Origin of the sequence: Bifidobacterium hominis (genome assembly GCF_040095915.1) — a bacterium.
Classification (GTDB): Bacteria; Actinomycetota; Actinomycetes; order Actinomycetales; family Bifidobacteriaceae; genus Bifidobacterium; species Bifidobacterium hominis.
In genome coordinates this window covers 1-115,343 of sequence record NZ_JBBMFR010000007.1, presented here as the reverse complement: position 1 = coordinate 115,343, position 115,343 = coordinate 1, and the positions used below count along the sequence as shown (strand labels likewise).

At 55.9% G+C, this 115,343-nt stretch carries 93 protein-coding genes, 1 other RNA gene and 2 pseudogenes (1 of these 96 running past the window's edge); 29 read left to right on the top strand and 67 right to left on the bottom strand.

Annotated features, from left to right (window positions below; translation table 11 throughout):
* The 8 genes from recA to miaB all read right to left on the bottom strand — a co-directional run.
* On the bottom strand, window positions 1–1,107 hold the 5' portion of the coding sequence (gene recA / locus WMO36_RS06445; protein ID WP_144164030.1) for a recombinase RecA. The gene continues 75 nt to the left of window position 1, outside the view; only the first 1,107 of its 1,182 coding nucleotides appear in the window; the start codon lies at window positions 1,105–1,107; its stop codon lies beyond the left edge, outside the window.
* A 254-nt stretch (window positions 1,108–1,361) separates the two neighbouring features.
* Window positions 1,362–1,595: a DUF3046 domain-containing protein gene (locus WMO36_RS06440; protein WP_180753391.1), complete on the bottom strand. Its 234-nt coding sequence runs from the start codon at window positions 1,593–1,595 to the stop codon at window positions 1,362–1,364.
* A 90-nt stretch (window positions 1,596–1,685) separates the two neighbouring features.
* A complete protein-coding gene (locus tag WMO36_RS06435; RefSeq protein WP_144164028.1) occupies window positions 1,686–2,198 on the bottom strand; it encodes a helix-turn-helix domain-containing protein in 513 nt (170 codons plus the stop codon).
* A gap of 59 nt (window positions 2,199–2,257) precedes the next feature.
* The gene (locus WMO36_RS06430; protein ID WP_099571272.1) at window positions 2,258–2,824 is read right to left on the bottom strand and encodes a CinA family protein; all 567 of its coding nucleotides are present in this window, start codon (window positions 2,822–2,824) and stop codon (window positions 2,258–2,260) included.
* A 7-nt stretch (window positions 2,825–2,831) separates the two neighbouring features.
* On the bottom strand, window positions 2,832–3,512 hold the full coding sequence (gene pgsA / locus WMO36_RS06425; protein ID WP_144164026.1) for a CDP-diacylglycerol--glycerol-3-phosphate 3-phosphatidyltransferase: 681 nt from the start codon (window positions 3,510–3,512) through the stop codon (window positions 2,832–2,834).
* A gap of 67 nt (window positions 3,513–3,579) precedes the next feature.
* Complete coding sequence (locus WMO36_RS06420; RefSeq protein WP_349077172.1) at window positions 3,580–6,378, bottom strand: FtsK/SpoIIIE family DNA translocase; 2,799 nt, start codon at window positions 6,376–6,378, stop codon at window positions 3,580–3,582.
* A 138-nt stretch (window positions 6,379–6,516) separates the two neighbouring features.
* Window positions 6,517–7,500: a tRNA (adenosine(37)-N6)-dimethylallyltransferase MiaA gene (miaA, locus tag WMO36_RS06415; RefSeq protein WP_099571497.1), complete on the bottom strand. Its 984-nt coding sequence runs from the start codon at window positions 7,498–7,500 to the stop codon at window positions 6,517–6,519.
* Between the two features lie 43 nt (window positions 7,501–7,543).
* On the bottom strand, window positions 7,544–8,998 hold the full coding sequence (gene miaB / locus WMO36_RS06410; protein WP_180753701.1) for a tRNA (N6-isopentenyl adenosine(37)-C2)-methylthiotransferase MiaB: 1,455 nt from the start codon (window positions 8,996–8,998) through the stop codon (window positions 7,544–7,546).
* A 132-nt stretch (window positions 8,999–9,130) separates the two neighbouring features.
* Here miaB and WMO36_RS06405 point away from each other — a divergent pair, with 132 nt between their 5' ends.
* Window positions 9,131–9,859: a GTP pyrophosphokinase gene (locus tag WMO36_RS06405; RefSeq protein WP_099571274.1), complete on the top strand. Its 729-nt coding sequence runs from the start codon at window positions 9,131–9,133 to the stop codon at window positions 9,857–9,859.
* Here the strand turns inward: WMO36_RS06405 and WMO36_RS06400 are convergent.
* From WMO36_RS06400 to WMO36_RS08375, 4 genes and pseudogenes are all read right to left on the bottom strand, one after another.
* On the bottom strand, window positions 9,846–10,841 hold the full coding sequence (locus WMO36_RS06400; RefSeq protein WP_349077170.1) for a DMT family transporter: 996 nt from the start codon (window positions 10,839–10,841) through the stop codon (window positions 9,846–9,848). The two genes, WMO36_RS06405 and WMO36_RS06400, sit on opposite strands and share 14 nt — an antisense overlap.
* 118 nt (window positions 10,842–10,959) lie before the next feature.
* A complete protein-coding gene (locus tag WMO36_RS06395) occupies window positions 10,960–11,793 on the bottom strand; it encodes a Bax inhibitor-1/YccA family protein (RefSeq protein WP_349077169.1) in 834 nt (277 codons plus the stop codon).
* Window positions 11,794–12,482: 689 nt separating this feature from the next.
* The gene (locus WMO36_RS06385) at window positions 12,483–13,715 is read right to left on the bottom strand and encodes an AAA family ATPase (RefSeq protein WP_435374691.1); all 1,233 of its coding nucleotides are present in this window, start codon (window positions 13,713–13,715) and stop codon (window positions 12,483–12,485) included.
* A gap of 6 nt (window positions 13,716–13,721) precedes the next feature.
* Window positions 13,722–13,844, bottom strand: a pseudogene (locus WMO36_RS08375) (toprim domain-containing protein); the annotation flags it as partial.
* Window positions 13,845–14,203: 359 nt separating this feature from the next.
* On the opposite strand from WMO36_RS08375, the gene WMO36_RS06380 reads away from it, so the two are divergent.
* The 3 genes and pseudogenes from WMO36_RS06380 to WMO36_RS06370 all read left to right on the top strand — a co-directional run bounded on the left by WMO36_RS06380 (window position 14,204) and on the right by WMO36_RS06370 (window position 17,470).
* Window positions 14,204–14,623 (top strand): nuclear transport factor 2 family protein, encoded by a 420-nt coding sequence (locus tag WMO36_RS06380; RefSeq protein ID WP_099571277.1) that lies wholly within the window; start codon window positions 14,204–14,206, stop codon window positions 14,621–14,623.
* Between the two features lie 446 nt (window positions 14,624–15,069).
* Window positions 15,070–15,306: pseudogene (locus tag WMO36_RS08370) on the top strand (response regulator transcription factor); the annotation flags it as partial.
* Window positions 15,307–15,358: 52 nt separating this feature from the next.
* A complete protein-coding gene (locus WMO36_RS06370; RefSeq protein ID WP_144171070.1) occupies window positions 15,359–17,470 on the top strand; it encodes a GmrSD restriction endonuclease domain-containing protein in 2,112 nt (703 codons plus the stop codon).
* A gap of 43 nt (window positions 17,471–17,513) precedes the next feature.
* Here WMO36_RS06370 and WMO36_RS06365 read toward each other — a convergent pair whose 3' ends face one another.
* Together WMO36_RS06365 and WMO36_RS06360 are read right to left on the bottom strand one after the other, a co-directional pair.
* The gene (locus tag WMO36_RS06365; protein ID WP_099571498.1) at window positions 17,514–18,173 is read right to left on the bottom strand and encodes a response regulator transcription factor; all 660 of its coding nucleotides are present in this window, start codon (window positions 18,171–18,173) and stop codon (window positions 17,514–17,516) included.
* Window positions 18,173–19,522, bottom strand: coding sequence for a sensor histidine kinase (locus tag WMO36_RS06360; protein ID WP_349077167.1), 1,350 nt, complete (start codon window positions 19,520–19,522; stop codon window positions 18,173–18,175). Before WMO36_RS06360 ends, WMO36_RS06365 begins: the two co-directional genes overlap by 1 nt.
* Before the next feature lie 232 nt (window positions 19,523–19,754).
* Here WMO36_RS06360 and WMO36_RS06355 point away from each other — a divergent pair, with 232 nt between their 5' ends.
* Genes WMO36_RS06355 through WMO36_RS06345 form a run of 3 tightly spaced genes read left to right on the top strand, consistent with a single transcriptional unit; the run spans window position 19,755 to window position 23,304 of the window.
* Window positions 19,755–20,753, top strand: coding sequence for an ABC transporter ATP-binding protein (locus WMO36_RS06355; RefSeq protein ID WP_099571279.1), 999 nt, complete (start codon window positions 19,755–19,757; stop codon window positions 20,751–20,753).
* Window positions 20,754–20,783: 30 nt separating this feature from the next.
* Window positions 20,784–22,028 (top strand): ABC transporter permease, encoded by a 1,245-nt coding sequence (locus WMO36_RS06350; RefSeq protein ID WP_349077166.1) that lies wholly within the window; start codon window positions 20,784–20,786, stop codon window positions 22,026–22,028.
* Window positions 22,015–23,304 carry an ABC transporter permease gene (locus WMO36_RS06345; RefSeq protein ID WP_349077165.1) on the top strand — a complete coding sequence of 430 codons (1,290 nt, stop codon included), beginning with the start codon at window positions 22,015–22,017 and terminating at the stop codon, window positions 23,302–23,304. Before WMO36_RS06350 ends, WMO36_RS06345 begins: the two co-directional genes overlap by 14 nt.
* Window positions 23,305–23,373: 69 nt before the next feature.
* On the opposite strand, the gene WMO36_RS06340 is transcribed toward WMO36_RS06345, so the two are convergent.
* On the bottom strand, window positions 23,374–24,429 hold the full coding sequence (locus tag WMO36_RS06340; protein WP_300760890.1) for an AraC family transcriptional regulator: 1,056 nt from the start codon (window positions 24,427–24,429) through the stop codon (window positions 23,374–23,376).
* Window positions 24,430–24,618: 189 nt separating this feature from the next.
* On the opposite strand from WMO36_RS06340, the gene WMO36_RS06335 reads away from it, so the two are divergent.
* Together WMO36_RS06335 and WMO36_RS06330 are read left to right on the top strand one after the other, a co-directional pair.
* Window positions 24,619–25,266 (top strand): sugar O-acetyltransferase, encoded by a 648-nt coding sequence (locus WMO36_RS06335; RefSeq protein WP_099571282.1) that lies wholly within the window; start codon window positions 24,619–24,621, stop codon window positions 25,264–25,266.
* A 117-nt stretch (window positions 25,267–25,383) separates the two neighbouring features.
* Entirely contained in the window at window positions 25,384–26,763 is a 1,380-nt protein-coding gene (locus WMO36_RS06330) for an MATE family efflux transporter (protein ID WP_349077163.1), read from the top strand.
* A gap of 89 nt (window positions 26,764–26,852) precedes the next feature.
* Here WMO36_RS06330 and acnA read toward each other — a convergent pair whose 3' ends face one another.
* The 13 genes from acnA to WMO36_RS06265 form a co-directional block, all read right to left on the bottom strand.
* Entirely contained in the window at window positions 26,853–29,555 is a 2,703-nt protein-coding gene (gene acnA, locus WMO36_RS06325) for an aconitate hydratase AcnA (RefSeq protein WP_349077162.1), read from the bottom strand.
* A 69-nt stretch (window positions 29,556–29,624) separates the two neighbouring features.
* Window positions 29,625–32,111: an HAD-IC family P-type ATPase gene (locus WMO36_RS06320; protein ID WP_250779304.1), complete on the bottom strand. Its 2,487-nt coding sequence runs from the start codon at window positions 32,109–32,111 to the stop codon at window positions 29,625–29,627.
* Window positions 32,112–32,247: 136 nt separating this feature from the next.
* Complete coding sequence (locus WMO36_RS06315; RefSeq protein ID WP_316103356.1) at window positions 32,248–32,829, bottom strand: sugar ABC transporter substrate-binding protein; 582 nt, start codon at window positions 32,827–32,829, stop codon at window positions 32,248–32,250.
* Between the two features lie 2 nt (window positions 32,830–32,831).
* Complete coding sequence (locus tag WMO36_RS06310) at window positions 32,832–34,097, bottom strand: class I SAM-dependent RNA methyltransferase (RefSeq protein ID WP_316103354.1); 1,266 nt, start codon at window positions 34,095–34,097, stop codon at window positions 32,832–32,834.
* Window positions 34,097–34,843 (bottom strand): DUF3159 domain-containing protein, encoded by a 747-nt coding sequence (locus WMO36_RS06305; RefSeq protein ID WP_099571288.1) that lies wholly within the window; start codon window positions 34,841–34,843, stop codon window positions 34,097–34,099. The genes WMO36_RS06310 and WMO36_RS06305 overlap by 1 nt, the downstream gene beginning before the upstream one ends.
* A 26-nt stretch (window positions 34,844–34,869) precedes the next feature.
* Window positions 34,870–35,700: a DUF3710 domain-containing protein gene (locus tag WMO36_RS06300; protein ID WP_180753393.1), complete on the bottom strand. Its 831-nt coding sequence runs from the start codon at window positions 35,698–35,700 to the stop codon at window positions 34,870–34,872.
* 117 nt (window positions 35,701–35,817) lie between these two features.
* The gene (locus WMO36_RS06295) at window positions 35,818–36,678 is read right to left on the bottom strand and encodes an exodeoxyribonuclease III (protein WP_250779308.1); all 861 of its coding nucleotides are present in this window, start codon (window positions 36,676–36,678) and stop codon (window positions 35,818–35,820) included.
* A gap of 77 nt (window positions 36,679–36,755) precedes the next feature.
* Complete coding sequence (locus tag WMO36_RS06290; protein ID WP_099571291.1) at window positions 36,756–38,765, bottom strand: dipeptide ABC transporter ATP-binding protein; 2,010 nt, start codon at window positions 38,763–38,765, stop codon at window positions 36,756–36,758.
* A gap of 20 nt (window positions 38,766–38,785) precedes the next feature.
* Complete coding sequence (locus WMO36_RS06285) at window positions 38,786–39,751, bottom strand: ABC transporter permease (protein ID WP_099571292.1); 966 nt, start codon at window positions 39,749–39,751, stop codon at window positions 38,786–38,788.
* Between the two features lie 17 nt (window positions 39,752–39,768).
* A complete protein-coding gene (locus WMO36_RS06280; RefSeq protein WP_099571293.1) occupies window positions 39,769–40,695 on the bottom strand; it encodes an ABC transporter permease in 927 nt (308 codons plus the stop codon).
* Window positions 40,696–40,996: 301 nt separating this feature from the next.
* Window positions 40,997–42,649 carry a peptide ABC transporter substrate-binding protein gene (locus tag WMO36_RS06275; protein WP_099571294.1) on the bottom strand — a complete coding sequence of 551 codons (1,653 nt, stop codon included), beginning with the start codon at window positions 42,647–42,649 and terminating at the stop codon, window positions 40,997–40,999.
* Window positions 42,650–42,875: 226 nt separating this feature from the next.
* A complete protein-coding gene (locus tag WMO36_RS06270; RefSeq protein WP_099571295.1) occupies window positions 42,876–44,525 on the bottom strand; it encodes a peptide ABC transporter substrate-binding protein in 1,650 nt (549 codons plus the stop codon).
* Window positions 44,526–44,661: 136 nt separating this feature from the next.
* Window positions 44,662–45,588, bottom strand: a complete 927-nt coding sequence (locus tag WMO36_RS06265) for a tyrosine recombinase XerC (RefSeq protein ID WP_250779311.1) — start codon at window positions 45,586–45,588, stop codon at window positions 44,662–44,664.
* 178 nt (window positions 45,589–45,766) lie between these two features.
* On the opposite strand from WMO36_RS06265, the gene WMO36_RS06260 reads away from it, so the two are divergent.
* Window positions 45,767–46,024 carry a DUF6725 family protein gene (locus WMO36_RS06260; protein ID WP_302146613.1) on the top strand — a complete coding sequence of 86 codons (258 nt, stop codon included), beginning with the start codon at window positions 45,767–45,769 and terminating at the stop codon, window positions 46,022–46,024.
* A gap of 4 nt (window positions 46,025–46,028) precedes the next feature.
* On the opposite strand, the gene WMO36_RS06255 is transcribed toward WMO36_RS06260, so the two are convergent.
* From WMO36_RS06255 to infC, 14 genes are all read right to left on the bottom strand, one after another.
* A complete protein-coding gene (locus tag WMO36_RS06255; RefSeq protein WP_250779399.1) occupies window positions 46,029–47,066 on the bottom strand; it encodes a prephenate dehydrogenase in 1,038 nt (345 codons plus the stop codon).
* Entirely contained in the window at window positions 47,063–48,043 is a 981-nt protein-coding gene (locus WMO36_RS06250; protein ID WP_144171369.1) for a prephenate dehydratase domain-containing protein, read from the bottom strand. The genes WMO36_RS06255 and WMO36_RS06250 overlap by 4 nt, the downstream gene beginning before the upstream one ends.
* Before the next feature lie 66 nt (window positions 48,044–48,109).
* Window positions 48,110–48,676 carry a hypothetical protein gene (locus WMO36_RS06245; protein WP_337509901.1) on the bottom strand — a complete coding sequence of 189 codons (567 nt, stop codon included), beginning with the start codon at window positions 48,674–48,676 and terminating at the stop codon, window positions 48,110–48,112.
* A gap of 203 nt (window positions 48,677–48,879) precedes the next feature.
* Entirely contained in the window at window positions 48,880–50,811 is a 1,932-nt protein-coding gene (gene typA / locus WMO36_RS06240) for a translational GTPase TypA (RefSeq protein WP_099571301.1), read from the bottom strand.
* An 87-nt stretch (window positions 50,812–50,898) separates the two neighbouring features.
* On the bottom strand, window positions 50,899–52,188 hold the full coding sequence (locus tag WMO36_RS06235; protein WP_144171367.1) for a cysteine desulfurase family protein: 1,290 nt from the start codon (window positions 52,186–52,188) through the stop codon (window positions 50,899–50,901).
* Entirely contained in the window at window positions 52,185–53,072 is an 888-nt protein-coding gene (nadC, locus tag WMO36_RS06230) for a carboxylating nicotinate-nucleotide diphosphorylase (protein ID WP_294448332.1), read from the bottom strand. Before nadC ends, WMO36_RS06235 begins: the two co-directional genes overlap by 4 nt.
* Window positions 53,066–54,667: an L-aspartate oxidase gene (locus tag WMO36_RS06225; protein ID WP_435374697.1), complete on the bottom strand. Its 1,602-nt coding sequence runs from the start codon at window positions 54,665–54,667 to the stop codon at window positions 53,066–53,068. Before WMO36_RS06225 ends, nadC begins: the two co-directional genes overlap by 7 nt.
* Window positions 54,668–54,771: 104 nt before the next feature.
* Complete coding sequence (nadA, locus tag WMO36_RS06220) at window positions 54,772–56,052, bottom strand: quinolinate synthase NadA (protein ID WP_349077160.1); 1,281 nt, start codon at window positions 56,050–56,052, stop codon at window positions 54,772–54,774.
* A 97-nt stretch (window positions 56,053–56,149) separates the two neighbouring features.
* The gene (locus WMO36_RS06215) at window positions 56,150–56,929 is read right to left on the bottom strand and encodes an NUDIX hydrolase (protein WP_099571306.1); all 780 of its coding nucleotides are present in this window, start codon (window positions 56,927–56,929) and stop codon (window positions 56,150–56,152) included.
* A 404-nt stretch (window positions 56,930–57,333) separates the two neighbouring features.
* A complete protein-coding gene (locus WMO36_RS06210; RefSeq protein ID WP_099571307.1) occupies window positions 57,334–58,173 on the bottom strand; it encodes a ParA family protein in 840 nt (279 codons plus the stop codon).
* A gap of 87 nt (window positions 58,174–58,260) precedes the next feature.
* Complete coding sequence (gene xerD / locus WMO36_RS06205; protein ID WP_349077159.1) at window positions 58,261–59,214, bottom strand: site-specific tyrosine recombinase XerD; 954 nt, start codon at window positions 59,212–59,214, stop codon at window positions 58,261–58,263.
* A gap of 150 nt (window positions 59,215–59,364) precedes the next feature.
* Window positions 59,365–59,748: a 50S ribosomal protein L20 gene (rplT, locus tag WMO36_RS06200; RefSeq protein ID WP_003834366.1), complete on the bottom strand. Its 384-nt coding sequence runs from the start codon at window positions 59,746–59,748 to the stop codon at window positions 59,365–59,367.
* Between the two features lie 50 nt (window positions 59,749–59,798).
* Complete coding sequence (rpmI, locus tag WMO36_RS06195; protein WP_003834365.1) at window positions 59,799–59,993, bottom strand: 50S ribosomal protein L35; 195 nt, start codon at window positions 59,991–59,993, stop codon at window positions 59,799–59,801.
* Window positions 59,994–60,011: 18 nt separating this feature from the next.
* The gene (gene infC, locus WMO36_RS06190; protein ID WP_004220560.1) at window positions 60,012–60,710 is read right to left on the bottom strand and encodes a translation initiation factor IF-3; all 699 of its coding nucleotides are present in this window, start codon (window positions 60,708–60,710) and stop codon (window positions 60,012–60,014) included.
* A 314-nt stretch (window positions 60,711–61,024) separates the two neighbouring features.
* Here infC and WMO36_RS06185 point away from each other — a divergent pair, with 314 nt between their 5' ends.
* From WMO36_RS06185 to ybaK, 3 genes are all read left to right on the top strand, one after another.
* Window positions 61,025–61,780 (top strand): thiamine diphosphokinase, encoded by a 756-nt coding sequence (locus WMO36_RS06185; RefSeq protein WP_144164769.1) that lies wholly within the window; start codon window positions 61,025–61,027, stop codon window positions 61,778–61,780.
* Window positions 61,781–61,927: 147 nt separating this feature from the next.
* A complete protein-coding gene (gene gap, locus WMO36_RS06180; RefSeq protein ID WP_099571310.1) occupies window positions 61,928–62,983 on the top strand; it encodes a type I glyceraldehyde-3-phosphate dehydrogenase in 1,056 nt (351 codons plus the stop codon).
* A 129-nt stretch (window positions 62,984–63,112) separates the two neighbouring features.
* Entirely contained in the window at window positions 63,113–63,619 is a 507-nt protein-coding gene (gene ybaK / locus WMO36_RS06175; RefSeq protein WP_099571311.1) for a Cys-tRNA(Pro) deacylase, read from the top strand.
* 25 nt (window positions 63,620–63,644) lie between these two features.
* On the opposite strand, the gene WMO36_RS06170 is transcribed toward ybaK, so the two are convergent.
* Window positions 63,645–64,658: a 4-hydroxy-3-methylbut-2-enyl diphosphate reductase gene (locus tag WMO36_RS06170; protein ID WP_144090223.1), complete on the bottom strand. Its 1,014-nt coding sequence runs from the start codon at window positions 64,656–64,658 to the stop codon at window positions 63,645–63,647.
* Window positions 64,659–64,819: 161 nt separating this feature from the next.
* Between WMO36_RS06170 and WMO36_RS06165 the strand changes: the two genes are divergently transcribed.
* Both WMO36_RS06165 and WMO36_RS08365 read left to right on the top strand, forming a co-directional pair.
* The gene (locus tag WMO36_RS06165; RefSeq protein ID WP_144164763.1) at window positions 64,820–65,770 is read left to right on the top strand and encodes an aldose 1-epimerase family protein; all 951 of its coding nucleotides are present in this window, start codon (window positions 64,820–64,822) and stop codon (window positions 65,768–65,770) included.
* 147 nt (window positions 65,771–65,917) lie between these two features.
* Entirely contained in the window at window positions 65,918–65,992 is a 75-nt protein-coding gene (locus WMO36_RS08365; RefSeq protein WP_003817083.1) for a 50S ribosomal protein bL37, read from the top strand.
* 158 nt (window positions 65,993–66,150) lie between these two features.
* On the opposite strand, the gene WMO36_RS06160 is transcribed toward WMO36_RS08365, so the two are convergent.
* Window positions 66,151–66,399 carry a hypothetical protein gene (locus WMO36_RS06160; protein WP_039198904.1) on the bottom strand — a complete coding sequence of 83 codons (249 nt, stop codon included), beginning with the start codon at window positions 66,397–66,399 and terminating at the stop codon, window positions 66,151–66,153.
* On the bottom strand, window positions 66,396–67,037 hold the full coding sequence (locus tag WMO36_RS06155) for a sigma-70 family RNA polymerase sigma factor (protein WP_081995949.1): 642 nt from the start codon (window positions 67,035–67,037) through the stop codon (window positions 66,396–66,398). Before WMO36_RS06155 ends, WMO36_RS06160 begins: the two co-directional genes overlap by 4 nt.
* Before the next feature lie 59 nt (window positions 67,038–67,096).
* Between WMO36_RS06155 and WMO36_RS06150 the strand changes: the two genes are divergently transcribed.
* Window positions 67,097–68,650 (top strand): UDP-N-acetylmuramoyl-L-alanyl-D-glutamate--2,6-diaminopimelate ligase, encoded by a 1,554-nt coding sequence (locus WMO36_RS06150; protein WP_099571314.1) that lies wholly within the window; start codon window positions 67,097–67,099, stop codon window positions 68,648–68,650.
* 61 nt (window positions 68,651–68,711) lie between these two features.
* Window positions 68,712–69,710 (top strand): lipid II:glycine glycyltransferase FemX, encoded by a 999-nt coding sequence (locus tag WMO36_RS06145; protein WP_349077158.1) that lies wholly within the window; start codon window positions 68,712–68,714, stop codon window positions 69,708–69,710.
* 161 nt (window positions 69,711–69,871) lie between these two features.
* Here WMO36_RS06145 and WMO36_RS06140 read toward each other — a convergent pair whose 3' ends face one another.
* Complete coding sequence (locus WMO36_RS06140) at window positions 69,872–71,491, bottom strand: bifunctional folylpolyglutamate synthase/dihydrofolate synthase (RefSeq protein ID WP_236824323.1); 1,620 nt, start codon at window positions 71,489–71,491, stop codon at window positions 69,872–69,874.
* A 146-nt stretch (window positions 71,492–71,637) separates the two neighbouring features.
* On the opposite strand from WMO36_RS06140, the gene WMO36_RS06135 reads away from it, so the two are divergent.
* Both WMO36_RS06135 and WMO36_RS06130 read left to right on the top strand, forming a co-directional pair.
* Window positions 71,638–73,239 (top strand): aminopeptidase P family protein, encoded by a 1,602-nt coding sequence (locus tag WMO36_RS06135; protein ID WP_099571316.1) that lies wholly within the window; start codon window positions 71,638–71,640, stop codon window positions 73,237–73,239.
* Between the two features lies 1 nt (window position 73,240).
* On the top strand, window positions 73,241–73,762 hold the full coding sequence (locus tag WMO36_RS06130) for an NUDIX hydrolase (protein WP_144090226.1): 522 nt from the start codon (window positions 73,241–73,243) through the stop codon (window positions 73,760–73,762).
* Window positions 73,763–73,865: 103 nt separating this feature from the next.
* Here WMO36_RS06130 and WMO36_RS06125 read toward each other — a convergent pair whose 3' ends face one another.
* The 4 genes from WMO36_RS06125 to WMO36_RS06110 all read right to left on the bottom strand — a co-directional run bounded on the left by WMO36_RS06125 (window position 73,866) and on the right by WMO36_RS06110 (window position 79,646).
* Entirely contained in the window at window positions 73,866–75,575 is a 1,710-nt protein-coding gene (locus WMO36_RS06125) for a dipeptide ABC transporter ATP-binding protein (RefSeq protein WP_099571318.1), read from the bottom strand.
* A gap of 4 nt (window positions 75,576–75,579) precedes the next feature.
* Window positions 75,580–76,752, bottom strand: a complete 1,173-nt coding sequence (locus WMO36_RS06120) for an ABC transporter permease (RefSeq protein WP_099571319.1) — start codon at window positions 76,750–76,752, stop codon at window positions 75,580–75,582.
* A 1-nt stretch (window position 76,753) separates the two neighbouring features.
* Complete coding sequence (locus WMO36_RS06115; protein ID WP_099571320.1) at window positions 76,754–77,845, bottom strand: ABC transporter permease; 1,092 nt, start codon at window positions 77,843–77,845, stop codon at window positions 76,754–76,756.
* A gap of 169 nt (window positions 77,846–78,014) precedes the next feature.
* Window positions 78,015–79,646, bottom strand: coding sequence for an ABC transporter substrate-binding protein (locus WMO36_RS06110; RefSeq protein WP_302146580.1), 1,632 nt, complete (start codon window positions 79,644–79,646; stop codon window positions 78,015–78,017).
* A gap of 329 nt (window positions 79,647–79,975) precedes the next feature.
* On the opposite strand from WMO36_RS06110, the gene WMO36_RS06105 reads away from it, so the two are divergent.
* From WMO36_RS06105 to WMO36_RS06085, 5 genes are all read left to right on the top strand, one after another.
* Window positions 79,976–81,178 (top strand): ROK family transcriptional regulator, encoded by a 1,203-nt coding sequence (locus tag WMO36_RS06105; protein ID WP_099595196.1) that lies wholly within the window; start codon window positions 79,976–79,978, stop codon window positions 81,176–81,178.
* 27 nt (window positions 81,179–81,205) lie between these two features.
* Complete coding sequence (locus tag WMO36_RS06100) at window positions 81,206–82,105, top strand: carbohydrate kinase family protein (protein WP_349077157.1); 900 nt, start codon at window positions 81,206–81,208, stop codon at window positions 82,103–82,105.
* 135 nt (window positions 82,106–82,240) lie between these two features.
* Window positions 82,241–83,566, top strand: a complete 1,326-nt coding sequence (locus WMO36_RS06095; protein WP_144164539.1) for a glycoside hydrolase family 125 protein — start codon at window positions 82,241–82,243, stop codon at window positions 83,564–83,566.
* A gap of 128 nt (window positions 83,567–83,694) precedes the next feature.
* Window positions 83,695–84,091: a transfer-messenger RNA gene (gene ssrA / locus WMO36_RS06090) on the top strand.
* A 389-nt stretch (window positions 84,092–84,480) separates the two neighbouring features.
* Complete coding sequence (locus WMO36_RS06085) at window positions 84,481–85,737, top strand: AGE family epimerase/isomerase (protein ID WP_302146575.1); 1,257 nt, start codon at window positions 84,481–84,483, stop codon at window positions 85,735–85,737.
* Between the two features lie 155 nt (window positions 85,738–85,892).
* Here WMO36_RS06085 and WMO36_RS06080 read toward each other — a convergent pair whose 3' ends face one another.
* The 12 genes from WMO36_RS06080 to mraZ all read right to left on the bottom strand — a co-directional run bounded on the left by WMO36_RS06080 (window position 85,893) and on the right by mraZ (window position 100,171).
* Window positions 85,893–86,987: a cell division protein FtsQ/DivIB gene (locus WMO36_RS06080; RefSeq protein WP_410050775.1), complete on the bottom strand. Its 1,095-nt coding sequence runs from the start codon at window positions 86,985–86,987 to the stop codon at window positions 85,893–85,895.
* The gene (murC, locus tag WMO36_RS06075; RefSeq protein ID WP_144171351.1) at window positions 86,987–88,552 is read right to left on the bottom strand and encodes a UDP-N-acetylmuramate--L-alanine ligase; all 1,566 of its coding nucleotides are present in this window, start codon (window positions 88,550–88,552) and stop codon (window positions 86,987–86,989) included. Before murC ends, WMO36_RS06080 begins: the two co-directional genes overlap by 1 nt.
* Window positions 88,553–88,684: 132 nt before the next feature.
* Window positions 88,685–89,860, bottom strand: a complete 1,176-nt coding sequence (murG, locus tag WMO36_RS06070; protein WP_302146572.1) for an undecaprenyldiphospho-muramoylpentapeptide beta-N-acetylglucosaminyltransferase — start codon at window positions 89,858–89,860, stop codon at window positions 88,685–88,687.
* Window positions 89,861–89,990: 130 nt separating this feature from the next.
* On the bottom strand, window positions 89,991–91,232 hold the full coding sequence (locus tag WMO36_RS06065) for a peptidoglycan glycosyltransferase FtsW (RefSeq protein ID WP_302146571.1): 1,242 nt from the start codon (window positions 91,230–91,232) through the stop codon (window positions 89,991–89,993).
* On the bottom strand, window positions 91,213–92,652 hold the full coding sequence (gene murD / locus WMO36_RS06060) for a UDP-N-acetylmuramoyl-L-alanine--D-glutamate ligase (RefSeq protein ID WP_349077181.1): 1,440 nt from the start codon (window positions 92,650–92,652) through the stop codon (window positions 91,213–91,215). The genes WMO36_RS06065 and murD overlap by 20 nt, the downstream gene beginning before the upstream one ends.
* Before the next feature lie 95 nt (window positions 92,653–92,747).
* Window positions 92,748–93,845 carry a phospho-N-acetylmuramoyl-pentapeptide-transferase gene (gene mraY / locus WMO36_RS06055; protein ID WP_144171347.1) on the bottom strand — a complete coding sequence of 366 codons (1,098 nt, stop codon included), beginning with the start codon at window positions 93,843–93,845 and terminating at the stop codon, window positions 92,748–92,750.
* Window positions 93,846–93,918: 73 nt separating this feature from the next.
* Window positions 93,919–95,394: a UDP-N-acetylmuramoyl-tripeptide--D-alanyl-D-alanine ligase gene (locus tag WMO36_RS06050; RefSeq protein WP_271724873.1), complete on the bottom strand. Its 1,476-nt coding sequence runs from the start codon at window positions 95,392–95,394 to the stop codon at window positions 93,919–93,921.
* 106 nt (window positions 95,395–95,500) lie between these two features.
* Window positions 95,501–96,379 carry a UDP-N-acetylmuramyl peptide synthase gene (locus WMO36_RS06045; protein WP_250779324.1) on the bottom strand — a complete coding sequence of 293 codons (879 nt, stop codon included), beginning with the start codon at window positions 96,377–96,379 and terminating at the stop codon, window positions 95,501–95,503.
* Between the two features lie 33 nt (window positions 96,380–96,412).
* Entirely contained in the window at window positions 96,413–98,158 is a 1,746-nt protein-coding gene (locus tag WMO36_RS06040; protein WP_302694555.1) for a peptidoglycan D,D-transpeptidase FtsI family protein, read from the bottom strand.
* A gap of 53 nt (window positions 98,159–98,211) precedes the next feature.
* Window positions 98,212–98,667, bottom strand: coding sequence for a cell division protein FtsL (ftsL, locus tag WMO36_RS06035; protein WP_099571326.1), 456 nt, complete (start codon window positions 98,665–98,667; stop codon window positions 98,212–98,214).
* Window positions 98,668–98,669: 2 nt separating this feature from the next.
* Window positions 98,670–99,701 (bottom strand): 16S rRNA (cytosine(1402)-N(4))-methyltransferase RsmH, encoded by a 1,032-nt coding sequence (gene rsmH / locus WMO36_RS06030; RefSeq protein WP_250779326.1) that lies wholly within the window; start codon window positions 99,699–99,701, stop codon window positions 98,670–98,672.
* On the bottom strand, window positions 99,701–100,171 hold the full coding sequence (gene mraZ, locus WMO36_RS06025; RefSeq protein ID WP_430796974.1) for a division/cell wall cluster transcriptional repressor MraZ: 471 nt from the start codon (window positions 100,169–100,171) through the stop codon (window positions 99,701–99,703). The genes rsmH and mraZ overlap by 1 nt, the downstream gene beginning before the upstream one ends.
* Window positions 100,172–100,477: 306 nt before the next feature.
* Between mraZ and WMO36_RS06020 the strand changes: the two genes are divergently transcribed.
* Entirely contained in the window at window positions 100,478–102,757 is a 2,280-nt protein-coding gene (locus WMO36_RS06020; protein ID WP_349077156.1) for a HelD family protein, read from the top strand.
* A 10-nt stretch (window positions 102,758–102,767) separates the two neighbouring features.
* Window positions 102,768–103,967, top strand: a complete 1,200-nt coding sequence (gene serA, locus WMO36_RS06015; RefSeq protein WP_099571330.1) for a phosphoglycerate dehydrogenase — start codon at window positions 102,768–102,770, stop codon at window positions 103,965–103,967.
* A gap of 183 nt (window positions 103,968–104,150) precedes the next feature.
* Here the strand turns inward: serA and nrdR are convergent, their stop codons facing one another.
* Window positions 104,151–104,603, bottom strand: coding sequence for a transcriptional regulator NrdR (nrdR, locus tag WMO36_RS06010; protein WP_033500596.1), 453 nt, complete (start codon window positions 104,601–104,603; stop codon window positions 104,151–104,153).
* A gap of 293 nt (window positions 104,604–104,896) precedes the next feature.
* On the opposite strand from nrdR, the gene lexA reads away from it, so the two are divergent.
* Window positions 104,897–105,610 (top strand): transcriptional repressor LexA, encoded by a 714-nt coding sequence (gene lexA, locus WMO36_RS06005; RefSeq protein WP_099571331.1) that lies wholly within the window; start codon window positions 104,897–104,899, stop codon window positions 105,608–105,610.
* 112 nt (window positions 105,611–105,722) lie between these two features.
* Here the strand turns inward: lexA and WMO36_RS06000 are convergent, their stop codons facing one another.
* The 3 genes from WMO36_RS06000 to hflX all read right to left on the bottom strand — a co-directional run bounded on the left by WMO36_RS06000 (window position 105,723) and on the right by hflX (window position 109,559).
* Window positions 105,723–106,658: a cation diffusion facilitator family transporter gene (locus WMO36_RS06000; RefSeq protein WP_099571332.1), complete on the bottom strand. Its 936-nt coding sequence runs from the start codon at window positions 106,656–106,658 to the stop codon at window positions 105,723–105,725.
* Window positions 106,659–106,933: 275 nt separating this feature from the next.
* Complete coding sequence (locus WMO36_RS05995; protein WP_349077155.1) at window positions 106,934–107,896, bottom strand: L-lactate dehydrogenase; 963 nt, start codon at window positions 107,894–107,896, stop codon at window positions 106,934–106,936.
* A 202-nt stretch (window positions 107,897–108,098) separates the two neighbouring features.
* Complete coding sequence (gene hflX / locus WMO36_RS05990) at window positions 108,099–109,559, bottom strand: GTPase HflX (protein ID WP_250779410.1); 1,461 nt, start codon at window positions 109,557–109,559, stop codon at window positions 108,099–108,101.
* A gap of 161 nt (window positions 109,560–109,720) precedes the next feature.
* Between hflX and WMO36_RS05985 the strand changes: the two genes are divergently transcribed.
* Both WMO36_RS05985 and hrpA read left to right on the top strand, forming a co-directional pair.
* Window positions 109,721–110,332, top strand: coding sequence for a class I SAM-dependent methyltransferase (locus tag WMO36_RS05985; RefSeq protein WP_180753395.1), 612 nt, complete (start codon window positions 109,721–109,723; stop codon window positions 110,330–110,332).
* Entirely contained in the window at window positions 110,329–114,429 is a 4,101-nt protein-coding gene (gene hrpA, locus WMO36_RS05980) for an ATP-dependent RNA helicase HrpA (RefSeq protein WP_349077154.1), read from the top strand. The genes WMO36_RS05985 and hrpA overlap by 4 nt, the downstream gene beginning before the upstream one ends.
* 108 nt (window positions 114,430–114,537) lie before the next feature.
* Here hrpA and WMO36_RS05975 read toward each other — a convergent pair whose 3' ends face one another.
* On the bottom strand, window positions 114,538–115,224 hold the full coding sequence (locus WMO36_RS05975) for a hypothetical protein (protein ID WP_349077153.1): 687 nt from the start codon (window positions 115,222–115,224) through the stop codon (window positions 114,538–114,540).
* Window positions 115,225–115,343: the final 119 nt, after the last annotated feature.

The window sequence follows — 115,343 nt, the reverse complement described above, 5'->3', positions numbered from 1 at the left end:
TTCCTCGCCCTTGGCATCCTTCGCCGACGCATCGTCACTATCCTCGGCGAATTGGTCGGTAGGCTCAATGAGGCCGAATTCGGCTTTCACCTTATTCTCGATCTCTTCAGTGAGCTCCGGGTTGTCTTTGAGGAACTGACGCACGTTCTCACGCCCCTGCCCCAGTTGATCGCCACCATACGTGAACCACGATCCAGACTTCTTCACGACATTGACCTGCAACGCCATGTCAAGTACAGATCCTTCTTTGGAAATCCCCTCGCCGTACAGCACGTCGAACTCAGCAGTCTTGAATGGTGGAGCCATCTTGTTCTTGACGACCTTGACCTTGGTGCGGTTGCCCACAGCCTCGTCGCCGTTCTTGATGGTCTGGATGCGACGAATATCCATGCGGACGGACGAGTAGAACTTCAATGCCTTGCCACCGGTGGTCGTTTCCGGATTGCCAAAGAACACGCCGATCTTCTCACGAAGCTGGTTGATGAAGATGGCCGTGGTGCCCGCCTGAGCCAAAGCGCCAGTCATCTTACGCAATGCCTGGCTCATCAGTCGCGCCTGCAAACCGACGTGGCTGTCGCCCATTTCACCTTCGATTTCGGCCTTCGGCACCAATGCCGCCACGGAATCGATGACGATCACGTCAAGCGCTCCAGAACGAATCAGCATATCCGCGATCTCCAGCGCCTGTTCGCCGTTATCGGGCTGAGAGACGATTAGCGAATCCGTGTCGACGCCAAGCTTGCGCGCATAGACAGGATCAAGTGCATGCTCCGCATCGATGAACGCGGCGACCCCACCGTTTTTCTGAGCATTAGCCACCACATGCAGCGCCAGCGTGGTCTTGCCGGAGGATTCCGGACCGTAGATCTCCACAATACGACCCTTCGGCAAACCTCCGATGCCCAATGCCATATCCAATGCCAGTGATCCGGTAGGAATCACCTCGACATCCTGCTCGGGACGATCGCCTAATCGCATGGCTGACCCCTTGCCGAAACTCTTCTCGACCTGCGCAAGCGCCGTATCAAGCGCGGCCTGACGACGCGGGTCGATGCCGTTCGCGGACTTGTTCTGTGCGGCTCCCTTTGCCGCGCTCGTCTGTGCCATGACTACTCCTTCTGCCGACTATGACGAATGGTGGCTTCACCGTAAGGCCACAGCATTCGTTCTTGCAAATCCAACGACCGTTGTGGTCGGAAGACATGCAATCCAACGAGTCATAAACCAACATTCCTTGGAAAATCAACATTCTCACGCGACTTGAGGAATTTGGAAACAGCCCGTTTATGTTGTTGTCTGTGGATAACTATATCCCAACATGCGAACATCTGTTCGAAAAGGTGTGTTGTATTCGAAAAAACTCAACGAACCGGCATGGGAGGCGCGTTATGATCTTTGCCCCAACGTTGGGAATCCGGGATGCCCATCTGGTCGCATAGCACATTCCAGACCACTCGAGGCTCCTCGCCCGCACTGAGCGCGTCGACCGCCGTCATACCGCCAAGGCGATCAAGTACCTGATCATGAGCCAACGATCGACCATAGCTACGTCCGAGCACTTCCTCAAGCAACTGCCAAAATTCACGTTCCTGCACGCGCCCCAGTGTACACAGACTTGATTTATATACGAAAAGAGAAACGCCCAGCGAACAATCGCCGGGCGTCATCATGTCATATTCCACAAATCAGACAGTCACGGAATCAAGATAGTCAGCCACCATGCGAAGCATCTGGGCTGTGGACAACCCCAAGGACTGCGCGATGGACGACAGTAGCTCAGAGCTGGCTTCCTTCTGCCCGCGTTCCACTTCGGAAAGGTACCCCAACGACACACCGGCCTTTTCGCTGACCTCACGAAGCGTCCTATGGTCTCGCGTGCGCAGGTCACGCAGCACATGACCGATGGCCTCGCGCAACGAAACCTCCTTGGCCTCATCAGACTGCTCCGGAGCATGCTGCACAGCATGCGTGCGTACACGCTCGGAGTCCTCTTCCTGCCACATTCGCGTCAACGCGGCCTGACGCTCGTCCTTGGCTTTCTTGGCCGCACGAGCACGGAGCACCTGCTGCTGCGCGAACATCACCGCACGCCTCTGAGCTGGTGTGAGTTCCCTGACACGAGCCCCGGCAGCCTGCGCGGTTGCGGGGGCCATAGCCTTGAGTTCCCTCTGTTCTTCGGTGAGTGTCATCGTTTCCATTCATCAGCCCCTTTTCGTGCGTACGTCTGTCCATTATGGTCAACACTCATCTTTGTAGATTATTCCTGTGAATCCACTGAAAGCTCCCTCAGTTTTTGCAGAATACAATGCACGACTCCACGCCGTACGCTTTCCCTATCTCCCTGCAGGCGCAGCTCGAAAGCCTCCGTTCGCCTGGAGCGAACAGATCCAAAACCGTCCGGCAGGGAACAGCCGACGTAGGCAAGTCCCGCAGGCTTGTCTCCGTCAGGTCCAGGACCTGCAACACCGGTGGTCGACAATCCGACGACACAATCGCCGTCCTCCCGCTGCCGGTACAGCCTCGCCGTTCCGAAAGCCATCTGGCGCGCCACTTCGGGATGGACAGCCCCCTCTCGGCGCAACAACTCGGCATCCACACCAAGAATCGACGCCTTGGCGCGAATGTCGTATGTCACGGCGGAGCCAAGAAACACTTTCGACGCCCCCGGCACACGCACGAAAGCATCGGCCAGCAAACCTCCCGTCAACGACTCGGCCGCCGCGATTTTGAAACGATTGGTTTCGCAATATGCAAGAACGGCCGCCGCCAATTCATCGCATTGCGATTGGTTGGCGGCAGCCGTCTGGTTCAAGGATTCAACCATGAATACCCTACTTGGTTTCTTTTCCGGTCTTGTCTGCGGGCTTCTTACGACCGCCGAAAGTATTAACCAGATACTCGCCGCCGGAATACAGGCAGAGAATCAGCGCAAGATAAATCAGCGCGTACGTGATGATGTAGTAGACGGTCATCCACATCGGGATGTCGTTAAACCCTTTCGGAGCCAAGCTCCACATCGGCAGCATCAACATAGCCAGACCGATGCACTGGCAGAGCGTCTTGTACTTGCCCGCCTGGGATGCGGCGATAACCTTGCCGCCCGTGTCGATCACGAAGAAGCGCATGATGGTGATACCGATCTCACGAATCAGGAACAGGGCGGTCACGACCCATCCCAGCACCGGATTACCGAATTCGTTGAAGATGGCGGCAACGATCAGTGTGCCACAGGTGAGCAGTTTGTCGGCGATCGGATCCATCAGCTTGCCAAGTTCAGTGACTTGGTTGTATTTGCGAGCCATCCAACCGTCAAGCTTATCGGTGCATGCCGCGATGATGAAGATGACCGCGGCAACCCAACGCATGGTGACGTTGTCCACGCCCCACGCGCCGGCTTTGGCGTACAACACCAAAAACACAATGACCAAGATGATACGAGAGAAGGTGACAAGGTTCGGCGGCGCATTCCAGCCGTCAAGCAACGATGATTTGCGTTCTTCTTGCTTTTCCATACCGTTCACGTTACCCTGACACTTCTACTTGCTTACCAATTTGCGTTTCATACGGAGCGTTCCCCGATCACATCGCTTCTTCGGAATCCGCTGCCGAAGAAGCTGCCGAATTCAGCGACGAGGTCTCGCCTTTGATGAAGGCGAGCACCTGCGGCAGGTCCTGGGGCTGCACCAACACCTCGCGTGCCTTGGACCCTTCGGACGGCCCCACGATGTCACGCGACTCCAGCAGATCCATGAGACGTCCTGCCTTGGCGAATCCGACGCGCAGCTTGCGCTGCAACATGGATGTCGAGCCGAACTGCGATGTGACCACCAGTTCCGCCGCCTGCAACAGCACGTCCATATCGCCGCCGATGTCTTCATCCGGTTCGATGGCCTTCTTGTCGGCTTCCTTGGACATTTCCTCGATATCTTCGCGGTAATGTGGCTTGCGTTGGGTGCGCACGAACTCCACCGCACGACGGATTTCCGATTCGTCGACCCATGCGCCCTGCACACGCAACGGTTTGGCCTGTCCCATCGGCAGGAACAGCGCATCGCCCTGCCCGATCAGGGTTTCCGCTCCGGTGGAGTCGAGGATGACTCGAGAATCCGTGGCGGACGAGGTCGCGAAAGCAAGCCGTGAAGGAATATTCGCCTTGATCAGACCGGTGACCACATCAACCGACGGACGCTGAGTGGCGAGCACCAGATGCACACCTGCCGCTCGCGCCAGCTGCGTGATGCGCTGAATGGAGCTTTCCACATCGTTCTTGGCCACCATCATCAAATCGGCCATCTCGTCGACGACCACCAGGATGTACGGATATGGGGCGACCTTCCGCTTCGACCCGGCCGGCGCATGCACTTTGCCCGCACGCACGGCCGCATTGAAATCCTTGATGTGGCGGAATCCGAAGAATTCAAGATCGCCGTAGCGGGCATCCATCTCCTTGACCACCCATTCAAGCGCCTGCGCGGCCTTCTTCGGATCGGTGATGATCGGGGTCAGCAGATGCGGTATGCCCGCGTAAGCGGACAGTTCCACTCGTTTCGGATCAACCATGATCATGCGCACTTGGTCAGGCGTCGCCCTCATGATCACAGATGTCAGCATGGAGTTGATGAAACTGGACTTGCCGGAACCGGTGGCGCCTGCCACCAGAAGATGCGGCATCTTGGTGAGGTCGGCCGTTACAAAATGACCTTCCACATCCTTGCCCACGCCTGTGAGCATAGGGTTCGGATCATTCCTTGCCTTGTCCGAACGAAGCACGTCGCCAAGCACCACGGTTTCACGGTCGGTGTTCGGTATTTCGATGCCGATGGCAGACTTGCCTTCGATCACCGACAGGATGCGCACGTCGGAGCTGGCCACCGCGTAGGCAATGTTTTTCTGCAGATTGGTGACCTTCTCCACTTTCACGCCAGGACCAAGCTCCACCTCGTACATGGTTACGGATGGACCGCGCAGGAAACCGATGACTTTGGCATCGACGTTGAATTGCTGGAAGGTGACCGTAAGCGCGCGAATCACACGATCGTTCTCCGGCGTGTGCACGGCGTGCGGTGCGCCTTGCTTCAGCATGCCGAGGTCAGGTAGATGGTATGGGCCTTCCGGAATCTCGTCGGATTCATCGGAAACGCCTTCTTCTCTCAAACCGCCATTCAGATCGTCTACGACCTCGTTGGTCGCCGCATCGACCATGACCTGCGTTCCGTTGGATGTGCCGTTCTCATCGATGACCGCCCACGGATCGTCCGCAGCCACGCCGATTGACTTGATTTCACTGGATGGCACCGCTCCAACCATCGCAGGGACGGTTTCTGGAATTTTCGGCATGGTGCCACTTGCAATTCCGATCGGATCTGACGAAAGGGAACGCGCCACAGGCATCTGAGTCATGACGACGGTTCCGCCAGAATCCTGAGCGGAATGTTCGCTGGATGAAATGCTGCGCGGCTGCGAAACACTCTGATATGGTTCGTCAAGCATGGTTTCCGCCGTTTCGCCATGTCGTTCGGCGGCATTGCGAAACGCCTCATCGCCGTCATAGTATTCGAGTCCGCCCTGAGCGCCCTGTTTCTTGGTTTTTGATGATATCAACTGCTTTAAGCGAGAAAACAGCATCGGTTTCTTCTCTTCGGCTGCCACATCGTCGGTCCCATCATGCGCCGGCACTCCCTCGGCAAAGGACAGCGTGGTATCTCCGATGCGCACCTCATTCGGGAATTGCTCAGTCTCGTCATCGTCCGTCTTATTTGCACCGAAACCAAAACGGGACATCAACGCGCATATTTTGTCGGGAACCTCATCAACCCGCGTACGGGTGATCAGCAACAGCGAAAACAGAATGACGACCGCGAAAATAACGATGGCAAATGCTTTGGAAAGCCCCCATGCCAACGGGCAACCAAGCACGTAGCCGAGCAATCCTCCCGATTTCTGCAGCAGTGCCATATCGAAGCCTTGGATGTCGGACGCGAGTGCCGCGTCAAGTATGGAACAGACAGACCACAAGATCATGGACCATCCCGTCGCCATACGCGCATTGTCGCTTTTGCGCTGGGTCTTATGCATAAGGCTGAACACCACTAGCATTAGGAAAACCGGCAAAATGATGCTCATCAGGCCAAACAATCCGGAGGCCATGGCATGGAGCGCCCGGCCGAACGCACCTTGCACCCGGAACCATTCCGAGGCGCAGAACAGCACCGCGAGAATCACCAGAACAAAACATGCGATGTCGCGCCTGTACTTGGTCAAGACGCCCATCACTGGCGATGGTTCGACCGCGTCCATGACCTTGGTCTCGCCGGAACGGGCCTTGCCAGCGGATCTTTTGCCGCTGGATTTCGTGTTGGAAGATGCTGTTCGTGCCATAACGGTCATGATTTTACCCATGGGATGAACCATGACATGTCATTTCCTCGAATCGCACACATTTTCTAACTTAAGGCAGAGGGGAGGCATGATACTGCGAATGAAACCCCGTTGCCGATATGGCAGCGGGGTTTCATTTCAGGCGAGGTCTCCGAGATGATGCTGGGTGTAGGCGTCCGCCTGCACGTCTATGGCGTCGTAGGCGCCTGCATCGGCATGCTCGATGATGGCCATCGCATTGTCTAGCAGCGCCGGATTGAGCGCTTGGAGCCAGTGGATGCGCGGGTCACGGCCGAACCATCCCATCTGTTTGCGTGCCAGACGCTTCGTTTTCTGTGCGATGTCCATGAACGTGTCGTTCAGGTCACGCAACCCGTCCAAATAGTCGACGACCTGCTGGTAACCGAGCGCTTTGGCTGCGGTGATGCCCAGTTTGGGGCGTATGCGCTCCACTTCTTCGATGAATCCGCCTTCGAGCATCTGCTTGGTGCGAATGTCGATGCGACGGTCCAGTTCCTCCCGAGGCAGATCGAGACCGATTTGCACGGTAGGAATGACGTACCGATAGTGCGGAAGGCTTGCCGAATAGGGACGTCCCGTCACTTCGATGACTTCCAGCGCGCGGATGGTTCGTCTCGGATTGTGCGGGTCCATGCGTGCCGCCGCTTCGGGATCCTTGGCCTTCAGCTCGTCGAACAGCGCGCCCGCACCTTCGGCTTTCTCCCGTTCCTCAAGCGCCTTGCGTACTTGCGGGTCGGTGCCGGGGAAGGAGATGTCGTCGATAGCCGCCCGTGCGTACAGGCCGGAACCTCCAACAAGGATCGGACGCACTCCCCTGGCCTGTAGTTCGGCTATTTTCTCGCGGGCGAGCTCTTGGAACCGCGCCACGGACATGGCATCGTCCGGTTCGATGATATCGATGAGATGATGCCTGACCTGCGCCTGCTCCTCAGGGCTCGCTTTGGCCGTACCGATATCCATGCCCCGATACATCTGGTATGCGTCGGCGTTGATGATTTCCGCCTGTTCGCCTTTGCGCGCCAACGCTTTGGCGACGGCAATGCCCAACCCGGTTTTGCCGGATGCGGTTGGACCGACAATGGATACGACCTTACGCTGCAAGGCAGGATCGGCATCCCCTGTTTTGCCTGCTGTTTCAGAAGTCTCAGTGTCGAACGGCATAGGTCTGCCCCGCCTTCAAATCGGGATCGGCGATGAGATTGTGGCGCCCCGCATGGGTGATGGTGGCGGTCACGAAATCGCCTACCTGCGGCATTGGCTCGCCTTCGGGCACACCGACATGCACGAGCACGCCGGTTTTCTCTCGCCCGGTGACGCGATGGGTTGCGGCATCCTTCTTGCCGGATGCGCCGGTGACCATCACTTCGACGTCACGGCCTTCGAAGGTTTTGAGATTTTCTTCGGTGATTCGTTCCTGCAATGCCACGAGTCGTTCGAACCGGTCTTGGGCCACGTCGTGCGGCACCTGCTCCATTTCGGCGGCCGGAGTGCCTGGGCGCGGCGAATAGATGAAGGTGAATGCGGACGCGAATCTCGCCTCTTCCACCACGCGCAAGGTTTCCTGGAAGTCCTCTTCGGTTTCACCCGGGAAACCGACGATGATGTCGGTGGAAATCTGCGCATCCGGCATTGCCTCACGAATTTTTCGCAGAATGTCAAGGAACTTCGCGGAACGATACGACCGGCGCATGGCGCGCAGGATTCGGTCGGATCCGGACTGCAGCGGGAAGTGCAGCTGGTGCATGACATTGGGCGTTTCGGCCATGGCTGCGATCACGTCATCGGTGAAGGCGGCGGGATGCGGCGAAGTGAATCGCACGCGCTCCAATCCTTCGATCTCACCGCATGCGCGTAATAGCTTGGAGAAGGCGAAACGGTCTCCGATGCCGTAACCGAACGAGTTCACGTTCTGGCCGAGCAGCGTGACTTCCTTGGCTCCTTCATCCACGCACTGGCGAATTTCGGCAAGAATGTCTCCCGGGCGACGATCATGTTCCTTGCCTCGGGTGGTAGGCACAATGCAGAATGTGCAGGTGTTGTTGCATCCGACGGAGATGGCCACCCAGCTTGACACCTTCGACGCACGGTCGGTGGGAAGCTGGCTTGGGAAGTAGTTGAGTTCCTCTTTGACCTTGACCTGAGCATGGCCTTCGATACGTGCCTGATCGAGCAGCTGCGGCAGTGAGCCGATGTTCTTCGTACCGAACACGGCATCGACCCACGGCGCTTTTTTGGCGATTTTCTCACGGTCGAGCTGTGCCATGCATCCGCCGACTGCGATCTGCAGGTTCGGGCGCTGGCGCTTCATTTCGGCCCACAGGCCGATGGTACCGTACATGCGCTCCGCCGCGTTTTCTCGCACCGCGCACGTGTTCATGACGATGAGATCCACGTCATGGTCGAGGTATTGCCCCTCGGTGGCGGGCACGTAGCCGTCCGCTTCAAGCACGCCTGAGATACGTTCGGAATCGTGCACGTTCATCTGGCATCCGAGGGTGTGCACATAGAACACGCCTTTGCCTCTCGTGGCGGTGTCTTCTGCGGTAGGTTCCGCGAGTTTCGAGGCGCGCTCCGCCTCGGTCATCATGTCTTCGTTCATAGTGTTCCATGCTATCGGCAGGGATTCCCAGCACGCGCCGTACTGTGCTTGGCATGTTGAAGGATTGAAGGAATAACGTTTTTTCAGCGCTTTTCCAGTTTTCCACGCCCCTTTTGGGTACACTATGGAACCGTGATACTTGATAGACAGAGCCGCATCAATACCAGTGAACTGCAAGCGCGATTGAAATCGATAAATTTCGACGATGGTTCGTTGCCATCCAATCAGATCACCGAGTTCATCGATCAGATGCAGGTGTACGAGGGTGCGATGTATGAGATTAGCACCAAGTTGGAGATTCTTGATTCCGAATTCCAGGTACGTTTCTCCCACAATCCCATCCATCACATGGAACGCAGGCTGAAGTCCATCAATTCCATTCTCGGCAAGCTGGAACGTAAGGAGCTGCCGCTGACGGTGGAGTCGATCAAAGACAATCTGTTTGATGTGGCCGGCATTCGCGTGATCTGCAATTATCGCGATGACGTGTATTCAGTATCGAATTATCTGTCTGCCCAGAACGATATTCAGGTGTTGCGCGTGAAGGATTACATCAAGAATCCGAAGCAGAATGGTTACCGTTCGCTGCATGTGATTTACGCGGTGCCTGTTTTTCTGTCTTCCGGACCGCATTACACGCCTGTGGAGGTGCAGTTCCGCACTATCGCCATGGATTATTGGGCGAGTTTGGAGCACGCTCTGCGCTATAAGACGGATCTGCCCGACACGAAGCTGTCGGAGCATTCGCAAACGCTGCTTGATTGTGCGAGGAGTCTGCAGAATATCGAAACGCAGATGCAGAACATCCACCGCGACATTAATGGCGCGCCTCAGGCTGGCGAGGCCCCTAAGGCCGATTGACGTCCGCCTGCCTGCATTTGACCGCGTGCAGAAGCTGGTCGATGGGCAGCTGGGCAAGTATGGTGCCCGCGAAGATGAGCGCACAGCCGATATAGGCTCGGGTGGTCATGATCTCGCCAAGCAGGAGTGCGCCGCCGACCGCGGAGAAGAACGATTCGAGCGACATGATCACGGACGCTCTGGTCGGGGTCACAAGTTGTTGCCCTACGACCTGAAGCGTATAGGCTACGCCAGCGGAGCAGACGCCCGCGTAGACGATGGCGATCCAACTTTGCGCGGCACCGGCCCAGTCGATGGATCCTTCGATGATAGAGCCGATCCAACTGAGGATCGCGGTGGTGGTGATCTGCCCGAATGAAAGCAGGATGGGGTCCATGTCTCGCCCGAAGGTGTCTATGACGAGGATGTGCCCAGCGAAGAGAACCGCGGTGAACAGCAGCACCATGTCCGCCAGGGTGATGGATCCGAATCCGTCGGTGACGCACAGCAGGTAAAAGCCGATAACGGAGATGGCGACGCTGATGACGACGCTGAGGTGCACTCGTCGACGCAGTATGACGAAGGCAAGCAGCGGAGTCATGACGATGTATAGCGCGGTGATGAAGCCAGATCGTCCCGCCGATCCGGAGTAAAGGATGCCGTATTGTTGGACGGTGCTTGCGGTGAAAAGCACGATTCCGCAGATGATGCTGACCACGATGGGATTGCCGGCCCATTTCGGCATGGCGACGATTGCGCCGTTGCCGAGGGTGATGGACGGTTTTCCCTGGGTTTCACGGCGTTTACGCTCTTGTTCCGCTATGGTGCTGCGGCGAACCCAAAGCAACGGTATCAGCGAGATGGATCCGAGGGTGAATCGGGTGGTTCCGAAGAACAGCGGTGTTGTGGAGTCCATGCCTTGCACTTGCGACACGAATGCGAATCCCCAAATGAGGGCCGCCAGTACGAGGCATGCCATGCCGCCAATCTCTTTTCTCTGCATGAGCACCCACCGTAAAGCATGTCTTTGACCAACGGATAAAGCCTGGCCACATTCTGGTCAGGCTTTATCCGTTACGTTGACCGAGGAGCAATTCCGAGGACGCTCCGTCATTTGGATTTCAGTCGCGATTGCCAAGGAGTTGGAGAATATACATGAACATGTTCACGAAATCCAAATACAGATTCAGCGCGCAAAGGATGGAAACCTTCTTGACCATTTCGGGGCCTTGGGCGGAATACTGTTCAAGCATCGCGCGGGTGGCTTGGGCGTCGTAGACGGTCATACCAGCGAAAAGCAGAAGGCCGATGGCAGAGACGATCATGAGGGTGGTGTTGCCGGGGGCGAAGATCATGAGAATCACTTCGGCGATGATGAGCACGATGAGACCGACGAAAAGGATGGGGCCGGCCTTGAGCATATTGATCTTGGTGGTGCGTCCGAACATGGTGAGCGCGAAGAAGAAGCCGGCGCACAATGCGAGGGAAATGCCGATGGTGCCAAGATCGTAGGCCATGAAGATGGTGCTGAGGGTGAAGCCCATGAGCGCCGCATACACGTAGAACATGACGTATGCGGTGGAGACCTTCATTGTATGGATGCGCGCGCCAAGGTAGATGGCAAGCACGATTTCAATGATGGCGGGGGCGAAGATGCCGATGATGCCCGTGGTTTGGATGAGTGCCAGGTATGCGCCGCTCATTTGGGTGATGATGGCGACCACGGCGGTGACGATCAAACCGAGGGTCATGTGCGTGTATGCGCTGTTGACGGAACTGCGTTCGGCCTGCTCGTAGGAATAGGTGGCCTGCACGTTGACCGCGGCGGTACCGTTCGGCGTGTAGGCGTATTGCGGCTGCGCATTGTACTGGTTGTACTGTTGGTTGTACTGGTATTGATTGTTGAAGCCGTTATTCTGGGCGTTGTTACCCTGGGGCTGCTGACCGAATGCCATAATCGCTCCTTTTTGCTCGATTGCGCATCACGATACGGCATTTTCCTGACGATTTCATGAATATTGGCTTAATCTCGTATTTTCTTCAAAGCCCGCATAGGTTTCGCGTTCGACACGGGGAGTGTGCCGGACGCGAAAGACTGGGACATGCCATGTCAGATGGCGAACTTGTGCGTCACTTTGGCGGTGTCGAGTTCCTGACCGTTTTGGAAAACTTTCGGACCTTCCCCCGTCGACGTACCGGTACGCACCAGAATCTGGTGCACCATACCGATGATGGCGTGCGCTAGTTTCGCCTGTCTGGCGCAGGCATCTTTCGCGTCCCAACAGTATGCGCAGGATAGCGCACCTTATTTATGGATGATCCTATGCGCGCTCGTTGCGATTTCTTCGGGCTTGATCCTTCTGTCCCGCAATAGCCACCCGCAGGCAGTGTTCTGGACCGCATGCCTACTGGTGGTGGTGCTCCCCTTCGATTCGCTGATCGTGCTTATGGCATTGACTCCGCTGCTCGCCAGGCGTCAGGATGTCAAGATGACGCTTCGTTCCGTATTGACCGCAGCGGCGGCGACCATCTGGTCCCAGGTGCGCGATGCGTTGCAGTCTGCCGAATTGACCCGCGATTCGCTGTTGCGGTTGATTGGTGACGTTCGTGCCACGGGCATGCGGATCGACACGTGGATCGATATTCAGCAGTTGGGCCAGTTAGATGATTCCATCAGCATGATCGCGTATCGTGTGGTGCAGGAGGGGCTCACCATGAAGCGTTTTGTCAAGTGCTTTTTTGAGTTATTGACGCAAATTATCGTGAAAGTGCGAAAGTGCAAAGTGCAAAGGGTCTGCTTTTGCACTTTCAGCTTGCGGGTTCGGGGGGCTACTCCTTCTTGATGAAGTTGTACCATCGAACCGCCCACGCGCCTTGCGCCTAAAACCGCGCTCATGTTGCGCTTGGCGTTCTGCACCGTTCTCTCGGATATTCCGGCTTCGGCTGCGGCTTTTACAATGTCCTCGCTGGCAAGCTCTTTCCCGTCTGCAAGCAGGTCAAGTATCAGCCTTTCAGCCTGTTCGGTTTTGGTGGCGCTGTTGCCGCCCGCGCCGGACAGCAGCTCGTCGGCGGTGATGTCATATTCGCCTACCCACGAAAAGACCGTTTCGGGGTCAAGACAGAACGCCATCGGCTTGCCCTCCGGCGCAAGAGAAGATTTGTCATGCACGATTGCCCGGATATTCGGCTCACGCTTCACGCACCCGATCAGCAAGACGCTCCTTGCTGCGGCGCGAAAGTCGATAGAACCTAATCCCCGGTATGCGCTCTGCCCTCCGGCTGATTTGTTTAAGTGTCCAATAAGCACAACGGCGCACCCGGTACACTCCGCAACATCGGCAAGGCGGCGGAACATGGGGCGCACTTCGTTTGCCCGGTTCATGTCGGTTTTTTCGCCCATGTACGCTTGTATGGGGTCAAGGATAATCAGACGCGCCCCGTTCTGTATGATTGCTTTCTCTATGCGCTCGTCGGACAGGGTAAGCTCCCGTTTTGCTTCATCAATCACAAGCACCCGGTCAAGGTCTGCGGCAGCTTCTATCAAGCGGGGCTTGACGGTATCGCCCAAACCGTCCTCGGCGGTCTGATAAATCACTTGAAACGGCTGCATGGGCTTCATGCCCGGAAGCATCCCGCCAGTGGTGCAGGCAGCGGCAAGGCGCAGCGCAAATGTGGTCTTTCCCTCGCCGGGGTTGCCCTGTACTATGGTTATTTCCCCAAAGGGGATATACGGTTTCCATAGCCATTCGACGGTCTGTGTGTCAATCTCGCTCATGCGGATAATCTCAACGATTTCCTCCTGTGGTGGCTCTTTCAAGCCGTAGACTGCTTCCCGCAAAAACTTTCCGTCTGTGATTTCCGCCCGGTGCTGCAACACCTCGTTCCAATCCTTGAAAAGAGGGATAAGCCGGTGGACGGCGCAGCCCTCCGGCATGAGCTTCACGAGGCGGCTGCAAGCGTCGTTTCCGGCTTCGTCGCTGTCAAGGCAGAGATAAACGGTCTTGATGTCCGGCGGTTGGGCTGCGCCTTTTTCTCCTGTCAGCAGTTCAACGGCTTCGGTGAAGCTCTTGCCGAAAACTCCATGACAAAATCAACGGGGCCGCCGCCTTTGCTTTGGCTGTGGCGATACCATTTGTTTCCCCGGACGGTCAGGCTGTCGTGCCGCGTCCAGCGGTATTCCTGTCCGGCGCGGGTAAGCTGCTCGCCCTGTGATTGCAGGAACAAAACGGTCAGCTTAGTTCGCCCGGTCTATCTGTTCTTGGGTGTAATACATAAGTTTTGATACCTCGCTTTCTATGGTTGAATTGTTCATAGTTTTGATGTAGAACGAAACCGAAAAATCGGAAGTTAGTGAGGTGCCGGATTGTGAATGAAAGAGAAAGAATTATTCACTTATGGTTTGAAATGTGGCTTACAAAACAGGATTTAGGTATTGATAATATTTTTGCAGAAGATGTAATTTATACTGAAAGTTGGAGTCCAAAATATAATAACCGTCAAATCGTAAAGCACTGGTTTCAGGAATGGAATACTCGTGGCAAAGTCGTTGCTTGGGAAATCAAACAATTTTTCCACAAAGGAAATCAGACGATTGTGGAGTGGTATTTCAAAAATGAAATGAACAATGGGAGCATAGAGGAATTTGATGGAATTTCCCTGGTTGAATGGACAAAGGATAATAAAATAAAATCATTGAAAGAGTTTGGTTGCAATTTGAATAATTATAATCCTTATGAGCATAGTGACTTGCCCGAATTTAGGGACGAAAGAGCAAGTTGGTTTTAATATTAGGAATCAATAGCGTCCATTTTATCGGAAAACATTTAGGACGGACAGGCAAAGCAATGCGCGTAGACATGCGCTTGGAACGCCGGTGACGTTGCAGGTCAATGCGAATCCTTCACAAGGAGTGCATGTGCATGTCAGCAATCCGACGATATCGCAATCTCATCCCGATACGGCAAATCCAAGGAAGGGGGCTGGACTTCCCAGTTTGGCGGAACGTGTTCGGAGAGCTGGTGGAGCATGCCAATATGGTTTTGACCAACATAACGTCTTCCACCTTGATGTGCGACTACCATGGGTTGGGTGAGCACCGAGCGTAACCATGACGAGCAGCCGATCACCGTCGGCGTGATTGATGATGATCCGATGATCTGCCAGATGATGCGTTTGATTTTGGAGGATTATTCCTCCGGACGCATCAGCGCTGTGTTCACCTGCACCAGCAACAGACTCAGTCCCGACGTGACGAAGCACGCGCCATGCTCGACGCTTTGCCGGAGCGCGAACGTGAAGCGGTCATCCTCGCGGCCGAAGGATTCGCAAATGCAGAAATCAGTGAAAGAATGTTCATTTCCGAACGCACGGTCAAAGCGCATCTTTCATCAGCCGCAGACAAACTCTACATGGGCCGCGTGCAAATGGCCCGCCTAGTGGAACGCGCCAACCTGCCGCCACGACTATGACATCACACACTCGTACACTTGAACACAGAGCAACGCAACGAGGGGGAACGCCATGTCAATCAACGCAACGGAAAAACCATTAGGCAAGATTTTCACTTCGGATTACCGATTCGTCATCCCATCATTCCAACGCGCGTACACCTGGCAAACGGAAAACATCGCGCAACTGGTCACCGATCTGCAGGACGCATGCCACGATCCGGACACACCGTATTTCCTCGGATCGCTAATACTCGTCCATGATGGACAAACCAAATACCAGGTCATCGACGGACAACAACGCCTCATCTCACTTTCCATCATCATTTCCGTACTACGCGAACTGGAAGACGACCCCGAACTCATCGAAAGCCTCAACGACCTCATCGTCGAACCGGGAGACAAACTACGCGGCATCAAAGCCGAGCCACGCCTCAAACTACGCGAACGCGACACCAATTTCTTCCGCATGTACGTGCAGGAAGGCGATCTGGAAGGACTGTTCGACCTGCGCGACAACGACATCGAATCGCACGCGCAACGCAACATCGCCATCAACACCAGACAAGTATTCGACGAACTCGCGAAAATGCCAACCCAAGACCGCCGCGCATTCGCCTCATACCTCGTCAACGAAGTCACCCTCGTCATCGTAACCACCGACGACCTCGCCGGCGCACACCGCATCTTCGACGTCATGAACATGCGCGGAGTGCCCCTCACCGCATCCGACGTATTCAAAGCAAGAACCATCGCGGAAATCTCCCCAGCCGCACGCAACGCCTACGCCTCCCGATGGGACGACATCATGGACCCGCTCGGCGATGACGCACAAACACTCGAAGCGTTCTTCAGCGATATCCACCTCATCATCTCGCATAAAGCCGTCTGCACGCAACTGCTTGAGGAATTCCGCAAAGACGTGCTCAAACCGTACGTCAAGAAACAGAACGTCATCTCCTTCATCGACGATCTGCTAGCCCCCTACGCCAACGCCTGGCGCATCATCGACCATCCGACCGATGCCAACCTGCCAGATGACATCATTGGCCAACTCGTATCCCTCAACGACTACCAAACCACCGACTGGAAACCAGTAGCCATGTGGGCACTCGTCAACTCCATACGCAACCTCGGCAACCCCGACACACGCATATTCTCCGCTCCAGGCACACACGCGCCAACAGCCACACGCACCTCGAAAAAAGACCTCGAAGAACCACAGCTGCACGACCTCGAACGACTCCACGACGTACTCGCGGCCCTGGAACGCGCAACCGGTGTGGATAGTCTCAACAGACAAACCCCACTCAGCCGCCGCACACGCTCAGCCAGCACCATTCGCGACCTCGACAAAAACCACACCATCCAACAAATACGAGGACTGCTCATCACCGACGAAGACCGCCGCAGCGCGCTCGCCCACCTGCGTGGCGAGTTGCAGACCAGTCCCACCATGAAGAAACTGCTGCTGGTACGCGCCAACGAGCAGCGAGCCGGACATCGTATCATCCGTCCACGTAGCCTCAACGCGTTGCCGATCATGCCGGAGCAGGTGGCTTCCGATTCATCGTTCGCCGCATGGCCTGAGGCGACGCGCGACCATTGGACCAACCGCATCGGCAATCTTGCGCTCAGCCAGGCCAACGACAAGCAGATCGCAGAATTGGCCTCCTATGAGGACCGTCGTGACCGCATGCTGCTGTCATCGAGTTCAAAACGGTTCCCACTCACCGCGGAGCTGGCCGATATCGCGGACTGCACGCCTCAAACCTTGCAGTATCGACAGGATGAGACCGTTCGTCTGATCGCCGACTATTGGAATATCCGCTATGATGCCGAACGCAATGATCTGTCCACGCTCAGCGAGGAATCGTTGAGCGTTAAGAACACGTCCACCTCGCCGACGTCCAAACGTGTGTCCATCGCGCAGGTGCTCGCCGCTGGTCTGCTCATTCCCGGCGAGACGCTGGTGTGGGATCGGCCTCGCAAGGGCGAACGTTGGGTGGCAACCGTCACCGCGGAAGGCAAGCTGCGCATGGATGACGGCAACGAATATTCCACGCCAACCGCGGCCGCACGCGCCGTCGGCGGCAGTTCGGCGGGATTAACCGTATGGAAGCGCACGTCGAACGGCCAGAAGCTCAGCGACGTGTGGAAGGCCTATCGCCTACGCAAGCACTGAAACCGCTGTTCGTTTTGATGAGTTTGCCGTTTATCGACGTTTCCTATTGGCATGCGAGCCATTCGACCGCAAGTTTCGTACGATTCGTAATGTTCGTTTTCGCGAGAATATCACTGATACGATTGCGAACCGTGCCTTCGCTTAAAAACAGTTTCGCAGCGATCTCACGATTATCGTACCCCTCGGCGACCAGTTGCATCACGTCCCGCTCACGCTCAGTGAGATTCGCGAAACGACCGGAAAAACGATTTTCCCCGTTATCGCCAGCTTGCGAAACGTGACGCTGCGTCTGACTCGCTTTATTGACATGCAGTTTCCGCAACACCTGCGCTCCCATAACCACCTGTCCGGCCATCACCGACTGCACTGCGGGAATCACCGATGAGACATCCTGTTTGATCAGGTAGCCTTTGGTGCCGATTTCCAACGCCTCAGCGATGTACGATTCGTCCGCGAATGTGGTAAGTATCAGGATTTTCGCATTCGGATGGGCGTCGATGATCTTTCGCGACGCGGCAAGACCGTCCATGACCGGCATTTGCACGTCAATCAGCAGCACGTCCGGATTATCTTCTTCATACTGCCCTACCGCGGTTTCGCCATCATAGGCCGTCCATGCAATATCGGCCGTGCCTGTCGCTTTGAGAATCGTGGACAGCGACGAGCATACAATTGGATCATCATCGACGATTGCGACTCGCATCATACGTTCTCCTTCGTTGTTGCGGACGCTGCCGCATCATCGTCCGTTTTGGGAATGGACATGAACACCCGCCACCCCTCATGATACGGGCCGCACACCGCGGTACCGCCGAGCGCCCGCGCACGCTCCTCGATATCCGCCAATCCAATGCCTGAAGCATCACGCATCGTCGCCGTACGCGCGGCATCATGGAACTGGCGAAAACGAGCGGAAGACTCCCCCATCATACCGTTGATGTTTCCTTGGGAGCCATCGCTCCACAGGGCGCCATCATCCTGTATGCGCAGCTGCCATAACGCAGGAAAATCACGCAAGGTGATATCGACATTGCGCGCCATACTATGGCGAATCGTATTGTTCAACGCCTCGCGAATCGTCGTGGCGAAACAGCGTGACACCGCAGCCGGAGCCGCATCGATGCCGTTGCTCAAGGTGACGTTCACTGTACTGGAATCGTCCAAACCATGCGCGGACGCCTCAATCTGCGCCACGAAATCCATGCCTTCGTCTTTCAGATCATGCACCGCGCCCCGCACCAACGTCATCGCCTCGCCCACCGTGTCGTGAATCTGCGCGAACCCTTGAGCCGCCTGCTCCTGGCCAGAAACCTGAGCCACCACTTGAGCCGCTTCGGACTGCATGATGGCCCGGGTAAGCATATGGCCGACATTGTCATGAATCTCGCGCGCTATGCGTGTACGCTCCGCGAGCGTGGCCACACGAACCGATGCGGCGCGATCTTCCTCGCTTTCCGCCAATTGCGAGCGCAGTCGGCGGATCTGGTCACGTTTGGAATCCTGAAGCCGCTTGTTCTGCCGGGTGAGCGTGACATTGCGCGCGCACAACAGGCCAACCATGAATCCCAACACTATATGCAATGCCAGCAGTACGGCGATGAGTGCAGCTCCCATATCATCCGCATGCGCGCCTGCATTACGGCAACGGACCAAGGTCGCCACTACGGGAATGATCCACGCCCATCGTGCGATGACCGTCGTGATTTGCATCGCATCGTATTGTGGCATGCTCAGCAATTGCGAACGCACGCCGGCATGGTTCCGTCCCGCACGGGGTTGTTCGACGTTCTGCGATATGGCGGGCAGCATGGCCGCGTTGTATGCGGCGACCGGCATCATCGCGCCCCATGATGGCGTGAAGCATGCGCCGCAATCCAACATCAACAGTATGGCGATGGTCCATGCCGACGAGCGCGCGTATTCCCCTACCGAGGCACAGCATATGCCCAGCAACGCGCCGCATACCAGTTCAGCCGATACGTCTCCGACGATATACAGGTTTGCGATCAGCCCGAACGTGAGGAATATGGCTTGAAGCAATAATCGCCGCACGCCTTCCTCCATCGTCGACGCTTCTTGTGGTTATGTCTTACCAGCGTAGTGTACGTTGCCGCCGTTGCGGGCCATCCTTGCCACGAAGGTGACATTTGTCATCTTCCATATGGCTGTGTTGCGCCAGGTTTATGACCTCAGACACCATGTCGTCGCCGTTTGGTCGGAGACAATGGAATCATATCGTAAACGGCGGTTATCGCTGTTGGAACATGCGAGGTAAGGAGAGCCGATGAGCGAGCGTACGGAAAGGCAAACAGGTGAGAGCTCCAGCAGCGCGGTCAAGGTGTCGAAGCTGGTCAAACGGTATGGGGATATGCTGGCGCTTGACTATTTCGACCTTGACGTGCGTGAAGGTGAGATTTTCGGTTTGCTTGGACCGAACGGTTCCGGCAAGACCACAGCGATTAACTGCATTCTCGCATTGTTGACGTTCGATGAGGGCACGGTACGTGTGTTTGACGAACCGATTGGCCCGACTAGTTATGCGCTGAAACGCCGCATCGGCATTGTGCCGCAGAATGTGGCTGTGTTCAATGAGTTGACGGTTGAGGAGAATATCGATTATTTCTGCTCGCTGTATGTGCCTGACAGGGCACGCCGTCATGCGCTGGTTGAGGATGCGCTGGATTTCGTGGGCTTGCGCGATTACCGCAAGTTCCGTCCTTCGAAACTGTCGGGAGGTTTGCTTCGTCGATTGAACATCGCATGCGGTGTGGCGCATAAGCCGGATCTGATTTTCTTCGACGAGCCGACCGTTGCCGTCGACCCGCAGAGCCGCAATGCGATTCTGGAAGGCATTCAGCGGCTTAACCGCGAAGGCGCGACGGTGATTTACACGAGCCACTACATGGAGGAGGTCGAACAGATCTGCGACCGCATTCTCATCATGGATCATGGCAGGCATCTGGCATTGGGCACCGCCGACGAGTTGAAGAAGATGATCGACACCGGAGAACGTATCAGTGTGGAAACCGATGACTTGGGCGGTGCTCACGATGAGTCCGGCACAAGGAAGACGTTGGAAGAGTTGAGAGCGCTGCCATGTGTGGTCGGCGCCGATTATGACGGTCACGAATTGACGGTGCGTTGCCGCAGAGGCGACCACAATCTTCTTGACGTGCTGACGCTGCTGAAAACCAACGGAACGAATATCGGGCATCTTTCCTCTCGGCAGCCGACGCTGAACGACGTGTTCCTCGAGCTGACCGGCACCGCGTTGCGCGACTAGTGGAAACCATGATCTGAAAGGTTTGGCATTATGCTGCAGACACTGCTGGTCAATCTGAAACTTCATTTCAGGGAAAAGTCGTCACTGTTCTGGCTGTTCGCTTTTCCCATCATTCTGGCGACCATGTTCAACGGCATGTTCGGTAATATCGCAGAAAGTTACGAATTGCACACGATCGATGTCGTCGTGGTCGACAATGACGATTGGCGCGCCTCCTCTGGCGCGCAAACGTTGGTTGACGGCATTTCGTCCGGCTCCGACGGCGATCATGAAAAGGCCAATAGTGGTGATGGTGCCATGCCAAAGCTCATCACGGCCACGAAAACCAGCTCAGTGCAGGCCGCGAATCAGCTGCTTTCCGACGGGAAGGCGCAAGGCGCGCTATCCGTCGACGGCGAAGGGAAACTGCAGTTGGCCATTTCACAGGCCACGCAATCGTCCGTCACGGATGCGATGGCATCAAGCAGCGGCTTGGACATTTCCCTGACGGTATTGGGCAATATCGTGGACTTGTACAATCGCAACACCGACGTGGTGGTCAATGCCGTGCAGCATAATCCGTCGGCTTTGCTGGATGACGCATTCACCGGCAGTATCGGATCGTCAAGCGGGTTCACGAAAGAAATCCAGTTGACGAATTTCAAACCGAGCAGCACCGCACGCTACTATTACGCGCTGCTTGGCATGGCTGCGATGATGGCCATGAGTTTCGCCGTGAACGCGGTGTCGATGGCACAGGCGAATCTTTCGGCGCTTGGCATCCGACGTTCCGTCGCTCCCTTGCCGAAATCGCAGCAGTTGCTTGCCGGTTTCCTTGCCAGTTGGATCTGCTCGTTCCTGAGTCTGACCGTAGCCATGCTGTACATCCGTTTCGGTTGTCAGATCTCCCTTGGCGGCCGTGAATGGGCAGGTTTGTGCGCATGTTTGATGGCATCGTTCGCCACGAGCGCGTTTGGCACATTAATCGGCGCATTGCCGGGTATTCCCGTAGGCGCCAAGCAGGGATTGTGCACGGCTCTGGCTTGCATCCTTTCACTGTTTTCCGGTTTGTATGGTTCGTTCGCCATGGCTCTGAGCGATCAGATAGCGCAGCACGCGCCCATATTGAGCACATTGAATCCGGCACAGCAGGTAACGAACCTGTTCTACGACATTCTGTATTACGACAGTTTCCTGCCGTTCCTCACCACGGTGGGCGTGCTGGCTGCAATGAGCCTGGTCTGCCTTGCCGTGGCGACCGTTCTGCTGAGGAGGCAGCGTTATGAACACCTGTAAAGCTGCGATGCGCATTCTCAAGGCACGCAAATTATATGTGATCATCTACTTGGTGCTGATCGGCACGATGATGCTCTCCATCAGCTGGCAGATCATGCGAGGCTCCTCAGCTACCGGATCGTCGACGTATGAGCCGAAAGCAGCCCGTATCGCAGTGATCGACCGTGATAACAACGCTGAGCATGTGGCGGAATCGTTGCGTTCCTATCTCGCCTTGGATGGTGAGATGGTCGACATTGACGACGATTCCGTATCATTGCAGCAGGCTGTCGCATCGAATTATGTTGATTTGATTGCGATTGTTCCAGAAGGTTTCGCCGAGCACTATTTACAGTACGCGGACGGCGGCACGGATGCGCAGCCAACCATCGATACCGTGGTCAGCTATGCTTCCGGAGCTGGATCCCTGGCCCAGCTGGAAGTCAACGAATTCCTTTCTTTGACGCGTACCTCCTATCTTGGTCTGCCGCAATCGCAACGCGAACTCGGCACCGCCATGACAACGGTGTTGGATGTTGCCAACGACGATACGAAACAATCACATATCGCCGTGGTGTCTTCGTCTTCCGAAGATGAAAGCATAGTCAAACCGGGTGCGTCGGCATTCGCGGGCACGATCAAAACCGGCCTGTATCCACTGCTGCTGGTCATGCCGATATGCACGTTCCTGGTGGTCAGCACGTTCAACGACAGCGAGATCAGGCGCAGACTCTACTCGTCGCCCGCACGCACGGTATCGTTGGAAGCACAGCAAATGTTGACATGCGGAGCGTTCGGCCTGCTGGTATGCGTGGCCTACACTGCGGTGACGTTCCTGCTGATGATGTTGGCCGGAGTCTCCTTTGACGGGCTCACCATCATAAATGTCGGACTGGCATTCGTGTCGCTGCTGACTTACACGTTCATGGCGATCGCATGCGGCTTTCTGCTGGGATCGACAGGCTTCAACGAAATGGCGACGAATGGCTTCGTCAACGTGTTCGCTCTGCTGGTCATGTTCACCTCCGGCATGTCATTTCCTACGGACATGATGCCGGATCCCATGATCACCATCGGCAAGCTGTTGCCTGGATGGTGGTTCTGCACGTCAATCGATCAGGTGTTCGGCATTGGCACCGCAGCATCCACCGGCGTGAATATCGGCCTATGGGCATCATCCATTGGCTTGGTGGCACTGTTCGGAGTGACTTTTATCTGTCTTGGCCTCACTTTTGGACGCATCCGACGTACAAGGCCAACACTCGCCTCCCCCGCTACCACACAACTCGCCAAATAACATAGGCGATCACATATGTCTTCAGCATTGCGCTGATCACGCACCCCGTCGGCCTACCGCAAAACGCGTTTATCTGCGCATGCTTCTGCGGTAGGCCGATGGCGTAACATGCATATATCGTTGAAACACTCGCGCAAAAAACGACGAACGTGAGAATCCCACCCGCACCGCAATCTCCGCAACCGGCAATTGCGTGGTCGCCAGCAATTCAGCGCCAGCGCGAACGCGCACATCATTCACAAACTCAATCGGCGACTGCCCAACCATGTCGTGAAACAACACCGCGCATTGCGTGCGTCCCACACACCCCGCAGCAGCAATCTGCGCCAACGTAACCCGTTGATGATAATGCTGTTGCACATAATCAATCATGCTGCGCAGCGCGGCAATTTTCGCCTCATCAACGCCACCAACACGAGAACCATCCCCTTCTCGTTCCTCCGCAAACGCCGTCAATGCTCGTACCATGGCATAGAAACAACTCAGTACAGTCAACGATTCACTATCGGACCACAGCTTTCTATACAGCATGTCAACCGGTTCGGATGAAACGAATTCAGAAGAAACCGGACCAGACAACGCCGGATGTTCGTTGCATGTCGAACAGCCGAATTTCGCGCGATGGATTCGTCTGATGCCGTCAACCAACGCATTACCATATTCGCTGTCGGTATCGAACACGATATATGGCATTGATGAATCCGCCAGAATCGGCGCTATGAATCGTTCGTATACCGCATTGGGCGCGCCCATTCGCGTGGGATTGAGCAATGTGCATGAGAATTCACATTCCGCATTGTCTTTGGTGAAACCGTAATGCAGTTGTCGCGAGTTAACGAATATGCCTTGCCCCTCATCGAGGCGGATTGTTTCGCCATTCACGAAATACCACATATGGCCGCGCATAATGTAAGTGAATTCGAAATCGATATGCCAATGGCATTCCGCACGCATGTTCGGATATTGGCTCAATAACGAATGCTCGGTGAATGAGAAGAACATCGGAGCGTCGTATTGCACCATTTCCGCACCATTGGGCAAACGTCCCCATCCAGTGATCGGCATGCATACACAAGAAACGTTCAAACCGCCTGTTGCCGCGCTTTCTGCTTGCGTCACGGTCATATCGCATGCCATATCATTCACCACTGTATTCCACCATTTCGGTAAATAATGCAAATTCTGGGAACGATAATACAGGCAGATACTGTGTTGCCGGGCAATCATGCCATTGAATGATATGCGTAAGACCATTATTGACCAGAAGGGGCGTGCGGCATGCTATCGCACGACTCATAACACAGGAGCATTACCATGGCAGATACTGCAAAGCAGCCAGCGGCAGATGAGTGGGAGCGCATGCTCTCCGGTGAACTGTATGTGGCCGATAGTCCACAACAGCATGACGCGAATATGCGCAAACGTCGCTTGGTGCAGGCCATCAACACATCCAAGTACGACGCGTTCAAGGAACGTGACGAGCTGTTTCACGAATTGTTCGGTGCCTTTGGAGAAGGCGGATTCGTAGAGCCACCGTTCAATTGCGATTATGGATGCAACACGTTCATCGGCAAGAATTTCTATGCCAATATGGATTGCATTTTCCTTGATGTGGCACGCATCACCATCGGCGACCGCGTTTTTTTCGGACCTCGCGTGGGCCTGTACACGCCGTATCATCCGATTGATGCGGCCGTACGTTCCTCTGGGCCGGAAGGTGCACGCCCGATCACCATCGGCAATGATGTCTGGTTCGGCGGCAATGTGGTGGTCGGCCCCGGCATTACCATCGGTGACGATGTGGTGATCGGCGCGGGATCGGTAGTGGTCAAGGATATTCCTTCGCATTCGGTGGCAGTCGGCAATCCATGTCACGTGATCCGTGAGATCACCGATGCCGACCGCGAATATTGGGAAGGCAAGGCAGCGGAATATCGCGCTTGGAAGGGTTCGATTCAGTAAATCGTTAGTTCACGCACCGCAATTTCACTCGGGTGCGGGCATTGGCTATCATCGACCACACCCCATCAATGTATTTCTCGTACATTTCCTACACGCACCAACCATTCTCACATCATCATGCAATCTTCCATCACTTGGCGCGAGTTTCTTCGACAGACGTTGACGCTCGCCCTGCCCATCGCGTTTCAACAACTAATGCTGGCGCTGTCATCGTGCGCCGACACTCTTATGCTGACGAACGTTGGTCAAAATGAGCTGTCGGCAGTGTCTCTTGCCACACAGTTCCAGTTCATTTTCAGTTTGTGTCTTGCCGCGCTCACGCTTGGCATGAGTATTCTGGTGGCCCAGTATTGGGGTGCGGGCAACACGAATGCCGTCGAACGTGTATTGGCGTTCATCATGCTGTATGCCGGCGGATTGTCGCTGGTGTTTTTCGCATTGACGCTACTCATTCCGGAAACGTTGATGTCGATTATGACGAACGACATAACGCTGATTGCTATCGGCTCACAGTATTTGCGGGTTTCGTCGGTTTCGTACCTGTTCATCGGTTTGTCGCAGATGTATTTGTGTCTGATGAAGAATGTGGGTGCGGCGGTCACCGGAATGACGATAAGCACGGTTGGCGTGGTCGTACATGTCGCATTGAATGCGGTGCTGATTTACGGCTGGTTCGGTTTGCCTGCATTGGGTATTTTCGGCGCTGCGATTTCCACAGTGTTTTCCCGTGCCATTGAACTGGTATGGTCCGTGCTTGCGGTCAGCCGCAATGGTCGTCCACGCCTGCGAGTGTCGATGATGCTGCATCCGGATGTGGCATTGCAGAAGGATTTTTGGAAGTATAGTCTTCCCGTACTCGGCAATGAGCTGGTCTGGGGTTGCGGTTTCACCATGTACACCGTGATTATGGGCCATCTTGGCACTGATGCGGTGGCGGCCAATTCCATTGCGAATATCGTCAAGGATCTGCTGGTCTGTTTAAGTCTTGGCCTTGGCAACGCCGGTGGCATTCTCGTTGGCAATCTGCTCGGCCGCAACGCCTTCGAGCAGGCGAAGATTATGGGTAACAGGCTTTGCGTGTTGGTGGCGATAGTCGGCATCGGAACCGGCCTGTTGATTATCGCAGTGCGTCCTTTGGCGTTGCAGTGGGCAGGATTGACGCCGCAGGCCACACATTATCTGTCGGTTATGCTGTTCATCTGCGCCTATTATGCTGCATGCGGATGTATGACGAATCTGACCATCGCCGGTATTTTCCCTGCCGGTGGCGATTCCCGGTTTGGGCTTGTCTGCGACACGATTGTTATGTGGCTGATTGTCGTGCCGATTGGCCTGTTGGCGGCTTTCGTATGGAAACTGCCGGTATTGGCGGTCTATGCTTTGCTGAATACCGATGAATGCCTCAAGATGATTCCCGCTTTGCTGCATTATCGGAAGTATCGTTGGGTCAACAATGTGACGCGACAAACCGATTCCGCCGCAGTATCAAACGCATGAACAATCCGACATCAACAAAGCCCGTGTCATACTGCATTGCGCAGTGCGACACGGGCTTTGTCACTTGCCGATCTCAATCATGTGATTATTTATTTCATGAGATTGCGCAGCACGTACTGGAGGATGCCTCCGTTGCGGTAGTAGTCGGCCTCGCCAGGAGTGTCGATACGCACGACCGCGTCGAATTCAGTCGTGGAACCGTCACCATGGGTGGCAGTGACATGAACCGTCTTCGGGGTGACGCCATCGTTAAGCTCTTCAACACCAGAAATATCGTATGTTTCAGTGCCATCAAGACCAAGGCTCTCATAGGATTCGCCTGCGGGGAACTGCAACGGCAGCACGCCCATGCCGATCAGGTTCGAACGGTGGATACGTTCGAAGCTTTCGGTGATGACGGCTTTGACACCCAACATGACGGTTCCCTTGGCGGCCCAATCACGGGATGAGCCGGTACCGTATTCCTTGCCTGCGAGCACCACCAACGGTACATCATGTTCGATGTAGTCACGGGATGCTTCGAAGATCGTGGTCGGCTTCTGGTCAAGGAAATCATACGTAAAGCCGCCAGGAGTGACCTCTTCCCCCACGGACGCGAGCAGCTGGTTGCGCAGTCGGATATTGCCGAACGTGCCACGCACCATGACCTCATGATTGCCTCGACGGGAACCATAGGAGTTGAAGTTCTTCGGTTCGACGCCACGGTCGGTCAGGTACTTGCCAGCAGGACTGGAAGCCTTGAATGCGCCAGCCGGAGAAATATGATCGGTGGTCACGGAATCACCAAGCAGAGCAAGCACACGCGCACCATGAATATCCTCAACCGGATCAGGAGTAGCCTTCATGCCATCGAAGAACGTCTGCTTACGCACATAAGTGGAATCCTCATTCCATGCGAACAGTTCGCCTTCCGGAACGTCAAGTCCTTTCCAACGACGGTCGCCCTCGAACACGGAAGCGTAATCCTTCAGGAACATCTCACGGCTGACGGTACCATCCACCACGGCGGCGACCTCACTATTGGTCGGCCAGATATCCTTCAGATACACGTCGTTGCCATCGGAATCCTTGCCAAGCGGCTGGATTTCAAAATCGAAATCCATGGTGCCTGCGAGCGCATAGGCGATGACGAGCGGCGGGGATGCCAAGTAGTTCATCTTGACATCCGGGCTGATGCGGCCTTCGAAGTTGCGGTTGCCCGACAACACGGAAGTGACGGTCAGATCGTTGGCGTTGATGGCCTCGGAGATTTCCGGCAGCAGCGGGCCGGAGTTGCCGATGCAGGTGGCGCAGCCGAAACCGACCAGCTGGTAGCCGAGCGCATCGAGATCGTCTTGCAAGCCAGCCGCCTTAAGATAGTCGGCCACAACCTGAGAGCCCGGTGCGAGCGAGGTCTTGACCCACGGCTTGGGCTTCAAACCCTTGGCATGCGCGTTGCGTGCAATCAGACCGGCTGCGATCATCACGGACGGATTGGACGTATTCGTGCACGAGGTGATGGAAGCAATCGCCACATCACCGTTGGTGATGTCGAAGTCGCCACGGAAGTCGGTGGAAACGGCAACCGGCTCCTGCACGGTCTTGTCCGTTTCGTACGCGGGCAATGTTTCGTCGAATTTCGCTTTGGATTCAGACAGTTTGATGCGATCCTGCGGGCGCTTCGGTCCCGCGATCGACGGCACGACAGTACCGAGGTCGAGTTCCAGATATTCGGAATACTGCGGTTCGACGTAGTTCGGATCAGTGGTGTCGCCCCACAGCTTGTTCGCCTTGGCATACGCTTCGACCAACGCGATCTGTTCTTCGGAACGACCGGTCAAACGCAGATAGTCAAGCGTGACGCCGTCGATTGGGAAAATGCCGCAAGTCGAACCAAATTCCGGACCCATATTGCCGATGGTGGCACGGTTGGCCAGCGGAACGGAGGCGATGCCCTCGCCATAGAACTCCACGAATTTGCCGACTACACCATGCTGACGAAGCATGTCGGTGATGGTCAATACCACATCAGTGGCGGTGACGCCTTCAGGAATGGAACCGGTCAGCTTGAAACCAACGACACGCGGCACCAGCATGGAAATCGGCTGGCCAAGCATGGCCGCTTCGGCCTCAATGCCGCCAACGCCCCAGCCAAGTACGCCCAAACCATTGACGGTGGTGGTGTGCGAGTCGGTACCCACGCAGGAATCAAGATAGGCAAGAGTCTTGCCGCTGTTTTCTTCAACCTTGGTCATGATGACCTTGGCGAGATATTCGATATTGACCTGGTGGATGATGCCCGTTCCCGGCGGTACCACGCGGAAGTTCTTGAATGCCTGCTGACCCCAACGCAGGAACTGGTAACGTTCGCCGTTGCGCTGGTATTCGATGTCCATGTTCTGTTCGACCGCGTCGGCGATACCGTACTTGTCGATCTGTACGGAATGATCGATGACCATGTCGGACTGTACCTGCGGGTTGATGACCTCCGGGTCTCCCCCAAGATCCTTGACCGCGTCACGCATGGTGGCGAGATCCACGATGCAGGGCACGCCAGTGAAGTCCTGCATGACCACACGGGACGGGGTGAACTGGATCTCATGGCTCGGCTGTGCAGCCGGATTCCAATCCAACAGTGCCTTGACATGATCATCCGTGATGTTGGCGCCATCGATGTTACGTACCAGGTTCTCGGCGAGAACCTTCAACGAATACGGCAGATGATCGATGCCCGGCAGATCTGCGATGCGGTAATATTCATAATCCTTGCCGTCCACCTTCAAGGTGTCGAGCTGGTCGTCGCGCACAGACATGCTACCTCCGAGCTTCTTGGCTGTATAACACAGCTGATTATTCGTTGCCTACGATACAGTCAAGTTAATTCAGCTCTGGCGTGTCTTCTTAAAGTATGGGACAATACTCAGAATTTTCGGCACCAAACGCAAACACACCAAGAACACGAGCGCCGAAAGCACCATTGCCACCGTCGTCGCAGCCAGCATCTGCCCGGTCGGCACCACCAGCGCGAAGAAATTCGCCACCGGTTTTACGAGCACGCCCCCGAATCCAATTGCGGCAAAGGCCAATACCAATATGCCACGCCACGAATGCAGCGGCTTTGCCACCCGCGCAAGCACGAACACTCCCATCATGAGCAGAATAATCGCGTTGACGCCACGCAGCATCGCCAACTGCGCACCCGAATCCTGCACATTCCATTTCATGAATATCGGCAGCAGCCACGACGTGGACAAAATCGACAATCCGACCGCCACACCGCAGGGCACGGCAAAATGCAGCACGCGTTTCAGGAATCCTGGAATATAACGACGCGTGTTCGGAGCCAACGCAAGAATGAATGCCGGCATGCCAATCGTCAATCCACCCACATATGTGATGTGGCGAGGCAGATACGGGAATGGCATCTGCGTCAACACCACACCCAACGAAATCAGTGCGGAATACACGGTTTTCACGAGGAATAGGCTTGCCACACGTTCCATATTGGCCATAACCTGACGCCCTCGCGCCACCACATCGGGCAGATGTGAGAACTTCGAATCGACAAGCACCACCTGTGCCACGGCCTTGGTGGCGGGCGCAGCATTGCCCATCGCAATACCCAGATCGGCCTCTTTGATGGCGAGCGCGTCGTTCACGCCGTCGCCGGTCATCGCCACCACATGCTCACCCGCATGCAACGCCTCCACGATCGCCTTTTTCTGATCGGGCAGCACACGCCCAAGCACATCCACGTTTTCCAGTACTTGCGCCAGTTCCGTAATGTCGGCAGGCAACTCACGCGCGTCCATGAATCGTGGTTCATGTTCGCCGGTCAGATGCACTTTTCTTGCGATCGCGCCGACGGTTACAGGATTGTCGCCGGAGATAATGCGGCAACGCACGCCTTGTTCACGGAACCATGCAAGCGTTTCTTCGGCGTCGGCACGAATATGTTCGGAACAGCACACCAATGCGACAGGGCACGATGCCGGATTGAGTTTTGGATCGGTTTCGTAATCGTCGGGTGCCGCACCGTCGATTCGCGCGACCAGAAGCACACGGTTGCCGTCGTTGGCGAAATCATTGACTTGCCTGAGTATGTCGGCATGGTCGCCGTTGATTTGGGAAAGAATGACTTCCGGCGCACCCATCGTCCATACTGCATTGCCGTCATAGATCGAACTCCACTTGCGTGCCGACGAGAACGGTACTCGTGCCTCGACAGTGCCATCCGCAAATCCCTGTTCCCATAGTCCAGACAGAATCGCCTGTCCTGTACCGTTGGGCTGTCCTTCGTTCGATAGGTCGAATAGAGCCTGTTTGACGTCATGCTCATTCACGTTGCCGCACATAGTGCCGGAGCTTCGAATATCCAGCAATTCCACAGAATCAAGTCGGATGGTGCCGTCGGTGACAGTACCGGTTTTGTCAAGGTTCAGGCAATCCACACGAGCGAGAGTCTCCACGGATTCCAGCTCCTGCACCAGCGTGTTCTTACGTGCCAAACGAATGGCTGCGAGCGCGAAATTCAGCGAGGTGAGCAGCACCAGGCCTTCAGGGATCATACCGACCACACCGGCCACTGCGGAAATAACTGCGGAACGCCATTCACCGGTTGAGATGGCCGCATTCCAGCCGCCAACAGTGCGTACCTGCGACCAGATGAGCAGCACGCAGAGCGGCACCACCAGGAAGGTCATGAATTTCAGAATCGTATTGATGCCCTTGTTTAGGTCGGATACGGTTTTCTTGTAGACCTTTGCCTGTGCGGTAAGTTTGGCTGCGTAGCTGTGTTCCCCGGTGGCGGTGACTTTCACCAATGCCATGCCGGAGATGGCGGTGGATCCGGAGAAAATGTCGCAGCCTTCGCCTTTGCGTACGGTCCGTGATTCGCCGGTGAGCATGGATTCGTCCAGTTCCAGTCCCCAAGTGTGCACGATCTGTGCGTCCGCGGGTACCTGTTCGCCGGAGCGGATCCACATGAGATCACCGAGCACGATATCGTTGTGTGGTACTTCAACGTCTTTGCCGTCGCGATGCACAAGGTAATCGGAGGCCACCAGAATCGATAGTTTGTCAAGCGTACGTTTGGCTTTCAGTTCGGTGCAGATGCCGATGCCGGTATTGATGATGATGATCAGACCGAACACCGCGTCTTTCCACGAACCGGTGATCAGTACCATGACCATGGCGGCGAAAATGATGCCGTTGAACAGGGTGAACACGTTGGCTCGCACGATGTCGACAAGAGAACGCGAAGTCGATGCTTTGACTGTGTTATCCAGTCCGCTTTTTTTGAGGGTGATCACTTCGCCTTGTGTTAGCCCCGTCTCTTCGATGGGAGGCATTGTTCGACTTTCGCTCATAATTGCCAGACTACCGTCACAGTCCCGTTTTCTGGTCAACTTCTTGTGAAACACAGGTAAAAATCAGGGAATTTTCAGGGTACTCGCCGAGCACTGATTTGGCACCCATCTCACGTAGGCAAGGCACAAAGCCATGTCAGTGGTCGATTGTAGTCACCAGCATCTCACGGTCGTGGGGATCGTTGTTGGCTACGGCCACGACCGCATCGTCGAGCGGCGTCGCGTCGGTCATGCGGTCGTTGATGGTCATGGTTGCCGCATAGAGTCTGTTGTCTTCCGGCACAGCGATAGGATCGAGAAGCGCCACTGGAACGCCCGCTTTTCTTGCGGTTTCCAAAGCATCATTCCAATTTTCGGCATTGGTTTTGTCCACGTCGATTCCTGCGATGACAATGAGGTCGGCCTTGCGTTGCGCCATGTCACGCACGCCTTGCTGCGCGGTGGATTGCGCGTCCACAGTGCCTGAGACGGTAATGTACACCGGCTTGAGCTTACCGGCTTTCATGGCATCCATTGCCATGGAATCGGCAGTGACATCATCCGATCCAATCATGGCGATGGACAGGCTGTCACGATCCTCCATGGAGTGCGCCACCGCGGTACCGGGAGATTGCGTATCCCCCACCGCGGCATTCGACGGCACGCAACCAGATAGCGACGCGCAAGGCAACGCAATCGCGGTCATTCCATAAAACGCACAACGTGCGAATAACGGCATGCTCACTGCTCGTGCTTTCTGAACAGCGCCACAGTCTCAACATGATGGGTCATGGGGTAAATGTCGAATGCGCGGATATCCGCCAATTCGTAGCCCAGCGACACGAGTGTGGCAGTATCTCTGGCGAGGCTTGCCGGATCGCATGCGATATAGACCACGCTTTTCGCTTCGGCTTCGGCAATCTGCCTGCACACTTTCGCACGAGCGCCGGCACGCGGCGGATCAAGCACCACCACATCGGGTTTGGCGAGATCATTGCGCACGTTGGCAAGTGTTTTCGCCACATCGCCCACACGTGCATCGACGTTGCCCAGATGAATGTGCCTCAAATTACGCTGCGCGTTCCTTACCGCGGTTTTGCCGCCTTCGACGCTCAACATGCGAGTGCGCTCCGCCGTCAGCGTAGCCAACGGCAGCGTGAACAGACCTGAACCGGAATACAAATCCCACAGGCATGCGGATTTGGCGCCGTCGAGCTCGCCGCGTACCAAATCAATCACATGGTTGGTCAAAGCGATCGGCGCATGCCTATGCATCTGCCAGAAACCGCCTGCATCCACGTTGTATTCGAATGCACGGCCGGCAACAGTCACCTTTTCCGTAAGCTCACGGCTTCCAGCAACCACCTCACCGTTCACAAGCACGGCGTAATTGTCTGGAATCGGCGCATTATCGCGAGGTTCCGGAACGGATAGACGAATCTGGGAACCCGGCTCGAAGCCACCCTCCCATACATGCTCACGCTCGGCCACTTCCAGCAACCTACGGCTGGCCAACGGCATGGTATCAATCGGAACGCGCACATGCGTGCCCCGACGGCGCATCGACGGACGGCCATCTGCATCAGCGATCATCTCGATGCGAGTACGCCAATGCAGACCTTGCTCCGCATCGTCTTCCGGCATACGCTCAATGGGCACTTCCGTATCAACGTGGCCGAGTCTTGCCATCTGTTCCGCAACCGACGCGGCTTTCCACTTGAGTTGCCCGGCAAGCGACACATGCACCAGATCGGCGCCGCCGACGCCACCGCCCATGGCAAGGGGGCCTGCCAATGACCATATTGGATCAGTACGGTCTTCGCTCGCCTCGAGCACTTCCACCACTTCGCCCGTCCAGAAGCGATCCTCACGATCATGTGGCTCGTCCAATGCGACACGGACCAGTTCTCCGGGCAATGCGAATCGCACGAACACAACACGTCCGTCAATATGACCGACACAACGGCCTTGGTCGGCGTACCGTTCAATGCGGATGGTTGTTTCCATCAGTGTTCTTCCCTCATTTCGGTGGTTTGTGCTGCCTCAGCATCGTCCTCGGAAGCTTCCTGCACCATCTTATGCCGGTGCATTGGCGTCGCCACGATCAGATACGAGACCCAGATCGCGAGCGCCCAGAACGGAATGCCCATCAGCAGACGCGCCGTTCCCAGCCAGCCGACGTGATTGCCGAAATAGAGCGGCACCTGCACGATCAGACGCAGCGCGAACACCCCGATCCACATCGCGGTGATGATGGTATAGGCGCGATTGAGCGCCTTGTCACCTCGCCAATCGGCAAGCCAGGCACGAAAATGTTCGGTCGGTAACGTTCTGATGAACTCGATGACCAATCCTAAGCCAGGCACTCGGGCCAGCAGTGAAATCGTCAGCAGAATAACGTAAAAGGCGTTGGTCAGGAATCCGAACATGTAATAGTTACGTGCCTCGTGACTGTTCCATGCCCAAATCAGGCAGATACCTACTGCCAGCAAGCCTGATACCGCTCCCATGACGGACTGTCGTTGGCACAGGCGCACGATCACCTGCAGCACGGCCAACACTGCGGACACGCCGATGGTCAGTTGCAAATTGGACGTGATGACGAACAACACCACGAACACGACGCCCGGCAGCATTGATTCGATAACGCCTCTCGGACCGCCAATGGCGTCGATCACGGAAAAATCGTCAGTATTACCGGCATCGGCAAGCGCACCAAGACCGGTTCGTTTTTTTGCTTCGGTTTCAGCCATACGTATTAGTTATCGGTTCGAGCGGCTCAGCGCACTTCGGAGAACATCGGTCCACGAGACAGCGTGGTCTTGACCTCAACCTGCTGGTCGGAGTCGAATGGACCCTTCGGCTTGCCTGGAATCTCGGTCTTCTGCTCAGCCTCTTCCGCAGCGGCCTTCGCGGCCTTGCGTTCGGCCGGAGCGACCGGCGGATGCATGGGAATCAGGTCGCGCGGCGCCAACGGATCATCGCCTCGCTCCACCACAATATCGGCGAAGAACTGGTTCAACGCCTTTGCTTCCTCACCCTCAGGATCGGTGGCGGCCTTGCCGGAGAAGATGCCACGCAGCATCCAACGCGGACCGTCGACGCCTACGATGCGGGTAAGCACCTTGCGCCCACCCTTGACGGTGACCGGCAATGCCAGTTCGGTGCCGAACACACCTTCGACTTCTTTCGCGTCCTTGTTGGCTTCAATCAGGTCGGCGCGAACGTCATCCCACAATCCGAGCGTCTTCGGAGCCGCGAACGCTTCAATCTCCACGCTGGAGGAACCATAGGTGATGGTGGTGCCAAGAACCTGCTGAGTGGCACGGTTGGCTTTCACGCGCAATTCAATGCCCTTCAGGAACGGCAGATAATATGATCCCATATCGAGGTACTCGTCGTAATCAGGAACGTTCTCATCTTCCACGTCCCACGGACCATGCTTGTCACCGCGACCCTCGTATTCAGCGGAAGGCTTCGGAAGCGCCACGCCCTCCTGAGCTTCGTCAACATTTTCAGCTGCGTCGACAGCCTCTTCGTTTTCTTCGGCGGACGCTTCAAGAGCTTCCTCGCTCTGACGCTTCTTCTTACCGAATCCAAACAATCCCATGATGTTCCTCATTTCATAACGTTTGCAACCGTGACTAGCCTAGCACCCATGCTTAATATGGGCTGGGAATCGGGGTGTGATATTCCAATTCCCAGTCTGTGCACGGTAAACAGTGGCTTAAATGTCATACATAATGCTGAGCGGCGCATGATCGGACCAGCGCAGGTCGTAGGTCGGAGCCTTATCGATCATGAATCCGCAGGCCGTTTCCGCAAGTTCCGGTGTTGCGAACTGGTAGTCGATTCTCCAGCCGACATTGTTGTCGAATGCACGACCTCGCTGACTCCACCATGTGTACGGTCCCTGAATGTCTCCGGCGAGATCACGCATCACATCCACAAATTCCAGTTCTCCCAGCCATTTGTCGACATATGCGCGCTCTTCGGGGAGAAATCCGGCATGCGTTTCGTTGGCTTTGGCGTTTTTGATGTCGAGCGGCGTGTGCGCGATATTGAAATCACCGCACAGCACCGCTTGTTTCCCACCATGTGCAGCTTCATCGCGCAATTGCTCCATACGTACCAGCATGGTGTCGAGGAAACGGTATTTCTGCTTCATTTTTTCCGGATCATCGGTATTTCCCGCATGCACATACACGCAAACCACGGTAACGACATAGCCTTGCGGAGTTTGCACGTCCGCTTCGATCCAGCGTCCAGAATCAACATCCTCATCAAGTCCCGGCAAGCCATACCGCCGTTCGGCAACAGGCAATGCCGACAGTAGACCGACACCGGCACGCCCTTTGATGCGGCAGATCTCGTTCATGCGATGCAATTCACTTTGATCAGCGATACGGCCTGCAGTCGAATATTCAAAACCGAATTCGTCAAAGATGGGATCGATTTCGTTTTGCGGAGCACGTACTTCCTGCATGCACCATACGTCGGGAGTGTTGCGACCCGCCCATTCCTCGATGCCTTTGCGTTTCGCCGCGCGGATTCCATTCACATTAGAGGTTGTGATAGTGATCGTCATAGCGTCCTAGAGTAGCCGGAATACAAGAAAAGCCTCCGGCAATGCCGAAGGCTTTATTTTGAGACATATCGGTCGGATCAGTCAAGACCGAGCTGCAGCTTGCCGCCGGGGATGGCGTCAAGCAGATCACGAGTGTACTGCTTCTGCGGATGCTCGAAGACCTCGTCAGTGGTGGCGTGCTCCACAAGCTTGCCGTGCTGCATCACTACGACCTCATCGGCAATCTGGCGCACAACCGCCAAATCGTGGGTGATGAACAGGTAGCTCAGTCCCTTTTCCGTCTGCAGGTCATTGAGCAATCGCAACACCTGGTCCTGTACCAGCACGTCCAAAGCGGATACGGCCTCGTCGCAGACGATCACGTCCGGATCGAGAGCCATGGCTCGTGCGATGGCGATGCGCTGTCGCTGACCACCGGAAAGCTCGTTCGGGTAGCGGAAACGCACAGACCCCGGCAGTTCCACCATATCGAGCAACTCACGCACACGGGCAGCACGACTTTTCTTGTCTCCAATGCCGTGGATGCGCAGTGGTTCTTCGATGGAACGGTAAATGGAGTACATCGGGTCAAGCGAACCATACGGATTCTGGAACACCGGCTGCACGTGACGGCGGAAGTCAAGCAATTCCTTGCCTTGGAAGCCGGAAATGTCCTTGCCTTCATAGGTGACGGTGCCTGAGGTCGGTTCAAGCAGCTTCAGCACCATGTTGGCCACCGTGGACTTGCCGGAACCGGATTCGCCCACAATCGCCAGCGTGGTACCCTTTTTGACGGAGAAGCTCACATCGTCAACGGCCTTGAACATCTCCTTCTTGCGCGGCAGCTTGAACTCGCGCGTCAGATGATTCACCGTGATGATGGATTCGCCGGTCTTCAGAGAATCCTCATTCACCTTGTGTTCCATCACACGGCTGGCATCGCCACCATGCTCCTTGACGGAGATGATGCGCTGCGAGGCCAACGACGGCGCTGCCGACACCAGTCGTTTGGTGTACGGATGCTGCGGATGCTGCAGTACTTCCAGAGATGGGCCGGACTCAACGACCTGTCCCTTGTACATGACCACGATGTGCTGCGCACGCTCAGCCGCCAAGCCCAAGTCATGGGTGATGAACAGCACTGCGGTTCCCAACGAATCGGTGAGCATCTGCAGGTGATCAAGGATCTTCTTCTGCACGGTCACATCAAGCGCGGAGGTCGGCTCGTCGGCGATCAGCAGTTCCGGACGGCATGCCAAGCCGATGGCGATGAGCGCACGCTGGCGCATACCACCGGAAAACTCGTGCGGATACTGGCGTGCACGAGTGGCGGCATCCGGCAGACCTGCCTCAGAAAGAAGACCTGCGATGCGGTCGTCCATGGTAGAGCCGATTACATACTTCTTGGCGATGTACCAAGCGTCATCCTCGGCCACGCCGGCCTTGATCAGGTCGTCGGCCACGCGCCAACGCGTTTCAGATCCCGGGACCCACTCCGACTCGAAGTATGCCACGGTCTTGTCGAAGTCGTCGCCGGTCTTGCCGATCTTGGACAGCGCTTCCTTCGCCGCGGACAACAGCTCCGGAAGATCCTTGGAGCCAAGGAAAGTCTCATCGTCGTTGTTTTTAAGCTCGACATCAGCATCGGCGAGAGCCTTCGACAGCGAGGAACGCTTCTCATGGGCGATATCCATATTGTTGGCGACCAGCGCCTCCTTCACCTGGGTGCCGATACGCCACACCGGATTCAGGTTGCTCATCGGATCCTGCGGGACAAGACCCATCTTGTTGCCGCGCAACTTGTCGAAATCCCTCTGCTTGTAACCGGAGATTTCCTCGCCATCAAGCTTGATGGATCCTCCGACCACATGGCCTGTGCCTGGAAGCAGACCAAGCACTGCCATAGCGGACGTGGACTTGCCGGAGCCGGACTCACCAACGATAGCCACCCACTGACCCGGGTATACGCTGAAAGAGGAGTTGCGCACCGCATGTATCGGCCGGCCATCATCAGTGGTGAAGTCGACCTGGAGGTTCTTGACTTCCAGCAGCGGACCGTTGGCGCGTTGCATGGCCTCGAGCTTGTTTTCGGTATTCATTTCAGTCATCGAATATCCCTCACTTACACTCACGCACGGCTCTTCGGATCAAGCGCATCCTTCACAGCGTCGCCCATCATGATGAAGGCAAGCACAGTGATGGCAAGCGCCGCGGACGGGTAGAACAGCACCATCGGATCTGTACGCAGAATGGACTGCGCGTTGGAGATGTCGCCACCCCAGCTGACGGTAGTGGTCGGCAGACCCAGACCAAGGAAGCTCAACGTTGCTTCCAACACGATGTAAGTAGCCAGAGACGTTGTGCCCACCACAATGATCGGTGCCAAGGAATTCGGCAGAATGTGGCGGAACAGGTTACGCCATGGCGTTGAGCCAAGTGCGGTGGAAGCCGTATTGAACTCCAGATTCTTGGCTTCCATAACAGCGCCTCGCGCAATTCGCGCAACAGATGTCCAGCCGAACAACGTCATGACCAGAATAATCTTCCAAATGGAACCGTTGGTCTTGAACATCTGCAGCACCACGATGGCACCAAGCAAAATCGGCAAAGCCAGGAAAATATCGGTCAAACGGCTGAGAATGCCGTCAACCCAGCCTCCGAAGAAGCCGCTCAATGCACCGATCAGCGTGCCCAACAGCACCACCAGCACCGTAGCGAACACGCCGACGCTCAGCGAGGTACGAGTACCATACACCACGCGAGAGTACACGTCGCATCCTTGCAGATCGAATCCGAAAGGATGTCCCTTCGAAGCCGATTCCAAGGAGTTCTCAAGCGTGCAGTAATTCGGATTCTGCTTGGTCATCACTCCTGGGAACAGCGCCACGAAGATAATGAACACAATAAGCACAGCGGAGATGATGAACATCGGGTTCTTGCGCAGGGTACGCCATGCGTCAGCCCAAAGGCTTGAAGCCGGTACGGACTCGTCGACCGAGTCAACGTCCTTAAGCGGCGTCTCCTCAAGAGGAGCAACATATCGTTCCTGTCCCGGAAGTGCGTGGGAAAGATTCGTTTCGTTCATATCAGTCATTGTTCAATCCTCCCAACTCACGCGTAGCGGATTCGCGGATCAAGCGCCGCATAGAGCATATCGACCAGCAGGTTGCACACTGCGAAAATCAACATAAGCAGAGTCACAATGGACACCACCAGGTTGCCTTCGCCCTTGAGGATGCTCTGATAAGTCAGGTAACCAATGCCGTGCACATTGAAGATGGTTTCGGAAATCATGGCACCGCCCATCAGTGCGCCAAGATCCTGACCAAGGTAAGTGACGACAGGAATCATGGAGTTACGCAAAACGTGACGATTCATGACCGACCTATTGCTCATGCCTTTGGCGCGTGCGGTGCGCACATAGTCAAGCGCGATATTGGAGGAAATCTCCGAACGACTCAATCTGATGATATATGCCATAGACACAGATCCAAGCACTATTGCCGGCATCAGTAGATCGATGAATCCTGGATTGGCGCCGGCCGTAACTGGAAGCAGACGCAACTTCACGCCTAGGAAATACTGGGCAAGGAAGCCCGTGACAAAGGTCGGGACGGAGATGAGCAGCAGAGAGATGATCAGGATCACGGTATCGCACCACTTGCCCTTGTTCAGACCGGAAATCGCGCCGAAAATCACGCCGAATACGGCTTCGAACACGAAAGCCATCAGTGCGAGCTTGATAGTGACCGGGAATGCACGTCCGATCTGGTCGATGACCAGCTGGCCGGAGAAGGTCTTGCCAAAATCAAGAGTCAGCGCATTTTTCAGGAACAGCAAATACTGTACGATGAACGGTTTATCCAGATTGTATTCGGCACGAATCTGCGCAGCGACGGCCTCATTGACCGGCTTATCGCCAAACATCGCCTTAACCGGGTCGCCCGGCAATGCGAACACCAGGGCGTACACCAAAAGCGTCGTGCCGAGAACCACAGGGATCATCTGCAGAATGCGTCGCAGAAGATATCTGCCCATTGGTTTCTCCTTTTATTGCTTATTCATTGTCAACCTTTTCAGATTATTACTCATAATCATCGGGGAAGGTTAACGATTTACCCCGCAAGTTTTGTGGCAACACACAACAAACTGCTTTATATTGCAGTTTCATGGGAATCAGCTGGGAAAAATGCATTGGTTGCCGGCATCTATCCCTGACGCCTCTTGGCCACACTGATCTCACCCTAAAAAACGGTGCGTATTACATGGAAAGGAAGGAACGGATATGATCCGTCCCTTCCTTCAATTGGCTCAGCGAGATTCACTCACGAAGATCGGCTCACTTGCCGGACTTGGTCATGTTCTCGTAGACCGGCAGGTTCTGCCAGTTCATTTCGAAACCGGAAACGCCGGTAGCAGCCACACCGTAGGCGTTGGCGTAGTACAGCGGAACGGCCGGGAGATCGTTCAACAGAATCTCCTGAGCCTGCTGGTACAGCTTGTTGGCCTCGTCGGTGGTCTGAGCGGCAGCGGCCTTGGAGCACAGATCGTCGAACGCCGAACTCTTGTAATCGCCATCGTTGGAACCATTGCCATCAGCAGCGGAGGAAGCGAAGTTGGCCACCAGATAGTTTTCGGCGGACGGATAATCAGGCTGCCAGCCGCTACGGAATGCGCCCTGCACCTTGCGATCGGACACGGCGGTACGGTAATCGTTGAAGGTCGGGTACGGGTTGGTGGCAGCCACTTCGGAACCAAGCGTGTTGTTGATGGAGTTCACCACAGCGGTGTAGGTGGTCTCGTGGCCACCGTCAGCGTTGTAGGCGAAGGTAAGCTTGTCGTCGGAAGTCCACGGGCTGATGGCGTTGGCCTTCTCCCAGAGTTCCTTGGCCTTCTTCTCGTTGTACTTCAGATTCTCGCTACCCTTGAGAGAGTCGGAATAGCCCGGGGTCAGAGGAGAGGTGAAGTCGACGGCCGGAGTACCGGTGCCGTTGAGCACCTTGTCGCAGATGTTCTCGCGGTTGATGGCCATGGAGATGGCCTGACGACGCAGGGTGCCTTCCTCGGTACCAGCCTCGAAGTGCTTCAGGCTGGACGGAATGGTGAACTGCTGGATGACGGAACCGGCCTTGTTGTAGGCCTGTACGGTCTCATCGGTTTCGAAGGTCTTGGTGGCGGAGGCCGGCACGGACTCCATCACGTCGAGGGCACCGGACTGGATGTCGGCGTAGGCGGCGTCATCCTTGGTGTAAACCTTGAAGGTCACGCCGTCGTTCTTCGGGGTGCGGTTGCCCTTGTAGTCAGGGTTCTTCACGAGCACGATCTCGTTGTCGTGATCCCAGGACTGGAACTTGTACGGACCATTGCCGACCGGAGCCTCACCGAAGGCATCCGTGTCCTTGTAGAAGGATTCCGGCAGCGGAGCGAATGCGGAATAGCCCACCTTGATGGCGAACACGGAATCGGACTGGTTCAGGTCGACGGTGAACTCGTGATCGTTGACGATCTTCAGACCTTCAAGCTGCTCGTCACCCTTGAGGTTGTCGGTGTTCTGCAGTGCGTCATAGCCCTTGATGGTGGAGAAGAAGGAGGAGCCGACCATGCCATTCTTGGCGTTGGCCACGTAGCTCCAAGCCTTGGTGAAGGACTCGGCGGTCACATCGGTGCCGTCAGTGAACTTCCAACCATCCTTGAGCTTGATGTCGTACTGGGTGGCGTCATCGTTAGCCTCAATGGACTCAGCCACTTCGTTGGAAGCATTGCCCTGGGCGTCGAAGGAAATCAGGCGGGAGAACAGCAGATCAACCGGTTTGCCACCACCGGTCTCGTTAGTGTTGCCCGGAATGAGCGGGTGCTGCGGTTCGGAATTGTATGCGGTGATGATGTTGGCACCTTCAGCGGCGGTATCGCTGCCGTTGGAAGAGCCACAGCCGCTCAGCAGCATACCAAAAGCGCATGCCGCGGCAGCGAAAGCCAATGCTTTCTTCTTCATATAATCATTCTCCTATTCGATATCACATCGGGATTGTCCTCCCGCAAATGGAAACGAGCCGACCTACTCACCGACGCATCTCTATTTGGCGATAGTGCACTATTCTTGCTCAATTGACGGACAACCTTCCCGTGAAACCAAAAAACGCATACCGTTCCTTAACGATATGACGGCGGAAAACATACGTTTTCCGCCGTCATATCGAACAATGTATCCGAGGAATAAGTCAGCTCTTCGAAATCTCGTTATACATCGGAACATTCTGCCAGTTCATGACGAAGTTCTTCACGCCGGATGCTGCAACGCCATTGGCATTGGAGTAATACAGCGGAACGGCCGGGAGGTCGTTCAACAGAATCTCCTGAGCCTGCTGGTACAGCTTGTTGGCCTCGTCGGTGGTCTGAGCGGCAGCGGCCTTGGAGCACAGATCGTCGAACGCCGAATTCTTGTAATCGCCATCGTTGGAACCATTGCCATCGGCAGCGGAGGAGGAATACAGCTGGTACAGGTAGTTTTCAGGAGAAGGATAATCCGGCTGCCAGCCGGTACGGAACGCGCCGGTCATCTTACGGTCGGTAACGTCGTTTCGGAATTCCTGGAAGGTCGGCACCGGGTTGGTGGTCACGTCGATACCAAGCGTGTTCTTCACGGAATTCACCACGGCTTCAAAAATCGGCTTGGCCCCGCCGTCTGCGTTATAGGAGAACGTAAGCTTGTCGTCGGAAGTCCACGGGCTGATGGCGTTGGCCTTCTCCCAGAGTTCCTTGGCCTTCTTTTTGTTGTACTTCAGATTCTCGTTGCCCTTGAGCGAATCGGAGTAGCCCGGAGTCTTCGGAGACGTGAATTCGACTGCCGGAGTTCCCAAACCATTCAGCACCTTGTCACAGATGGCCTGACGGTCGATGGACATGGACAATGCCTGTCGACGCAACTGGCCTTCTTCAGTGGATGTCTTCCAATGTTCAAGATCCGACGGAATGGTGAACGTCTGAATCACGGAACCGGCCTTGTTGTATGGCACCACGGAGGAATCGGATTCGAAGGTCTTGCTGTCGGCGGACGGCACGGTATCCATCACATCAAGGTTGCCGGCCTGAACATCGGCATAGGCCGCGTTGGCGTCCGTGTAGATCTTGAACGTCACACCGTCGTTATTCACCTTGCGATTGCCCTTGTAGTCGGGATTCTTGACCAGCTTGATTTCCTTGTCATGATCCCAGGAACTGAACTTGTACGGGCCATCGGAAACCGGCGACTCTCCGAAGGCCTTCGGATCCTTGTAGAAGGATTCTGGCAGCGGATAGAATCCCGAGTAACCCAGCTTGATGGAGAACGCGGAATCCGGCTGGCTCAGGTCGACGGTGAACTCGTGATCGTTGACGATCTTCAGACCTTCAAGCTGCTCGTCACCCTTGAGGTTGTCGGTGTTCTGCAGCGCGTCATAGCCCTTGATGCTGGAGAAGAAGGAGGAGCACAGCTGCGCGTTCTTCGCATTGGCCGTATAGCTCCAAGCCTTGGTGAAGGACTCGGCGGTCACATCGGTGCCGTCAGTGAACTTCCAACCATCCTTGAGCTTGATGTCGTACTGGGTGGCGTCATCATTGGCAGTAATGGAGTCGGCCACTTCATTCTTGGCCTTGCCATCCTTATCGAAAGACACCAATCCGGCGAACATCAGATCGATAGGACGACCACCGCCGGTTTCATTGGTGTTGCCCGGAATCAAGCTATTCTGCGGTTCGGAGTCAAATGCCGTAATGACATTCGACCCTTTAGCCGCGTCCCCAGATGTGGAAGATCCACAGCCGCCCAGCGCCATGCCAAGCACACAGGCCGCCGCCGCAACGGCAAACACCTTGCTTTTCCTCACATTCATTATGTTTCCCTTCATTATTTTGATTACCGGTCGGTATCGTTTCCCCGTACCAGCTCCACCTAGTAAATACACCCTAAATCAAGAAGAAACACCAATTTCTGTTACAGGAATGTAACGAAATATCCATGGACCGCGTCTACGCACGGGGAAAAGCCTGACCGTATCGGGTTTTCAGCTGTTCAATGGAGACATGCGTGTACCGTTGCGTGGTCTTCAGCGAGGAATGTCCCAAGAGCTCCTGCACCTCACGCAAATCCGCTCCCCCGTCAAGCATATGCGTGGCGGCACTGTGCCGCAGAGCATGAGGGCTAATGTCGGGAACGCCGGCATCACGCGCGCATGCGTGCACCACACGACGTACCATCCGCTGATCAATGCGTTTGCCTTGCATTCCAAGAAACAGCGCTGCCGCGGACTGCTCCCCCACCAACAGGGGACGCCCATCATCCAGCCAACGACATATCGCTTTTTGCGCCGGAGCACCAAATGGCATGACTCGTTGTTTGTTGCCTTTGCCGGTCACTTTGACCGTTCGATTGGAAAAGACCACATCCGGCACATCGAGTCCCACCAGTTCAGCCACACGCATGCCCGTCGCATACAGCAGTTCCAGCATTGCTGCGTCACGCAGCTCAATGGCCTGCTGCTTCATGGTCCGCTCCTTCGAATGAGACGTTTCACCCTCCTCATCCACGCGTTCCATCAGTTGTTCGGCCTGTGATTCGCTGAGCACCTCCGGCAACGTATCGGGTATCTTCGGGGTCATGAGCACACAAGCCGGATCCGACATCGTCACGCCATGCTCATGCGTCCACGCGAAAAAACCACGTACCGCCACGGTTTTTCGGGCCATGCTGCTTCTCGCATGGTTTTTCGATGATTCTGCCATCCACATGCGAAGATCTTCGATGGTCACCTCGTTAAGATCCCTGCATCCAAGCCGTTCCAAGGCAAGCAGACATTCTTCGACATCACCTCGGTATGCCTTCCGCGTGTTTTCACTCAATCCACGGTTAGCTTTCAGATATGTATCGAATGCCTCTACACTCTCATCGAACAGCATGCCGATCAGCCTTTCCCGAGCTCAACAGCAAGCCCGAATCCATGAATTTCTCTCCATTATGTGTCCATTCTCCGATAGAAACCGCAATCCCGACACAACTTGAAAGGAGACCAACTATGCTATCCAGTAGCGTTCGCTTAGCGAATCCGTCGATAATCGTCTATTCGAAGGGGAGATTATGCCGATTCCAAACGAAATTCCAGCAGGCGCGCGCATTGTGGTGCGCACATGCGAAGGTGTTGATCCAAAGGACCAGCGCATGAAATTCCGCGATTATGTCGGTCACGTGCGTTCTTGGGACGGGCAGACACTGGAAATGACGCGCGATGCGGCAGCCAACGGTTCGCGTCCGGAGCAACGTGTCAACATTCCCGCCGACACCGTCGTCACCATCAAACCGGTTCCGGAACGTTCCATGACCAGGCCGCGCCCATAGCGCGTCATACTGAGGAACGCACCTGTGCCATGGCTTGACGGTAGCCGTTGAATCGCACAATATGCTCTCCCCTGCGTGCCGAATCCAGCAGCATCTTCTGCCAACCGGTCTCAGGGATTGACAGTTCGGCCGTTTCGCAACGTTCTGCGAAATCAGGTTCTTTGGCGAGAGCCTTGTATTCACGGAATGGCTGTCCCTGTACGAAGAAACGCGCCATTTCCTTATCATCGCCCGCAGTAGGCGCGCCCTGCTGCGCGGTCATGCCATGCAACACATTGGCCATAAGCGTCAAGCGATTGGCCATGTTACGCAATAATGCTTCAACGTTGGCCGCGTCCTCTTCCACCATTGCACGGGTACGGTTCGGATCGGTCAGCGCAACACGGGTCATATCTCGCCACGAGCCGGCGGCGAGCGCTGCCGCGATGTTTCGATCGGGATTGGCCACCAGCTCGTTGATCATGGCCGTGGAAATGACGTGTGGCATGTGAGAGATCAGTGCCGCGCAACGATCGTGGGTCACATCGTCGAGTACGATGAGACGATTCGCGCAATGGTCGACGATCATTGTCGCAACGGCGCGGAAACGCTGGTATTCAGTGTTTCCATCCACGGTAATGGCCCAAAGGGCACCGTCGTAAAGCGTTGGATCCGACGATTCCCAACCGGAAAGTTCATTGCCGGCCATGGGGTGCGCCCCCACATAGCAGTGTTCCAGACCTGCGGCCCTGACCTGCTCCCTGACCATTCCCTTGACGCTGCCTACATCGGTGAGCGTGGTGACGCTTGGATCGATCAGCGGTTTGAGTGCACCCAGAATTTCCGGCATGGCTTTAAGCGGATTGCATAGCACAAGCACGTCAGGTTTTGCATCAGTAAGCACAGCCAGCGTGGGCACGCATCGTATGCCGTCCGCCTCCGCGGTTTCATATGGCCGATCGTTATGGTTCCATGCGACGACCTCGCAGCCCGCATTGACGAGCCTGCGCGCCAGGGACCCCCCAATAAGTCCGAGACCCACGATTGCGATACGTTGCTTCACCACATCAGCTCCTTTTTGGCCGTTTCACTGTCCTGCCAATCGTTTGGCAGATGCTGTTCGTCAAGACGTACGCCTCCCTGGGGCAGCATCCATGAGGTGACTGGAGGATTAGGGCGTTCTCTACGCGGATATACGGCCAGAGTTTTGGCCCAGTCACCATGTTCTGCGATTTCGACCAGAGCATCGTGGAAACGTTGCTCCCACGGTGCCGCATCGAACGTCGCAATAAAACTGTAGGTGCCTGTGCGTCCTTTGATTGGCCGTGAGATGAAGCTTGTCATGTTGAGTCCCGCGTCGCGGAATACGTCCAGCAGGTTCGCAAGTACGCCGGGGCCGGTGACGAGCGGGATAAGCGTCAACACGGATTCGTATTCCATACCGGCTTGGGAACGTGGCTGTTCCAACAGTTTCTCTGCTTCCCCGCGCGGGGCGAGCACAAGGAAATCAGTTTGCGCGCCTTGATAATCCTGCACGGCGGTGTCGATGCGTGTGACGTTGTAGAGTTCACCGCAGACCCTTGGCCCAAAGGCTATTTCGTTCGCTTTAATGTCTCGACATGCGGCGGCGTTGGATGGTGCTGGAACCGGCTGCAAACGGTGTTCCGCGATAAAACGTTTGCATTGCGCAAGTCCGTGCGAATGCGCGGTGGCCACGGTGGCATTTTTCGGATCGGATCCCGAACGCACGTACGCGTCAAAAGTAACATCGACGCCCACACGCGCGAATCCGGCCAGGTCTTTGGCGTCGATCAGCGCGTCCAAGTTCGGTACCACGAAGCCTTCGACATTGTTTTCCCATGCCACGACGCCCCAGCCCTCACCCTGCTGCACGGCTTCAAGAATCTGCGGCACATCGTCCAAAGCCACCAATTCGAACCCTTCAGGTTCGAGATGGGCCAGCTCCTGCGATGCATTGACCGCAGCCTGATGGGTGAAGGTGCCTTGCGGCCCCAGATAGAACAGCTTTCGTGCGCTCATTCAACCCCATTTCTTGTCTTGGTGTTTCCATGCACCTTATCTCATTGACATGGAATCAGCCGCCAATCATTTCACTGATTGGGCGATGCCAGACGTTTCGGGCCCTCTCGTTTGGGTGTCGGCAACAAACGTATCATCATGCGTCTTCTTGCGCGGAGGCGTGACGAACCAACATTTCGGTAATACCAGCATCACGATCGGAATGAGCACGACTCCGTATAGCCAAAAATATCCCGCTTGTACACTGAAGAACGGCATGGGATCGTCTCCGCCGAATCCAACGGGAATCATGGCATCTCCGCCAGGGCCATACCCAGCCATCACTGTCCAGACCACCAGAGAAGAGCTAATCAGATGCAACGCGAGGCCTGAAACGCCGTCACGCGATCGAGCGGACCATGTTGAGATGATCACCATGAGATAGGCGATCAGCAATCCGTAGGGAACGTTCACGGACGCCCCCATACGGTGAGCCATGGTTCCCACCATGCCAACTACGATTCCAGAAGCAAGATCGATCAGGAATCGTCCCCACATCGGCAGGCGATACGACCATGGCATCAATCGCGCATCAGCCACCATCCGTTGATTGGATTCATCCGTATCATGCGATTGCTTCATCTGTTGCGTCATATCTCCACTATCTCTCGCTAACCTGAAAAGAAAAAGAGACACGTGAGAACACGTATCTCTTTTCGTAAAAGCAACGCGAAAATCACTTGTTATTTTGAGCGTTGTCCTGCTGAGCCGTCAAACGGAGAGCCCAGTGGGCTCACCGTAGGCGAAGTGAGCAAGCACACTACCGTGCTTGCGAAGCCGACAGAACAACGCGAAAATCACTTGTTATTTTGAGCGTTGTTCTGTCGGCGCTGCTTTGCGCGCCACTTATACCAGTCCTCACGGCTGAGAATGATCTTGCGCACGCGGATGGATTCCGGGGTGACTTCCACGCACTCGTCCTCGTTGGCGAAGTCCAAAGACTCCTCGAGGCTCATCTTGATCGGCGGAGTCAGAGTTTCAAGCACATCCGCGGTAGAGGAACGCATATTGGTCATATGCTTGGCCAATGTGATGTTCACATCAAGCTCGTCCGGCTTATTGTTCACGCCGACGACCTGACCCTCGTACACCGGAGACTGCGGCTCAACAAAGAAGTTGCCGCGCGCCTGCAGACGCTGCATAGCGTACGGGGTTGCGATACCCTTACGATCGCAGACCATGGAGCCGTTCTGGCGCGTCACAATCTGACCGGCCCACGGAGCGTAGCCGGCGGAGATGGAGGATGCGATGCCGGTGCCGCGGGTGGCGGACAGCAGCGCGGTACGGAAGCCAATCAGGCCACGGGACGGCACGGTGAACTGCAGACGGACCCAACCGGTGCCGTGGTTGGTCATGTTCTCCATACGGCCCTTACGGTCGGCAAGCAGCTGAGTGACGGTGCCCATGTACTCTTCCGGAACGTCGATGGTGGTGTTTTCCATCGGCTCGTTGATCACGCCGTCGATGGTCTTGGTGACCACCTGCGGACGGCCGACGGTCAACTCATAGCCTTCGCGACGCATCTGCTCAGCAAGCACGGCCAGCGCGAGTTCACCACGGCCCTGAACCTCCCAAGCATCCGGACGCTCGGTCGGCAGCACCTTGATGGACACGTTGCCGATGAGCTCGCGGTCGAGGCGATCCTTGATCATGCGGGCGGTAAGCTTGTGGTCTTTGCCTTCAGTGCCTGCAAGCGGGGAATCGTTGATACCGAAGGTCATGGAGATGGCCGGGTCATCAACGTGAATCAGCGGCAGCGGACGCGGATCAGACGGGTCGACGATGGTCTCGCCGATCATGATGTCGTTCACACCTGCGACTGCGACGATGTCGCCAGGGCCTGCGGAATCGACCGGAGTACGCTCAAGGCCCTGCGTACGCAACAGTTCGGAAACACGGAAGTTTTCAATGGAACCGTCCACACGGGACAGCCCGTAGGTCTTACCCTTCTCAAGGGTGCCATTGTAGATGCGCACCAAGCCGAGTCGTCCAAGGAAGTCGGAGGAATCGATGTTGGCGACGTGTGCCTGAAGAGGCGCACCTTCCTCATATTCCGGAGCCGGAATGTTCTTGATGATGGCCTCGAACAACGGTTCGAGATCTTCATTGTCTGGCAGACCGCCATTTTCCGGCTGGTTTTCGGAAGCATAGCCAGCCTTTGCCGCACAGTAAATGACCGGAAGGTCGAACAGTGCGTCTTCATCGAGGTCGATGCCTTCCTCGATAACATCCTGGGCCAAGCCGAGCAACAGGTCGGAGGATTCACCCACGACTTCTTCAATACGGGCGTCCGGACGATCGGTCTTATTCACGCACAGGATAACCGGCAGTTTGGCTTCCAGAGCCTTGCGCAGCACGAAGCGGGTCTGCGGCAGCGGGCCTTCGGAAGCGTCGACAAGGAGCACAACGCCGTCCACCATGGAGATACCGCGCTCGACCTCACCACCGAAATCGGCGTGGCCAGGGGTGTCGATGATGTTCAGGGTGATGCCTTCCGGATGCCCGTACTTGGCTGCCAGCGGACCGGTGTACTGCACAGCGGTGTTCTTGGCGAGAATGGTAATGCCCTTCTCACGCTCCAGATCATTGGAATCCATCACACGATCCGGAACTTCCTCACGCTCGTTGAACACGTGGGACTGTGCCAGCATGGCATTTACCAGCGTGGTCTTGCCATGATCGACGTGTGCCACAATCGCTACATTTCGAATATCGCCGCGAACCGCCATCGAAACCTCTCTTAGTATTACTGTTCTTGTTGCGTAATGTTCGGTACGTGATTGATTATCTGCACTTACACATAAACCGAGCCAATACTAGCGAGGTAATGCGACAGCGTCCGTGTGGGTGAGTAAACGGCAGGATTCCTCAATGGCCGCAGCAACGCGGTTGATCTGTTCGGACGTAAGCGGCGTGCGGAAGGTCATACGCAACGCCGATTTCGCAACCGGCGCGGTGAATCCCATGGCCAACAGCGTTGCGGGCGCCTCATGGCGGCCAAGCGCGCACGCCGAACCGGATGAGCAGGCGATGCCACGCGCATCCAGATCGACCAGCAGAGCCTCGCCCGACAGGCCGGGGAACACGAACGACGCGTGACCGGGAAGCCTGCGTTTCGGGTCACCGGTCACCTGCGCCCTCGGTTCGACGCGCAGCACGGCATCCATCAGCCTGTCGCGCGATTCGGTCAACGCCTGATATTGCCCGGCCATGCGCGTGTTCGATTCATGCAACGCGATGGCGAGCGCCACGGCACCGGCCACGTTTTGCGTGCCGGATCGCAATCCCCGCTCCTGCCCGCCGCCGGACAGCACCGGTTCGGCCGGCGTGCGACCGCGCAGCAGCAAGGCGCCGAGCCCTTTCGGGGTGCCGAACTTATGCCCGGATACGCTCAGCGCGTCCACATCCCAGTCGCGCATACGAATCGGGATCTGTCCGGCCGCCTGCACTGCGTCGACATGTATGGGTACGCCGTGGGCGTGCGCGATGTGCGCGATCTCATCGACGGGTTCGATGGTGCCGACCTCGTTGTTGGCGAGCATGACGGACACCAGCAGCGTACGGTTGGTCAGGGCAAGCGTACTTCCACTCCCCTGCCCGGCCATTTCGTGTTCGCCGTTGTCGATGCCGGTCATATCGCCTTGCGCGAGTTCACGCTCCAACGCCGCCATATCGATATGGGCCTGTTCGTCGACGGGGATGCGTACGACTGCCACGCCGAACCAGCGTTCCATCCAAGCTACCGACTGCAGTACGGCAGGATGTTCAATCGCGGAGACGATGATACGCGGTTTCACCGATTCGCCGTACTTGTCGCGCAACATGCGCATCCGGGCCATGCCGATGCCTTTGACGGCGAGATTGTCGGATTCAGTGCCACCCGAAGTGAAGATCACATCATCCGGACGTGCCCCCAAATCGGCGGCCAGCGAGGCGCGGGCCGCGTCGAGCGCACGCGCCGCGGTTTTGCCCGGCTGATGCACGCTCAGCGGATTCGCGTATGCCTCGGTGAGGAACGGCATCATCGCTTCAATTACATCGCGTGACACCGGTTCGGTGGACGCCGCGTCCAAATACAGTTCGTCCCCTGCTCCGTTCCCGCTCATCGCACCCAATCCAATCCCAAGTCGATGCTGCGCACGCTGTGCGTCAACGCGCCCACGGAGATCACGTCCACGCCCGTGGACGCCACTTCGGGTACGCGTTCCACCGTCATGGTGCCGCTGGCTTCCACAATCGCACGGCCATCGATCATATCCACGCCGGCGCGCGTATCCTCCAGCGTGAAATTGTCGAGCATGATGGTGTCTGCGCCGCCGTCGAGCGCCGCCGGAATCTGTTCGAGCCGGTCGACTTCCACCTCGATATGCGTGGTATGCCCCACCTGTTCGCGGATATGCCTGATCGCGCCGGCCATGTCGATGCCTTGTTCGGCAAGCGCGGCCAAGTGGTTGTCCTTGACCATCACCGCGTCGGACAGCCCGTACCTGTGGTTGTGCCCACCGCCGCAGACGACCGCGTATTTCTCGAACGGACGCAGTCCGGGCGTGGTTTTGCGCGTGTCGACGATGCGCGTGGCGTCGTAGGTGCGCGGGACGCGATACCCGGGCAGGGTTCTCGCCTGATCGGCCGCGGCCACGAACGTGTCGGTCATGGTGGCGATGCCGCACATGCGCTGGGTGAAGTTCAATGCCACGCGTTCCGCGGTGAGCAGGTCACGCACCGGGCCGCTCACGGTGGCGAGCATCCGCCCCGGTTCGAAACGCTCACCATCGGCGATTGCCGGCGTGACCACGATTTCGGGATTCTGCATCTTGAATGCCGCGGCAAACACGTCGATGCCGCTCATCACGCCACGCTCGCGGGCGACGAGACGCACCTCTCCCCATGCCTGCAGCGGAATCGTAGTGGCGCAGGTGATGTCGCCGTTGGGCGCATCCTCTTCAAGAGCGGCCTCCACGGCCTTGCGGATGACCTGACGGGTCAGCATGACGTTCCTTTCAGACGGTAGGCGATGGAATGCGCGATGGTCGGATTGACCGTCGCATAGTCGGTGCGGGTGTGCGCGCCACGCGATTCGCAACGGTTCAGCGCGGCGACGGCCTCGACGTATCCGACGGTGAGCAGATTACGGTTCTCCAGCACGGCGATGCAATCGGCATACGAACCAGCACCTGACATGCCGGGTACCGCGGCGTTCGCTCCGGCGAGCGCGTCGGCAAGATCCGTCACCGCAGCGGCAAGCCCGTCATGGTCGCGCAGCACACCGACATGCTTCCACATCTCGTCCTCGATGTGCTTGCGGTCCCATACGCCCGTGTTCGCGTTGCCATCATCATGGCTGGGCATGTCCAGCACCATCGGCTCTTGGGCGACCGGCAGGCTTGCAATCGCACTGTTGCTAAGAGTTTGCGGCTGCCATACGGCATCGTCCGTATCACGCACCGCGGCGAGTCCCGCGCGGTATCCGTAAACGAGTCCTTCAAGCAGTGAGTTGGAGGCGAGACGGTTTGCACCTTGCACGCCGGTTCGCGCACATTCGCCCGCGGCATACAGGCCGGGGATGCTGGACCGTCCGAACAGGTCGGTGCGGATGCCGCCCATCCAGTAATGCGCGGCTGGGGCGACCGGAATCGGCTCCTTGCTCCAGTCGAAGCCGAGGGAGCGCGTGTATGCGTCGATGGTCGGGAACCGGTGACGTAGGAACGCCGCCAAATCAGGGTTCTCTTTGGCCATGGGTGAAACGTCAAGCATGACCGGCTTGCCGCCCTGCGCCTGCATGGTGCGGAAGTTGGCACGTGCCACCACGTCGCGCGGTGCGAGTTCGGCCTTGTGGTCCACGTCGGTCATGAACCGGTGCCCATGCTCGTCGAGCAGTATCGCGCCTTCTCCTCGGACGGCTTCGGAGACGAGGAAGTGTTCGCCAATGGCCATGGCCGTGGGGTGGAACTGATAGAACTCAAGATCGGCGACCTGCGCTCCGGCACGCAGTGCGGCGGCCAGTCCATCGCCGGTGGCCACGGCGGGATTGGTGGTGTACGGGTAGAGTCGGCCCGCACCGCCCGTGGCGAGGATCACGCGCGTCGCGTCGATTGTGCGGGATTCGGCTTCGCCGTCCACGCCCCGCACGATGAGCCGCACGCCGGAGACATGCCCGTCGCGCACAATCAGATCGTTCAGAAACGCGTGCTCAAGCACGTGGATGCGCCGATTCTCACGAACCATGGCGCTCACATCGAGTTCGAGCACCTTGCCGGTGGCGTCCCCTCCGGCGTGCACCACGCGGGAACGGCAGTGCGCGGCTTCGAGCCCGCGCAGCACCGAACCGTCCTCGCCGCGATCCACATGCCATCCGGCGGCGATGAGTTCGCACACGCGGCGCGCCCCCTCATCGGTGAGCACGTCCACTGCGGTGCGGTCGCATAGGCCATGCCCTGCGGCCATGGTGTCCCCGGCATGCAGCTGCGGGTTGTCGTCGCTGAAGATGGCACATGCCACGCCACCTTGGGCATGGTAGGTGTTGGACTCCACGAATTCATCCTTGCAGACGAGCAGCACGTCATCCGAGGAGTCGTTCCCGGCGATGTTCGCGTTCCCGTATGTGGTGAGGCCTTCCGCGCCTACGCGCTTGTCCCCCGCGGCCGCGAGCGCCGCGGACAGTCCGGCGATGCCGGCGCCGATCACGACGATCACGGGTGCACCTCCAGCATGCGCTGCAGGGCGATTTTGGCGTCGCGGGCTGTGGCGTCGTCCACGGTGATGCGGTTGACGATATTGCCTTGTTCGATGTTTTCCAACGCCCAGGCGAGGTATGCCGGGTGGATGCGGTACATGGTGGAGCACGGGCAGACCACGGGGTCGAGGCAGAACACGGTCTTGTCGGGGTATTGCGCGGCGAGACGGTTCACGAGGTTGATTTCGGTGCCGACAGCCACGGCGGATCCGGACGGGGCGTTGGCGATTTCCTTGACGATGTAGGCGGTGGAACCGGTGCCGTCCGCCGCATCGACCACGTCCATCGCACATTCGGGGTGCACGATGACCTTCACGCCGGGGTATGCCTTGCGGGCCCGTTCGATTTGTTCGACGGTGAAACGCTGATGCACGGAGCAGAACCCCTTCCACAGGATCATCTTGGCATTGGCGTACACGGACGGGTCTTCGGCGCCGCCGGCGGGCTTGAACGGATCCCATAGTGGCATTTCTTCCAGCGGGATGCCCATGGCGCGGGCGGTGTTGCGGCCCAAATGCTGATCGGGGAAGAACAGGACGCGCTTGCCGCGGGCGAATGCCCATTCGAGTACGGCGTGCGCGTTGGATGAGGTGCATACGATGCCGCCGTTGCGTCCGCAGAACGCCTTCAGCGCGGCGGACGAGTTCATGTAGGTAACGGGCACGATCTGCTGGCGACCATCTGAACCGGGCTGGGTGCCGCAGATTTCGCCGAGCTGCTGCCAGCATTCCTCGACCTGGTCGATGTTGGCCATGTCGGCCATGGAGCAGCCGGCGGAGAGATTCGGCAGGGTCACGGTCTGTTCGGGCGTGGAGAGAATGTCGGCGGTTTCGGCCATGAAATGCACGCCGCAGAAGACGATATGGTCGGCGTCGGGACGTTCGGTGGCGTTCTTGGCGAGTTGGAAGGAGTCGCCCACGAAGTCGGCATGGCAGATGATTTCATCGCGCTGGTAGAAGTGGCCGAGGATCAGCAGTTTCTTGCCAAGGCGGGATTTGGCTGCGCGGATGCGTTCCTGCAGTTCCTCGTCGGAGGCGTTACGGTATTCCTCCGGGAGCACCTGCTGTCTGGGGGCGTTGCTCGGCAGCGGATCGAACATGGATGCGCCGGGTCCGTAGCTCGGCTTGGTGGTGTCGAAATGCCATGGATCCTGGGTGAGTCCGGCGTCGCAGGTGCTTTGTGCGCCGAGCTCGGCGATGATTTCGTCGACGGACGGCGAGGAGAGTGTTGCAGTCATGCTGCGTTCCTTTCATATGGTGTGTTCACGATGATGCCGACATGGCGCTGTGATGTGCCGATGCCGAAAGATTTCCGATGTGGCTCGCCGTGCCCTGTCACGACGGCATGAGCGCGGATAGCGCGTCGTCGGCAAGGGTTTCCGGTTTGCCGTGTTCCACCGTTGTGGGAAACGTGAATTCGGCGCGTGGCTCGCCGTCATGCCGGTACCGGTATATGGCCGCTGGGCGGCTGCGCCCCACGTGGAGTTTCCTGCCAGTATCTTCCAAATGTCCGGATGCGAGCATTTTTCTGCGGAAGTTCGCCAGGTCGATCGGCTGGCCGGTGACAGCCTCGTATACGTCGTGCAGCTGGCTGAGGGTAAATTCCTCGCCGACGAGTTTGGTGGCGATGTCGGGGTATTCGAATTTGCTGCGCGAGCGCCACAGGGCGTAGTCGATGATGCGTCGATGGTCGAAGGCGAGATCCGGCAGATCGTCGACCGGGAACCATTTGACGTTGTCCTTTTCGGCGAAATCCTTGGTTTCGGCTTCGCCGACGAGCGCCCAATACACGATGGAGACCATGGGAAGCCCACCGCTCGACCGTGAGGGGTCGCCGAACGTGTACAGCTGTTCGAGATATTTCGGATGCAGTTCGGTGGTGGATTCCAGAGCCTTGAACGCTGATTCCTCCAGGGAATGTCCTACACGCAGGTCACCGCCCGGTAACGCCCAGGAACCCATGAAGGGTTGTCTGACGCGGCGGACCAGCGGCAGCCATAGACGGCTGCTTCCGTTGGCCGCGCTGTCGCCATGCGGGCCGAGCGCGAGAATCACCACGGAGATGCCGATGCTCGGTTGCGCCAAACGCCTTTCCGAGACATTTCCGATACCCATGGCCGTTCCTTTCACGGCAGGGTATTTCCCTGCTATGAGACATAGCATAACACCATTTATAGTCAAGCCGACCATAAATGGTGTCACCATGGAATCATCGACTTCCCGCAGCCGGCCCACCGGGCATCAACACCTCTTGGCATACCCGAACAACTGGCTTTGCAGAACGAACGCACCCGCCATCACGGCAGCCGTCGCCATTGCCTGTTTACGCCGTTCCGAGGCATTTCCCATGATCCTTGCGACTTCACTCCTTCAAATTCCCGTCAATACGAATTGTTTCGAAATCACAACGTATCACTTATAGTCAATGTGACTATAAGTTGGGTGTTCCACCAATCAGTCATCACAATTCAGCACACATCCAGCCAACGAAAAAGGCCCCGCAAGGGAGCCTTGAACATCTATGCGATAACGCCTTGGAAAATCAGCTCCCGGGCAACCTCACGGTATTCCTTCGCCGTCTTGTGATTCGGCGCATAGATGGTGATCGGCGCAGCAGCGACCGTTGAATCCGGCAACTTGATGGATCGCGAGATCACCGAGTGGAAGACCTTGCCTTGAAACGCCTCATAAATGCGCTGCAACACCTCATCGCAATGCAGAGTATGCGTGAACATGGTGACGAGCACTCCATACACTTCCAGACTCGGATTGATACGGGACTGCACCTTTTCTATGGATTGCATCAGCAAAGCCACGCCACGCAACGCAAAGAACTCGGCAGCCACAGGGATGATCACGCCATCCGCCGCGGTCAGCGCATTCACCGTAAGCAAGCCCAACGAAGGCTGGCAGTCAATGATGATCACGTCATATTCATCCTTGACCTGTCGCAGCACGCCAGCCAGCACCTGTTCACGTCCAACTTCGGTGACCAGCTGCACCTCGGCGGCCGATAGATCGATATTGGCCGGCATGATGTCGAGGTTCTCGAAATCGGTATGCTGAATCACGGTATGTACATCCATGCGCGGATTGAACAGCGCCGTGTACACCGTATCTTCCACGGCATTGGCGTTGATGCCCAGTCCCACCGTGGAAGCACCCTGCGGGTCGAAATCGACGATAAGCACACGACGACCGTACTGGCTCAACGCACCGGCGATATTAATGGAACTGGTGGTCTTGCCAACGCCACCTTTCTGGTTGCACATGGCGATGACCCTCGCCGGACCGTGCGTCTGCAGCGGCTCCGGAGCGGGAAACGTCTCATAATCTCGTCCAAGCAAATCCGTAGGCATACCGTTTACCTTACCAACATCCTTGTGTCAACTTTCACTGTAATCCATGCTAGTCCATTGCCGCCGTTCAAAACGGCAGCAACACCATCATCTGGCGCGGGGGTGAGACGTCAGATACGTTTCAATCAGGTTTTCGGGACTGACGTGCGTGTATATCTGTGTGGTGGTGACGCTTGCATGTCCAAGCAGCTCCTGCACGGTACGTACATCAGCGCCGCCTTGAATAAGATGCGTGGCGAAAGAATGACGCAACGTATGAGGATGCAACGGCTTGTCGATGTGCGCGCGTTCCCCCGCAATCCTTATGATCTCCCAAACCGACTGTCTCGACAATCTTCTTCCGCGCTTGTTGAGAAACAGGGCGCGACGCTCTTGAGGACCTTTCGACTTCGACTCCAGTATTGGGCGTCCCGAACGCACATACCGGCTGATCGCCTCGCATGCGTAGCTGCCGACAGGAACCAAACGTTGTTTTGAACCTTTGCCCATCAGTTTGGCGATCCTGGCTTCCGTATCGACGTCATCAAGATTCGCCCCGCATGCCTCCGACACTCGCGCGCCGGTCGCATACATGAATTCAAGCAGCGCCTTGTCTCGAAGCATCACAGGATCATCCGGGACCTCCAACGAAGCGTCGCCAGGAGCTCTGTTCTGGGAAACGGGAATCGCTTCCAATAATCTGGCGACCTCATCAATAGCCAGCACATCAGGAAGGGTGTTTGCACCTTTGGGAGCCTTCACCTGCGCGGATACATCGTCGGCGACGCTATGTTCGTTCACTGCGAAACGATGAAACGCGTGGATGCTGGCCAACCGGCGGGCCTTGCTTCGGGCGGATTCCCCGGATTCGTCAAGAAAAGCGACGTAGTCCTCCACATCCTGCGTCGTCACGGACGTAATGTCATTAATACCATGATCGGCAAGCCACTGCCGATATTTTTTCAGATCGGCGCCATATGCCGATACCGTTGCTTTTGACAATCCTCTTTCAACATCGATGTGTGCAAGAAACTGTCTGATCATCCGCTCGAAATCGTTCATCACCCTCCTTCCGCCGAAGGTTGCCCGTTTGCATCGTATACCGCCGTTGCCATGGCTATGAGATGGATGGTTTCCGATGCGCAATGCAAGAACCCCCGCCCATTGCTGGAGCGAGGGTTCCCATCAGTCACGCTGAATCAGCGAAGAAGCTCAGGCTTCCTTCGGAGCGTTCACATCAGCCGGAAGAGCAGCCTTGGCCTGCTCAACGATGGCCTTGAAGGTCTCCGGATCGGAGATGGCCAGCTCGGCGAGAGCGCGACGATCCAGCTCGATGCCAGCGAGGTGCAGGCCCTGGATGAAACGGTTGTAAGTGATGCCCTCTGCGCGGACAGCAGCGTTGATGCGCTGGATCCACAGCTTGCGGAAGTCACCCTTGCGAGCCTTGCGGTCGCGGAAGTTGTAGGTAAAGGAGTGAAGCAGCTGCTCCTTGGCCTTACGGTACAGACGGGAGCGCTGGCCGCGGTAGCCGGAAGCCCTCTCGAGAACGACGCGACGCTTCTTGTGGGCGTTTACTGCGCGCTTGACACGTGCCATATTTAATTCCTCAGCTTTCTATTAAGTCTTCTTATTGGCTCTCGCTATGCTCAGCGACCGAGCAGCTTCTTCATGTTCTTGCTCTGGGAAGTAGCCAGAACGCCGTCGGCCTTCAGTGCGCGACGCTTACGAGCGGACTTGTGCTCGAGGTTGTGGCGCATTGCGGAGCCAGCGTGCATCAGCTTGCCGGAACCGGTCACGCGGACGCGCTTGGAAGCGGCGGAATTAGTTTTCATCTTCGGCATTGCTGCCCTCCTTGTTTGTTACTTCGTTTCGGAAGTCTTCGGTTTGTCGGACGTCACTGCGGCCTTGGCTTCGGCTGCTGCCTGAGCCTGGGCTTCCTGCTTGGCCGCCAAGCGTGCGGCCTGACGAGCCTGACGTTCGGCACGGGACTGATCACCACGACGACGCTGCTCGGACTGGGTGTGGACCTTCTTGCCCTTCGGTGCGAGCGTCATGATGATGTTGCGGCCCTCCTGCTTCGGAGCGAATTCGACAGTGCCGTATTCCTCCACTTCGCTAGCAAGACGCTGCAGCAGCTCGACGCCACCAATTGGACGGGACTGCTCGCGACCGCGCAGCATGATGGTGACCTTGACCTTGTCTCCGCCATTCAGGAAGCGCACAACATGGCCCTTCTTGACTTCGAAGTCGTGGTCGTCGATCTTCAGACGGAAGCGAATTTCCTTGATTTCCGCAGTGCTCTGGTTACGACGTGCCTCGCGAGCCTTGATCTTCTCGTTGTACTTGTACTTGCCGTAATCGATGAGCTTGGCAACCGGAGGCTTCGCGTTGGGCGCCACCTCGACGAGATCGAGGTTCGCTTCCTTTGCCAGGTTCAGTGCGACGGAAGTCGCGATGACTCCCACCTGTTCGCCGTTCGGGCCGATCAGACGCACCTGGGAGACGCGAATCTCGTCGTTAATGCGTGGTTCGTCGCTGATGATGACTCCAATCCTCATGTTCCATTCAACGGAATGCTCCCAGATTGGCAGTTCTTCAACGTCTCAAAAGTTCATGGCACGCCAGACGCACCCATAAGGGCACGCTGAAGAACGTTCCGATACGATCTTCACTTCACTGTTTCAACACAGTGGCAAGGCATTAAGCCTGAACCCGAGGCCCTGAAAGGCTTCCAGGTGGGTATATCCCGCTTTCTTGATTTCTCAAGCCTTGTAGATAATACCACACACCACGACCACCGCGTGTCGTATTTGCAAGCCCAGCTAAAACGCACCTTACAGCTACGCCGATCCGCATACTACACTGACCTTGTATGACAAATAATTCCAATACTTGCGTGATTTTCGCGGCAGGTGAATATTACGGAGAAATACCAATAGTTCCGGCGGACTCGTTCGTCATCGCCGCGGACGGCGGGCTCGATCATGCCCGCACCCTTGACGTAACGCCCGACGTGGTAGTAGGTGATTTCGATTCGATCACAGGCAAACGCCCCACACCAGACGAGCGCACCGTCGAGCTGCCACCGGAAAAAGACGATCCGGATCTGCTATCCGCCCTCAAAATCGGATGGTTTCACGGTGCAAGGCTTTTCCATATCTACGGTGCGCTCGGAGGACGAATCGACCATACGATATCCAACATCCAATTGATGGCATTGCTCGCCAATCATGGCGCCATCGGTTTTCTGCATGGCAATGATTCCATTGTGACGGCGATATGCGATGGAGATCTCGACTTCGCAGCAAACGATGTCAAACCGGGTCGCATGATCTCCGTCTTCTCGCATTCCGACACTTCCGTCGGCGTTTGCGAAAAAGGATTGAAATACGAGATAAACGACGTGCTCATGACCAGCACCAAGGTCAACGGAGTCAGTAACGAGTTCCGGCATGGCCTGCCCGCGCATGTCGGGGTTACCCAGGGCACGCTCATCGTGACATTCCCAGCCGAGGCTCCTCTGCCGCAGGTCTCCTGGCATCATGCGTTCAAGGGCGATCTCGGCCCATTGGACACCCAAATCTCGTCTGCGCTTGTCGAATGCGGCCTGAAACCACATGCAGCGTGAGCGCTCACAGAAAATACGACGTTTTCTGAAACACACGCGCGAATGCGTTGCCTTAAGTACAGGTGACGCACTAAAGTGGGTGACGTTGGTAAACAATGGCTTCTGTGTGCCCAGCACACGTGTGGCCTACCCTAAAGGGAGAATTACATGACAGTTAAGATTGGTATCAACGGCTTTGGTCGTATCGGTCGTCTGGCTTTCCGCCGCATCTTCGAGCTGCAGGCTCGTGGCGGCCAGGCCGGTGACATTGAGGTCGCTGCAATCAACGATCTGACCACCCCGTCCATGCTGGCCTACCTGCTGAAGTACGACAGCACCCACGGCACCTTCCGTCATGACGATGGCACCCCGGTTGAGGTCACCTCCACCGAAGACTCCATCGTGGTTGATGGCAAGGAATACAAGGTTTACGCCGAGAAGGATGCCAACAACATCCCGTGGGTCAAGAACGATGGCGTTGAGTTCGTGCTCGAGTGCACCGGCTTCTACACCTCCGCTGAGAAGTCCCAGGCTCACATCAACGCTGGCGCCAAGAAGGTCCTGATCTCCGCTCCGGCAAAGGACGAGACCACCCCGACCGTCGTCTTCGGTGTGAACCAAGACATCCTGAAGGCTTCTGACGTGATCGTGTCCGCCGGCTCCTGCACCACCAACTCCATGGCCGCTATGGTCAAGCTGCTGGACGAGAACTGGGGCATCAAGGCTGGCTTCATGACCACCATCCACGCCTACACCGGCACCCAGATGATCCTTGACGGCCCGCGCTTCCCGAAGGCTCGCAACAACCGCGCCGCCGCAATCAACACCATTCCTCACTCCACCGGTGCTGCCAAGGCCATCGGCAAGGTCGTTCCGTCCGTGAACGGCAAGCTGCAGGGCCACGCCCAGCGTATCCAGGTTCCGGATGGCTCCGTCACCGAGCTGACCACCGTCCTGAACAAGGAAGTCACCGCTGACGAGATCAACGCCGCATTCAAGGCCGCCTTCTCCTCCACCGACTTCTACGGCTACAACGAGGATGGCATCGTATCTTCCGACATCATCGGCGACACCCACGGTGGCGTGTTCGATCCGACCCAGACCGACGTCAACACCGTTGACGGCGTGACCATGGCTCGTACCGTTTCTTGGTACGACAACGAGTACGGCTTCACCTGCAACATGGTGCGCACCCTGCTGTACTTCGCCGAGATCTCCGAGTGAATCAATAGCGGAACAATCCGCACGATTCTAAGTAGAACTTAGTGTAAGGGCTTTCGCTTCACGGCGGAAGCCCTTTTGTTAACCGACGCAAATACGTACCGATACAAATACGTTTTAGAGTAGAGCAACATGGGCAAGAAAAAGCATGAGAAGGGAGCCGGTTCAACACCGGCAACAGTGCAACTCGAACAAGCGGGAATCCCATTCAAGACTTACGAATATGCACATTCAAACGACCATATGGATGACGGCTATGGGGTCGAGGCCGCCACCAAACTAGGCTTTGACGAGCATCAGGTATTCAAAACGCTTATGGCCGATACCGGCTCCGAACGCGTAGTAGGCGTAGTTCCAGTAAGCGGACACATGGATCTGAAGGCGCTGGCCGCAGCGGTCGGAGCCAAAAAAGCCGCCATGGCCGACCCAAAGGTCGCCATGCGCGAATCCGGATATGTGGTTGGAGGCATCTCACCGCTCGGCCAACGCACACATCACAAAACCGTGCTCGACGAAAGCGCTTTGCAATATAGCGAAATACTGCTGTCGGGAGGCAAACGCGGCTTCTCAATCGGTGTCAATCCCAACGATCTACTCAAAGTGCTTGACGGCGTAGCCGCGCCTATCGGCACTTGGTAAAGTACTCGACGATCGTAAGGTCCAATCAGCAGACCGGTTTCTTGCGAAGTTCACTGGGAAGCACGAAATGCATGTTTTCCTTGATGGTTTCAATGGTGGTCACATCATTGAAACCTTGACTTTGCAGCGATTCGATCACGCCTGACACCAATTCGTCAGGTACAGATGCGCCCGACGAGATTCCCACGGATTCAACCCCCTCGAACCATGCGGGATCAAGCTCGGACGCATCATCCACGCGGTAGGCCTTTCCGCAAGCACCATCAAGTACACCGTCAAAACGCGTGTTCAGTCCCTCCTGCGCAACCTCCATCAAGCGTACAGAATTCGACGAATTCGCCGAACCGACGATCACCACGCAATCCGACTGCTCGGCAACGAGTTTGACCGCGGCCTGACGATTCGACGTGGCATAGCAGATATCGGAATTCGGAGGCATCTCAAGCCATGGGAACCGCTCTTTCAACGCGGTGATAGTGCCTGCCGTCTCATCCACGCTCAGCGTGGTCTGCGAAAGCAGCACCAACTTCGTGTCCGAAGAAAAATTCAGCGAATCAACATCCGACTCATGCTCAATCAGATGCACATGTTCCGGAGATTCGCCGACCACGCCAACAGCCTCATCATGACCCTTATGCCCGATGTAGATGATTTCGTATCCTTCTTTGACGAAACGCAACACCTCACGATGCACCTTGCTCACCAAAGGGCATGTGGCATCAACAATATGCATGCCCCGAGCCGCGGCCTCAGCCTTCACTGCAGGAGACACGCCGTGCGCAGAGAAGACAATCGGAATTCCTGCGGAAGCCGCGGAATCGGGAATCTCAGCCAATTCCTGCACGAATACTGCACCTTGAGCCGACAATTCTTCGACGACATGCTTGTTGTGCACAATCTGACGACGAACATACACCGGCGGCAGATCGTCATTCCGAGATGGATTGGCAGCCTTGAGAATCGTCTGCACAGTCAGAATCGCCCTGTCTACGCCCGCACAAAAGCCACGGGGATCCGCCAGTACGATGCGTTTGGTCATGATGGCCGCCTTTCGTCACTTCGTGAAAACCTCATCAATACTAAGACATGAACGGCACGCCGAAGAAACTGCATCGCCATACGACGTAAAACAGTTAGACTGTGGTGTTGGTGGTAACAATACCGTTACCGGAACCTATCCAACGGCACTATGGAGTGACTATGACCTGCATCAATCTGCCTGCCCGCACCGGACAGCAATTCTCCATCTCCCATGGCGACTATGAAGCCGTCATCACCGAACTTGGCGCAACTATGCGCAAACTGACCTATAAGGGCGAGGATCTGACCGTCGCCCTTGGCCCTGATGATCTGGTAACCTGCTGCCACGGCCAGATCCTCATTCCGTTCCCGAACCGTATCAAGGGCGGCGAGTACACGTTCGAAGGTAAAACCTATTCGCTGCCAATCGACGAGCATGACCGCAACACCGCCATCCACGGCTACGGCTACCGCTCGTTCTGGAAGCTGATCTCGCTTGCCGAAGACGCAGTCACCCTCGCCTGGCGCTCCCCCAACATGGTCGGCTACCCGTTTGACCTGTATGTCACCGCCACCTACAGCCTCGCCGATGACGGCATGCACTTGACCGTCAGCGCCTACAACAATGGCAACGCAAACGCGCCGTGGGCTTTGGCCATTCACCCGTGGCTTGCCAACAGCCTTAACGGCTATGGAGACGAGATCGACGAGCACAACGCCAAATGCAGCCTCACGCTGCCGGCTCGAACGCACGTCACCGTAGACGAGAACCTCATTCCGACCGGCACCGAGCCGGTTGACGGCACCAAATACGATCTGCGCGAAGACACTCTGCTTACCGAGCAGCCGTTCGACGATGCATGGACCGATCTGGAGCATGCCGAAGACGGTTCCATCACGGCAGTGTTCACCCGTGCCGACGGCAAGAAGGTCCGTGTTGGCGGCGATGAAACCATTACTTCGTTCCAGGTGTGCACAGGCACGAAGTTCCCCGCATCCCAGCATCCCGCCGGCGTTGCAGTGGAACCGCAGACCGCTTATGCCAACGCGTTCAACACGGGTAACGACCTGATTGTGATCAAGCCGGGCGAAACCACCAGCACGTCGCTGTTCCTCGGTATGGCCGAGTGATCTGATCGTCTGAATCAACCGACTTCGTTCACATCAAGGTCCACGGATAAGCCGAAATGGTCATGTATCGAACACAGGATTTGTCAAACGTCTTGCTTGTGTGCGATAATCCCGAAGGCTTGTTAATCGTAAGTAAAGGAGTCCATCATGGGCATGCGCGGACGTAAGCGCAAGGATCGTCGTAAGAAGGCCGCCAATCACGGCAAGCGTCCAAACGCCTGATCCCTGCCAGCGTGAATAACGCTACAGAACATTGAAAACCCCGCCGAATCACCATTGATTCGCGGGGTTTTCTCATATCTCCCTTCAGTCTGTCACAAGTCCGTCGTGCCAACTGCCACTGCCGATACCAATGCCACTGTCAAACGGCATGCACAAGCTCACTCGCCACAGCAATGGTCGAGTGTGGCTTCAAGACGGTCAATCAGACTCTGCGGGGCATGCTGCGGACGCAGATACGCGCGCATGGCCGCGATCAATGCCCTTTCATGCTCGTCGCAGCAACGTTCGGGGTCGAAACAATCACCGGAGGCGCTAACGCGCACGCTGGTATGCGTAACCCGGGTCACAACAGTGCCATCCTCGCTGGTGGTGACAGTGGTGATATGCCGTTCGATCGATTCACTCATGCTCTGCCCTTCCCCGCCGTGGCATAGCCACGCTCCTTCGCATAGTTGGCAAGTTCTCGTTTCAACTGCGTGCGCGCGCGATTGAGACGGCTCATCACCGTACCGATTTTCACACCCTGCTCGTCAGCTACCTGCTGGTATGACTTGCCGTCGATCGCAGCGTCGATGAACACCTGACGGCGTTCCGGCGAAAGCTTGGCGAGCGCCGCCATGATTTCTTCAGGCGCGTAAGCGTCCAAATATTCCTGTTCCGCTGATTTAAGCTCTTCCGGTGAATGCCCAGAAGCCGAATAGATGTCCCAATCGTCGTATTCGCCGGTGGAATCGTTGGCCCGCTGCGGTCTGCGCTTGGCTTTGGCGTATTGATTGAAGTAGGCGTTGCGCTCGATGGTCGTCATCCATGCGGCGAAGTTCGTTCCCTCTTGGAAGGAGTCGAATGCCTTGAATCCTCGTTCGAAAGTATCCTGCACCAAATCTTGGGCGTCGTCGGGATCGTTGGTCAGCTTCATCGCCTGCCGGTACAACGCATCAACCACAGGCATGGCAAGTTTTTCAAAACGCGCCCTTTTGCTTGCCATGGTTTCCGTTCGTACTTCAGTCACAGCTTCATTGTAATCACATCGACTTCCACATGCCATGCACATAGCTGACGGTAGAATGGCTGTTCGGTATCCGAAGAACAGGGAGAACACGAAATATGGCTTTGACTCTGGCATCTGCAGCGCGTCTGCTCAGCGAGTACGGATTGCTGCGCGAAATCATCCAAGGAGACGCCTGGACGCTTGACGTGCAGACCATCAACGGATTCGACAAGCCGTTCGGTTCAATCACCTACGACACCAGGCAGGTCGTATCTGGCACACTCCTGTGCTGCAAAGGCCGTTTCAAAGCGGAATATCTCAATGGCATCGATGATCGTGGTCTTGCCGCATACGTTGCGGAAAACGACTTCTCCGCAACAACGACGGCCCCTGGACTCATTGTGAACGACGCACGCAAGGCCATGAGCCTACTGTCCGCCGCGTTCTACGGCCATCCGCAGAATCAACTGAAAGTCGTCGGCATTACCGGTACCAAGGGGAAAACCACCACCGCCTATCTCACCCAGGCCATGCTCAACGGCTGCTCCGGAGGAAAATGCGCACTATTCTCCTCCGTCGACAATTGCCTTGACGGACATACCTATGTCGAATCCGACCTGACCACTCCGGAATCCATGGATGCGTTCCGTATGATGCGCGAGGCTGTTGACAATGGCATGGAATACCTGGTCATGGAGGTTTCGTCGCAGGCGTACAAAGTCGACCGTGTTTTCGGACTCACCTTCGACGTCGCCGCATTCCTCAATATCAGCCCGGACCATATCAGCCCCATTGAGCATCCGACATTCGAGGATTACTTCCACTGCAAACGTCAGATCGTAAAGAATTGCCGTTCTCTGGTTCTCGGCACGGCATGCGCACACGCCGATCTTATTCGTCAGGATGCTGCAATCGCCGATATTCCCGTCGCCACGTTCGCTCTTGGCGAAGCATCGGCCGCAGATGTGACCGCGTGGCCGAAATCCGCCGACCATAGTAGATTCGCCATTGCGCTGGAAGGTGAACAGATTGGCTCTCTCAGCCTGCAATTGGATGGCGATTTCAATTATGCGAACGCCGCCGCGGCCATTGCCATTGCGCATGCCGTTGGATTCGATTTCCACGAAACCGCCGCGAAGGAAGCGCTGCGCAATATGGAACCGGTACGTATCGCCGGTCGTATGGAGCATTTCCACGATACGAAATCGAATACCATCGCCATTGTCGATTACGCGCACAATTATGCTTCCGTAACGGCGTTGCTCGACTATGTTGACCAACGTTACGGCAAGGACGATCCTGAAGTCACGCTGGTCACTGGATCCGCAGGCAATAAAGCGTATGACCGCAGATCAGAAATCGTCAGGGCCGCGCAGAATCGCATCGACCATCTGATTCTCACCTTCGAAGACACGGATGATGAGCCTGTGGAACGCGTCTGCCAAGACATGCTTGACAGTGTCACCAATCCTGATCTGGATGCGAGAATCATTCTCGACCGTACGGAAGCAGTGGAATCGACCGTAGCAATCGATCGCAAGAATCCCAACCGCCTCCATATCATCCTCATCATCGGCAAAGGCAACGAGCGCTGGTTCAAAGACCACGGCAAGCATGTTCCCTTCGAAGGCGACGACCACATTGTGGAACGCATTTTTGAACTTGCCTGACCTGCGGCAACAGCCGACCAACATCGAGTAATCACCAACCATAAGGAACAATCCAACAATCATGATCACTCTTGAATTCACCGACGCGGCCACCATGGAGCAGCAGGCTGTGCAGGCGGGTCTTACCCTGCCCATCGAACAGACCGCAGTGTGGGCCAAATATCAGAACACCATTGACGGACGTACGCCGTGGGGTGCGTATGTGGTGAAGCAGGACGACGCCCCAATCGCATTCATCTCATTCATAGATTACGAAACCCATGGCTACCACTATTTGAGGTCCGTTCATGGTCCGGCTTGGCTTGACAAGCCTTCCGCACAGCTGGAAAAGCAGGTTCGTGACCTGCTTGTTGAGGATGTACGCAAGCGCGATAAAAACGTTGTGTTCCTGCGTATCGATTTATGGGATTTCGAAGGCTCGTTCCCGGTGCTTTCCACCGTTCCTTACAACGAGACCGTGTATGTGGACATCACCGGTGGTGATGAGGCGGTTCTTGCACGCATGAAGAAGCGTGGCCGCCGCGACGTACGTAAGGCGTTGAGGGAGAGTCCTGCCGCTTGCGCCGATGAGACCGCGCAGGCGATGGCTGATTTCTCCGAATACTACGAGGTCATGGTTGATACCGCCCGCCGTGATGGCTTCTCCCCCGCCCCGATGAGCGACTACGTCGATATGATCAGCAATCTTGGTCCTAATCATGCTCGCGTATTCGCGGCACGTATCGACGGCAAGGTCGTGGCATGGTCCATCGTCACCATCAATGGCGATCACGCGGTCTATTACTATGCGTGCATGCGCACGGAAATCATGAGCCAGCATGTTCCTGACAAGCTGATTTACGTTATATGCTGCGCGCTTGGAGAGCAGGGCTGCACTGTTCTTGATTTGATGGGCATCGGCAACGATTTCGCCCCTTCGCTCAAGAGCCTGAATGGGTTCAAAACGAAATTCTCAGAGAACATCGTACAGATTTCCGCAGGTCGCGATATCCCAGTCAAGAAAGCGTTCTACCGTTCGCTCACATTGCTGCAGTCGCTGCGTCGCAAACTGCGCAAGTAGTGATCGCACTGCACAATAGATAGTGCAAATATCATAACAAGAAGGATGCCGCGAAACCAGTTCGCTGCATCCTTTTTGTATTGCTTATGGACTGTTTACGAATGCATCGCCGATTGCAAGGATCTCAAGCGACGATGCACCATTCACATGCGTATATGCGATTACCGCACGCCATCGGAAGATGCATCATCCGCACGTTCAGTATCGGCAGCATCTTCGGAAACGTCAGTATCTTCATTTTCAGCAAGATCAGGACCGACACTGCCGAAATCGTTGATATCGAAATCAGGATTGGCGTCGGATTCGAAATCGAGATCCGCCTCGTCCTGATCCTTACGCGGCTCCGGCTCAACAGCCTCCTGGAAGACACGTTCCGACTTCGGCTTCTTCAAATCGGGATTGACTTTCTCTTCCAGCATGAGACGCGCATCGCCAGCCGTAGTGAAGCTACCGCAAATCAGCACACCGTGACCATAGCCAACGCCAAGCTCATCATCGGCGTCAACCATATTAACAGCCTCCTGAATGGCGTCCGGCAGTTCAGGAACACACGTAACCCTTTCCGCCCCAAACACGCGCTCGGCAATCTTTTTCAGATCTTCCGCAGGCATCACACGATCACGCCACGAATTCTCCGTAACGATCACATGGCTCAATAGCGGTTCAAGCACGCCCAAATACTCTTCGACCTGCTTGTCTCCCATCATGGCGATCACGCCAACGAGCTGCTGGAAATCGTAATTTTCCTCGATAGCGGCGCGCAACGATTCCGCAGCATTCACATTATGACCGCCGTCCAAAATAATGGTGGGAGACGTACGGATCTGCTCGATGCGGCCTGGAATCTTCACCGTGCTCAACGCCTCGGCCACAAGATCGCCATCGAGCGCACCGTTGACGGGAATCACCACTTCCGCCGCACACAGGGCCGCGAGCGCATTATGCGCCTGATGTTCGCCGAATTTGGCGACCGGCACTTCCGCGTATGTGCCATTCGGCGTACGCAAGGTCACAACCTGACCGCCGACTGCCGGAATGCGGGTCACGACTTCCGCTTCGATACCGTCCCTCACCAGATTGGCATGGTTCTGCTTCGCCGCTTCTTCAATGATCGGCATGACGGCCTCTTCATGCGGTTGACGCCCGATGACCGCAGTGCAGCCAGGCTTGATAATGCCGACCTTTTCGGAAGCGATCTGTTCCACGGTATTGCCAAGCCATGCCATATGGTCCATATCGACCGGTCCAATAATGGCCGCATCGGCATCAAGCACATTGGTGGCGTCCCAGCGGCCGCCCATGCCAACTTCAACGATGGCCACATCGACCGGAGCGTCGGCGAACTTCCAGATGGCCATGGCGGTGAGCACTTCGAAGAAGCTCATTTTCGGCTTGTCGAGTTCTTCCATCTTCATGTCGACCATGGCTACAAGGTCCTTGATTTGATCCCAGGTATCAACGAAATCGTCGTCGGAGAGCTGCTGCCCGTCGATGGCGATGCGCTCGTTGACATGTTCAAGATGCGGTGACGTGTACAAGCCGGTTCGCATGCCGTAGGCACGGCAGATCGCCTCGGCCATGCGTGCGGTAGACCCTTTGCCGTTGGTTCCGGTGATGTGAATCACACGGAACGACTGCTCGGGATGTCCCATGATGTCGAGGATCATCTTCATGCGTTGCAGGTCAAGATTGGTGGTATTGCGCTCTGATGGGCGGCTCATGATGTCGCGTTCGACGTCGATCATGCTTTCATTGTTGCGATTCGGATGTTCGAATGACATATTCTTTCGAATTCCTCCCCTACCTTGGAATTACTCACTCAATCTCCCTTATTCTATGTGCTTGCATGAACGTTGCGCGGCACAAAAGGTTATAGGATGGTTTGCGGTAATTGCGTAAGCATGGATAACCATATTCAGGAGATGTGATGAACGAAGTCATTACCGATAAAGACAAGGAGTATGAAGCCATGGAGCAGTCCAGCGCCCCTGGCCCTGATCAGGCGATGAGCGACCGTGTGAACAATCGTTCGCTGCGCCCGCGTTCCGAGGCGTTCAAGGAGTTCATGACCACCGGTTGGGATGATAATGAGCCGACTATTGAACCGTTGGAGTCTTCCCATTACATTCAAGCTCGTCTTGACACGCTGGGTAAGGCTTTTCCCGGAGAACGTATTGTGATTCCGGCCGGTCAGCCGAAGGTGCGCAACAACGACTGCGATTATGCGTTCCGTCCGGATACGACGTTTTCGTATTACACCGGTTTGGGTGAAGACTACGAGGCCGGTGCAGTGCTGGTGTTGAATCCGGTTGATCCTGATTCTCCGGAGGCTGCAGCCGGCAAGACGCATGTGCCGGAATTGTTTGTGGCTCCGCGTGCGAACCATTACACGCAGGACTTTTTCATGGATGCCCATTATGGAGAATATTGGGTTGGACCTCGTGCCGGATTGCAGGAGATGACTGCAATGACCGGTATTGAGACCAATGACATTGCACAGCTGGCTGATGCATTGAGCAAGGATGTCGGTTCTGAGGCTGGTGCCGTGCGTGTGCGTGTGATTCGCGAGGCTGATCCGCAGATCACCGAAATGGTGGAGGATATTCGCGAGGCGAACGGCTTCGCCGATCCGGATGGCAATACCAATGCCGATGACAAGCTTCATGAGTTTGCCGCCGAGGCTCGCATGTGCAAGGACGAATATGAAATTCGTGAGATGCGCAAGGCCGTTGCCGCAACCAAGCATGGTTTCGACAATATTCTACGCAAGCTGCCGTCATCGCTCGACAAGCCTCGTTCGGAACGTATGCTGGAAGGCGCGTTCAATGCCATTTCCCGCGAGGAAGGCAATGAGGTCGGCTACGATACAATCATCGCTTCCGGCGCTCATGCGCCGATTCTGCATTGGATGCGTAACACCGGTACCGTGGAGTCCGGCGATCTGCTGCTGATTGATGCCGGCGTGGAAGTCAATAGCTTGTATACGGCCGATATCACGCGCACGTTCCCGACCAACGGCAAGTTCACCGATTTCCAGAAGAAGCTGTATCAGGCGGTTTTGGATTCTCAGCAGGCAGGCTTCGAAGCCGCCAAGCCGGGTGCCACGTATTCCGACATTCATCATGCGTGCATGCGTGTGATCGCCGAGCGTTTGCATGATTGGGGCATTCTTCCGGTCGATGTCGAGGAGTCGCTTTCTCCGGAAGGACAGCAGCATCGCCGTTGGCTCGCCTGTGGTGTGGCCCATCATCTTGGTTTGGATGTGCATGATTGCGCCCAGGCACGTTATGAGTCGTATCAGGGTGCTGCGATTCGTCCTGGCATGATTTTCACGATTGAGCCGGGTCTGTATTTCCGTGAGGATGATCTGTTGATTCCACCGGAGTATCGCGGCATCGGCATTCGCATTGAAGATGATGTGCTGATGACTGAGGATGGTCCGGAATGGATTTCCGCCGGCATTCCGAAGCAGATAGATGAGGTCGAAGAGTGGATGGCCAACATGGCTGCCGAAGGCGCAAAGGCCTGATATGCCAACGCCTGAATTCATTCTCGAGTTACGCAAGAAAGTCGGTCATGATCTCCTGTGGCTGATGGGCGTCTCCGGCTATGTCGAAGACGAGCAGGGTCGCGTGCTGCTCGGCAGACGTTCCGATACCGGTGAATGGGCCATGGTATATGGCATCAATGAGCCTGGCGAGGAACCTGCCGACACGGTGGCACGTGAGATCAAGGAAGAAACGGGCGTGGATGTTATCGTCACCGACTTGGTGTCGGTGAAATCCTCACGCAAGGTGCTTACCTATGCGAACGGCGACAACACCATGTACATGGATCACCTGTTCGTGTGCAAGCCAGATCCGAATGGCAATGCCGAACCGTTCGTAGGTGACGAGGAAAGCCTCAACGTGGGCTGGTTCTCCCCCGACGACCTGCCTCAGCCCTTAGCCGACACCACAGTGGAACGCATGGGCTACGTGCGCGAGTACCTTAAGAACAGGGCAAACGGAGACGCACACGCACAGTTCTCCTTCAACGGCACGATTCGCTGAACACAGTCACAATTGAATATATAAACTAAGAGCTGGTGTGACGATCATGAACCGTCACACCAGCTCTTGTGTATGTCAGGAAGCCGCGAAACTCACTCCGGAATCAAATTCCTTTGGCGAGCAATTCGTGCAGCTGGGCGCGATGTTCTCGCTGTTCACGCGGATCAGGCACCGGCAGCGATGCCAACAACTTCTGCGTGTAGGGATTCTGCGGGTTATTCATAACCTGATCGGCATCACCATGTTCCACAATCTCACCCTTATGCATCACCATAATGCGATCGGCCAGCATATCGACCACAGCAAGATCATGGGTGATGAACAGGCATGCGAAACCTATTTCCGCCTGCAGTTTCTTGAACAGTTCCAACACCTTCGCCTGTACCGACACATCCAATGCAGAAGTCGGCTCGTCGGCGATAAGCAGGCTTGGCTTAAGCGCCAGTGCTCGCGCCAAGGAGGCACGCTGACGCTGACCGCCGGAAAGCTCGTGCGGGAATCGGTTCATATACGCACGCGGCAACTGCACCATTTCGAGCAGATCTCCCACATAGTCGCTCGCATCCGACACAGACGAGTACTTTTTATGCACAATCAGCGGTTCTGCCACATTCTCCGCGATTGTCATCAGCGGATTGAATGAGCTACCCGGGTCTTGGAACACAAAGCCAATATCAGCACGCTTGGGTTTGAACTGACGTTCCTTGACACCGTTCATTTCTACACCCAACACATTCAGGGAGCCACCGGACACCTTCTGCAAGCCCGCGATGGCACGACCAGTAGTGGATTTGCCTGAACCGGATTCGCCGACCAATCCCAGCACTTCAGAACGGCGAATAGTGAAATCAATGCCATTGACCGCCTTGAAATCAGGCTGCGTCAAATGCCCCGGATAGGTGATAGTCAGTCCCTTGGCCTCGACGGCAATGGGTTGGTCATGCCAATCCTTGCTGCGTTCAATCACCTTGCCCTGCTCATCACGAACGACCAGTTTCTGCCCGATACGCGGCACAGCTGCGAGCAACCGCTTGGTGTAATCGTCTTTTGGCGAGTAGAAGATCTGTTCGACGCTGCCCTGCTCGACCACATGACCTCGATACATGACCACCACTTCATCGGCGATATCGGCGATCACACCCATATTATGAGTAATAATCAGCACGGAAGCGCCGAATTCGTCGCGGGCAAGACGCAACAAGTCAAGGATTTCGGCCTGCACAGTCACGTCGAGTGCAGTAGTCGGTTCATCAGCCAGAATCAGACCTGGATTGAGCACCAACGCCATGGCGATGACGATACGCTGTTTTTGGCCGCCTGAGAACTGATGCGGATAGTAGTCAATTCGAGTTTCGGCATCAGGAATACCTACTTTTTTGAGGATATCCACGGACTTGGCACGAAGCTCCTTCTTGTCTTTCATGCCGTGAGCGCGAAGTCCCTCTTCGATTTGCCATCCGATGGTATACACCGGATTAAGTACCGAATTAGGTTCCTGGAACACCATGGCCGCTTCCGATCCGCGCATACGGCGCAGATCTTCTCCGGAAAGGGACAGCACGTCAAGCTGCTCATTGCCTTCACGGTTCGACAGATAAATCACGCCGGAAGTGGTTGCCGTCTCCGGCAACAGCTTGATAATCGAACGCGCGGTCACGGATTTTCCGGAACCTGATTCGCCAACCACACCTACCACGGTTTTGCGTGGGATGGTGAAGTTGATTTTGTCGATGGCTTTGATGGATCCTGCGTCGGTCATGAAGGAGACGCTCAGATCCTTGACTTGCGCAAGATTGGTTTGTTCGTCACTCATTGCGTCACTCTTCTTCCTTGGAGCCCCATTCGGAGGCGGTAAATGACGGGTCGCGATCCGTAACGGTCACTGGCTGATCGCTGGCTCCCATTGGATTCTTGGCGGCCTCGAGCTCGGCTACGACCTCGTTGCGAACGCCCGGCTTCTGGGTGGGATCAACCGAAGTATCTTCGATGGATCCAACCACCTCACCAGCGGATTTGCGTGCACGCAGACGCGGGTCGGCAAGGTCATTGAGGGATTCGCCCACCAAGGTGATGCCCAGAACAATCAATACGATGGCGATACCCGGGAACACTGCGGTCCACCAAATGCCTGCGGTGACGTCCGACACGGAACGATTCAGATCGTAACCCCATTCAGCGGCTGCGGTAGGCTCGATGCCGAATCCGAGGAAGCCCAATCCTGCAAGAGTCAGAATCGCTTCGGACGAGTTCAACGTCAGAATAACCGGTAACGTTCTGGTGGAGTTCTTAAGAAGGTGCTTGGTCATGATGCGCCATGTCGACGCGCCCACCACGCGAGCGGAATCAACGTAAGCGGATTCCTTGATGCGAATGACTTCGGATCGAATGGTACGGAAATACTGCGGAATATAAACCACGGTGATGGAGATACCCGACGCGAAAATGCCACTCCACAGACCAGACTGACCGCCGGAAATCATAATGGCCATCAGAATCGCAAGCAGCAGCGAGGGGAAAGAATAGATGGCGTCGGCGATCATGACAAGCACACGATCCACCCAGCCACCGAAATATCCGGAAACCAAACCGAGCAATACACCCGCGAAAATAGAAAGCAGCACAGCGATCACAATCGCAATGACAGCAGTACGAGAGCCCCAAATCACACGGCTGAACACGTCATAACCACCTGCGGTGGTACCCCAAATATGTTCGGATGAGGGTGCTGACTGAGCTGGGAATGAAACTCCATTGGCATCTTTGAGCTGCGCATAGCCGTACGGCGCAATCACGGGCGCAAACAAGGCCACGAGCAGGAAGAACGCAGTAAGCGACAGGCCGGTAATCAGCATGCCTTTCTGCCAGCCGACCGCTACGTGAAGCTCCTTGATGATCGGAATCTTGGTCCAGAACGGAGCTTTCCTGCTGATTTTGAGATCGTTCAGACGAGTGTCACCCGGGACGGTGACGTTATTTGCTGATGCAGTCATATCAGTACCTCACTCTCGGATCCACCAACGCAGCGATAACGTCAACGATGAAGTTGACGACGGCCACGATGATGGCGATCAGAATCACAATGCCCTGCACAGCTACGAAGTCACGCGCCTTCAGATATTGGGACAACATGAATCCGAGTCCCTTCCATTCGAAGGTGGTTTCGGTAAGCACCGCGCCGGCGAGCATCAATGCGATCTGCATACCCATAACGGTGATGATTGGAATAAGAGCCGGCCTCCATGCGTGCTTGCTGATCAGACGCTTTTCGGAGACGCCACGCGAACGCGCAGCCTCGACGTAGCCGGAATTGTAGGTGGAAATCACATTGGTACGCACCAAACGAATAAACACGCCTGCGGTGAGCAATCCCAACGCCAGTGCAGGAAGTACGGCGTGACTCAACACGTCGGTAAGCACGCTCATATCACCCAGCTGCAGTGCATCGATAATGTAGAAGCCGGTCGGAGAGACGAGTCGGCTGAACTGCATTTCCGAAGACAACGAGCATCGACCGGATGCCGGCAACACGTTCAGCCAAATGGCGAAAATGAGTTTGAGGACCAATCCCAAGAAGAACACGGGGGTGGCGTAGCACAGAATGGCAAAGGTTCGAATGCCCGCATCGGCAGCGTGATCGCGTCTGCACGCAGCTACACGACCTAAGCCGATACCTACGATCAAAGCAACAATGAGCGATAGGAGCGCCAACTCGAAAGTCGCTGATCCGTAATGAACAAGAATGCTGATAACCGGCTGATTATCAGTCAATGTAGTGCCGAGATCCCCATGGAGCAAACCCCCAAGGTAATCGATATATTGCACAATAAGAGGACGGTCGTAGCCGGCCGCATGAACACGCTTTTGCAACTCGTCAGGGGTAAGACGACCGCCCAATGCCGCAGAAATAGGATCGCCTGTAGCTCGCATCACAAAAAACACGACGGTGACGAGAATGAAAACGGTTGGAATAATGAGCAGGAATCGAGTCAGGACAAAACGGAAAAATCCGCCTGACAAATGATTCTTTTTGGCTTGTTTCGGCTTCGCCTCCTGAGAGACGGCCGGAGCTGCTGTGTCTGACACGCGATGCTCCTTGATAAGAAGCCTGTACGGCTTTGATTTACAACAATATCGAATCACTGCGCCGTTTCAGGCAGATAATTCGGGAAATGGGGACCTCCGGCCATAGACCGGGGATCCCCAGTGGTTTTCTATGCAGACTGCGGCAGGTTATGCCGCACATCCGCACACATCACGCCTTGGTGACAGATGCGAAACGGAAACGGAAGGAAGCGTCGAGCACAACACCCTTCACGTTGGTGCCGGTAACTGCAACCTGCGCACCCTGCAGCAGCGGGATGGTGGACAGGTCTTCGGTTTCAAGGGTCTGAATCTTCTTGAGCAGATCCTCACGGGCGCTTTCGTCGGTTTCACCAGCCTGCTCCATAATCAAATTGTTGATTTCGGAGTTGGAGTAAGCGTTGTTCACGAAGTTGCCGTCACGGAAGAACGGAGACAGATAGTTATCCGGGTCGGAGTAATCCGGGAACCAGCCGAGCTGGTAGACCGGGTAGGATCCATCAGAATCCTCGGTAACAACACGGTCTTTGTTGTACTGAGTCCATTCGGTGGACTGCAGGTCGACCTTGAACAGGCCACCCTCCTCGAGCTGGGCCTTAAGAGCCGCATACTCGTCGGCGGAAGAGGATCCATAGTGGTCCGGATTGTACTGCAGCTTGAGCTCAACCGGAGTGGAAACGCCTGCGTCCTCAAGAACCTTCTTGGCCTTGTCGGCGCTCGGCTTGCCGTTGCTGTCACCATACGCGGTCTTGAAGGTGTCTTCGTGACCAACTAAACCGTCCGGAATGTAGGAGTACATCGGAGTGTACGTGTCCTTATAGACCTTGGTCGCCAACTCCTCGCGGTCGATGAGGTTAGCAACGGCCTGACGCACAGCCTTGGCCTTGTCGGCATTCGGTTCATCGGACTTGGTGCCGTACGGCTGGATGTTGAAGTTGAAGACCAGGAAGCGTTCCTCACCGCCCGGACCCTTGACGACCTTAACCTTGGAGTCCTTAGACAGATCATCGATATCGGTCGGAGTCAGAGAACGGTAGGCCACGTCGATCTGTCCCTGCTGCACGGCCATCTTCAGGTTGGAAGAATCGGCAAAGTACTTGACCTGAACAGTGCTGTTCTTGGCCGGGGTCAGACCCTGATAAGAGTCGTTCTTGGAGTAGCCCGCAACCTCATTGGCCTTGTAAGAGGTCAGAATGTACGGACCGGCGAAAGCCTTCTCCTTGATGATGGTGTCAGCATCAGTGAGCTTGTTGGCGGAGAAGACCTCTTCATCGACAATCGGACCGGCCGGGCTGGAAAGCACCTGCTTGAGGGTCACATCGTTCTTGACTTTGGAATGGAACACCACAGTGGTGTCATCTGGCGCATCTACGGATTCGATGTTGGCCAGCAACGAACTCGGACCATTCTCATCGTTGATCGTGTTGACACGGTCGAAGGAGAACTTGACATCGGACGAAGTCAGGTCGTGACCATTGGCGAACTTCAGGCCAGACTTGATCTTAACGGTGAACTCAGTACCGTCGTCACTCCAAGTACCGTTATCCGCAGCAATGTCCGGAGACAGTTCAGAAGTGTTGTAGTCCTGCGCATACAGGAACGGGAACACGTTGATTTGAACGGCATAGGAACCGTTGTCATAGGAGCCGGCAGGGTCAATGCTAGTAACCTTGTCTGTGGTGCCGACGGTAATGACATCCGCATTCCCCGAGGCGGAACCACTATCCTTTACGCCGCCGCATGCCGCGAGCGAGGCCAGCGCGGCAACCGAAACAGCCGCAGCCATAATCTTCTTGTGATTCACTATGGAATCCTTTCTCTTCCTACTGCCGTAATTGGTACTCCAAAACGACGCGCCTTAAGGGTAGGGCACACTTTGTTAGCGGAACATTTCATGGAAGTTCATTTTGCGACACCACCCTTTTTATATACGACGAAAACCCAGCAATCACAACGGTTTTACAGTCAATAACTTCCCAAAAAGGGTGTGTCAAATAATGAGATAGTTAAGCCCATATCAGGGATCGACGTTCTTCGTGACACGCCGAAAGACGGAACTTGCATCAAGTAATTAACGTCGTTAATATATCAACTAGTTCAACGAGGGTCCATGCACTGTCGCAGGGAGGTGTCATGAGTAGTTACAGCGCTCAGCAATCATCGATTTCAGAAAACAATCGTTCCAGGATTTTGCAATACCTCTACCACAACGGCATCAGCTCACGTGCGCAGATCGCCAAAGCCATCGGACTTACGCCCGCGGCCATCACGAAAATCACCGCGAAACTGCTATTCAGAAACGTCATCGAAGAAACCGGAGATATGGAAGGCGATAAGAACCGCCGTTCCATCGGACTGAACCTCAATTGCGCGAAATACCATGTTGTAGGAGTGAAATTCGCACGAAGCCTGGTTCAGATCGCAGTGTTCGATCTGAAATGCAACCGCATCTCGCTTACCGATCTGCCGACCGTCGACGAAAAGAACATTCCAGAAACGGTGGAACAGATCCGCTCCACCGTGCGCCAGCTCATTGCCGACGATCCAAGCATCGTGGCGGTCGGCATGGCCGTTCCCGGTCCATATTTAGTGGAGGAAGGCCACACCGCGCTCGTCTCATCCATGCAGGGTTGGAGGCGAGTCAACTTCATCAAGGAATTCAGCGAAGCCTTCAATGTGCCCGTATTCGTGGAGCAGGACGCACGCGCAGGCGCCCTGGCACAGTTCCTGTTCAACCCGGAGCTGTCCGAAGGATCCCTCGCCTACTATCTGCTTGGCGAAGGCATTGGCCTCGGCATCATCGATAACGGTTCAATCTATTACGGGGCGCATGGCACGGCCACCGAAATCGGCCACATCTCCGTCGACGTCAACGGCAAACCCTGCGATTGCGGCAATGTCGGGTGCCTGGAACGCTACTGCTCGGCCAATGCGATCCACGAGCGGCTCAACGAGCAGCCAAGCATTGTCCCAGGATGCGAAACCATGACCCACGCACAGGCATGCACCGCACTGTTCGCCAAGGTTTCCGCGGGAGACAAGGCAGCCACGGAACTGACTTCCGAAGTCGCACGATATATCGGTTATGGCGCGGTCAACATCATCAACGCCTTCAATCCGACGCATATCGTGTTGGGAGACATCATTTCCCAAGCAGGCCAACCCCTGCTCGACGAAGTCAAGAAAGTCGTTCGTGAGCGCACCATTCCCGAAGTCGGGAACGATACCGAAATCACTCTGTCCAGCCTTCCAACGGACGCCACCGTCACCGGCGCCGCAGCCGTGGCCATCACCAGTTTTCTAGAACATCCTTCGATGTTCTTTGACGTCGCATAGCACGCCACAACCAAAGAAAGGAACACCATGTCCAAGCCAATCGTCATCTCTCTCGGCGAAATCCTATGGGATATGCTCCCCACCGGCAAGCGCGCCGGCGGCGCGCCCGTCAATTTCGCATATCATGCGTCCCAGAATGGCGCGGAAAGCTTCGCCATCAGCGCCGTCGGCAACGACGAGCTGGGTACCGAACTGCTCTCCGACGCTCACAAGGCCGGCATCAACACGCTGGTGCAGGTCAACGAATACCCGACCGGCACGGTTGACGTGGCCCTGACCAACGGCATTCCGGAATACACCATCGTCGAAAACGTGGCTTGGGACCACATCAAGCTCACCGACGAGCTCGTCGAAGCCGTGTCCAAGGCCGACGCCGTCTGTTTCGGCACCTTGGGTCTGCGCTCCCCCGAATCCCACGACACCATCGTCGAACTGCTCAAGCACACCAAGGAAAGCGCACTGAAGTTCTTCGACATCAACCTGCGCGCCAACTTCTACTCCAATGAGCTCATCGAAGAGCTGCTCGACTACGCGAACATCTTCAAGATCAACGACGAAGAGCTGATCATGATGCGCGACATGTTCTCCATTCCTAAGTGCAATGACGAAGAGGCATGTAAGTGGTTCATCGACCGCTTCAACCTCGAGTACATCATTCTGACCGGCGGTGCCACGTTCAGCACCATCACTGCCAAGAATGGCGAAGTCTCCACCCTGCTGACCCCGCATGTCGAGGTTGCAGATACCGTCGGTGCCGGCGATTCCTTCTCCGGATCCTTCACCGGCAAGCTGCTGAACGGCGCACCGCTCAAGGAAGCGCATCGTGCGGCTGTGAACACCGCCGCCTACGTGTGCACCAAGGAAGGCGGCTGGCCAACCTACCCTGCGGAAGGCGTTCCGGATTATCTCGCCGAAGCCGGCAAGTAAGCCCAGATTTTCCTTTCATCATCATCAACGAGGCCATGTCTGCCATCATGGCCTCGTTTTTCATACCCATATTCAATCCGCAATTGGTGCAATCACGATTGTCACGATATACGCACCTCAACGAAGAATGATGCCATGAACGACACCAGCAACACCACAAACGCCGCTTCACAATCCGATATTCCGCAGTCAGTTTCCGATTTCATGCAGCATATCACCGACTTGTGTGGCGGCGAACACGCAAGATGGGCCGAAAACTTCAACGCAGGATTCGCCAATACACTCACCACCACCGTGAGACGGCATGATGACGGCACGACGTTTCTGCTGACGGGAGACATACCTGCCATGTGGCTGCGCGACTCCTCAGCGCAATTCCGACCATATCTCGCCGTAGCCGTAGATGATCCCGAGCTCACCGCACTTATTACCGGGCTTGTTCGGCAGCAATTCAGGTTCATCAATATCGATCCATACGCAAACGCGTTCAACGAAAAACCCAGCGGCGCTACCTGGGATCCGAACGATCAGACCGATTCGTTCGGACCATGGTTGTGGGAACGCAAATACGAGGTGGACTCCCTGTGCTACCCCATTCAGCTGGCGTGGCTGTTGTATCGCAATACAGGAACCACCAGCCATTTCGATGATGCGTTTGTAAGCGGCATCCGTCGAATCCTTGACGTGTTCGAAACCGAGCTTGACCATTCGAATTCGCGTTACCGCTTCTTCCGTCCGAATGACGATCCGCGCGACAGCGTGCCCAACCATGGTGCCGGAGGACCTTTTGCCGTCACCGGCATGACATGGTCCGGATTCCGCCCCAGCGACGACGCCTGCGTCTACCCATATCTCGTGCCGTCCAACATGTTCGCCAGCGTGGTCATGGGATATGTGCAAAGGATTTTCATCGACGTACTTGACGATCGTGAAATCGCCGGTCGTGCCGCGGCGCTGCAGCATTCCATCGATGATGGTCTTGCCCATCACGCAACCATCCACAATGCGGCCGGAAACGCTATCTACGCATACGAAGTGGACGGTCTCGGCAACGCGTTGCTTATGGATGACAGCAATGTGCCGAATCTTATGTCGGCACCTTATCTCGGATTCTGCGAAGCGGACGATCCGCTGTATCTCGAAACGCGCAATACTTTGCTGAGTCAGGAGAATCCTTACTATTTCGAGGGTGACTATGCACATGCCATCGGTTCTCCGCATACGCCAGAAGGTTATGTTTGGCCGATCGCCATGGCCATGCAAGGATTGACAAGCCACGACAAAGCCGAAAAAGAACGTATTCTTGATCAACTTGTCGCCGCCGACGCCGGCACGCATCTCATGCACGAAAGCTTTGACGCGAACGACCCGAACTCCTATACCCGTCCGTGGTTCAGCTGGGCCAATATGATGTTCTGTGAATTGGTCATGGATTATTTCGGTATTCACGTCAAGCTGTGAGTGGCTATCAGTTTAAGCTTTGGCTTCGCTCACAGCGCAAGAATTGCGGTAGATGATTTGCACTTATTGACATTCCATGATATCTTGAAAAGTCCGGTCTTGCACCGGGTGCTTGATAATTCAAGATTGGGGATGATCGGTTTCGACGGTGACCTGTTCGTCGCAGGGAAGCGTGCCGAGAACGTAGGGTCCGCTCGTGGATGCCCCCTACAAAAGAATAAGTGCTAAATCTAACCGCACTGAGTTCGCTCTCGCTGCCTGAGCTTCGCGTCAGGATTAACCAGTGAGCAGCCGCTCCGTTCACTCCTTCTCGTCTTTGGGAGGATGCTGAGCGTCGTTTAGAAGACTTGCTTTGTCGACTGAGCCACAGGGCCGGCAAGGGACTTTTACTGTAGATATGCCCGCCATCAGTTGTCTGCGATATCGATGGGAGCAGAAAAACCGCCGCACGGCCAGCAGACTACGCACGTAGAAGACTGAGGGTTCGGTTATCGGACCGGGGTTCAATTCCCCGCATCTCCACAAGTTGAAAGCCGCCAGAAATGGCGGCTTTTCTTTTATTTCCAACGGTTTTCGAAGATTCCTGGGTTTACTCCAAATTACCCCCGATGTGCCGGATATTCTAAAAAAATGTGGGCAAAAATCCCTCCTCTGGCTTGCTTAATCTCTTCCAAATTCCATCTGTCTACCACCCTAAACAGCATGCAAGGTACGTTTTTAGGTACTCCTCTTCACAAGACAACCTCGTCAAATCAGCATACGAAGAATCCAGCTCTCCCCCATCACAAATCATCAGAATCCCACCATCAAATTCCGCGTGTCGACTTGCATTAACCGCTTAAGTGGTTAACATAGTTAATACATCAACCTAGTTATCACGTCACAGCAGACGACGTCAAGGAAGGACTTGATCGATGACCTGCACTTACTCTCCCGAAGCCTACGTGTTCGGCTCCGAAGAAAACCATGCCCTGCTCGAGGCGGAGACCAACGAGCTCCTGCATTTCGGACACAATTTCCCCGCCCCGCAGGGTGGCTCCTACTGGCTGGACGATACCGGCAATCCGGATCTGACCCAAAACATCCACACGTGGATCACCTGCCGCATGGCGCACGTGTATTCCTTGGGATTCCTGCACGGCGAGCCGGGTGCCGCAGAACTGGTTGACAAGGCCATCGCCGGCCTGCGCGGTCCGCTGCATGACGATGAAAACGGCGGATGGTATCCGTCCATTTCCGCAGACGGCTCCACCCATGAAGCAGGCAAGGTCTGCTACGCCCACGCTTTCGTGATTCTTGCCGCCACTTCCGCCAAGCTTATCGGCCGCCCGGACGCGGACGAGCTGCTCGAAGAGGCTCTGGCAACCTACGACAAGCATTTCTGGGATGACGAGATCGGTCTGGCCGTCGATACTTGGAACACGGAATTCACCGAGCTTGACCCCTATCGCGGCATCAATGCCAATATGCACACCACTGAAGCGTTCCTTGCCGTTGCCGATGTGACCGGAAACGAGGAATACCGCGAGCGCGCTGGTCGTATCATCGATCATGTGGTCGGATGGGCAGCCAACAACAACTGGCGTATTCCTGAGCATTTCACCGCCGATTGGCAGCCGGATCTCGAATGCAACCACGACAAGCCGGATGACCAGTTCAAGCCGTACGGCGCCACTCCGGGTCATGGCATTGAATGGGCACGTCTCATCACCCAGTATGCGTTGAGCTCCAAGCAGCGTTCCGAAAAAGGCAAGCAGCAGCTTATCGAAGCCGCCGAGAACCTGTTCGCTCAGGCACTTGCCGACGCCTGGAACGCCGAAGGCACCATCGGTTTGGCCTACACCACCGATTGGAACGGCAAGCCCGTCGTCACCGACCGCATGCACTGGACCCTCGCCGAATCCGTGAACACCTCGGCCACACTGGCCACCGTCACCGGCAAGCAGGTGTACAAGGATTGGTATGCGACCTTCTGGAAGTACATCGACGAATACCTGATCGACCACGAGAATGGTTCCTGGTTCCATCAGCTGAACAAGGACAACGAGGTCATCGGCACCGTCTGGCCAGGCAAGTCCGACCTATACCACGCCACGCAGTGCACGCTGATTCCGCGTCTCGATCCGTCGGTTTCCGTCGCTCCGGCGCTGAAAGCCAATCCGAACGCCTGACGGCACGCAATAATAGAACTCCCCCTTTTTCTCTCTTCTTTTCTCTCCTCCTATTTGCGAAGAACCCCGGTCACGGCAAAGCGGCCGGGGTTCTTCGCATACCAAACCAGACTACTCAACGTATGCAATTCCCCTAATTTCCCATGTCTTCACCACTATTTGATGATCGGGCGTAGAGGCGCAGACACGTCGACGTTGTGTTTGTCTCCAATCACATTTGGATCGTTGATGATCTTGTCGACAACGGCTTTCTTCAACTTAAGATCGGAAGAGTCACCCCATACGATCACACGGTCTCCCCCATTGATTTCCGTGGTGATGGAATCCTGGGTTTCAGCCGTCACCTTGGTAATGGAGTTACGCATAGATTCAGGAAGCGAGCTCAAAATCTTCAGTGCCTCTTTAATGGAGCGGTGGCTCAGACTCGTCTCGACATCCTTCACTTCGATGACGGGAATTCCATCCACGGAGGCACCGCTGACGGAATTCAATATACGGCCCTTGCTATCGACCGCGGTCATGCTGTCTTCACCTGTCTTAAGCATCGCAGCCGGCTTCTGCGCTTTGATGGTCACTTCAAGGGAATTAGGAAGTTGCTTCTTGGATTGCGCGGTGGTGACTCCCGGTATTTCCTTGATTTTCTTCTCCACATCATTGTTTGATACCAGCAGAATCGATTTGCCGGCCTGCTGACCGGCAATATCCAATACTTGCGACTCGCTCACCCATTCGTTGGCTCCGACAACGGAAATATTGCCAGCTTCAAGACGAAACACCGATGAGAAGAAAAACAACCATATCAGCGCCACCACGACGGCCGCAACCGCGGCCGACACGAAAGCTCGCATCGCTACAACACGTGCATTCGCCTTACGTCGTTCTTTCAACCGCGCTTTGAAATCAACCACTTTCGGACGGGTGACCACCCCCAAAGTGCCAGTGGTTTCCTCCAGCGTCTTCGCAACGAAATCCTCACCCGCAAGATTGCGCGCATCCACGAAGTCACCTGACCGGGAGCGACTTGCCTTGTTCTTGCCTCCGTGCGCCATTTTGGCTTCCGCCTGCGCATGGCTCACTGAAGAAGACGAACGTCCCGCTCCTCCGGCAATGGAACGACCATTCGGCTGAGACTGAGCCGGGGAGTCGGAATGTTTCCGGCTTTGAATGCTCCTGCCGCGCAACGCATGCTTTTCAGACGTCGTTTCAGAACCATCCGACCCCGTACCGGAGCTGACGACCCTTCGCGCCATCAGCCCTCACAATCCCAGCGATGAGCCTGCAGCGCGTGCAATATCACCTCGTCCATCTGCGTGATATCACCCGCGCCAACGGTGAAGATGACATCACCATGATGGGCGCGCATCACCATCATCTGCGCCGCGGTATGCATGTCTTCCACACCACGGATCCAATCCTCGGCAGGCGTATGGTCGAGCTTAAGAGCCTCATCCACAATGGTGGCCGGGCCGACCGTCGGATAATCCTCCTGCTTTTCACGTGCGGGGAAAATGCCAGTGACGATCACATCATCCGCCTTGGCCAGCGCCTCCGCGAATGCTTCCGCGAAGAACTTGGTGCGGGAGAACAAGTGCGGCTGGAAAATCACACGAATCGCCGATTGCGGATATTTACGGCGGGCAGCATCCAACAAAGCCGAAATCTCAGTGGGATGATGCGCGTAATCGTCAACGACGGTCACCTGGCTGACGGTGCCGCGCACTTGGAAGCGACGGGCTGCGCCGAGGAACGACGTGGCCGCTTCAGCGGCCTTCTCAATGTCGACTCCCAGCAATGCTGCCGCGATAATCGCCGCAGAAGCATTGCGCGCATTGTGAATGCCTGGAACGGCGAGCGTCACGGGAACCATACGTTCCTGTTCGCCCAGCAGTCCCGCAGGCACATGCAAGGTGAAATGTTCGGCGCCGCTTTGCGCGCTTTCACTTTCCGATTCGATATGTACGAATGCCGCACCGTTCAGATCACCCAACGAAGCCGCATCCTGCGTCGCATACACGACCGTATGTGCTGCCGCAGACGCGTCAAGAGCGCGCAACACAGCCAGATTCCCTTCGTCGTCACCACACATCACCACCGATTTGATGGCGTGCTGAACATGGTTCACGAAAGCCGCCCGATAGTTTTCCTGCGTTCCATAATGGTCAAGATGGTCAGCTTCGGAATTGGTGACAATCGCGATTTCCGGATGATATTTGGCAAAGCTTCCATCGGATTCGTCGGCTTCCGCCACAAGCACATCGCCTTGGCCTGCATGGCCTCCGTCAAGTATCACGCCATCCTTGCCTTGGATGGATCCGCCAATGGCATAACTTGGATCAGCCAGATTTCCCTCACCGGCATGGGTGAGAATATGGGCGAGCATGGAACTGGTCGTGGTTTTGCCATGGGCTCCCGCAACCGTTACCGCACGTTTCGTATTCATCAGCAACGAAAGAATGTCGCTGCGGTGCACGATGCGTTCGCCCGCCGCATGCGCTGCGACGATTTCCGGATTGTCAGGCTTGATGGCACTGGAAAAAACAATAGTTTGTTTGCCTTCGACGTTTTCCTCGCGCTGCCCGAATTCGACGGCAATGCCAAGCCCCTGCAAACGATCGGTTTTGGCGCTGGGCTCGCGATCCGAGCCATCCACCTCCACACCCTGCTCGTGCAGCATCTCGGCAAGTACACTCATGCCCGCTCCTCCGATGCCGATGAAATGGGTGGCCCCCAAATCGTTCACGCCTTCCTGCTGGCTGAATGACACATGGGTTGGATCAAGAATAATGGTACCGGCCTCACGCTGGTTGTCAGTCACGACTGCTCCTCTTGCATATTATGTTTAGCTTGTTCCATTATGGTCTCACCCATGGTCTCGTACTTGGCCGATCATGGGTGAGATTCGGAACGCGACTTCAAATGCGACGGACACGCCTGCCGCCGCTACGGCTTACCTTTCGTCAATCATGGAAAGTACACGCTTGGCCATGACTTCGGCGGCATCTCGAATACCATATTTCCAAGCGTTATTGCCATACCTGGCAAGCGCATCCGAATCGGCTAGCAGATTCGGCACATGACGTTTGACCCATTCGGCAGTGAAGTCAGCGTCCGCCACCATCAGGCCACCTTCCGCATCGACGACCGGCTGAGCGTTGAAACGCTGCTCGCCGTTGCCGATCGGTAATGGAACATAAATCGCAGGAAGTCCCAAAGCAGTCAATTCCGAAACGGTGCCCGCTCCGGAACGGCAGATAATCAGATCGGCACAAGCGAACGCAAGATCGATACGTTCCAAGTAAGGCGCGACTCGATAATCACCGTCGTTGGCATGCTCTGGTCCAAGCTCACCAAGCACCTGCTCTCCGGCACTCACCGACACCAACGAACGCACCTCATCGTCTTTGCCTTTTCCCGTCAGGTGAATCACCTGCGCATGTTCCAGCAATTCCTTGGCGGAAGCCGCCACCGCACGATTCACGTTCACAGCACCCAACGATCCTCCGGTCACCACCACCAGAGGACGGTTCGGATCGACTCCCAGCTGCGCTGCAGCCGTTTGCCTTGTGGCCGCACGGTCATGTTCCATACCTTCGGCTATTGCCGCAATTTCAGCACGCAACGGCAATCCCACACGTTCGGCTTCAACACCCTTGCGTGGTTTCAAACCGGTTTGCGCGTACGCGGTGCCGATCATGGACGCCCAGCGTGCACCCAGCTTGTTGGCCATGCCGGCACGGGCGTTCTGCTCATGCATCGCAATCGGAATGCCCATCTTGTGCGCGGCCGCATACACGGGAGCCGACGTGTATCCACCGAATCCGACGACCACCTGCGCCTCGTGGCGGGTGAGAATATCACGTACCTTGGCCGTTTCAGCCTTCCACTGCGCAGGAAACTTCAATGCCGCCATATTGGGTCTACGGGGGAAGGGCACCTTTTCAATGGTTTCCAGCTCGAAGCCCGCTTGCGGAACCAACTCGTGTTCCAGACCGACTGCAGTGCCCACCACCGCAATATCGGCATCCGGCTCAAGCTCGCGAATCACATGTGCCACGGCGAGCAGAGGATTGACATGACCTGCCGTGCCACCGCCGGCTAGAACGATATGCTTCTGATTGCTCATAATGTACGAGCTTAGCCCCACGGTATCCCGGCACACCATGCGCCATACCGATGCTCACAAGGATACTCACATTTCATCTACGTTTGGTTGCCGCCGCATGCGACAGCACCCCGCAGGCAACAGTGGCTTTTCAGACTCTCTGAATCTCCGCTTGGATCTGCGGCTGCTGTTTCATCATGCTGATGGTCACGCCCGCAGCGCCCAAACACAGAATCAACGACGAACCACCGGCCGACACGAAAGGCAAAGGCACACCCATAACAGGGAACAGCCCCACCACGACACCAATGTTCACAAACGCCTGGCCGACGATCCACACGGTAATATTGGCCAGCACCAAAGTGATATATCTGTCATGCGCTTGGATAGCCACCACCAGCATGCACCATCCAAGCACAAGGAACAGCAGAATCACCAACGAAGCGCCGACGAAACCCGTTTCCTCACCAATGATGGCGAAAATGAAATCGTTGTGCGCTTCCGGAAGATATCCCCATTTTTCTCCGGAATTGCCGATCCCAACGCCCAGCAACCCTCCGGAAGCCATGGCGTATTTGCCATGCACCACCTGATAGCAGACACCCTCCATATCAGCTGCGGAACAAGTCTGATATGTAGCCATGACGCGGTTAAGTCGATTCGGACTGCTGATAACAAGACCGCCGACCAAAGCCAGACCGCCACATGCCACAATAGCCAGCCATTTGCCAGGAAAATTTCCCAGCAACAACGCGGTTCCCGCAATCGCAAAGAGAATCATGGCCGTACCAAGATCCTTGCCGCCCATAACCAACAGCAATGCAAGACCAAGCCACGTAATCAACCTGCGATATGCATTGACCGGCCCCACCTTATTTACCCGCTTCTGCGCGCTAATCAGCTCCCGAGGCAGCCATACGCATAGCGCAAGCTTGACGACCTCAGCCGGCTGGAAGGTAAATCCAAAAAGACCAATCCAACCTTTATTACCCTGAGCATCAATACCTAACGGCGTAAATGTCAACGATTGCAAGAACAAGGCGACGAGCAGAAAAGCGAAACTGGCCCTTCTGATAAGCTCCGCCGGAACCATCATGCAGGCCACGCCCACAATAAGTCCGAGAACGCAGAATGCGCCCTGCTTAATCGCTTGCGACCATGGAGATTGGTCATTGGCAATCATATACACCGAAGAGCTGGAAAACACCATGATCACACCGAAAATGGTGAGGATAACCACAGAGACCCTAAACCCGTGAAAACACCAAATCGGATTAAGCATGCTTCGCAGACCGACATAACCACGAAAATCGTCGACCCGTTCTTCAGCAGCAGCCTGCCTCTTCTGACGGATACCGTCGCTCTGCTTGGTTTTAGGCTTCTCCATGCTCATTCACCCAACGCTGAGCCTGCTGCGCGAACTGGTTTCCACGATCGGCATACGACTTGAACTGATCCATGGACGCACAGGCAGGCGCCATCAGCACCACATCGCCGGATTGGGCATATTCACCCGCAGCATCGACGGCTCGTTCCATAATGACGTCATTATTCGCCGGATCGATGATGGTCAGCGGAATGTCGGGAGCACTCGCTGCGAACGCGTCCAAGATGGGCTGCTGATCTTTGCCGATGACGACCGCGGCTTTGATGGTGTGCGACTGTTCTGCCACCAACTGTTCGAAACGGCTGCCCTTGGCCAATCCGCCAGCGATCCATACCACGGATTTGTCTGCAAAACTATTGAGCGATGCCTTGGCTGCATGTGCATTGGTCGCCTTGGAATCATCTACGAAACGAATGCTGCCCCCATCTGGCGTGGTGGCGGTGGCGACAGTCTGAATGCGATGCCCGCCTGGCGTGAATTGTTCCAGAGATGCGATGGCTTTCTCTTTGTCTGCGCCAAGCCCCAGCACCAGCGCCAATGCGGTCAACGCATCAGCAAGCAAATGCGGGTACACCGTGCCATCAGGCTCAGTCAGATGCGTAAACTCAGACACCTTGGCGACCTGCTCTGGCATTCCAGGCTCGCCACCTGCGATGCCAGACATATCGACGATCCAACCGTCCTTCACGCCGATCTGACCATCTTGCGGCTCAGACAGAGTGAATCCGACCTTGCGGCAGCCTTCCGCCGTCTCGGCTGCGAACGCCAGCCTGGTCACACGCTCGTCATCGGCGTTATATACCAAGGCCTTCTTGACGCGGTGGAAGACCTTCGCCTTATCCGCCGCATAATTTTCAATGCCGCCATGCCAGTCAAGATGATCATCCGCGATATTGGTGATCGCAGCGCAATCCAAAGCCAGCGAATCGGTGAAATGCAGCTGGAAGGAACTCAGCTCAACGCATAGCACATCATTTGCCGGATCGACCGCGGCATGGGATACCGCCTTGCCGATGTTGCCGACAGCCGGTGCCATCAGGCCGCAAGCCGTCAGCATTTCCGAAGTCATTTCCGTAGTGGAGGTTTTGCCGTTGGTGCCGGTGATTCCGATCCATCGTGCTGGTTCGCCGGTGGAATCGCAATTCACTCGCAGCTGCCAAGCAAGCTCAACCTCGCTCATCACAGGAATGCCACGACGCTGCGCCTCAAGAATAAACGGAGTCCTCGGATTGAACACCGGCGAAGTCATAACCAAATCAACATGATCCCAGTCGATGCGATCAAAGGAGTGCAAATCAGCATCGGGCTTCTTTTCATCCACGCCAAGCACTTTTTCGGCGCGGGACCCCAACACTTCCATCACGCTTTGGCCAGAAACTCCAAGACCCGCCACAATCACGGTCTTACCGCTCATATCCATATCCATCATCCTTCGATTATCGGCACCTCATATGCCTTGATATTCCTTACAGATCACAGTCATGTTGCAGCCGTTCACATATCAATGGAACGCAACAGCCGTCACAGACCGGAACGGGAGACCCAATCGCCGTAGAAAATCACCAACGCAACTAACACGAACAGCAATTCAATCATCCAGAAGCGAATTACAACCTTGACTTCCGGCCACCCCTTCAATTCGAAGTGGTGATGGATCGGAGCCATCTTGAACACACGCTTGCGAGTCATCTTGAAATAGCCGACCTGAATAACGTCGCTCATGGTTTCAATCACAAACAGGCCGCCAAGGATAATCGCCAGGAATTCCGTATGCGTGGCGATTGACATGGCCGCAAACAAGCCGCCAAGCGCCAGAGAACCGGTATCTCCCATGAAAATGGATGCTGGGTTGGAGTTGTACCACAGGAATCCGAAGCACGCCATCGCCGCGCAGGCCGCGATGATGGTCAGATCAAGAGGATCGGACACCGCGTAGGCGAAGCCTTCATGTCCCAAACCCTTGAGGTGGTAGAACTCCCAAAAAGTGATCACCGCATATCCCATGAATGCGATCATCGAAGAACCAGCAGCCAATCCGTCAAGACCATCGGTCAGGTTGATGGCATTGGTCCATGCGGTCATCAGGAAGTTCACCCAGATCACGAACAACACGATGGCCACGGCTTTGCCTGCGAACTCGAAACTGAAAAACGGCTCTTCAATGAAGCTCATGCCGGCCTGCGCGCTGGGGAAGCCGGAATTCGTCGGCAGAATCAACGCCAGCACCGCATAGATGGTGGCGAGAATGAACTGGCCGATGAATTTGCCTTTGACCGTCAGGCCTTCGCTCTGCTTTTTGCGAACCTTCGCGAAATCGTCGATGAATCCCAACATACCCATCGATAGCATGGCGAACAGCACCAGCAGCGCCGACCATGACGGCACCTCTCCCCTGGTGATGAAGCGATACAATGCCGACGAGCCCCAACCCAACACAACCGCCAGATTGATGACCACGCCACCCAACGTAGGCGTGCCACGCTTGACCAGATGGGACTTCGGACCATCTTGGCGTATGTACTGCCCGTAATTAAGCTTGTGTACCAAACGAATCAGCAGCGGTGTTCCCACAATCGTTACGACCAGCGACACCACAATTCCGATGATGAGCGAAATCACCTGATGTTCTCCGTTTCAGTCAGACATTCTTCAGATAACGTCGATTATTCAAATCTTGCCAAATGCTTTTGTTCTATTGTGCAGCCAGGGCCTGCCAACGTTCGGCCAGAGCGCTCAAGCCGGAAGCGTGGGAACCTTTAAGCAGCACCACGGCACCTGGATGTTCGACGGCGAGTCGCGTCACAAGACGATCGGCCTCATCGATATCGTGAACCCAATCGACATGAGAAGCGTCTCCCGCCGAGGATGCGCCGTCCGCCATGGCACCTGCCAGAGCGTCCAGGGAAGCATCGGATGCACTGCCAACCGTCAGCAGCGCATCAACCCCGCCTTCCAACGCATACCGGCCGATGCCAACATGCAAATCCTTTTCATCCGGACCGAGCTCAAGCATGGCGCCCAACACCGCAACACGGAATGGCTGGCTTTCGGAACCAGCCTTCCAACGCAGCAATCCGTCAAGACCGGCTTTCATGGAATCAGGATTGGCGTTGAATGAATCATCGATCAGCGTGAATGACGTTTCCTGCTTGTTCACGATGGAAACAGCCATGCGATGGGGACTGATGGCCGTCACATCCGACAATGCGGATGCGACATCGCCAATCGACATGCCCAAACGCATCGCCACTGAAGCGGCGGCAAGCGCATTCATGACATTATGCTGACCGCAGATGCCCAAGGTGACTTCGGCATGCTCGCCATCACCGTTTTCTAAAGTGAAGGACGGATGATCCAACTCGTCGCAACGCACATGCTGGGCGGTGATCGCAGGATTGCCACCTTCACCATTCGGAAGTCCGAACCACATCACATCGCCCGGAGCGAAGGCACTCATCGCAGCCACACGCTCGTCGTTCGCATTCAGCACGGAAAGACCTCCGGGAACGAGACCATGAATGATTTCCGACTTGGCCTGCGCGATGCGTTCCGCGGAGCCGAATTCGCCCAAATGCGCAACGCCGACTTTCAGCACAACCGCGATGTCCGGCGGCACCAGCGACGTCAGATTGGCGATTTCCCCAACATGGTTGGCGCCCATTTCCGCTACCAGAAAACGAGTTTCGGCATTTACTTTGAGCGAGGTCAGAGGCAGGCCAATTTCGTTATTGAAAGATCCGACCGGCGCAACCGTCGATCCCATGCGAGACAGCAACGCCTTCATAAGATCCTTGGTGGTGGTCTTGCCGACGGAACCGGTGATGCCGACCACCGTAAACGGAGTTCCCAGCGCGCGACGGCGCTCGATATTATGCTTGGCCAACGCCCCCAAGGCCAGCACCGTATCCTCCACCACAATCTGAGGCACACCGGCGTCGACGATCTCATGGTCGACTATTGCGGCAACGGCACCTTGGGCGCCTACGCGCGGCACGTAATCGTGACCGTCCACACGTTCTCCGGCAATCGCCACGAAAACCGAACCTTCAACGATCTGCCGTGAATCGGTGAATGCGCTGGTGGCCGCCGGCACATTCACTGCCGCAGTTCCGGCAATCAGCCGTCCCTGAACCGCCTGGGCGATCTCCTCCAAGCTCATTGGCATCATGGTCGGGCTGCTCACTGTGTTTTCTCCTCTGTGTTGCTGTTCCGTTTACTGTTCACGTTGTTTTGCGATTATCGTGTGCGTTTTTACGCATCCGTTCCAATTGAAACTAGTTCAGATCTCGGGATACGCGCAACGCACTTTTGATGTTGGCCTTGCGCACACCCGCCGCAAGCACCATCGATATGGACAGCGACAATGCGCTGCTGTTCGTCTGCCCGTACGCCGCTGCCGCTTGCGATGCGAGCATATCGGATTCCGGCGTACGGACGGCGATACGGGTCCGCTTCCCGACGGTGCATCCGAATCGCGCAACCGATTTGACGATATCGGCTTCGCTTAGACCATTGTCATCGCAACCAAGCACATCGACACTTACCGACTGTAATGCGTCGTCTTTCAACGTCTCCTCGCTCAGAGCGAGAATCGCAGCCGCAGCACCGTCTTCAGCGCACACGGCCATCGTACGCTGCACGTCAAGAATCGACAACGGATAGTTCAGATCAAGATATCGTTCCAACGATTGCGAGTTGCCCGAGCTGATCACACCAACCGGATTACCAAGCATATGCAGGAAATCAGCGAGATCCCTCACCCCTTGGTCCACCGCCTGCGTATCGCTTCCCGCCACGGCGAACACCGCTAACGAATCGGACGGACTACCCGCCATTTCGCTGGCAAGCCTACCCAACTGCTGTGCGGTCGGCTCGGCATAGATCACAGGAATCTGTATATCTTCTGTCTTTCCACGCAACGCATGAGGTACCACCGCACCATATGCGCCAAGTGCCTGAGCCTGACGCAGCTGTTGCTCATCCACCGGTGCGGACGGCATGAACAACGATCCCGGCCGTACCGAATCGATATCGTCCGCAATGGACGTGATCGTCACTTCAGTGGCAAACGTAGGATCCAAGTCAAAGCCATATCTGCTGGCAAGCAGACCCAATGTCATTCGTCTGTTCATGGACTCACTGATCGCGCTCATCTTTCCACCCCTCCGTTCTTCATGCTTGCATACTCACCAAGTTACTGGAATAGCATCAGTTCGCGGGCTGGACGCAGGCACTTCATACTTCTGCATAAGGAATTCACCAATCTCCGCGGTGACCGGACCTGCCGTCAGACCACCAAAACCGCCTTGCGGGTCCTTCAACACCACCGTGACGACAAAGCGAGGATTGTCCGCAGGAATAATCGCCGAATAATCGCTGATAATCGACGACAGTCTGCCATCGGCACCAGCGACTTCCGCCGTACCGGACTTTGCTGCGACACGATAACCATCCACCTTGACGAACTGGGAGTAATGGTCGGACACGGATTCCATGGCGTTCAGCACCTGAGAGGCCACCTGCTCGTCAATCACGCGCGTTGCCTCGCCCTCGGGCTTTTGCTCTTCGGAATGTCCTTCGGCATCGCTGATCGCCTTGATGATGCGCTGCGGCTTCTTAACGCCCTTATTGGCGATCACGGCAACCGCATTCGTCAGCTGGAGTGCATTGGTCGTGTAAGCCTGACCGAACAACACAGTGTTCTGGGTTCGCAGATCCCATTGATCGGCCGAATATAGCAAACCATCCGATTCGCCAGGAAGCCCGAGCCCATTGTCCTGGCCGATGCCGAATTTGCTGATGAAATCGTATCGCTGCTCGTTAGACATCTTCTCCCCTGCGATGATCATGCCGACGTTCGACGATTGCTCGAGAATGCCCGCAAGGGTCCAGTGTTCGTCACCGTGGGTGGTCGCGTCGCTGTAGGTCTGCCCGTTCATCGTGATATGGTCCGGTACAGTGAATTTGTCTGACGCCTGATGCAATCCAAGCTGGATCATTCCCGACATTGTGAAGACCTTGCCAATGGAACCTGGCTCAAACGTTTCGCTGACGGCCCTGGAAACCGTCATCTTCGCCTGATCGCTGCCGGCTTCGATCTCGTCACTGTCTGCGAGCGCGAGAATATCCCCTGTTTGAGTGTCCTGCACCACGGCGATTCCCCATGGCGAACTGTATTTTTCGCAGCTTTCTCTCAGTATTTTTTCGACATACCACTGCACGTCGTGGTTGATGGTCAGCGTGACATCGGATCCATTGACCGCATCTTTCGATTCGGTCATGGTTCCTGGGATTTCGACGCCGTTGTTGCCTTGTTGGTAAACCTGGTATCCGTCTTCGCCAGTCAGCGTCTTATTTTCCATTTGTTCGATACCGGCGACGCCTTTGCCTTCGCCATCGACGCCTCCCAGCAACGCTCCCATCAAGGTTCCGTTGGAATAGATACGTTCGTTGCTGAGTTCCGCATAGACGATACCGTCCAAATTGAGCTTGGAGATTTTGCGTTTAACCGCCGGCGTCACGTCTTTCTTCAGTACCGCGTATTGACCTGTTCCCGAGAGCATGGCACCCAATTCGGTAGCATCCATGTCCAGTACCGGGGCGAGCAGCCTGGCCACGGCCGCGGCTCCTGTGGCACCTACCGGTTTGCCGTTGATCTGGTGGCAGATGTCTCCGGTCTGTTTGGTGCACGTTATCGGCGTGAAGGCCTGCGCCCCCTCGGGATTGCCGATGATGGTGTATCGTTCCACGCTCTGTGCGAGGATAGAACCGTTCGTGTCCATGATTTTTCCGCGGCTCGCCTTTAATGTCACTGTGATGGTTCTGCTTTGCGCCGCGGCTTGCGCCATGCTTTTGCCGTTGATCAGCTGAACGTTGGCCAATTGGATAAGGCATGCCGTGCCCATCAGCGCCAGAAGGACGCCGATGGCCATGGTTTTTGTGAGCAGCTTCTTATGGAAACGCGTGTACGTACTGCGAAAAGGATTCACTGAGCGTCGTCTCCGCTTGGCTGATAGCCGTTCAGATCAATCGTCAAGGCACCTTTTTGAGGCACCATACCCATTTCCTCGGCTTTGCTTGGTAGCGAGGCCTCAAGCTCGTCGAGCTTGGTCTGGTCATCTCCCACGTCTTGCGTCAAACGGATGATGTTCGACTCGATCCTGTTCGCGTCGAAGGAATCCTGCACCATTTGGGTGCGTAGCATCAAGGATCCCACAAGGCAGATTCCAAGGAAAATGACAGCAATGACCAAATGCAGCAACGGGGTGCTTCTGGTGCGAGTCCATGTGATGAGCTGTTTGAAACCTCGCTTGACACCATTGCCTTCGGCACGCGTTCCTTTGACGACATGCAATTCAGGGCGAGTGGTGCCTACAGTTTCGGTTTGGTCCCGGCGTCCTGCGGGAGCCGCGTTTGATGCGATCGTTCTTGGTGCAGCCACGTTCAGCCCCTCCTTCCTTGCCGTTTCATGCTTGCGTAGTCATTGCCCTGGTCGAATCGTTTTCGCCAGCGTTCGGGAATTGGCCTGGTCAGTTCCACTGCACGCAATCGTACGGAAGCCGACCTCGGATTCATGGCGATTTCCTCCTCGTCGGCTTTAATGGCGCCTCGCGTGAGTTCCTTGAAGAATGGCATCATATCCGGCGGAACCACCGGCATGTCCGCAGGTACGTCGGCTTTCAGACCTTGGTTCATGAATGTTTTGACGGTTTTGTCTTCCAGCGAATGGTACGACTCCACCACCAAACGCCCTCCCACCGCGAGACGGTTGGCGATCTGGGGCAATGTTCCCGCCAATTTGTCGAGCTCACCGTTGACTTCGATGCGCAACGCTTGGAACACTCGTTTGGCAGGATTTCCTGCAGGACGGTGCGCCTGCGGCACAACCTCATCCACAAGACGGTTAAGCTGCCCTGATGTGGTCAACGGCTCGACCTCACGCCTACGCACGATCGCACGGGCGATCTGCTTGGAGAAGCGTTCCTCACCATACGTACGGAAAATGCGTGCCAGATCGGCAAACGAATATTCGGCAAGCACCTGCTCAGCGGTCAATGGCTGGGTCACGTCCATACGCATATCCAAAGGCGCATCGTGGGAATACGAGAATCCCCGCTCCGTCTCATCAATCTGCAGACTTGACAATCCCAAATCCATGAACACGGCGTTCACTTGATCGATTCCCTGATCATCAAGCACTTGCGCAAAATCGTCGAACGCGGCATGCACAGGTATGAAGCGATCGGCAAGGCCTTCCATCTGCATTCGCTGTGTGGCAAGCGCAAGCGCCTCGGTGTCTCGGTCGATGCCGATCAGGCAAGCATGCGGGCTCGCTTTAAGGAATGCCGTGGAATGCCCGGCCAAGCCAAGCGTGCAATCCACGGCGATCGACCCTGGCTTCGCCAATGCAGGCGCCACCAGATCCACGCAGTCACGCAGCAACACTGGCTGATGAATCGTTGTCACATCTGTCATCAGAATTCCACCGCCGGTAATACGTCATCGGCAATATCGGAATACCCCTGCTCCTTTTCGGCGAGATATTCCTCCCATGCCTGCTTATTCCAAATCTCCGCTCGGGTTCCCACACCAATCACCACAATGTCGCTTCCCAACTTCGCGTAATCGCGCAACATCTGCGGCACGAGCACACGTCCTTGCTTGTCCGGCTCCTGGTCAACAGCACCGGAAAGGAATACGCGCAAATAGTCGCGCGCGGCCTTATTGCCCATGGATGTGCGCTGAATCTGCAACGTGATCCGGCGAAATTCCGATTGGGGCAGCAGGTAAACACAACGCTCCTGACCTCGGGCCATCACCATGCCCGGTCCCAATTGACTGCGAAATTTCACAGGCAGTGCCATGCGTCCTTTGGCGTCGATTTTTGGAGTGTATGTTCCCAGCAACAATGGCGGCAATCCCACCATCATGTTGCCTGCCTGCATTGCATCGTCCTCGGAGAATGGTGTGGTTTCAACACTTTGAACCATCACCACACCTCCTTATCCGACACACATGAACACCTCAGGCCCGAGACTCTTTCCCACTTTACCCCACAGGTCACCATAAATCCCCACGTAAATGGAAAAAATCAGCAAATAAAAGTACGTTTCTCCCCACAATGAACAAACTCCGTCGAAATTCACTCATCATCCTGCCTTAGAAACATCGCTTTTCGTTTGACAATAATGTTTTCGTAGAAGCCTCGGGGTACATTGGAGTGCCTAAGTTTTGTGAGGAAGGGATTGTAGATGTCGAGTTATTCCGCCCAGTTGCGTGAAGAACAACAGGCCGTCAGCCGCGCGTATGGACGCTTGGACGACCTACGGGCTCAAGCTCGCGCCCGTCTCGACACCGTGCGGGCAGCGGGCTCGCACGGTTCGCCCACGCAACGCACCGAACGCGACTCCTTCGCCACCATGTACGAGGACCGTCTCACCCAGTTGCGTGCGGTCGAGGACCGTCTGGTGTTCGGCAGGCTCGATGATGTTCACGGCACGCACCGGTACATCGGTCGTATCGGATTGTCCGACGAGCACCATGAGCCGATCCTCACCGATTGGCGAGCCGACGCGGCACGCCCGTTCTATGAGGCGACGCCTTCGCACCATGGCGATATCGTAATGCGTCGCCATATCACGCTGAGTTTCCGTGAAGTGGTCGGTGTCGAAGATGAGGTGCTCGATGTGCATTCCGACCAAGTAGGTCAAGCGTCCTCTGACGGCACGCTAACCGGTGAAGGCGCGCTGCTTGCATCATTGAACGCCAAACGCACCGGCAAGATGACCGACATCGTGGCCACCATCCAAGCCGAACAGGACCGTATCATCCGCGCAGACCTCAATCAGGCCGTGGTGGTACAGGGCGGTCCGGGTACCGGCAAAACCGCCGTTGCCCTGCATCGCGCCGCATATCTGCTCTACACGCATCGAAGAATGCTCGAACGTTCCGGCGTGCTGGTGGTTGGCCCGAGCTCCACGTTCCTGCATTACATCGACCAGGTGCTTCCCTCCCTTGGTGAGACCGGAGTGGTCAGCCGCACCATCGCCGATCTCATTCCCGGCGTAATCGCGACAGCGCATGACGATCCGTTCGCAGCAAAACTCAAGGGCGACCGACGCATGGCCAAGGCCATCGCCAACGCCGTCGCAGCAAGGGAACGCATTCCTTCGCAATTGCCGTCGATTCGTATCAACGGATTCACTGTGCCCATCGTGCGCACGGATATTGAACAGGCCATCACCGATGCCAAACGCACGCGACAGCAGCACAACAAAGCACGCGAAACCTTCGTGCACAGCATGCTGATCGCCATGCGCAACCGTTATGTGGACAAACTTGATTACGAACCGGAACAAGCCGAGTTGACGGATGTGATGCAGCAGCTGCGCATGAACGACGCACTGCGTAAGACGTTGAATCTCGCCTGGCTGCCGATGACCGGCGAATGGCTGGTCGACCAATTGTTCTGCAAGCCGCAGCAGCTTCGCCGTTTCGCACCTTGGCTTGAGGAACGAGACATCGAAGCGCTGACGCGCCCGAAGGGATCGCCGTTCACAGTCAGCGACGTTCCCTTGTTGGATGAGGCCATGGAGCTGCTTGGCCCCGACCCGAAGGCGGTCGCCCGTCAAAAGGCGTTGGACGCCAAACGCGCCGAAGAAGAGCAATTCGCACAAGACACGTTGGCACAGGCTGGCATCGGGTCCGGCATCGTTACCTCGCAAATGCTGGTGGACAATATCAATGGTATGGACGCCGAACTCACCGCGCAGCGAGCCGCCTCGGACCGCGAATGGACGTATGGCCATATCGTCGTCGATGAGGCTCAGGAGCTCACCGCCATGGATTGGCGTATGCTCATCCGCCGTTGCCCATCGCGTTCGTTTACCATTGTGGGCGACGTAGCGCAAACGTCCGCGTTAGGCGGCACTCGTTCGTGGCGACGCATGATGGATCCTCTATTCGGCCCCCGCAATTGGCAGCTCAACGAATTGACGATCAACTACCGTAATCCAAAGGAAGTGTCGCAACTCGCCTGCGATTTCGCGGCCGCCGAAGGTTTGTACATCTCCACCGTCAATGCGGTTCGCGGCGTGCCTGATTCGGTCAAGCGTCTCACCTTGGCCGATGAAAGTCTGATTTTCGACGCCGTGGCGCAGCAGACCGTCGATCTGGTTCGTTCGTACATATCCGCCGACGGCACTGGACGTGTGGCCATCATTGCGCCTGATGATATGGTCAAGTCACTGCGTAGGCGCGTGTACGAACAGTTGCGTGAAACATTGCCGACAAAGGAATTCGACCGTCTTGATGCGCAAAGCTCCTGGGATGAGCAGGTGACCGTCTGCTCCACCCAAATGGTAAAGGGACTGGAGTATGACGCGGTGATGGTGGTACAGCCGGGAATCATCGAGGAGAACGCTCCTTCGCGCATTGTGGCAGCCGCCGATCTGTATGTCGCCATGACCAGACCGACGCAACGCCTGCTTATAGTCCGGACAAATGCTGACGAAAAACTGCTCAAGCTATAAGGTAGGAATCATGCCTAAAGCATTGTTACTTGAAAACATTCATCCCGACGCGGCGCAGTCGCTGCGTGACCACGGCTTCGAAGTCGAGTGCCTCAAGGGCGCTCTCAACGAAGACGAACTCATCGACGCTCTGGAGGGCGTTGACCTCCTGGGTATCCGATCCAAAACCAGCGTGACCCGCAAGGTCATCGATGCCCGTCCGACGCTCACCGCGGTCGGATGCTTCTGCATAGGCACCAATCAGGTCGATCTTGACTATGCGGGCAAGCATGGCATCGCCGTGTTCAATGCCCCATATTCGAACACCCGTTCCGTGGTGGAACTGGTCATCGGCGATATCATCTGCCTGATGCGCCGCATTCCCGCGCACACCCATCACATGAAGCATGGCATGTGGGATAAGTCCGCTTCCGGCTCCCATGAAGTGCGAGGCAAGACGCTCGGCATCATCGGCTACGGCAATATCGGTTCCCAGCTTTCCGTTATCGCCGAGGCGCTTGGCATGCGTGTGGTGTTCTACGACATCGAAGAGAAGCTTGCCATGGGCAATGCTCACCGTTGCTCCACACTGAACGAGTTGCTTGAGCAGTCCGATGTGGTCACCTTGCATGTCGATGGCCGCAAGTCCAATACCGGTTTCTTCGGTGAAGACCAGTTCTCCCATATGAAGCAGGATTCGATTTTCATCAATCTGTCCCGCGGTTTCGTGGCGGATTTGGACGCGTTGAAGAAGCACTTGGATTCCGGTCATATTTCAGGCGCTGCGGTGGATGTGTTCCCTGTCGAGCCGAAGAAAAGCGGCGATGAATTCCTGACGAGCCTTTCGGATGAAGACAATATGATTCTGACCCCGCATATTGGCGGCTCCACGCTTGAAGCGCAGAAATCCATCGGCCAGTTCGTTTCACAGCGTCTTGAGGATTATTGGTTCAAAGGTTCCACGATGTTGTCGGTTGATCTTCCGCAGATCACCTTGTCCGATATCCGTTCGAACTTCCGTATCGCGCATCTTCATGCGAATCTGCCTGGCGTCCTCGCCAAGGTGAACCACGTGCTTGGCGAAGAGAACATCAATATCGCAGCCCAGGCGCTTGGCACCGAAGGTGAAATCGGCTATGTGGTCACTGATGTGGCGCAGCGCCCGAGCCAGAAGGCTTTGGACGAGCTTGCAGCCATTGAAGGCACGATTCGTATGCGTGTAATCAGCTGACGGTCTGCAATACGACATACGTCAATACGGCATAAATGCATTGTGGGGGTTCCAGCCTAAGCGGCTGGAACCCCCACAATGCATAAATCGTCATGTCATGCCGTAATCGCCCAACTTCTGCGTCACTTAGTCCATCCTTAACGAGACAACGCATTGCCACACGTTTCGATAGCGACTATCAAACTACTTCAGCGCGTCAGCTTTCAGCTCATTGATAGCGTTCTGAAAATCCCCAAGATTCTCAAAGTTCTGATACACACTGGCGAAACGCATGTAAGCAACCTCGTCAAGATCACGCAACGGTTTCAAAATGGCTTTGCCGACCTCATCAGACTTGACCTGGGCAAGACCTCGAGCACGAAGGTCCTCTTCAACCTGCTGCCCGAGCGCCTTCAAATCGTCTTCCTTGATCGGGCGACCCTGGCATGCTTTTCGAACGCCGGAAATCACCTTGTTCCTATCGAACTGTTCGACGTTGCCGGAACGCTTCACCACCAACAGCATGGTGGTCTCCAGCGTAGTGAAACGCTTGGAACATTTCGGGCACTCTCGCCTACGGCGAATGGAGTGGCCGTCATCGCTGATGCGGGTATCGACCACCTTGGTATCTGGATTCTGACAAAAAGGGCAATGCATGATGTCAAGAATAGCCTGAGCCATTGAACTAGGACAATCCCACGTGAGTTACACCTCGTCAGGAACGATAAGCCTTTGCCCACTCTTAACGAAACAGAATCCAGATTATTCAAGCGCGACAGCTCGTTTACCGCACACGAATCATCACGCCGCCCCTTCTCAAACAGCTGTTCTATCGAACGCACGTTCTGCACATAGCACATATGTTCGATAATTGCAAACACACCTCGAACAGATGTTTGATTTTCTCAGCGTTTCACGTTATGCTTATCTGAGACTGAAAGGAGCCCACCGTGAGCACCGTCCCATTCACACCCAAAAAGGATGCTGCGCATCCGGACGAGAGCACGCTGACCGATCGTCAGCGCAAGGTGCTTGGCGCCATCAAAAAGCATCTGGCTGAACAAGGTTTCGCCCCTTCGTTCCGCGAAATAGGCGAAGCTGCAGGGCTGAAAAGTCCGTCATCCGTCAAACACCAGCTGCAGGTACTTGACGAAAAGGGTTTTATTCGCATGAATGCGAACAAGGGCAGGGCGATTGAAGTCGTAAGCTTTGACGATGAATCCTCGTCAGGCAAGGTGGCACAGGTCATTCCATTTCCAAGCCAATCAAATTCCAGCGGTTCCATCATGGCCTCACGAGATGTTCCTTTGGTGGGGCGCATCGCCGCGGGAGTGCCCATCACCGCCGAACAGCATGTGGATGATGTGATGCGATTGCCCGAACGACTCACCGGTACCGGAAATCTGTTCATGCTTGAGGTGCACGGCGATTCCATGATCGACGCGGCCATTTGCGACGGCGATTTTGTGGTGGTACGCGAGCAAAACACCGCGGAGAACGGGGATATTGTGGCAGCACTGCTCGACGACGAGGCCACGGTGAAGACGTTCCGCAAGGATCATGGTCATGTCTGGCTCATTCCGCACAATCCCGCTTACTCCCCCATTGATGGCACGCATGCTGAGATCATGGGCAAGGTGGTCACCGTGCTCCGCAAAATCTGAGGCATAAGGATCACCTTGTCCTTTACGCAACCGCGCTCTTGGATGTGAGTCAAACGTTTGATTTTCATGTCCAAGAGCGCGGTTTTTCATGACACAGCAGGCTTCCCGTTGGTCAAGAATGCATTTCGGATTTGCTCGCCGAACTGTATCCCTCCGGTTCAAGCTGGAAGGTAGTGTGTGGCACCGACACGGGGAAATGTTCACGTAGGCAATCCTGTAGTTGGGCGAGTATTTCCGCGGCCTCCTTCATGGTGAGGTCTCGTTCGACCACGACATGTGCCATGAGGATCGGCATGCCGGTGGATACGGTGCTGGCGTGAAGGTCGTGCACGGCGATAACATGTGGCACTTGTTCCAAATGCGTCCTTACTTCGTCAAGGTCAAGTCCGTTGGGTGTTTCTTCCAAGAGCACGCGAACCGCGGTGCGCAGGAGTTTGATGGCGCGTGGAATCATCATGAGCGCGATGATGCCGCCTGCAACCGCGTCAAAGCCGGACCAGCCGGTGCAGATGAGTACGATTGCCGATACGATTACGGCTACGGATCCCAAGGCATCGTTCATGACTTCGAGGAACGCCGCTTTCATGTTCATGTTATCTTCGCTTTGCGATGCGAGGATGAAGATTGATCCGATGTTGGCAGCGAGGCCGAGTATGCCCATGAAGAGCAACAGTCGCACGTCGTTTATTTCGTCAGCAGACCCTCCGAAGAGTCTCATGCCTGCTTCCACGAGCGCGTAGATGCCGACGATGAGGAGTATGAGGGCTCCGACTGCCGCGGTGAGCACTTCGAGCCGTGCCCATCCCCAAGTGCGTTTGTTGCTGGGTTTGCGTCGCATCAGCATTGCGGTGACGGTTGATGCGATGAGTACGGACATGTCGGTGAGCATATGGCCTGCATCCACGAGCAGTGCCAATGATCCGGTGATGATTGCGCTGGCGACTTCCGCTATGAATACCGTCGAGGTGAGCCCCAGTGACATCATGAGTCGTTTTTGATGTTCCGCTCCTGCGTTCGCTGTTGTTCCGTGCGAGTGGTCGTGTGCCATGTATGGAATCCTTCAACCTAATTGATTGAGGAACTTATTGAAATTGTTTCTCAATACCATTTTCATTGCTTGTAAAACGCAAGAAACCCCAGCCAAAGGCTGGGGTTTCCGTTATTTCTGCTTGCAGTCTAGCGACTCATCATCCGTCTGTCAATACCCAAGTCAAACAAAAAAACGCGGCAACGTGTGCGACGGCAAGGCGCATATGACGAAGACATACAAAAGTACGTCAAAATCCATGTAACGCAGCTGGCACTCCGTTACCGCGTTTTCTATCAGAAGCCGAATTGGGCGGCAGTTTCCTTCAGCGTCTCTGCAGAGCGCTTAAGGGCTGCGAGCTCGCGGTCAGACACCGGGGTGTTGATGGCGGTGTTGACGCCGGAGCGGCTGAGGAGGGTCGGCACGGACATGCAGACATCGGAGATGCCGTGGAAGTCGTGGAGCATGGAGCTCACCGGCAGGATACGGTTGGAATCGCGCATGACGGCTTCGATGATGTCGACGCCGGACATGCCGATGGCGTAGTTGGTTGCGCCCTTGCCGTTGATGATCTTGTAGGCGGCGTTCTTGACGTCCTGGTGGATCTGCTCACGGACTTCGGCGTCGAGCGGGGCGTGGCCCGGCAGCGGAGTCCAGTCGCACATCGGAACGCCACCGATGGTGGCGGAGGCCCACAGCGGCACTTCGGAGTCGCCGTGTTCGCCGGCGATGTAGGCATGCACGTTCTTGACGTTGACGCCGGTCTGCTGGGCGATCAGGAAGCGCAAGCGTGCGGAGTCCAGGTTGGTGCCGGAGCCGAAGACCTGGTTTGCCGGCAGGCCGGAGATCTTCTGGGCAACATGGGTCGCGATGTCGACCGGGTTGGTGATGAGCATGTAGATGGCGTTCGGAGCAACCTTCACGAGGCCTGGAATGATGGCCTTGAGGATGTTGATGGTGGCACCGACCAGTTCAAGGCGGGACTGGCCCGGCTTCTGACGCGGACCTGCGGTGATGACGATCATATCGGCATCGCGGCAGATTTCCGGATCGTCGGCGCCTGCGATGGACACGGTCGGGAAGAAGCTGGAGCCGTGCTGCATGTCGAGCACTTCGGCTTCGACGCGCTCCTTGGCAATGTCTTCGAGCACGATCTCACGTGCGACGCCACGCTGAGCGGCAGCGAAAGCGAGAGTGGAGCCGACTGCGCCGGCACCGATGATAGCGAGCTTTGTGGGCTTGATTGGTGAATCCACCATGTGCTTACCTCTCTTATAAGAAAAGAATGTCCCGCTAGTAGCAGGTTTTCTCTTAGAACTTCATCTTTACTCTATCCATACAGCATGACGTTTTGACATGCCGTAACACGACTTGCAAGTACTGAAAAAGTGATTTGCCTCACAAAGTATGTGAACGCTCACAAACGCTGTGTCCGTTGCGTTGCACTGTTTTGCAAGGTTTTCAGTCGATTGACTGTTCCACGATTTGCGCAGCCAAATGATCGTCCACTTCCGCTGCGAGCATCATGCCGTCGTCACGGTATTCGACGTTGATCACTTTGCCGTATTCACGTACGCGCGACACCAATGAACCGGCAGTGTATGGCAGCAACGCCTCGACATGCACATTCGGCGTCGGCAGCATGGACTCCACCTGTATACGCAGCTCATCGACACCTTCGCCGGAAAACGCCGACACGATGTGCGCTTCCGGCATCAACGCCTCGATACGCTCGCGTGCAGCCTCATCCATACGGTCGGCCTTGTTGAACACGATGATCGTGGGAATGGTTTCAACGCCATCGATGTCGGCAAGCACATCGTCGACCGCATCGATTTGCGAGAACGGATCCGGATGCGACCCGTCCACCACATGCACGATCAGATCGGCTTCGGCAACCTCCTCCAACGTGGACTTGAACGCTTCAATCAGCTGCGTAGGCAAGCGACGCACGAACCCGACAGTATCGACGTACGCATATTGACGTCCATCTTTGGCGCGCGCCCTGCGCACTGCGGTGTCCAGTGTGGCGAACAACGCATTCTCCACCAGTTCCGCGGAACCGGTCAGCCGATTCGTCAACGACGATTTGCCCGCATTCGTATATCCCACCACGGCAACGGTCGGCAATCCGAAACGACGGCGAGCGCCACGTTTGACGTCACGTGCAGGAGCCATCTGTTCGATCTGTTTGCGGAGTTTGGCGATTCGACTGCGAATCACGCGGCGGTCCATTTCGATTTTCGTTTCGCCTGGTCCTCGCGAGCCGATGCCTGCGTCGCCTGCGGCTCGGCCGCCTGCCTGTCGCGACAGTGATCCGCCCCAGCCTCGCAGTCGTGGCAGCATGTACTGGAGTTGCGCCAGTTCCACTTGGGCTTTGCCTTCGCGTGAGGTTGCGTGTTGGGCGAAAATGTCAAGGATCACGGCGGTGCGGTCGACGACTTTTACTTTGGTGGCGTCTTCCAAGGCACGACGTTGGCTTGGCGGCAGGTCATCGTCCACAACGATGGTGTCGGCTTCCTCTTGCGCCACGATTCCGGCGAGTTCGCGGGCTTTGCCGGAGCCAACGTATGTGGCTGCGTCCGGCTTGATACGATGCTGCAGCAGGCCGTCGCATACCACGGCGCCGGCGGTTTCGGCAAGCGCGGCAAGTTCTCGCAATGATTCTTCGGCCTGTGCCTGTGTGGTTTCACGGCTTGACCATACGCCGACGAGCACGACGCGTTCAAGGCGGACTTTTCGGTATTCAACTTCGGTGACGTCTTGCATTTCGCCGAGTCCGGACACATGCTTCAACGCATTGCGGGATTCTCGTTCCTGCCATTGTTCGTCATGGGATTCGTTGAAATGGTTTTCGCCGTTGGTATCAAGCAGCACTTCGGACTGGTCTGCGAGCACGCCTGACACGTCGTTGGCGCTCATGCTATGCTCGATGTCGTTTTCTTGGCTCAATGGCACCTCTCACGGTTAAACTATGGTGTCTTTATTATCATCATTCTCTAGAGACATGGGTATCGGGCATTCGCCACGCGGATGAGCGTGGCTTGCGTGATACCGGAGGCGAGCGTTTGCAAGGAGTGGGTATGGCACAGGCCGAACAGTATTTCGCGGCTGATCCGCAGTCGAAGGATGTACGTAAGAGGCTGCATGTTGTGTTGCGAGGCAACGAGGCCGATGTTGAGGTTTCCAATGGCGTGTTTTCCGGCAATCGCGTGGATTTGGGAACGTCCGTGCTGCTTCGTCAGGCTCCGGAGCCTCCTGAGGAGGGTACGTTCCTTGATCTGGGTTGCGGTTGGGGTCCGATTGCGTTGACACTTGGTTTTGCTTCGCCGAAGGCTGATATTTGGGCGTTGGACGTGAATGAACGCGCGTTGGATCTGACGCGTCGCAATGCCGAGCTCAATGGTGTGGGGAACATTCGTGCGGTCACCGCCGATGAGATTCCTTCGGATGTGACGTTTGACTTGATTTGGTCGAATCCGCCGATTCGTGTCGGCAAGGATGTGCTGCATAAGCTGCTGATGACATGGCTGCCGCGTCTGAATGCGGGTGGTGCCGCCTATTTGGTGGTGCAGAAGAATCTGGGGTCGGATTCGTTGATTCCGTGGCTTGCCACGCAGCTTGGCGATGGTTATGAGGTAAGTAAATACGCGAGTTCGAAGGGCTTCCGCGTTATCGAGGTTATGAAGGCATGAAATTCGAATATCCTTCCCAACTGCCGGTTTCTGCTGCGCGCGGCGATATTGCCGAGGCGGTGAAGTCGAGCCAGGTGGTGATTGTTTCCGGTCAGACTGGTTCCGGTAAGACCACGCAGCTGCCGAAGATTCTGTTGGAATTGGGTCGCGGATCGCATGGCAGGCAGATCGTGCACACGCAGCCGCGTAGGCTGGCCGCGCGTACCGTAGCCGAACGTATCGCCGCGGAGATGGGCGTGCGTCTGGGTGACGAGGTCGGCTATCAGGTGCGTTTCACCGATGAAAGTTCGACGAAGACTCGTCTTCGTGTGGTGACGGACGGTATTCTGCTGGCGCAGATTCAACGTGATCCGAAGCTGATGCAATACGATACGATCGTTATTGACGAAGCGCATGAACGTAGTCTCAATATTGATTTTCTTCTTGGATATTTGACTGCACTGTTGCCGAAACGTCGTGATCTGAAATTGGTGATCACGTCGGCGACGATTGATTCGGTGAAGTTCCAAGAGCATTTCGAACATGCTTTGCATACGAAAGTACCGGTTATCGAGGTTTCTGGGCGCACCTACCCCGTGCAGGTCGTGTATGAGCCGTTGGGTACCGCTCCCGCGTTGATGCGTTCCGTGCCTGGTTTTGAAACTGGCGCGATGCCGGGCGATGCTGACTATGAAGCATTGTCTGCCGCCCCCGATGCGAAGGATTCTCGCGAGCCGAATGTTGATATGCCGACGGCTGTGGCACGCGCCTGTGCCGAATTGGTGATTCATTCGAGTCATGACCGTGGACCGCGCGATATTCTCGTGTTCGCTTCCGGCGAGCGCGACATTCATGATTTTGAGAATGCGTTGCGTCATCATTATGGCCCGCGTGCTGTTGATATGCGTCGTCCTGATGCGATTGAGATTGTGCCCTTGTTCGCACGATTGTCTGCCAAGGAGCAGCATCGTGTGTTTGAGCCGCATGATCATCAGCGTATTGTGATCGCTACGAATGTGGCTGAAACGTCGTTGACGGTACCGGGCATTCGTTATGTGGTTGATCCTGGTACCGCCCGTATTTCGCGTTATTCGAAGAGTGCGAAGGTACAGAGGCTTCCGGTTGAGCCGATCAGTCAGGCGAGTGCGAATCAGCGTTCGGGCCGTTGCGGCCGTATTGCCGATGGTATTGCGATTCGCTTGTATTCTCGTGAGGATTTTGAGACGCGTCCGGAGTTCACGGAGCCTGAGATTCTGCGCACGTCGTTGGGTGCGGTTGTGTTGCATATGCTATCGGTGGGTGTGGCTCGTACCGCGCAGGATGTTACGGATTTCGGCTTTATCGATCCGCCTGATATGAAGGCGGTGTCTGATGGTTTCAATGAGTTGACCGAATTGAAGGCTGTGGCGCGTAAGCATGGCGAGGTTGTGCTGACGCACACGGGCCGTATGCTCGCGCGCATTCCGATCGACGTGCGTTTGGGCCGTATGGTTATCGAGGCTGCAAAGTCGACTACGCCGAACACGTTGGCCGCGGTGCTGGTGGTGGTAGCGTTTCTGAGTTTGCAGGATCCTCGCGAGCGCCCGGATGAGAATCGTGAGGAGGCCGACCGTATTCATAACCGGTATGCCGATTCGTCCAGTGATTTTCTGACCGCGTTGAACTTGTGGGATCGTGTGTTTCAGGCTGACGGTGAGCCCAGTAATTCCGCGCTTCGTAAGATTTGCAAGACTGAATATTTGAGTTGGCTGCGCATTCGTCAGTGGAAGGATCTGGTCACGCAGTTGCGTGAGATGTGCAAGGAATTCAAGTTCAAGGTTGGTGATCCGATTCCGGTTTCACGTCCACCGCTTGAGATTCGTCAGCTTCCGTTGAACCAGCAGGCTGCGCATTCGCTGTGTTGTTCGTGGGATGCGCAGGGTATTCATACGTCGATGCTTTCGGGCTTGTTGTCGATGATGGGCATGCAGATCGTGCGCGAGCCGAAGGCGTCTGATTTCGCTGGTTTGAAGGGTGCCGCCCGTGCACGTGCCATGAAACGTGCGCAGAAGATGGCGAAGAATGATTATCAGGGTGCGCGTGGCACGCATTTCGCGTTGTTCCCGGCTTCCGCGGTTGCCAAGTCGACGCCGCAATGGGTGATGAGCACGGAGTTGGTGGAGACGAGCCGCTTGTGGGCGCGATATTCCGCCGAGATCGATCCGGCTTGGGCTGAACCGTTGGCGGGTTCGTTGACGCGAACCACGTATGCGGATCCGCATTGGTCTGGTTCGCGTGGTTCCGCGGTGGCGAGCGCGAAAGTGCTGTTGTATGGTCTGCCGATCGTGCAGAATCGTACGGTGCAGTGGGGTCGTATCAACCCGCTGGAGGCCCGTGATTTTCTGATTCGTCAGGGTTTGGTCGAAGGAGATATTCAGCAGCGGTTCTCGTATGACGATTTCATTGCGAAGAATCGTGACGTGCTGGAGGATGCCGCAGACGATGCGAGTCGTACACGTCAAATGGCGCAGACAGTCAGCGACGAGGACCTGTTCGATTTCTATAATTCGGTGATTCCCAATACTGTCACGTCGGTTGCCGATCTTGCGAAATGGTGGAAGTCGAAGCATGACGAGCAGCCGGATTTGTTGGATTTTGATCCGGAAAAGGTGGAGCGTCTTGCTGATGCCGAGTCGGTGTCGTTGGCTGACTATCCAGATCATTGGCATACGTTGGGCACGGACGGCTCCCCTATCGATTTGCGGTTGAGTTATGTGTATGACCCGCATGATCCGCATGATGGCGTGACTGTGCATGTGCCGTTGAAGGTGTTGTCTCGTTTGACACCGGAGCAGTTCACGTGGAATGTTCCCGGATTGTTGGATGAGTTGATTGTCGGCATGATCAAGTCGTTGCCGAAGACGCTGCGTGTGCAGTTTGTTCCCGCTCCTGATACGGCTCGTAAGATTCGTGCGTGGATTGATGAGAGATATCCGGATCTGCCTGGTTCTGGTAGCCAGCAGAAACCGAATCTTGCTCCTGCCAATGCGGAGGGTGTGAGCACGTGGCCGGATTTGCCGCATGTGTTTACGCAGGCGGCCATCAGCATTGTCGGCGCGCAGATTCACCCTGAAGTGTTGACTGGTGAATTGTGGAGCAAGCTCACACCGTATTTGCGCGTGACGTTCTCGGTGGAGCAGCAGTTGCCTCCGAGTCGTAAGAGTCAGCATGGCAGGCGGCATGCGCGAGGTCCGGTCAAGGTGCTTGGCACGGGCAAATCGTTGGTGGAGTTGCAGCGCAAGTTTGCGGAGCAGGCCGAGGCTTCCGCACGCCAGATGGTGAAGAAGCAGGCGGAGAATGCCGGAAACCAAGGCAAGCTTGTGGAGCAGGCCAATCTGCTGCATAAGGCTGGTGCCACTACTGAAGCCCGTTCCACCATGCTGTGGCGCGGTGCGCTTGATGTTTTGCGTATGCCCAGCGAACGTATTTCGTCGCGTTGGTTGGGTGCGGAGGCGTTGATGTTGGCGTCCGCACCATATCAGTCCACGAAGGATCTTACTGAGGATCTGCAGTTGGCTGCGGTGAAGCGTTTGCTGCCGAATGTTGATGAATTGCCGGATGATGAGGCGTTGGCGAATGCGGTGCTTGATGTGCGTGAAGTGTTCGAAGATACCGTGTATGCGGTTGCGCATGATGTGATTGCTATTTTGAAGCGGTATGCGGAGGTTGATAAGGCCGTGTCAGGCAAGGCTGATCTGCCGATGTTGAGCGTTTTGCAGTCGATTCGTGAGCATATCGCCACGCTGGTGTATCCGGGATTCATTGGCAAGACCCCTCCGGATGCGTTGGCGTCGATTGAACGGTATCTGCATGCCGACGTGCTTCGTTTGGGTAAGGCGAAGAACGACAAGAATCGTGATGTGCGTTGGGCTTGGGAAGCTGATGAGGCCAAGCAGTTGGCTGACAAGGCCATGGCGAAGGCCGAGCGTGAGCCTGCAGGCCCGCGTCATGAGGCGTTGATGAAGCAGGCGGTCACCGCACGTTGGATGCTTGAGGAATTCTACGTATCACTGTGGGCGCAGGAACTCGGCACGCCGAAGCCGATCAGCCTGCAGCGCATCAAGAAAGCGTTGAGCTAACGCATATCATCTTTCGCATTCCATTGCCGTCGATACTTGCAGTTTTCCAGTATCGACGGCAATGGAACCTAATGAAATCATCCTCAATCGAACCATGGTTAGCGATGTTTAGCGTTGCTTGAAGAAACAGAACAACTGCGTTTCACGTATCGTTATACCGACGAGCACGCTTGATACCATCACTCCAGCGAATATCGCACATGACGTGCGCATCGCCCCCAACCATACGGTCATCACATCGGCACTGCTCATACGAACGCAATACGCGCCCAGCAGCGCGGCCGAAGAGACACACGCCAAACCGCTCCAAATCAACGTTTCCATAGTGATTTCCAGCAATTGCGCACCTTTGGACTGCCCTGAATGCAACGCACCAGCATATTCCAATCTACGATGACGTACGCTGAACGCGCCGAACATCAGCCCCACAGCCAATCCCAGCCACGGCATCCAACGGGTCATACGCTGCCCGTACGAAACCTGCGCATCGTAATGCGAATCGAAACTCTTATTCACCTGCGTCACGCCGGCATTGGATGACGACCCCGACGCGACCAGCGTGGAATATAACAAATCCCCCGTCTGCCCGCTTTGCGGCCACTGTCTGACCCAACATTCGTCGAATGTGCCATTCGACGCGGATACAGGCACAAGGAACGCGTAGGCGAATCGCGTGTCACGACTATCGTTCGGCCAATCAAACACGCCTGCGACGCTCATCGTTCCCTGTTCGGTCTGCATTACGCTGCCTTTGGTGAGACCAAAATCCTCGGCCACGTCGGTAGATACCCACACGCCGGACACATCGGACTTCGTGCTCCCGGCGATCATCCTGATTGAACCGCACCCCGATTGTTGGACTGAAGAAATTCAGATTCGATGATCGGAGGTGCGGTTCTTTCGTATGCGTGAGG

Excerpts from the sequence above, each read along its gene's own strand:
- WMO36_RS06065 (WP_302146571.1), bottom strand. The coding sequence starts at position 91,232 with ATGAGCATGGAGAAGCCTAAAACCAAGCAGAGCGACGGTATCCGTCAG.
- WMO36_RS06310 (WP_316103354.1), bottom strand. The coding sequence starts at position 34,097 with ATGGAAACAACCATCCGCATTGAACGGTACGCCGACCAAGGCCGTTGT.
- WMO36_RS05995 (WP_349077155.1), bottom strand. The coding sequence starts at position 107,896 with ATGGTGGATTCACCAATCAAGCCCACAAAGCTCGCTATCATCGGTGCC.
- WMO36_RS06165 (WP_144164763.1), top strand. The coding sequence starts at position 64,820 with ATGACCTGCATCAATCTGCCTGCCCGCACCGGACAGCAATTCTCCATC.
- murD (WP_349077181.1), bottom strand. The coding sequence starts at position 92,652 with ATGGATATGGATATGAGCGGTAAGACCGTGATTGTGGCGGGTCTTGGA.
- WMO36_RS06400 (WP_349077170.1), bottom strand. The coding sequence starts at position 10,841 with ATGCAGAGAAAAGAGATTGGCGGCATGGCATGCCTCGTACTGGCGGCC.
- WMO36_RS06130 (WP_144090226.1), top strand. The coding sequence starts at position 73,241 with ATGCCAACGCCTGAATTCATTCTCGAGTTACGCAAGAAAGTCGGTCAT.
- WMO36_RS06365 (WP_099571498.1), bottom strand. The coding sequence starts at position 18,173 with ATGCGAGTCGCAATCGTCGATGATGATCCAATTGTATGCTCGTCGCTG.
- WMO36_RS06000 (WP_099571332.1), bottom strand. The coding sequence starts at position 106,658 with ATGGCACACGACCACTCGCACGGAACAACAGCGAACGCAGGAGCGGAA.
- WMO36_RS06395 (WP_349077169.1), bottom strand. The coding sequence starts at position 11,793 with ATGGCATTCGGTCAGCAGCCCCAGGGTAACAACGCCCAGAATAACGGC.
- acnA (WP_349077162.1), bottom strand. The coding sequence starts at position 29,555 with ATGTCTGTGCGCGACGACCAGCTCGACACCTTGAAGGTGGACGGCAAG.
- WMO36_RS06300 (WP_180753393.1), bottom strand. The coding sequence starts at position 35,700 with ATGGGATTGTTTGGATTCGGTAAGAAGAAGCGTCAGAGCGAGGAAGCT.
- WMO36_RS06100 (WP_349077157.1), top strand. The coding sequence starts at position 81,206 with ATGTCCAAGCCAATCGTCATCTCTCTCGGCGAAATCCTATGGGATATG.
- WMO36_RS06050 (WP_271724873.1), bottom strand. The coding sequence starts at position 95,394 with ATGATGCCAATGAGCTTGGAGGAGATCGCCCAGGCGGTTCAGGGACGG.
- WMO36_RS06370 (WP_144171070.1), top strand. The coding sequence starts at position 15,359 with ATGTCAATCAACGCAACGGAAAAACCATTAGGCAAGATTTTCACTTCG.
- WMO36_RS06120 (WP_099571319.1), bottom strand. The coding sequence starts at position 76,752 with ATGACTGCATCAGCAAATAACGTCACCGTCCCGGGTGACACTCGTCTG.
- WMO36_RS06435 (WP_144164028.1), bottom strand. The coding sequence starts at position 2,198 with ATGGAAACGATGACACTCACCGAAGAACAGAGGGAACTCAAGGCTATG.
- WMO36_RS06085 (WP_302146575.1), top strand. The coding sequence starts at position 84,481 with ATGACCTGCACTTACTCTCCCGAAGCCTACGTGTTCGGCTCCGAAGAA.
- pgsA (WP_144164026.1), bottom strand. The coding sequence starts at position 3,512 with ATGGAAAAGCAAGAAGAACGCAAATCATCGTTGCTTGACGGCTGGAAT.
- miaB (WP_180753701.1), bottom strand. The coding sequence starts at position 8,998 with ATGAACGAAGACATGATGACCGAGGCGGAGCGCGCCTCGAAACTCGCG.
- WMO36_RS06135 (WP_099571316.1), top strand. The coding sequence starts at position 71,638 with ATGAACGAAGTCATTACCGATAAAGACAAGGAGTATGAAGCCATGGAG.
- WMO36_RS06250 (WP_144171369.1), bottom strand. The coding sequence starts at position 48,043 with ATGAGCGCACGAAAGCTGTTCTATCTGGGGCCGCAAGGCACCTTCACC.
- rsmH (WP_250779326.1), bottom strand. The coding sequence starts at position 99,701 with ATGACAGATGTGACAACGATTCATCAGCCAGTGTTGCTGCGTGACTGC.
- WMO36_RS06140 (WP_236824323.1), bottom strand. The coding sequence starts at position 71,491 with ATGTCATTCGAACATCCGAATCGCAACAATGAAAGCATGATCGACGTC.
- WMO36_RS06095 (WP_144164539.1), top strand. The coding sequence starts at position 82,241 with ATGAACGACACCAGCAACACCACAAACGCCGCTTCACAATCCGATATT.
- WMO36_RS06265 (WP_250779311.1), bottom strand. The coding sequence starts at position 45,588 with ATGCTGTTCGATGAGAGTGTAGAGGCATTCGATACATATCTGAAAGCT.
- WMO36_RS06260 (WP_302146613.1), top strand. The coding sequence starts at position 45,767 with ATGCCGATTCCAAACGAAATTCCAGCAGGCGCGCGCATTGTGGTGCGC.
- WMO36_RS06145 (WP_349077158.1), top strand. The coding sequence starts at position 68,712 with ATGATCACTCTTGAATTCACCGACGCGGCCACCATGGAGCAGCAGGCT.
- WMO36_RS06185 (WP_144164769.1), top strand. The coding sequence starts at position 61,025 with ATGACAAATAATTCCAATACTTGCGTGATTTTCGCGGCAGGTGAATAT.
- ybaK (WP_099571311.1), top strand. The coding sequence starts at position 63,113 with ATGGGCAAGAAAAAGCATGAGAAGGGAGCCGGTTCAACACCGGCAACA.
- rplT (WP_003834366.1), bottom strand. The coding sequence starts at position 59,748 with ATGGCACGTGTCAAGCGCGCAGTAAACGCCCACAAGAAGCGTCGCGTC.
- typA (WP_099571301.1), bottom strand. The coding sequence starts at position 50,811 with ATGGCGGTTCGCGGCGATATTCGAAATGTAGCGATTGTGGCACACGTC.
- murG (WP_302146572.1), bottom strand. The coding sequence starts at position 89,860 with ATGAGCAATCAGAAGCATATCGTTCTAGCCGGCGGTGGCACGGCAGGT.
- nadC (WP_294448332.1), bottom strand. The coding sequence starts at position 53,072 with ATGCTGACCCGTCAGGTCATCCGCAAGGCCGTGGAGGCCGCTCTTGAA.
- mraZ (WP_430796974.1), bottom strand. The coding sequence starts at position 100,171 with ATGCAGGCAGGCAACATGATGGTGGGATTGCCGCCATTGTTGCTGGGA.
- WMO36_RS06210 (WP_099571307.1), bottom strand. The coding sequence starts at position 58,173 with ATGCCTACGGATTTGCTTGGACGAGATTATGAGACGTTTCCCGCTCCG.
- nrdR (WP_033500596.1), bottom strand. The coding sequence starts at position 104,603 with ATGCATTGCCCTTTTTGTCAGAATCCAGATACCAAGGTGGTCGATACC.
- WMO36_RS06355 (WP_099571279.1), top strand. The coding sequence starts at position 19,755 with ATGAGCGAGCGTACGGAAAGGCAAACAGGTGAGAGCTCCAGCAGCGCG.
- rpmI (WP_003834365.1), bottom strand. The coding sequence starts at position 59,993 with ATGCCGAAGATGAAAACTAATTCCGCCGCTTCCAAGCGCGTCCGCGTG.
- WMO36_RS06235 (WP_144171367.1), bottom strand. The coding sequence starts at position 52,188 with ATGAGCGGGAACGGAGCAGGGGACGAACTGTATTTGGACGCGGCGTCC.
- WMO36_RS06270 (WP_099571295.1), bottom strand. The coding sequence starts at position 44,525 with ATGAATGTGAGGAAAAGCAAGGTGTTTGCCGTTGCGGCGGCGGCCTGT.
- WMO36_RS06320 (WP_250779304.1), bottom strand. The coding sequence starts at position 32,111 with ATGAGCGAAAGTCGAACAATGCCTCCCATCGAAGAGACGGGGCTAACA.
- WMO36_RS06330 (WP_349077163.1), top strand. The coding sequence starts at position 25,384 with ATGCAATCTTCCATCACTTGGCGCGAGTTTCTTCGACAGACGTTGACG.
- WMO36_RS06125 (WP_099571318.1), bottom strand. The coding sequence starts at position 75,575 with ATGAGTGACGAACAAACCAATCTTGCGCAAGTCAAGGATCTGAGCGTC.
- nadA (WP_349077160.1), bottom strand. The coding sequence starts at position 56,052 with ATGACTGCAACACTCTCCTCGCCGTCCGTCGACGAAATCATCGCCGAG.
- WMO36_RS06045 (WP_250779324.1), bottom strand. The coding sequence starts at position 96,379 with ATGAGCGCGATCAGTGAGTCCATGAACAGACGAATGACATTGGGTCTG.
- WMO36_RS06275 (WP_099571294.1), bottom strand. The coding sequence starts at position 42,649 with ATGAAGAAGAAAGCATTGGCTTTCGCTGCCGCGGCATGCGCTTTTGGT.
- WMO36_RS06335 (WP_099571282.1), top strand. The coding sequence starts at position 24,619 with ATGGCAGATACTGCAAAGCAGCCAGCGGCAGATGAGTGGGAGCGCATG.
- WMO36_RS06105 (WP_099595196.1), top strand. The coding sequence starts at position 79,976 with ATGAGTAGTTACAGCGCTCAGCAATCATCGATTTCAGAAAACAATCGT.
- WMO36_RS06080 (WP_410050775.1), bottom strand. The coding sequence starts at position 86,987 with ATGGCGCGAAGGGTCGTCAGCTCCGGTACGGGGTCGGATGGTTCTGAA.
- gap (WP_099571310.1), top strand. The coding sequence starts at position 61,928 with ATGACAGTTAAGATTGGTATCAACGGCTTTGGTCGTATCGGTCGTCTG.
- serA (WP_099571330.1), top strand. The coding sequence starts at position 102,768 with ATGCCTAAAGCATTGTTACTTGAAAACATTCATCCCGACGCGGCGCAG.
- WMO36_RS06170 (WP_144090223.1), bottom strand. The coding sequence starts at position 64,658 with ATGACCAAACGCATCGTACTGGCGGATCCCCGTGGCTTTTGTGCGGGC.
- infC (WP_004220560.1), bottom strand. The coding sequence starts at position 60,710 with ATGAGGATTGGAGTCATCATCAGCGACGAACCACGCATTAACGACGAG.
- WMO36_RS06345 (WP_349077165.1), top strand. The coding sequence starts at position 22,015 with ATGAACACCTGTAAAGCTGCGATGCGCATTCTCAAGGCACGCAAATTA.
- WMO36_RS06280 (WP_099571293.1), bottom strand. The coding sequence starts at position 40,695 with ATGGGCAGATATCTTCTGCGACGCATTCTGCAGATGATCCCTGTGGTT.
- WMO36_RS06215 (WP_099571306.1), bottom strand. The coding sequence starts at position 56,929 with ATGGGTATCGGAAATGTCTCGGAAAGGCGTTTGGCGCAACCGAGCATC.
- WMO36_RS06420 (WP_349077172.1), bottom strand. The coding sequence starts at position 6,378 with ATGGCACGAACAGCATCTTCCAACACGAAATCCAGCGGCAAAAGATCC.
- WMO36_RS06315 (WP_316103356.1), bottom strand. The coding sequence starts at position 32,829 with ATGCCGTTATTCGCACGTTGTGCGTTTTATGGAATGACCGCGATTGCG.
- WMO36_RS06290 (WP_099571291.1), bottom strand. The coding sequence starts at position 38,765 with ATGACTGAAATGAATACCGAAAACAAGCTCGAGGCCATGCAACGCGCC.
- WMO36_RS06245 (WP_337509901.1), bottom strand. The coding sequence starts at position 48,676 with ATGACGCAACAGATGAAGCAATCGCATGATACGGATGAATCCAATCAA.
- hflX (WP_250779410.1), bottom strand. The coding sequence starts at position 109,559 with ATGAGCGCCAACGACGTGTCAGGCGTGCTCGCAGACCAGTCCGAAGTG.
- WMO36_RS06150 (WP_099571314.1), top strand. The coding sequence starts at position 67,097 with ATGGCTTTGACTCTGGCATCTGCAGCGCGTCTGCTCAGCGAGTACGGA.
- WMO36_RS06040 (WP_302694555.1), bottom strand. The coding sequence starts at position 98,158 with ATGGCCATCGGCGTCCTTCTGGCGCTGATGGGCACGGCATGCCTTATC.
- WMO36_RS06285 (WP_099571292.1), bottom strand. The coding sequence starts at position 39,751 with ATGACTGATATGAACGAAACGAATCTTTCCCACGCACTTCCGGGACAG.
- WMO36_RS06305 (WP_099571288.1), bottom strand. The coding sequence starts at position 34,843 with ATGGCTGAAACCGAAGCAAAAAAACGAACCGGTCTTGGTGCGCTTGCC.
- WMO36_RS05985 (WP_180753395.1), top strand. The coding sequence starts at position 109,721 with ATGGCACAGGCCGAACAGTATTTCGCGGCTGATCCGCAGTCGAAGGAT.
- WMO36_RS06430 (WP_099571272.1), bottom strand. The coding sequence starts at position 2,824 with ATGGTTGAATCCTTGAACCAGACGGCTGCCGCCAACCAATCGCAATGC.
- WMO36_RS06155 (WP_081995949.1), bottom strand. The coding sequence starts at position 67,037 with ATGGCATGTGGAAGTCGATGTGATTACAATGAAGCTGTGACTGAAGTA.
- WMO36_RS06160 (WP_039198904.1), bottom strand. The coding sequence starts at position 66,399 with ATGAGTGAATCGATCGAACGGCATATCACCACTGTCACCACCAGCGAG.
- WMO36_RS06020 (WP_349077156.1), top strand. The coding sequence starts at position 100,478 with ATGTCGAGTTATTCCGCCCAGTTGCGTGAAGAACAACAGGCCGTCAGC.
- xerD (WP_349077159.1), bottom strand. The coding sequence starts at position 59,214 with ATGAACGATTTCGAGCGGATGATCAGACAGTTTCTTGCACACATCGAT.
- WMO36_RS06295 (WP_250779308.1), bottom strand. The coding sequence starts at position 36,678 with ATGACGATCACTATCACAACCTCTAATGTGAATGGAATCCGCGCGGCG.
- WMO36_RS06350 (WP_349077166.1), top strand. The coding sequence starts at position 20,784 with ATGCTGCAGACACTGCTGGTCAATCTGAAACTTCATTTCAGGGAAAAG.
- WMO36_RS06340 (WP_300760890.1), bottom strand. The coding sequence starts at position 24,429 with ATGACCGTGACGCAAGCAGAAAGCGCGGCAACAGGCGGTTTGAACGTT.
- hrpA (WP_349077154.1), top strand. The coding sequence starts at position 110,329 with ATGAAATTCGAATATCCTTCCCAACTGCCGGTTTCTGCTGCGCGCGGC.